The 115,102-nt window shown below is 65.8% G+C and carries 111 protein-coding genes (2 of these 111 only partly in view); 85 read left to right on the forward strand and 26 right to left on the reverse strand.

Annotated features, from left to right (window positions below; all coding sequences use genetic code 11):
• The 10 genes in view from CXY77_RS17980 to csrA are tightly spaced (at most 9 nt apart) and all read left to right on the forward strand, a layout consistent with a single transcriptional unit that may run on beyond the window.
• Window positions 1-83, forward strand: partial view of a flagellar motor switch protein FliM gene (locus CXY77_RS17980; RefSeq protein ID WP_174775005.1) — the 3' end only. The gene continues 829 nt to the left of window position 1, outside the view; only the last 83 of its 912 coding nucleotides appear in the window; the start codon falls outside the window, past its left edge; it ends in the stop codon at window positions 81-83.
• The gene (gene fliN / locus CXY77_RS17985) at window positions 80-787 is read left to right on the forward strand and encodes a flagellar motor switch protein FliN (RefSeq protein ID WP_092339725.1); all 708 of its coding nucleotides are present in this window, start codon (window positions 80-82) and stop codon (window positions 785-787) included. Before CXY77_RS17980 ends, fliN begins: the two co-directional genes overlap by 4 nt.
• Entirely contained in the window at window positions 788-1,243 is a 456-nt protein-coding gene (gene fliO, locus CXY77_RS17990; RefSeq protein WP_092339726.1) for a flagellar biosynthetic protein FliO, read from the forward strand. It begins immediately after the preceding gene.
• The gene (gene fliP, locus CXY77_RS17995; RefSeq protein WP_369827362.1) at window positions 1,240-2,118 is read left to right on the forward strand and encodes a flagellar type III secretion system pore protein FliP; all 879 of its coding nucleotides are present in this window, start codon (window positions 1,240-1,242) and stop codon (window positions 2,116-2,118) included. The genes fliO and fliP overlap by 4 nt, the downstream gene beginning before the upstream one ends.
• Window positions 2,115-2,390: a flagellar biosynthesis protein FliQ gene (fliQ, locus tag CXY77_RS18000; protein WP_092339727.1), complete on the forward strand. Its 276-nt coding sequence runs from the start codon at window positions 2,115-2,117 to the stop codon at window positions 2,388-2,390. The genes fliP and fliQ overlap by 4 nt, the downstream gene beginning before the upstream one ends.
• A gap of 1 nt (window position 2,391) precedes the next feature.
• Entirely contained in the window at window positions 2,392-3,150 is a 759-nt protein-coding gene (locus CXY77_RS18005; RefSeq protein WP_104130655.1) for a flagellar biosynthetic protein FliR, read from the forward strand.
• Window positions 3,150-4,292 (forward strand): flagellar biosynthesis protein FlhB, encoded by a 1,143-nt coding sequence (locus CXY77_RS18010; protein ID WP_092339729.1) that lies wholly within the window; start codon window positions 3,150-3,152, stop codon window positions 4,290-4,292. The genes CXY77_RS18005 and CXY77_RS18010 overlap by 1 nt, the downstream gene beginning before the upstream one ends.
• Window positions 4,289-6,340 carry a flagellar biosynthesis protein FlhA gene (locus tag CXY77_RS18015; RefSeq protein WP_104130656.1) on the forward strand — a complete coding sequence of 684 codons (2,052 nt, stop codon included), beginning with the start codon at window positions 4,289-4,291 and terminating at the stop codon, window positions 6,338-6,340. The genes CXY77_RS18010 and CXY77_RS18015 overlap by 4 nt, the downstream gene beginning before the upstream one ends.
• Entirely contained in the window at window positions 6,315-7,313 is a 999-nt protein-coding gene (locus CXY77_RS18020; protein ID WP_104090707.1) for a hypothetical protein, read from the forward strand. The genes CXY77_RS18015 and CXY77_RS18020 overlap by 26 nt, the downstream gene beginning before the upstream one ends.
• A gap of 9 nt (window positions 7,314-7,322) precedes the next feature.
• Complete coding sequence (csrA, locus tag CXY77_RS18025) at window positions 7,323-7,649, forward strand: carbon storage regulator CsrA (protein ID WP_104130657.1); 327 nt, start codon at window positions 7,323-7,325, stop codon at window positions 7,647-7,649.
• A gap of 101 nt (window positions 7,650-7,750) precedes the next feature.
• Here the strand turns inward: csrA and CXY77_RS18030 are convergent, their stop codons facing one another.
• Genes CXY77_RS18030 through idi form a run of 8 tightly spaced genes read right to left on the reverse strand, consistent with a single transcriptional unit; the run spans window position 7,751 to window position 13,832 of the window.
• A complete protein-coding gene (locus CXY77_RS18030) occupies window positions 7,751-8,128 on the reverse strand; it encodes an RNA-binding S4 domain-containing protein (protein WP_092339733.1) in 378 nt (125 codons plus the stop codon).
• Window positions 8,129-8,161: 33 nt separating this feature from the next.
• Window positions 8,162-9,061 carry a prenyltransferase gene (locus CXY77_RS18035; RefSeq protein ID WP_104130658.1) on the reverse strand — a complete coding sequence of 300 codons (900 nt, stop codon included), beginning with the start codon at window positions 9,059-9,061 and terminating at the stop codon, window positions 8,162-8,164.
• Window positions 9,054-9,374 (reverse strand): lycopene cyclase domain-containing protein, encoded by a 321-nt coding sequence (locus tag CXY77_RS18040; protein ID WP_092339735.1) that lies wholly within the window; start codon window positions 9,372-9,374, stop codon window positions 9,054-9,056. The genes CXY77_RS18035 and CXY77_RS18040 overlap by 8 nt, the downstream gene beginning before the upstream one ends.
• On the reverse strand, window positions 9,371-9,694 hold the full coding sequence (locus tag CXY77_RS18045; protein WP_092339736.1) for a lycopene cyclase domain-containing protein: 324 nt from the start codon (window positions 9,692-9,694) through the stop codon (window positions 9,371-9,373). Before CXY77_RS18045 ends, CXY77_RS18040 begins: the two co-directional genes overlap by 4 nt.
• On the reverse strand, window positions 9,691-11,349 hold the full coding sequence (gene crtI, locus CXY77_RS18050; RefSeq protein WP_104130659.1) for a phytoene desaturase family protein: 1,659 nt from the start codon (window positions 11,347-11,349) through the stop codon (window positions 9,691-9,693). Before crtI ends, CXY77_RS18045 begins: the two co-directional genes overlap by 4 nt.
• Window positions 11,346-12,254, reverse strand: coding sequence for a squalene/phytoene synthase family protein (locus CXY77_RS18055; RefSeq protein WP_092339738.1), 909 nt, complete (start codon window positions 12,252-12,254; stop codon window positions 11,346-11,348). The genes crtI and CXY77_RS18055 overlap by 4 nt, the downstream gene beginning before the upstream one ends.
• Complete coding sequence (locus tag CXY77_RS18060; RefSeq protein WP_158252881.1) at window positions 12,254-13,300, reverse strand: polyprenyl synthetase family protein; 1,047 nt, start codon at window positions 13,298-13,300, stop codon at window positions 12,254-12,256. Before CXY77_RS18060 ends, CXY77_RS18055 begins: the two co-directional genes overlap by 1 nt.
• Window positions 13,293-13,832: an isopentenyl-diphosphate Delta-isomerase gene (gene idi, locus CXY77_RS18065; protein WP_092339740.1), complete on the reverse strand. Its 540-nt coding sequence runs from the start codon at window positions 13,830-13,832 to the stop codon at window positions 13,293-13,295. Before idi ends, CXY77_RS18060 begins: the two co-directional genes overlap by 8 nt.
• A gap of 82 nt (window positions 13,833-13,914) precedes the next feature.
• On the opposite strand from idi, the gene CXY77_RS18070 reads away from it, so the two are divergent.
• The 7 genes from CXY77_RS18070 (at window position 13,915) to CXY77_RS18100 (ending at window position 18,455) form a co-directional block, all read left to right on the forward strand.
• Complete coding sequence (locus CXY77_RS18070; protein ID WP_092339741.1) at window positions 13,915-14,484, forward strand: MarR family winged helix-turn-helix transcriptional regulator; 570 nt, start codon at window positions 13,915-13,917, stop codon at window positions 14,482-14,484.
• 9 nt (window positions 14,485-14,493) lie between these two features.
• Window positions 14,494-15,042 (forward strand): adenine phosphoribosyltransferase, encoded by a 549-nt coding sequence (locus tag CXY77_RS18075; RefSeq protein WP_092339742.1) that lies wholly within the window; start codon window positions 14,494-14,496, stop codon window positions 15,040-15,042.
• Between the two features lie 56 nt (window positions 15,043-15,098).
• The gene (locus tag CXY77_RS18080) at window positions 15,099-15,614 is read left to right on the forward strand and encodes an NUDIX domain-containing protein (RefSeq protein WP_092339743.1); all 516 of its coding nucleotides are present in this window, start codon (window positions 15,099-15,101) and stop codon (window positions 15,612-15,614) included.
• A 30-nt stretch (window positions 15,615-15,644) separates the two neighbouring features.
• Window positions 15,645-16,262 (forward strand): CDP-alcohol phosphatidyltransferase family protein, encoded by a 618-nt coding sequence (locus CXY77_RS18085; protein WP_233197507.1) that lies wholly within the window; start codon window positions 15,645-15,647, stop codon window positions 16,260-16,262.
• Between the two features lie 190 nt (window positions 16,263-16,452).
• Window positions 16,453-16,887 (forward strand): FHA domain-containing protein, encoded by a 435-nt coding sequence (locus CXY77_RS18090; RefSeq protein WP_092339870.1) that lies wholly within the window; start codon window positions 16,453-16,455, stop codon window positions 16,885-16,887.
• Window positions 16,888-16,916: 29 nt separating this feature from the next.
• Window positions 16,917-17,615 (forward strand): MerR family transcriptional regulator, encoded by a 699-nt coding sequence (locus tag CXY77_RS18095; protein WP_369827364.1) that lies wholly within the window; start codon window positions 16,917-16,919, stop codon window positions 17,613-17,615.
• A 288-nt stretch (window positions 17,616-17,903) separates the two neighbouring features.
• Window positions 17,904-18,455, forward strand: a complete 552-nt coding sequence (locus tag CXY77_RS18100) for a MerR family transcriptional regulator (protein ID WP_092339744.1) — start codon at window positions 17,904-17,906, stop codon at window positions 18,453-18,455.
• Between the two features lie 117 nt (window positions 18,456-18,572).
• Here CXY77_RS18100 and CXY77_RS18105 read toward each other — a convergent pair whose 3' ends face one another.
• Window positions 18,573-19,385, reverse strand: coding sequence for a ParA family protein (locus CXY77_RS18105; protein ID WP_092339745.1), 813 nt, complete (start codon window positions 19,383-19,385; stop codon window positions 18,573-18,575).
• Window positions 19,386-19,463: 78 nt separating this feature from the next.
• Between CXY77_RS18105 and CXY77_RS18110 the strand changes: the two genes are divergently transcribed.
• Genes CXY77_RS18110 through CXY77_RS18120 form a run of 3 tightly spaced genes read left to right on the forward strand, consistent with a single transcriptional unit; the run spans window position 19,464 to window position 24,785 of the window.
• Complete coding sequence (locus CXY77_RS18110; protein ID WP_092339746.1) at window positions 19,464-22,868, forward strand: pyruvate carboxylase; 3,405 nt, start codon at window positions 19,464-19,466, stop codon at window positions 22,866-22,868.
• 36 nt (window positions 22,869-22,904) lie between these two features.
• A complete protein-coding gene (locus tag CXY77_RS18115; protein ID WP_233197508.1) occupies window positions 22,905-24,239 on the forward strand; it encodes a MinD/ParA family protein in 1,335 nt (444 codons plus the stop codon).
• Between the two features lie 54 nt (window positions 24,240-24,293).
• The gene (locus CXY77_RS18120; protein WP_092339748.1) at window positions 24,294-24,785 is read left to right on the forward strand and encodes a peptide deformylase; all 492 of its coding nucleotides are present in this window, start codon (window positions 24,294-24,296) and stop codon (window positions 24,783-24,785) included.
• A 155-nt stretch (window positions 24,786-24,940) separates the two neighbouring features.
• Here the strand turns inward: CXY77_RS18120 and CXY77_RS18125 are convergent, their stop codons facing one another.
• A complete protein-coding gene (locus CXY77_RS18125) occupies window positions 24,941-26,773 on the reverse strand; it encodes a long-chain fatty acid--CoA ligase (RefSeq protein WP_104130660.1) in 1,833 nt (610 codons plus the stop codon).
• Window positions 26,774-26,947: 174 nt separating this feature from the next.
• Here CXY77_RS18125 and CXY77_RS18130 point away from each other — a divergent pair, with 174 nt between their 5' ends.
• The 3 genes from CXY77_RS18130 (at window position 26,948) to CXY77_RS18140 (ending at window position 30,134) form a co-directional block, all read left to right on the forward strand.
• Window positions 26,948-27,892, forward strand: coding sequence for an ROK family glucokinase (locus CXY77_RS18130; RefSeq protein ID WP_104090716.1), 945 nt, complete (start codon window positions 26,948-26,950; stop codon window positions 27,890-27,892).
• 82 nt (window positions 27,893-27,974) lie between these two features.
• A complete protein-coding gene (locus tag CXY77_RS18135) occupies window positions 27,975-28,664 on the forward strand; it encodes a 1-acyl-sn-glycerol-3-phosphate acyltransferase (RefSeq protein WP_092339751.1) in 690 nt (229 codons plus the stop codon).
• Window positions 28,665-28,763: 99 nt separating this feature from the next.
• Window positions 28,764-30,134, forward strand: coding sequence for a class II 3-deoxy-7-phosphoheptulonate synthase (locus CXY77_RS18140; protein WP_092339752.1), 1,371 nt, complete (start codon window positions 28,764-28,766; stop codon window positions 30,132-30,134).
• A gap of 639 nt (window positions 30,135-30,773) precedes the next feature.
• On the opposite strand, the gene pknB is transcribed toward CXY77_RS18140, so the two are convergent.
• A complete protein-coding gene (pknB, locus tag CXY77_RS18145; RefSeq protein ID WP_369831322.1) occupies window positions 30,774-32,711 on the reverse strand; it encodes a Stk1 family PASTA domain-containing Ser/Thr kinase in 1,938 nt (645 codons plus the stop codon).
• 106 nt (window positions 32,712-32,817) lie between these two features.
• Window positions 32,818-34,134: a LysM domain-containing protein gene (locus CXY77_RS18150; RefSeq protein ID WP_104130662.1), complete on the reverse strand. Its 1,317-nt coding sequence runs from the start codon at window positions 34,132-34,134 to the stop codon at window positions 32,818-32,820.
• A 209-nt stretch (window positions 34,135-34,343) separates the two neighbouring features.
• On the opposite strand from CXY77_RS18150, the gene CXY77_RS18155 reads away from it, so the two are divergent.
• Entirely contained in the window at window positions 34,344-34,676 is a 333-nt protein-coding gene (locus CXY77_RS18155; RefSeq protein WP_369827365.1) for an Rv2175c family DNA-binding protein, read from the forward strand.
• Between the two features lie 44 nt (window positions 34,677-34,720).
• Here CXY77_RS18155 and CXY77_RS18160 read toward each other — a convergent pair whose 3' ends face one another.
• Window positions 34,721-35,899 (reverse strand): polyprenyl synthetase family protein, encoded by a 1,179-nt coding sequence (locus CXY77_RS18160; protein ID WP_104130663.1) that lies wholly within the window; start codon window positions 35,897-35,899, stop codon window positions 34,721-34,723.
• Window positions 35,900-36,018: 119 nt separating this feature from the next.
• Here CXY77_RS18160 and CXY77_RS18165 point away from each other — a divergent pair, with 119 nt between their 5' ends.
• The 22 genes from CXY77_RS18165 (at window position 36,019) to CXY77_RS18270 (ending at window position 61,353) form a co-directional block, all read left to right on the forward strand.
• Window positions 36,019-36,396, forward strand: a complete 378-nt coding sequence (locus tag CXY77_RS18165; protein WP_092339756.1) for a DUF3040 domain-containing protein — start codon at window positions 36,019-36,021, stop codon at window positions 36,394-36,396.
• 276 nt (window positions 36,397-36,672) lie between these two features.
• Window positions 36,673-37,104, forward strand: coding sequence for a division/cell wall cluster transcriptional repressor MraZ (gene mraZ / locus CXY77_RS18170; RefSeq protein WP_092339873.1), 432 nt, complete (start codon window positions 36,673-36,675; stop codon window positions 37,102-37,104).
• Between the two features lie 98 nt (window positions 37,105-37,202).
• Window positions 37,203-38,174, forward strand: coding sequence for a 16S rRNA (cytosine(1402)-N(4))-methyltransferase RsmH (gene rsmH / locus CXY77_RS18175; RefSeq protein WP_104130664.1), 972 nt, complete (start codon window positions 37,203-37,205; stop codon window positions 38,172-38,174).
• Window positions 38,171-38,737 carry a hypothetical protein gene (locus CXY77_RS18180; RefSeq protein WP_092339758.1) on the forward strand — a complete coding sequence of 189 codons (567 nt, stop codon included), beginning with the start codon at window positions 38,171-38,173 and terminating at the stop codon, window positions 38,735-38,737. The genes rsmH and CXY77_RS18180 overlap by 4 nt, the downstream gene beginning before the upstream one ends.
• A gap of 27 nt (window positions 38,738-38,764) precedes the next feature.
• Complete coding sequence (locus CXY77_RS18185) at window positions 38,765-40,582, forward strand: penicillin-binding protein 2 (protein ID WP_092339759.1); 1,818 nt, start codon at window positions 38,765-38,767, stop codon at window positions 40,580-40,582.
• 15 nt (window positions 40,583-40,597) lie between these two features.
• Entirely contained in the window at window positions 40,598-42,142 is a 1,545-nt protein-coding gene (locus tag CXY77_RS18190; RefSeq protein WP_104090724.1) for a Mur ligase family protein, read from the forward strand.
• A complete protein-coding gene (gene murF, locus CXY77_RS18195; RefSeq protein ID WP_104130665.1) occupies window positions 42,143-43,552 on the forward strand; it encodes a UDP-N-acetylmuramoyl-tripeptide--D-alanyl-D-alanine ligase in 1,410 nt (469 codons plus the stop codon).
• Window positions 43,549-44,640: a phospho-N-acetylmuramoyl-pentapeptide-transferase gene (mraY, locus tag CXY77_RS18200; protein ID WP_092339762.1), complete on the forward strand. Its 1,092-nt coding sequence runs from the start codon at window positions 43,549-43,551 to the stop codon at window positions 44,638-44,640. The genes murF and mraY overlap by 4 nt, the downstream gene beginning before the upstream one ends.
• Window positions 44,640-46,124 carry a UDP-N-acetylmuramoyl-L-alanine--D-glutamate ligase gene (gene murD, locus CXY77_RS18205; RefSeq protein WP_092339763.1) on the forward strand — a complete coding sequence of 495 codons (1,485 nt, stop codon included), beginning with the start codon at window positions 44,640-44,642 and terminating at the stop codon, window positions 46,122-46,124. Before mraY ends, murD begins: the two co-directional genes overlap by 1 nt.
• A gap of 5 nt (window positions 46,125-46,129) precedes the next feature.
• Window positions 46,130-47,515, forward strand: coding sequence for a putative lipid II flippase FtsW (ftsW, locus tag CXY77_RS18210; RefSeq protein WP_104130666.1), 1,386 nt, complete (start codon window positions 46,130-46,132; stop codon window positions 47,513-47,515).
• Window positions 47,512-48,603: a glycosyltransferase gene (locus CXY77_RS18215; RefSeq protein WP_104090727.1), complete on the forward strand. Its 1,092-nt coding sequence runs from the start codon at window positions 47,512-47,514 to the stop codon at window positions 48,601-48,603. Before ftsW ends, CXY77_RS18215 begins: the two co-directional genes overlap by 4 nt.
• Before the next feature lie 60 nt (window positions 48,604-48,663).
• Entirely contained in the window at window positions 48,664-50,085 is a 1,422-nt protein-coding gene (gene murC / locus CXY77_RS18220) for a UDP-N-acetylmuramate--L-alanine ligase (protein WP_104130667.1), read from the forward strand.
• 292 nt (window positions 50,086-50,377) lie between these two features.
• Window positions 50,378-51,274 carry an FtsQ-type POTRA domain-containing protein gene (locus CXY77_RS18225; protein ID WP_233197509.1) on the forward strand — a complete coding sequence of 299 codons (897 nt, stop codon included), beginning with the start codon at window positions 50,378-50,380 and terminating at the stop codon, window positions 51,272-51,274.
• A 410-nt stretch (window positions 51,275-51,684) separates the two neighbouring features.
• Window positions 51,685-52,896: a cell division protein FtsZ gene (gene ftsZ / locus CXY77_RS18230; RefSeq protein WP_092339767.1), complete on the forward strand. Its 1,212-nt coding sequence runs from the start codon at window positions 51,685-51,687 to the stop codon at window positions 52,894-52,896.
• A 93-nt stretch (window positions 52,897-52,989) separates the two neighbouring features.
• Window positions 52,990-53,706, forward strand: coding sequence for a YggS family pyridoxal phosphate-dependent enzyme (locus CXY77_RS18235; RefSeq protein ID WP_199181948.1), 717 nt, complete (start codon window positions 52,990-52,992; stop codon window positions 53,704-53,706).
• Window positions 53,707-53,741: 35 nt separating this feature from the next.
• A complete protein-coding gene (locus CXY77_RS18240; protein WP_092339768.1) occupies window positions 53,742-54,284 on the forward strand; it encodes a cell division protein SepF in 543 nt (180 codons plus the stop codon).
• Window positions 54,285-54,292: 8 nt separating this feature from the next.
• Window positions 54,293-54,595 (forward strand): YggT family protein, encoded by a 303-nt coding sequence (locus CXY77_RS18245; RefSeq protein ID WP_174775003.1) that lies wholly within the window; start codon window positions 54,293-54,295, stop codon window positions 54,593-54,595.
• Window positions 54,596-54,743: 148 nt separating this feature from the next.
• Window positions 54,744-55,346: a DivIVA domain-containing protein gene (locus CXY77_RS18250; protein WP_092339770.1), complete on the forward strand. Its 603-nt coding sequence runs from the start codon at window positions 54,744-54,746 to the stop codon at window positions 55,344-55,346.
• The gene (gene lspA, locus CXY77_RS18255; protein WP_233197510.1) at window positions 55,336-55,974 is read left to right on the forward strand and encodes a signal peptidase II; all 639 of its coding nucleotides are present in this window, start codon (window positions 55,336-55,338) and stop codon (window positions 55,972-55,974) included. The genes CXY77_RS18250 and lspA overlap by 11 nt, the downstream gene beginning before the upstream one ends.
• Window positions 55,971-56,921 (forward strand): RluA family pseudouridine synthase, encoded by a 951-nt coding sequence (locus tag CXY77_RS18260; RefSeq protein WP_092339772.1) that lies wholly within the window; start codon window positions 55,971-55,973, stop codon window positions 56,919-56,921. The genes lspA and CXY77_RS18260 overlap by 4 nt, the downstream gene beginning before the upstream one ends.
• 111 nt (window positions 56,922-57,032) lie before the next feature.
• Window positions 57,033-60,500, forward strand: a complete 3,468-nt coding sequence (gene dnaE / locus CXY77_RS18265) for a DNA polymerase III subunit alpha (protein ID WP_092339876.1) — start codon at window positions 57,033-57,035, stop codon at window positions 60,498-60,500.
• 67 nt (window positions 60,501-60,567) lie between these two features.
• Window positions 60,568-61,353, forward strand: coding sequence for a 1-acyl-sn-glycerol-3-phosphate acyltransferase (locus tag CXY77_RS18270; protein WP_104130669.1), 786 nt, complete (start codon window positions 60,568-60,570; stop codon window positions 61,351-61,353).
• A gap of 203 nt (window positions 61,354-61,556) precedes the next feature.
• On the opposite strand, the gene CXY77_RS18275 is transcribed toward CXY77_RS18270, so the two are convergent.
• Window positions 61,557-62,111 (reverse strand): flavin reductase family protein, encoded by a 555-nt coding sequence (locus CXY77_RS18275; RefSeq protein WP_092339774.1) that lies wholly within the window; start codon window positions 62,109-62,111, stop codon window positions 61,557-61,559.
• Window positions 62,112-62,193: 82 nt separating this feature from the next.
• Between CXY77_RS18275 and hisD the strand changes: the two genes are divergently transcribed.
• The 7 genes from hisD (at window position 62,194) to CXY77_RS18310 (ending at window position 69,077) form a co-directional block, all read left to right on the forward strand.
• Window positions 62,194-63,498: a histidinol dehydrogenase gene (gene hisD, locus CXY77_RS18280; RefSeq protein WP_104130670.1), complete on the forward strand. Its 1,305-nt coding sequence runs from the start codon at window positions 62,194-62,196 to the stop codon at window positions 63,496-63,498.
• A 106-nt stretch (window positions 63,499-63,604) separates the two neighbouring features.
• Window positions 63,605-64,123: a transcriptional regulator NrdR gene (gene nrdR / locus CXY77_RS18285; RefSeq protein WP_092339776.1), complete on the forward strand. Its 519-nt coding sequence runs from the start codon at window positions 63,605-63,607 to the stop codon at window positions 64,121-64,123.
• Window positions 64,124-64,136: 13 nt separating this feature from the next.
• Complete coding sequence (locus tag CXY77_RS18290) at window positions 64,137-65,177, forward strand: quinone-dependent dihydroorotate dehydrogenase (RefSeq protein ID WP_092339777.1); 1,041 nt, start codon at window positions 64,137-64,139, stop codon at window positions 65,175-65,177.
• Between the two features lie 207 nt (window positions 65,178-65,384).
• Window positions 65,385-66,470, forward strand: a complete 1,086-nt coding sequence (locus tag CXY77_RS18295; protein WP_092339778.1) for an ABC transporter substrate-binding protein — start codon at window positions 65,385-65,387, stop codon at window positions 66,468-66,470.
• Window positions 66,471-66,649: 179 nt separating this feature from the next.
• Window positions 66,650-67,462: an ABC transporter ATP-binding protein gene (locus CXY77_RS18300; RefSeq protein ID WP_092339877.1), complete on the forward strand. Its 813-nt coding sequence runs from the start codon at window positions 66,650-66,652 to the stop codon at window positions 67,460-67,462.
• Entirely contained in the window at window positions 67,459-68,271 is an 813-nt protein-coding gene (locus CXY77_RS18305) for an ABC transporter permease (protein WP_233197511.1), read from the forward strand. Before CXY77_RS18300 ends, CXY77_RS18305 begins: the two co-directional genes overlap by 4 nt.
• On the forward strand, window positions 68,268-69,077 hold the full coding sequence (locus CXY77_RS18310; RefSeq protein ID WP_104130671.1) for an ABC transporter permease: 810 nt from the start codon (window positions 68,268-68,270) through the stop codon (window positions 69,075-69,077). Before CXY77_RS18305 ends, CXY77_RS18310 begins: the two co-directional genes overlap by 4 nt.
• Window positions 69,078-69,097: 20 nt before the next feature.
• On the opposite strand, the gene CXY77_RS18315 is transcribed toward CXY77_RS18310, so the two are convergent.
• Window positions 69,098-70,171 (reverse strand): App1 family protein, encoded by a 1,074-nt coding sequence (locus CXY77_RS18315; RefSeq protein ID WP_369831317.1) that lies wholly within the window; start codon window positions 70,169-70,171, stop codon window positions 69,098-69,100.
• Window positions 70,172-70,268: 97 nt separating this feature from the next.
• Between CXY77_RS18315 and CXY77_RS18320 the strand changes: the two genes are divergently transcribed.
• The 5 genes from CXY77_RS18320 (at window position 70,269) to CXY77_RS18340 (ending at window position 74,382) form a co-directional block, all read left to right on the forward strand.
• Entirely contained in the window at window positions 70,269-70,946 is a 678-nt protein-coding gene (locus CXY77_RS18320) for a TetR/AcrR family transcriptional regulator (protein WP_092339780.1), read from the forward strand.
• Between the two features lie 185 nt (window positions 70,947-71,131).
• A complete protein-coding gene (locus CXY77_RS18325) occupies window positions 71,132-72,037 on the forward strand; it encodes an ABC transporter ATP-binding protein (RefSeq protein ID WP_092339781.1) in 906 nt (301 codons plus the stop codon).
• Window positions 72,034-72,723, forward strand: coding sequence for an ABC transporter permease (locus CXY77_RS18330; protein WP_092339782.1), 690 nt, complete (start codon window positions 72,034-72,036; stop codon window positions 72,721-72,723). The genes CXY77_RS18325 and CXY77_RS18330 overlap by 4 nt, the downstream gene beginning before the upstream one ends.
• Window positions 72,720-73,475 carry an ABC transporter permease gene (locus CXY77_RS18335; RefSeq protein WP_092339783.1) on the forward strand — a complete coding sequence of 252 codons (756 nt, stop codon included), beginning with the start codon at window positions 72,720-72,722 and terminating at the stop codon, window positions 73,473-73,475. The genes CXY77_RS18330 and CXY77_RS18335 overlap by 4 nt, the downstream gene beginning before the upstream one ends.
• On the forward strand, window positions 73,459-74,382 hold the full coding sequence (locus tag CXY77_RS18340) for an ABC transporter substrate-binding protein (RefSeq protein ID WP_104130672.1): 924 nt from the start codon (window positions 73,459-73,461) through the stop codon (window positions 74,380-74,382). Before CXY77_RS18335 ends, CXY77_RS18340 begins: the two co-directional genes overlap by 17 nt.
• Window positions 74,383-74,393: 11 nt before the next feature.
• On the opposite strand, the gene CXY77_RS18345 is transcribed toward CXY77_RS18340, so the two are convergent.
• Window positions 74,394-75,383 carry a M56 family metallopeptidase gene (locus tag CXY77_RS18345; protein ID WP_104130673.1) on the reverse strand — a complete coding sequence of 330 codons (990 nt, stop codon included), beginning with the start codon at window positions 75,381-75,383 and terminating at the stop codon, window positions 74,394-74,396.
• Between the two features lie 44 nt (window positions 75,384-75,427).
• Window positions 75,428-75,814: a BlaI/MecI/CopY family transcriptional regulator gene (locus CXY77_RS18350; protein ID WP_092339786.1), complete on the reverse strand. Its 387-nt coding sequence runs from the start codon at window positions 75,812-75,814 to the stop codon at window positions 75,428-75,430.
• Window positions 75,815-75,919: 105 nt separating this feature from the next.
• On the opposite strand from CXY77_RS18350, the gene CXY77_RS18355 reads away from it, so the two are divergent.
• The 4 genes from CXY77_RS18355 to cydC are packed head-to-tail and all read left to right on the forward strand — an operon-like array spanning window position 75,920 to window position 81,736.
• The gene (locus tag CXY77_RS18355; protein ID WP_104130674.1) at window positions 75,920-77,332 is read left to right on the forward strand and encodes a cytochrome ubiquinol oxidase subunit I; all 1,413 of its coding nucleotides are present in this window, start codon (window positions 75,920-75,922) and stop codon (window positions 77,330-77,332) included.
• Between the two features lie 12 nt (window positions 77,333-77,344).
• Window positions 77,345-78,349: a cytochrome d ubiquinol oxidase subunit II gene (gene cydB, locus CXY77_RS18360; RefSeq protein WP_104090746.1), complete on the forward strand. Its 1,005-nt coding sequence runs from the start codon at window positions 77,345-77,347 to the stop codon at window positions 78,347-78,349.
• Between the two features lie 20 nt (window positions 78,350-78,369).
• A complete protein-coding gene (cydD, locus tag CXY77_RS18365; protein ID WP_104090748.1) occupies window positions 78,370-80,046 on the forward strand; it encodes a thiol reductant ABC exporter subunit CydD in 1,677 nt (558 codons plus the stop codon).
• The gene (gene cydC, locus CXY77_RS18370; RefSeq protein ID WP_104130675.1) at window positions 80,039-81,736 is read left to right on the forward strand and encodes a thiol reductant ABC exporter subunit CydC; all 1,698 of its coding nucleotides are present in this window, start codon (window positions 80,039-80,041) and stop codon (window positions 81,734-81,736) included. The genes cydD and cydC overlap by 8 nt, the downstream gene beginning before the upstream one ends.
• Window positions 81,737-81,740: 4 nt before the next feature.
• On the opposite strand, the gene CXY77_RS18375 is transcribed toward cydC, so the two are convergent.
• Window positions 81,741-82,376 (reverse strand): DedA family protein, encoded by a 636-nt coding sequence (locus CXY77_RS18375; RefSeq protein WP_104130676.1) that lies wholly within the window; start codon window positions 82,374-82,376, stop codon window positions 81,741-81,743.
• 87 nt (window positions 82,377-82,463) lie between these two features.
• Here CXY77_RS18375 and CXY77_RS18380 point away from each other — a divergent pair, with 87 nt between their 5' ends.
• The 5 genes from CXY77_RS18380 (at window position 82,464) to holA (ending at window position 90,966) form a co-directional block, all read left to right on the forward strand.
• The gene (locus CXY77_RS18380; protein ID WP_104130677.1) at window positions 82,464-83,900 is read left to right on the forward strand and encodes an anthranilate synthase component I family protein; all 1,437 of its coding nucleotides are present in this window, start codon (window positions 82,464-82,466) and stop codon (window positions 83,898-83,900) included.
• A 97-nt stretch (window positions 83,901-83,997) separates the two neighbouring features.
• Window positions 83,998-86,583 carry a leucine--tRNA ligase gene (leuS, locus tag CXY77_RS18385; protein ID WP_369827367.1) on the forward strand — a complete coding sequence of 862 codons (2,586 nt, stop codon included), beginning with the start codon at window positions 83,998-84,000 and terminating at the stop codon, window positions 86,581-86,583.
• A 137-nt stretch (window positions 86,584-86,720) separates the two neighbouring features.
• Window positions 86,721-87,443, forward strand: coding sequence for a helix-hairpin-helix domain-containing protein (locus CXY77_RS18390; RefSeq protein WP_092339794.1), 723 nt, complete (start codon window positions 86,721-86,723; stop codon window positions 87,441-87,443).
• Window positions 87,440-89,872, forward strand: a complete 2,433-nt coding sequence (locus CXY77_RS18395; protein WP_104130678.1) for a ComEC/Rec2 family competence protein — start codon at window positions 87,440-87,442, stop codon at window positions 89,870-89,872. The genes CXY77_RS18390 and CXY77_RS18395 overlap by 4 nt, the downstream gene beginning before the upstream one ends.
• A gap of 38 nt (window positions 89,873-89,910) precedes the next feature.
• Window positions 89,911-90,966, forward strand: coding sequence for a DNA polymerase III subunit delta (holA, locus tag CXY77_RS18400; RefSeq protein WP_134505348.1), 1,056 nt, complete (start codon window positions 89,911-89,913; stop codon window positions 90,964-90,966).
• 15 nt (window positions 90,967-90,981) lie between these two features.
• Here the strand turns inward: holA and CXY77_RS18405 are convergent, their stop codons facing one another.
• The 4 genes from CXY77_RS18405 to CXY77_RS18420 all read right to left on the reverse strand — a co-directional run bounded on the left by CXY77_RS18405 (window position 90,982) and on the right by CXY77_RS18420 (window position 94,195).
• Window positions 90,982-91,611, reverse strand: coding sequence for a hypothetical protein (locus CXY77_RS18405; RefSeq protein WP_104130679.1), 630 nt, complete (start codon window positions 91,609-91,611; stop codon window positions 90,982-90,984).
• Window positions 91,612-91,855: 244 nt separating this feature from the next.
• A complete protein-coding gene (gene rpsT, locus CXY77_RS18410) occupies window positions 91,856-92,119 on the reverse strand; it encodes a 30S ribosomal protein S20 (protein WP_092339797.1) in 264 nt (87 codons plus the stop codon).
• Window positions 92,120-92,377: 258 nt separating this feature from the next.
• A complete protein-coding gene (locus tag CXY77_RS18415; protein WP_104130680.1) occupies window positions 92,378-93,406 on the reverse strand; it encodes a S66 peptidase family protein in 1,029 nt (342 codons plus the stop codon).
• Window positions 93,407-93,466: 60 nt separating this feature from the next.
• Window positions 93,467-94,195 carry an alpha/beta fold hydrolase gene (locus CXY77_RS18420; protein WP_104130681.1) on the reverse strand — a complete coding sequence of 243 codons (729 nt, stop codon included), beginning with the start codon at window positions 94,193-94,195 and terminating at the stop codon, window positions 93,467-93,469.
• Window positions 94,196-94,310: 115 nt separating this feature from the next.
• Between CXY77_RS18420 and CXY77_RS18425 the strand changes: the two genes are divergently transcribed.
• From CXY77_RS18425 to hemW, 6 genes are all read left to right on the forward strand, one after another.
• Window positions 94,311-95,534 carry an amidohydrolase gene (locus CXY77_RS18425; protein ID WP_104130682.1) on the forward strand — a complete coding sequence of 408 codons (1,224 nt, stop codon included), beginning with the start codon at window positions 94,311-94,313 and terminating at the stop codon, window positions 95,532-95,534.
• Window positions 95,535-95,597: 63 nt separating this feature from the next.
• Window positions 95,598-95,720: a hypothetical protein gene (locus CXY77_RS20895; protein ID WP_255410058.1), complete on the forward strand. Its 123-nt coding sequence runs from the start codon at window positions 95,598-95,600 to the stop codon at window positions 95,718-95,720.
• 7 nt (window positions 95,721-95,727) lie between these two features.
• Window positions 95,728-95,868, forward strand: a complete 141-nt coding sequence (locus tag CXY77_RS20245) for a hypothetical protein (RefSeq protein ID WP_158252883.1) — start codon at window positions 95,728-95,730, stop codon at window positions 95,866-95,868.
• A 183-nt stretch (window positions 95,869-96,051) separates the two neighbouring features.
• Complete coding sequence (gene lepA / locus CXY77_RS18430) at window positions 96,052-97,902, forward strand: translation elongation factor 4 (protein WP_104130683.1); 1,851 nt, start codon at window positions 96,052-96,054, stop codon at window positions 97,900-97,902.
• A gap of 5 nt (window positions 97,903-97,907) precedes the next feature.
• Entirely contained in the window at window positions 97,908-98,558 is a 651-nt protein-coding gene (locus tag CXY77_RS18435) for a DUF1990 family protein (RefSeq protein WP_092339802.1), read from the forward strand.
• Between the two features lie 20 nt (window positions 98,559-98,578).
• Complete coding sequence (gene hemW / locus CXY77_RS18440) at window positions 98,579-99,802, forward strand: radical SAM family heme chaperone HemW (RefSeq protein ID WP_092339803.1); 1,224 nt, start codon at window positions 98,579-98,581, stop codon at window positions 99,800-99,802.
• A 22-nt stretch (window positions 99,803-99,824) separates the two neighbouring features.
• On the opposite strand, the gene CXY77_RS18445 is transcribed toward hemW, so the two are convergent.
• Both CXY77_RS18445 and CXY77_RS18450 read right to left on the reverse strand, forming a co-directional pair.
• On the reverse strand, window positions 99,825-100,211 hold the full coding sequence (locus tag CXY77_RS18445; RefSeq protein WP_233197512.1) for a DUF4870 domain-containing protein: 387 nt from the start codon (window positions 100,209-100,211) through the stop codon (window positions 99,825-99,827).
• Between the two features lie 91 nt (window positions 100,212-100,302).
• The gene (locus tag CXY77_RS18450) at window positions 100,303-100,785 is read right to left on the reverse strand and encodes a DUF4870 domain-containing protein (protein ID WP_104130684.1); all 483 of its coding nucleotides are present in this window, start codon (window positions 100,783-100,785) and stop codon (window positions 100,303-100,305) included.
• Between the two features lie 239 nt (window positions 100,786-101,024).
• Between CXY77_RS18450 and hrcA the strand changes: the two genes are divergently transcribed.
• The 8 genes from hrcA to era all read left to right on the forward strand — a co-directional run bounded on the left by hrcA (window position 101,025) and on the right by era (window position 108,119).
• A complete protein-coding gene (gene hrcA / locus CXY77_RS18455; protein WP_092339805.1) occupies window positions 101,025-102,044 on the forward strand; it encodes a heat-inducible transcriptional repressor HrcA in 1,020 nt (339 codons plus the stop codon).
• A gap of 66 nt (window positions 102,045-102,110) precedes the next feature.
• Complete coding sequence (dnaJ, locus tag CXY77_RS18460; protein ID WP_092339806.1) at window positions 102,111-103,217, forward strand: molecular chaperone DnaJ; 1,107 nt, start codon at window positions 102,111-102,113, stop codon at window positions 103,215-103,217.
• Window position 103,218: 1 nt separating this feature from the next.
• The gene (locus CXY77_RS18465) at window positions 103,219-103,959 is read left to right on the forward strand and encodes a 16S rRNA (uracil(1498)-N(3))-methyltransferase (protein WP_104130685.1); all 741 of its coding nucleotides are present in this window, start codon (window positions 103,219-103,221) and stop codon (window positions 103,957-103,959) included.
• Between the two features lie 19 nt (window positions 103,960-103,978).
• Window positions 103,979-104,356: an HIT domain-containing protein gene (locus tag CXY77_RS18470; RefSeq protein WP_092339808.1), complete on the forward strand. Its 378-nt coding sequence runs from the start codon at window positions 103,979-103,981 to the stop codon at window positions 104,354-104,356.
• Between the two features lie 28 nt (window positions 104,357-104,384).
• Window positions 104,385-105,398: a PhoH family protein gene (locus CXY77_RS18475; protein WP_092339882.1), complete on the forward strand. Its 1,014-nt coding sequence runs from the start codon at window positions 104,385-104,387 to the stop codon at window positions 105,396-105,398.
• On the forward strand, window positions 105,395-105,859 hold the full coding sequence (ybeY, locus tag CXY77_RS18480; RefSeq protein WP_104130686.1) for an rRNA maturation RNase YbeY: 465 nt from the start codon (window positions 105,395-105,397) through the stop codon (window positions 105,857-105,859). Before CXY77_RS18475 ends, ybeY begins: the two co-directional genes overlap by 4 nt.
• The gene (locus tag CXY77_RS18485) at window positions 105,859-107,205 is read left to right on the forward strand and encodes a hemolysin family protein (protein WP_092339810.1); all 1,347 of its coding nucleotides are present in this window, start codon (window positions 105,859-105,861) and stop codon (window positions 107,203-107,205) included. Before ybeY ends, CXY77_RS18485 begins: the two co-directional genes overlap by 1 nt.
• Window positions 107,202-108,119 carry a GTPase Era gene (gene era / locus CXY77_RS18490; protein ID WP_104090761.1) on the forward strand — a complete coding sequence of 306 codons (918 nt, stop codon included), beginning with the start codon at window positions 107,202-107,204 and terminating at the stop codon, window positions 108,117-108,119. Before CXY77_RS18485 ends, era begins: the two co-directional genes overlap by 4 nt.
• 17 nt (window positions 108,120-108,136) lie before the next feature.
• Here the strand turns inward: era and CXY77_RS18495 are convergent, their stop codons facing one another.
• Window positions 108,137-110,140, reverse strand: a complete 2,004-nt coding sequence (locus tag CXY77_RS18495; RefSeq protein WP_104130687.1) for an HNH endonuclease signature motif containing protein — start codon at window positions 110,138-110,140, stop codon at window positions 108,137-108,139.
• 304 nt (window positions 110,141-110,444) lie between these two features.
• Here CXY77_RS18495 and CXY77_RS18500 point away from each other — a divergent pair, with 304 nt between their 5' ends.
• Window positions 110,445-110,714, forward strand: a complete 270-nt coding sequence (locus tag CXY77_RS18500) for a hypothetical protein (RefSeq protein WP_104130688.1) — start codon at window positions 110,445-110,447, stop codon at window positions 110,712-110,714.
• Window positions 110,715-110,783: 69 nt separating this feature from the next.
• Here the strand turns inward: CXY77_RS18500 and CXY77_RS18505 are convergent, their stop codons facing one another.
• A complete protein-coding gene (locus CXY77_RS18505; RefSeq protein WP_104130689.1) occupies window positions 110,784-111,584 on the reverse strand; it encodes a GNAT family N-acetyltransferase in 801 nt (266 codons plus the stop codon).
• A 142-nt stretch (window positions 111,585-111,726) separates the two neighbouring features.
• On the opposite strand from CXY77_RS18505, the gene CXY77_RS18510 reads away from it, so the two are divergent.
• The 3 genes in view from CXY77_RS18510 to CXY77_RS18520 are tightly spaced (each overlapping or abutting the next) and all read left to right on the forward strand, a layout consistent with a single transcriptional unit that may run on beyond the window.
• On the forward strand, window positions 111,727-112,203 hold the full coding sequence (locus CXY77_RS18510) for a DUF2975 domain-containing protein (protein WP_104130690.1): 477 nt from the start codon (window positions 111,727-111,729) through the stop codon (window positions 112,201-112,203).
• A complete protein-coding gene (locus tag CXY77_RS18515; RefSeq protein ID WP_104090767.1) occupies window positions 112,203-112,451 on the forward strand; it encodes a helix-turn-helix transcriptional regulator in 249 nt (82 codons plus the stop codon). The genes CXY77_RS18510 and CXY77_RS18515 overlap by 1 nt, the downstream gene beginning before the upstream one ends.
• Window positions 112,448-115,102, forward strand: the 5' portion of a protein-coding gene (locus CXY77_RS18520) for an SCO7613 C-terminal domain-containing membrane protein (protein WP_140425580.1). The gene runs 1,095 nt beyond the window's last position; 2,655 of the gene's 3,750 nt are visible here — the first part of the coding sequence; it begins with the start codon at window positions 112,448-112,450; the stop codon falls past the right edge of the window. Before CXY77_RS18515 ends, CXY77_RS18520 begins: the two co-directional genes overlap by 4 nt.

A 115,102-nucleotide genomic window follows, 5' to 3' on the forward strand; every position in this document is an offset into this window, starting at 1 on the left:
AGTCGCTCGCCCGCGCGGCCGTGGGGGCAAACGGTTCGCGGCTGGCCTGCATCGTCATTGATACCGAGGAGACAGCTCAATGATTTCTACCCGATCCATTCCCGAGGTCGCCGTTGACGCTCTCATCCGCGTGTTGCCGACGTCGGTGCCGCTGCTGGCGGTGCCACATACCGGCAGTGCCGAGCTGAGCTCGCGCGCTGGTTCCGCCGTGGTCGCCTCGTTTGTGGGCACGACCTCCGCTGACCTGGCCGTGGTATTGAGCGACTCGGCCTCCCTCGACGCCGCAGCCGGGGCGAACTCCCAGCTCGTCTCCAGCCAGGATGTTCTGCGTCCGGCCCTGGAGAGCGCCTCCGGCGTGCTCGGAATCGGCGTGCTCGGCGACTCGAGGGTAGAAGACGCCTCGGCGCTGTTCGCCGCCGACGACACCGACGTCTTCGAGCTGAGTGCCGGCGGCGTCGTGACCGGCTGGTTCGCCATTCGAGTGCGCCAGAACGGCGTTGTCGGCGGGCCCGTTACGGCCTCTAGCCGCGTCGCCATGGGAAACCTCGGGCGTATCAGCAACGTCGAAATGTCCCTGACCGTTGAGATCGGGCGCACCCGTATGTCCGTGCGCGACGTGTTGTCGCTGAAGCCCGGCGCGGTCATCGAACTGGACCGTTCCGCCGGTGCACCGGCCGATATTCTGCTGAACGGCCGCCTGATCGCGCACGGTGAAATCGTCGTCGTCGACCAGGACTACGCCGTGCGTATCACCCAGATTCTCGATGTCGCGGATGGCCTGTCGTAAGTGGACACCCTTATAGTCGCGGTGCGCGTCGTCCTGTCCTTGGGCGTGGTTCTCGCACTGCTCTGGTACCTGCAGCGACGACTGTCGCGCGGGGCACGCGCGCACGGTATCGCTAACCCGGTGACCGTCGTGGGCCGGCAACCCATCGGGCAGAAGGCATCCGTTGTCGTCGTGGAGGTCGACGGAACTCGTCTCGTTCTCGGCGTGACCGAGCAGGCCGTGACTGTGCTGCACGAAAAATCCGTCGCTGCCGTCTCCACGTCGACCCTCGAGACCGCCGTTGCAGCGCTCGGCAGCCCCGACGCGAGCGACGCCTTTGCCCGTTCCCTGGCCACGGCCGAAGCGGATGACGCCGCCCCGGCCCCGACGCCGACCCGCCCCGCCCCGCTGGCCGGGTCGATCCTGTCACCATCAACCTGGCGCCAGACCGCCGCGCTGCTTCGGCAGGGACGGTGAACTCCGCGGTCGACCGGCAGGTACACCGTCAGGCCTCTGCCCGGCTCGGCCTGCTGATTCTCTGTGGTCTCGTCATCACCGCAGCCCTCGTCTGGCTGAGCGTGAGCGTCGTGCACGCCCTGCCAGTCGACCCGGCCATGCCGGACAGCCCCATCGACCCGACCCTGCCGACCGACCCCACCGACCCGTCCGACACCGGCGGCGGCGGGCTGAGCGTGGACATCAACGGACCCGACGGTGCACCTTCGTCAGCGATCGTCACCCTGCTGGGTATCACCCTGCTGTCCGTCGCCCCGGCTCTGCTGCTCATGATGACGAGCTTCACCAAGATCTTCGTCGTGCTGGCCATGACCCGGAACGCCCTCGCGCTGCCGTCGATTCCACCGAACCAGGTGCTCGCCGGCCTCGCCCTGTTTCTGTCGCTCTTCATCATGGCTCCCGTGCTGACCGACATCAACAACGTGGCACTTCAGCCCTACCTCGACGGTTCGCTGAACTTCACCGATGCCCTGAACCTCGGTTCGGAGCCGTTGCGGCAGTTCATGCTGGCCAATACCCGCGGCGAAGACCTCGCCCTGATGACTCGGGCCGCCGACCAGCCCAACCCCGACAATCCCGACGACGTGACCCTGCTCACCCTCATTCCGGCGTTCATGATCTCTGAACTGCGCGCCGCCTTCATCATCGGGTTCGTCATCTTCATCCCGTTCCTGGTCATCGACATTGTGGTTTCCGCGGCGCTGATGTCGATGGGCATGATGATGCTGCCGCCCGTCATGATCTCGCTGCCGTTCAAGATTCTGCTGTTCGTACTCGTCGACGGCTGGGGGCTTATCATCACGAGCCTCATCGGCAGTTATCAGCTGGCCACATGAATACCAATGCGGTGCTCGATATCGGCCTGCAGGCGCTGATTCTGGCCGCGAAACTGTCGGCTCCCGTGCTGATCACCGCGCTCGTGGTGGGTTTTGCCATCTCGCTGATGCAGTCGATCACTCAAATTCAGGAAGTGACGCTGTCGTTCGTGCCGAAAGCGGTCGCCGTCGCCCTGGCCCTGCTGATCTGCGGCCACTGGATGATCGCCGAATCGGTCGCCTTCACCAACTCGATGTTCGAGAAGATTCCCGCGCTGCTCGGCGGAGGTTGACGTGGAGTTCAACCTCAATTTCGCCTGGATCGAAGCGGTCATGCTGGCCGGTGTGCGCATAGTGGCTTTTCTGGTCATCGCACCGCCGTTTTCCTACCGTGCTTTTCCGGCCCGCATCAAAGCTATGCTCGCCATCGGACTGGCCCTGGCCGTCTCACCGCGGGTCACCGCCGAGTACGTCTCCCAGGACACCGCCGGGTTCGTCGGAGCCCTGATCCTGGAAATCCTGGTCGGCGCCACCCTGGGCTTCCTGGTCTTTCTCGTTTTCGCCGCCGTGCAGTCCGCCGGTGGCCTCATCGACATGTTCAGCGGATTCCAGATGGCGCAGGGTTTCGACCCGCAGTCGATGGTCAACGGCGCCCAATTCACCCGACTGTTCCAGATGACCGCCCTCGCACTCATGTTCGCCTCTGGCGCCTACCAACTCGTGCTCGGCGGTCTGTTTCGCAGCTACACCGCCATTCCGCTCGGCTCGGGCATCGACCTGGCCGCGCCAGCCCAGGCCATGATCGCCGCTACCACCCAGATGTTCCTCGCCGCCGTGCAGATCGCCGGCCCGCTGCTCGTCGTGCTGTTTCTAGCGGATGCCGGCCTCGGCCTGCTCACTCGGGTCGCCCCCGCGCTCAACGCGTTCGCCCTCGGCTTTCCGCTGAAGATCCTCATCACGCTGAGCCTCGCCGCGACGGTGTTCGTGGCCCTGCCGCGCATCGTCTCTTCCCTCACCGGGCAGGCCCTCGATGCGCTCATGGGGGTGAGGTAGTGTCCGACACCGATTCCGGCGAAAAGACCGAACAAGCCACCCAAAAACGTATGAAGAGGGTGCGCGAAAAGGGCGAACTCTCCAAATCGCAGGATGTCACCGCCTGGCTCGGCGTTGGCGCGGCCGGTCTCATGCTGCCAGTCACCATCGCGGCCGGCGGCGATGCGGGCACGGACCAGATGTATCTGATCGGCACGCTCGCCCGCAATCCAGATCCCAGCGTGGCCGTTGAAGCCCTCGGCAACGGGCTGGCTTCGCTGACCGATATTCTCACGCCGTTTTTCGTCGTGGTGCTCGTCGTCGTGCTGGGCGGAGCAATGCTGCAGGGCGGCATCCACTTCAAGAAATTCGCCGGAAAGTTCGAGCAGTTCAATCTCGTCACGGGCATGAAACGCGTGTTCGGCACCCAGGCACTCTGGGAAGGCGTCAAGGTTCTCGCCAAGACGGCCGCCGTGGGCTTCGTACTGTACTCGGTGATTCAGGGCCTGATGCCGGTGCTGCTGACCGCCGGAGGGCTGCCGGTTTCTGAATTGCTCATCGCGGCCGGCGGCGGAACGGCCGCGCTGCTGCAGGCCGCCGTCGCGGCCGGCCTCGTGCTCGCTGCCGCCGACATCTTCGTCATCATGAAACGCAACCGCAAGAAAACCATGATGACGAAAAAAGAGGTCAAGGACGAGAACAAGGCCTCGGAGGGCGACCCGCTGATCAAATCGCAGCGCCGCTCCCGGCAGCTGATGATGAGCCGCAACCGCATGATCGCCTCGGTGACCGATGCCAATGTCGTGCTGGTAAACCCCACCCACGTGGCCGTCGCCCTCAAATACGAGCCGGGCAAATCGGCGCCGCGTGTGGTCGCCAAGGGGGTCGGTCATGTGGCCGCTCGCATCCGCGCGCAGGCCGACACCGATCACGTTCCCATCGTGCAGGACGTGCCGCTCGCGCGGGCGCTGCACGCTGCGTGCGAGATCGGCGACGAGATACCCACGGAACTGTACAACGCCGTCGCCAGGGTGCTCGCCTTCGTCATGGCACTGAAGAAGCGGGGGAGCACGGCGGGAACCCACACCATGAGCGCACTGGCCGCTGCACCGTTTGCTCCATCATCCTCATCAACACCGCAGACTGCCGGAGGCCGTTCGTGAATCGCAATCTCATCAAGCTCGCCGTTCCGGTCGGCGTGGTCGGCATCATTCTGCTGCTGGTCGTGCCGATTCCGGCCGGTCTGCTCGACATCCTGATCATCCTGAACATCATGCTGGGCCTGGTCACCCTGCTCACCACCATGTTCGTGAAGAAGCCGCTGGACTTCTCGGTATTTCCGTCACTGCTGCTGGTGGCGACCCTGTTTCGTCTCGGTCTCAACGTGGCATCCACTCGTCTGGTTTTGGGCGAAGGCTATGCCGGCCAGGTGATCGAGGCGTTCGGGCACGTCGCCGTCGGCGGCTCGATCATCATCGGTGCCGTCATCTTTCTGATTCTTGTCGTCATCCAGTTCGTTGTCGTCACCAAGGGTGCCGAGCGTGTGGCCGAGGTCGGGGCTCGATTCACCCTCGACGCCATGCCGGGCAAGCAGATGGCCATCGACGCCGACCTCAACGCCGGCCTGATCACGGATGCGCAGGCCAAGGATCGTCGAGCTGAAGTCTCGGCCGAGGCCGACTTCTACGGCGCCATGGACGGTGCGTCGAAGTTCGTCAAGGGTGACGCGATCGCCGGCCTGATCATCATCATCATCAACATCATCGGCGGCATCGCGATCGGCATGCTGCAGCGGGGTTTGGAGATCGGCGAGGCGGTCAACACCTACGCCCTGCTGACCATCGGTGACGGCCTCGTCACCCAGATTCCGGCACTGCTCATGGCGGTCTCCACCGGTATGATCGTCACCCGCTCGAACGCGGAGACCGACATCGGTTCGACGGCATCCGCTCAGCTGACGCAGTCGCGGAACGCCTTGAACATCGCCGGTGCCGCAGCAGTGCTCATGGCGCTGATCCCTGGTATGCCGGTGCTGCCGTTCCTCATCGTGGGGATGGCGCTCATGCTGATCGCCCAACGAATCAAGGCCGGCGAAGTCAGCAAACAGGCGAGCATCGAGGCCAGCACGGCGTCGGAGAAGAGCGCTCCCAAGACCGACACCACCGAAGACCTGATCGAGCAGATGCGCGTGCACGCGCTTGAGATCATGCTTTCGCCTGACCTGGTCGATCTCGTCTCCGGCGCCTCCGACGACCTGCTCGCTCGGGTACGGGGCCTCCGGCGCAAAATCGCCATGGATCTTGGCGTGGTCGTGCCCCCGGTGCGTACCAGGGACAGCGTCGATCTGCCGTCGTCGACCTATGTGATTCGCATCGCCGGCGTCGAATATGGGCGCGGCCTGGCACCGGCCGGCAAAGTACTCGCCCTCGGCGACGCCCTGGACACCCTGCCGGGGCAGGTCACGATCGAGCCGGTGTTCGGCCTGGCTGGCAAGTGGGTGCCGAGCGAAATGCGGCACAGCGCCGAGATGACCGGAGCCACCGTGATCGACCGGGTCTCGGTCGTGGTCACCCACCTGTCTTCGATCATCACCACGAACGCGGCCCGACTACTCACCCGGGAAGACGTGCGAGTGCTCACGGATGGCGTCAAACAGGTCAATCCCTCGGCCGTCGACGATCTCATTCCCGGTCTGCTCTCCCTCGCCGAGGTGCAGCGGGTGTTGCAGGGCCTGCTGGTCGAGCAGATTCCGATCAACGACCTGCCGCGCATCTACGAGGCGCTCTCGCTGCGCGCGAAGGCCTCGAACGATGCCGAGGGTCTGGTCGAGGCCGCGCGGCAGGCGCTCGGCCCGGCGCTGACCGCACAGTATCTCGATGGCACGCTGCTGCGCGTGATCATGATCGACCCCACTCTCGAACAGTCCATGCTCGAGGGGTTGCGCCCCTCCGATCAGGGCACGCAGATTCTGATGGATCCGGCGCGCCTGGAGACGGTGCTCGCCTCGGTGCGCAGCTCGGTGGCCAAGGTGGAGGCGAGCGGCCAGACTGCTGTGCTGGTGTGCGCTCCGGCGCTGCGGCCAGCCATCCGCCGCCTCATCTCCACGCAGACCGGCGGTCTGCCGGTATTGTCGTATCAGGAAGTAACATCGGCGAATGTGACCATTGAGACAGTGGGTGTGGTCCGTGGAGCCGAAACGATTTCTGCTTGAAGGTCCGACCCTGCGGGAGCTGCAGGAACGCGTCGTCGCCGAGCACGGTGCCAACGCCACCATCATCGCCGCCGAACGGGTCACAGTCGGCGGGATCCGCGGATTCTTCGCGCGCCAGCACTACGAGATCACCGTCGAGGTGCTGGAGCCGGCAGAGCGTAAGAAGTCGGCGCATGCCGGCCTTGATATCTCGGCCCGGCTGGGTATAGCGGCGCTGCTCGACGACGCCGACGAGGCTGAATTCCAACTCCACCCGGCCCAGCCGTCGCCGCAGCTCTCGACGACCTCTGACGGTTTCGCCAAGCTCATGGACGAACTCACCTTCGCGACCGGCCGCGATGTGGTTCCGGATGCCGCACCCGAGCCGGTCGCGGACGCAGTTCCCGCCCGGGGCTCGGCACCAGCACCGAGCACCGCCCGCCCGGCGTTGGCCCGACCCCCGGTACCGGCCCCGCTCACTCGGCCCGGAGACCTGGTTCTGATCGTCGGGCTCGAGGAAGACCCACTCACGATCGCTCGTCTTATGCTGCGCGTGGCCGGTGCGGGCGAGCTGCGCATCGCCGGCACCCTGCTGGAGGAGCGCATCGAGCGGGTCGACGACCGGCGCGGTGCCATGCTGGCCAGAGCCCACGGCGTGGATATCGGCCACAGCACCTTCATCGCCTACGGCCTCGAACCCGCGTCCGACGCTCTCGCTCGAGCGGCAACCCTCACCGCAATCGGTGCCGACCAGGTTTGGGTGGTCGTCGACGCGAGTCGAAAACCCGAGGACACCATCCGCTGGGTCAATATGGTCGTCACCGCCATTCAGGTGCACGCCGTGGCCGCGCTCGGTCGCCAATTCACGACCTCGCCGGCCACCGTCGACGACCTGGGACTGCCGGTGGAGTGGATGGACGGGCGGGTCGCGGCGGCGCCGACCGGCCGCCGGGCTGCACCGCCGCATTCTCGACCCACCGAGCGCGAACGGTAGGCTGGAACGATGCTCGTTCTGACACGCAAACCGGGGGAAAAGATCCTCATCGGTGACGATATCGTCATCACCGTGCTTGACGCCCGCGGCGACAGTGTGCGCATCGGCATCGACGCACCGCGGGGCGTGAAGATTCAACGCGACGAGGTCGTGCGCGCGGTCAGCGAGGCAAACCTCGCGGCGAGCCACATCGACACCGCCGCCGAAGATCGCATCAAACGATCCCTCGGCGTTCTCGCCGCGCTGCAGTCGGCCCAGTCGGCCCAGTCGCGCCAGGCGCAGCCAGCACCCGCAGTAACACCGGAAGCGCCGATACCGGCCCCAGCGCCGGAATGAGCCGAGCCCCGGCCCAAGCCGGCTCTGCCGCACCCGCCGACACACGCCTGAGCGGTCAGCGCAAGCGCAGCATCCGCTTTGACGTGCGTTTGTCGTAGTGCTCACTCGTTGACATGGCCCCGCAGCTCGTCGATCTCTCGGCGCTCGCGCTTGGTCGGGCGCCCGGCGCCGCGGTCGCGCATCGGCACGAGTGCGACCTCTTCGCGGGGCGGTGGCGGGGGAGTCTTGTCGACGTAGCACTCGGCGGCGATCACGGCGCCGACCCGTTTGACCACGAGACGCGACACAATCAGCACCCGGTCGAAACCGTCGCTGCGCACACGAACCTCATCACCGATGTGCAGGGCCTGCGCGGCTTTGGCTTTGTCGCCGTTCACCCGCACGTGCCCGGCGCGGCAGGCGGTTGTGGCCATCGATCGGGTTTTGAACAAGCGCACGCCCCAGCTCCAACTGTCGACGCGGGCAGAGGTAAGCTCCATCCCTTCACTCTAGCCAACGGGCCGAGTCGAAACTCAGCCGCCCTGCCGCACCCAGAGGATCAGCAGCATGGTCACGACAAAACCCGTGAAGAAATTGAGCCAGAGAAATCGTTTCCAGCCGCGGTTGGCGCTCTCGGACAGCTCGTCACTGACCGACCAGAACGGCAGCGCCGCCAAAATGTAGGGAAAGGACAGCACCGCGGCGAGCGGCCCTGGCCAGGGGGTGGCGAGCATCAGCAGACCGGCCAGACCCCAGAAGGTGATCGCGAGGCGCACCGTCGGCCAGGCGCCGAGCGCTGTCGCGATGGACGCGATTCCGGCCTGGCGGTCGGGCTCGACGTCCTGCACGGCACCGAAGGCGTGGCTGGCCATGCCCCACAGAAAGAAGGCGGCGAGCAGGGCCAGCAGCCCGAAGTTCACGGTGGCACCGGCCACGACGAGGCCATAGATGGCGGGGCTGACAAAGTGGGTGCTCGAGGTGATCGAGTCCAGAATGGGCCGTTCCTTGAACCGCAACCCGCGCACCGAGTACGCCACCACAGCGAACAGGCTGACGGCAAGCACGACCCAGGAGAGCGGATGTCCAGCCCCCACCAACCACACCATCGCACCGCCGACAAGCACACAGCTGAGGACGCCCGCGGCAATCACCGTTCGGTGCAGTGCGGGGTGCAGCAGTGCCCCCTCGGCGCCGCCCTTCCGGGGGTTTCGCAAATCGGACTCGTAATCAAAAACATCGTTGATGCCGTACATCAGCAGGTTGTACGGAATCAGAAAGAACAGTGTGCCCACGATCAGCGTCGCGTCCACACGCCCGGTGGTCACAACGTAGGCGGCGGCAAACGGAAAAGCCGTGTTGATCCAGCTGAGCGGCCGCGACGACTGCACAACCTGCCGGGCCTTCCACCCTGAAGTGCCGAGCTGCTCAGTCATCCGTTTGTCCTAACCTGGTGCCGCCCACCAATGTCCACAGCGCCGGAAGCAGAATCGCCGCGGCGAGCGGGTAGGCAAAATCTTCGATCGGGGCGAGAAGAACGAACAGGCCCGAAATGTGCTCCGGGTCATAGCTGAACAATCCAGCCCTAATCATCAGGTTATCGAACAGGGCCGTGAGTACCAGGGTCAGCAGCAGCGCGGAGGCAACGCCCGCAACGAAGCGGGCCGAAATCAACCGGCGTAGGGCGGCCACTGCGGCTACGAGTGCGGCGACGGCGAGAAAGACCGCGTTCAGGAGCAGGTAGGTCACTTGGTAGCCCGCCGGCCCTGAACCAGCCGGGCCCCCTGCACCAGGTTCATGGTGAGGTAGCAGAGAAAAGTGAGAAAGAAGAATTCCTCGAGCGGCAGTTCCGGCGCCAGCTGCACGCCGGTCATCAGCGATGTTTCCCCGCGGTAGAAGATGCCCAGGCCGATGCCGGCGAGGTCCCAACCGAGAAAGAACAGCACACCGATACCGAGCACCAGGGCTGCCCGGCCGGGCGAACGCCAGAAGAACAGCCGAAAACGCCAGTCCAGCACCACCATGCCTCCAAGCGAGACCAGCAGCGTCAGCAGGTACAGAACGCTCACGAGGGCGGCGCAGACTCCGCTGGGGTGTCGGAATATCCTCCGAATCCTCCGAATCCTCCGAATCCTCCGAACCCACCAGGCACGGCCGGCCGGCCTGGCCGGGCCGGCAGCGGTTCGGGCAGCGGTCCGGTGGTGGTGTCGTGGCGTATCCGCTTGAGCAGAATTTCGGCGCTGATCAGGCACATCGGCAGTCCGATGCCGGGAATCGTGGTACCGCCAGCGTAATACAGGCCGGAAATCTTCTTCGACATATTCGATCCGCGCATGAAGGCGCTCTGTCGTAGCGTGTGGGCCGGCCCGAGAGCGCCGCCCTTCCAGCTATTCAGGTCGTCGGCGAAGTCGGCCGGGCCGACGGTGCGTCGCACCGTGATGCGGGCGGCGAGGTCGGGGATTCCGGCCCACTGGGCGACCTGCGCGATGGCGGCATCCGCAATCAGCTCGATCGTGACTGAACCGGCACCGTTGATGCCGCCGGCACCGAGGGTCACATCGGCCGGAACGGGCACGAGCACGAACAGGTTGCTGTCGCCGGTCGGTGCGACTGAGGGGTCGGTCGCGCTCGGCATGCAGACGTACAGCGACGCGGGCGACGGCACCGATGTCGTCTTACCGAAGATCTGGCCGAAGTTCTTGCCCCAGTCCGTCGTGAAAAACAGTGAGTGGTGTTGCAGCTGGGGGAGCTCACCGCTCACGCCGAGCATGACCAACACGGCTCCCGGGCCCGACCGGCGCTTCTGCCACCAGCGTTCCGGGTAGGTCTGCAATGCGGTCGGCAGCAATTCGGTTTCGGTGTGGTGCAGGTCGGCGGCCGAGACGACGCTTTCGGAGTCGAGGCTCACCGATTGCCCAGCGGAATCCCGGAAGCTGACCCCGGCGACGGTTTTGTCACCGTTCACCCGAACAGCTGTGACCGTAGCTTCGGTGATCACTCGAACGCCTTCGGATCGGGCTATCGCTGCGATGCTGTCGATCAGCGTGCTGAATCCGCCCTGCGGGTAAAGCACTCCGTCGGCGAGGTCGAGATGACTCATCAGGTGATACATCGACGGCGTGAGGTTGGGCGCCGAACCCAGGAAGACCGCGGGGTACCCGAGAATCTGACGCAGCCGTGCGTCAGTCACGAAGCCCGCGACGAATTTGTCGAGTGGTTGCAGCAGCAGGCGCGCCAGTCGCCCGAGCCGGCGCAGTACGTCGGGCACCAGGAACGGGCGGAACGATTCGTAGCTCGAATACAGAAATCGCTTCACGGCCATGTCATAGGTTTCGGTCGCCGAGTCGAGATACCGATCGAGCGCCCGTCCTGCCCCCGGCTGCACCGATTCAAACAAGCGGATGTTTGCGGCCCGGTCGGCGCGAATATCCACCGGAACAGGGTCACCCTCAAAGAGCACCCGGTAGCCGGGGTCGAGTTTCACGAGGTCGAGCTGCTCGGCCACGCTGGAGCCGAACAAACGGTAGAAGTGCTCGAACACCTCCGGCATCAGGTACCACGATGGGCCCGTGTCGAAGCGAAATCCTTCGGTCTCCCAGAGGCCGGCCCGGCCGCCGAGTTCGGCGCGGGATTCCAGGAGGGTGACGTCGTGGCCTTCCCTGGCAAGCAGGGCGGCGCTGGCCAGACCGGCGATCCCGCCGCCGATCACGATAGTGCGTGTCATCGCTTCCACGCGCCGCGGCCGATGGTGGAGTTCAGGGCGATCATTAGTTTCTCTCCATCCGGCACCCGCACGCGGGAGCGCAATAACTGGTTGGCCGGGGTCGACCGCAGCCGTCGGGACAGCCGGGTGAACAGGCCCTGTGCGGCGGCGACGGCGCGCCGGCAGCCAGCAGGCAGCAGCGGCAGAACGGCACTGGCAATTGCGAGGTCGGCATCGATGTCGTCGAGGATCACGTTCTTCTGCGCGTCGGTGAGGTGCAGCGGGTCGATCCCCGGAAAATAATTGCGGCCGAGGACCTCGCGATCACAGGACAAGTCGCGCAGAAAATTGATCTTCTGAAAAGCCGCGCCGAGGTGGCGTGCACCGTCTTCGAGCACACTGAGTTCGGAGTCGTTGCGCGGGGACCAGTGCACGAAAGTGCGCAGGCACATGAGCCCGATCACCTCGGCTGAACCGTAAATGTACTCGGCTACGCCCTCGGCGCTGAACGGGGTCGGGTCAAGGTCACGGCGCATCGACGCGAAGAAGGGGGCGATCAGGCTGGAGTCGATTCCGCACTGCCTGGCCGTAGCGGCAAAGGCGTGCACGACCAGATTGGTGCTGTAACCACGCACGATGGCACGTTCGGTTTCTAGTTCGAGTTCGTCGAGCAGCTGCCGCTGTTCCTCTATCCCGACGCCGGCCTCGGTGGCGGCTCCGTCGACGATCTCGTCGGCGATGCGCACGAGGGCATAGATCGTTCGTACCGGGGTGCGCACCCGGGAGTCGAGCAGCCGGGCGGCAAGGCCGAACGACGTGGAATAGTGTCCGATCACCGTCGCGGAACTGGCCCGCGCGGTCTCCGCGTATTTGAGCAGATTCGTGTCAGAGACCGTTCGAGCCGATACAGCTCGCAGCGGCGTCATCAGCGGGCCCGATTCACGGCGGCCTCGGCCAACTCGATCAGGGTTGCCCGCAGCTCGGCGGGAATGATCGCCGGGTCGAGCGTGTCGACTGCCAGTCGAGAATGGTCGTAGGCCAGCCCCTCAGCGGCCGCTTTCGCACCGCAGGCGCGCAGGTGCTCCCGCGCCCGTTCCGCTTCCTCCTCGCTGAGGTCGATCTTGCCGAGATACGGTGCAATCAGCGACCAGCTCTCGGTGCCGCCGGCGTGGGCGATCAGCGCGGTCTGCTTGCCCTCGCGCAGGTCGGCGGTGACGCTCTTGCCGGTCTTGACCGGGTCGCCGAACACCCCGAGCAGATCGTCGGTGAGCTGAAAGGCCACCCCGACGAGACGTCCGTACCGCCCGAGCAGGCGAATCGCCTCGGCCGAGGCTCCGGCAAGCACCGCCCCGGCTTGGAGCGGCGCTTCGAAGGAGTAGACGGCGGTTTTGTTCTCCAGGGTGGTGATGACCTCCTCCACGCTGAGCGGATGCTGCGCCGAACTGTTGGTCACGTCGGCCAATTCCCCGGCGGCCGAGACGAACACCGCCCGGTCGAGCAGGTCGAGCAGCCGCAGCCTGGTGTGCACGTCGACCGGCAGCTTGGCCAGCGCACGATGCGCCTCACTGAGCGCCAGGTCGCCAGCGAGAATAGCGGCCGCCGCCGCCCAGACCCCGGCCTGGTCGGCAACGGCTCCGTGCGCGAGCGCCCGGTCGTTGAAACGCCCGGCAATGTTGGCGACCCCGCGACGCGCCAGGTCGCGATCGATGACATCGTCGTGAATCAGAAATGCCGTGTGCAGCAGCTCAAAGCTCACGGCGACCGGTGCTACCAGGGACTGATCACGACCACCGAAACCGGCATAGGCGGCGAGCACGAGCGCGGGGCGCACGCGCTTGCCGCCACTGCTGGCCTGCTCCAGGGAATCCCACAACGCCACATAGTGCTCGCCGTAGTCGCTCGCGCGCAGTCGTGCGGCCGCGAAAAACCGGGTCAGATCGGTTTCGACGCCCGTCGCAACCGTGTCAAGCACGAAAAGTGTCCAGCTGCTGCACCTGCAGAGCCATCCACGGGCTGAACGCCCACGGGGCATCCGTCACTGCCCGGTACAGGTCTGCGGGGCGGGTCCAGGCGTATTCGGCGACCTCGTCGGGGTTCGGCGTGGGTTCGGCGACGGTCGTGGCCAGATAGACGGGACAGATCTCGTTCTCGACGATGCCATTACTGTCGGTGGCACGGTACCGAAACAGGGGGAGTGCGAGATCGATGTGGTCGAGGTCGAGCCCGAGTTCAAATCCGGCCCGGCGTGTGACGGCCTGCGTCAGCGGTTCGGTGGGAAGCGGATGCCCACAAAACGAGTTGGTCCAGACACCCGGCCAAGCCTTCTTGGTCAGCGCCCGTCGAGTGACGAGCACTTCGCCGAGCGGATTGAGGACATAACACGAGAACGCCAGGTGCAGGACGGTGTCCGATCCGTGGATGCTGTGCTTCGGCGCGGTACCAATGTGGCGGCCCTCGTCATCGAGGAGGATTACGTGCTCATCAAGGGTATTGGCGGTGTGCACGTGTGCTCCCCTTCTCTTTTTAACCTTAACATGATCGGAAATAACTAACCAAGTTAGCGACTGCCCACGTTACCATGGGGATATGTCCCACGATGAGAGTAACCCCCCAGCGCCCGGGACGTACTGGTACGACCCCAAGAACGCCGGAGTTTCTTCGGCCATGGAGGTTTTGCGTGCCGTGCGCCGGTTTCGCGTGGCCGACGCCGCGATGCGTCACCGCGCCCAGGCTGAGATGCAGATCAATGAAACAGACCTGATGGCCATCCGTCACCTCATCGCCTGCGAACGCCAAAACCGCGTCGCCAGCCCCAAGGATCTCAGCGAATTCCTGAACATCTCGTCGGCCGCCACCGCGAAGCTCCTCTCCAGACTCACGGCGTCTGGCCACATTCGCCGGGAGGTGAACCCGGATGACGGTCGGGCCCAGCGCCTGTTCGCTACCTCGTCCTCGCACGAGCAGATGCGGCAGGCGCTGTCGGGCACGCACGAGCAGCTCATGCAGGTCGCCGTGGGGCTCGCCGCCGACCACCAGGCGGCCGTTGTGCATTTTCTTGACGCGATGAGCGCCATCGCCATGATGCCGCACCCGGACACAGTGGCCCGGGAAGCGGCGGCCGCTGCAGCGCCGGGCGGAGAGCCGGCATCCGCTTAAGATGGATCAGTGACTCAACTCTCTGCCACTGCGCCGAAATCTGCCGCCTCCTACGTTGAGGCCCTGTTGGCCTCGTACCCCGATTTTCCCAAGCCCGATATCCTGTTTCGCGACCTCAACCCGGTATTCGCCGACGCGGTGGCTTTTCGCGCGATCATCGACGACCTGGCCGACCAGCACCGAGGCCGATTCGATGCCGTAGCCGGTATCGAGGCTCGCGGTTTTCTGCTGGCGGCCGCTGTTGGGTACGCGGCGAACGTGGCTGTCCTGGCCGTGCGTAAGGGCGGCAAGCTGCCAGGCACCGTGCTGACCGAAGAATACGAGTTGGAATACGGCTCGGCCCGACTCGAACTCGAAATCGGCCAGCTGCCGGCCGGCAGCCGCGTTCTCATCCTTGACGACGTCCTCGCCACGGGAGGCACGATCGCGGCCACGAGCCGTCTCATCGATCGGGCCGGCTACACCCTCACCGGCGTCGGTGTCGTGCTCGAGCTGACCGACCTGCACGGTCGTGAGCGTCTGGGCACCACGGCGGTACACGCGATCATGTCGATCTAGGTCAGCTGAGCCAAATTTCGCACGAACCTCAGGGCTGCGTGGGGCATGCTTGGAGCATGACTGAGAGTTCGGGTGTCGATGCGAGCGTCGCGCGCGGGGCGGCCGTCCCGCCGGTCGGCCCGGGGCGGGACAGCGGCGACGCCTGGGTTCACGCTCCCGATGGTCGCAAATTCTGGGGCCGATTCGGTGCGGCCGGACTCCTCGTTCATCATCCGCGCCTCGGAGTGTTGCTGCAGCATCGCGCCGTCTGGAGTCATTTCGGCGATACGTGGGGGCTTCCGGGTGGAGCTCGCCACGAGAACGAAAGTGCGATCGACGCCGCCCTGCGCGAAGCAAGGGAAGAGGCCGGCGTGCCAGCGCACCTGGTGCAGGTCAAATTCACGTCCCTATTCGACCTAGGATTCTGGTCGTACACGACCGTCGTCGTGGAGGCGACCGAGGAGTTCGAACCGGTGATCAGCGACCAGGAGAGCATCGCCCTGCGCTGGGTTCCGGCTGGTTCCGTTGATCTGCTCGCCCTTCATCCCGGTTTCGCTGCCAGCTGGCCCACGCTGCGGGGGCGGCTGGATTGAAATCTGGCCCCACTCGATAGACTCTTTCTCGTGACGACGGCAGTGAACGGGGTGGTGAGCGATCGGGTGCTCACCCTGCCCAACGTGCTGAGCCTGCTGCGGCTGGTACTGGTGCCGGTTTTTCTCGTACTCCTCGCCCAGGGAGAGGATGCCTGGGCTTTGGTCGTGCTCAGCATCTCCAGTTTCACCGACTGGCTCGACGGGTTTCTCGCGCGGCGCTGGAACCAGATCACCCGCCTCGGCCAACTGCTGGACCCGGCCGCCGATCGCCTCTATATCTTTGCGGCTCTGATCGGACTCGCCTGGCGCGATCTGGTCCCGTGGTGGATTGTGTTGGTCATCGTGGGGCGTGACGTCTTTCTGCTGGCCTTGGGCGTCATCCTCGCAAACTATGGGTTTGGCCCGCTGCCGGTGCACCACCTCGGCAAGGTGGCGACCTTCTGCCTGTTCTACGCCCTGCCGATGATCATGCTCGGACAGGCCTTTCCTGCACTGGAATGGTGGTCGCAGCCGATGGGCTGGGCGTTCGGCCTCTGGGGCGCTTTTCTGTACTGGTGGGCCGGCATTATTTATGCCATTGAAACGATGCGAGTGATTCGGCTGCCAAGGGTCGCCCCGGGTGTATCTTCCGATACGCTGGAACGATAGGAGGTGCATGATGGTCGATCTAGCCGGAAAGAATAATTCCGAGGAGCAGAACGAGCCCGTGCCCACAGATCAGCCCGAAAACCCGACGACAGGCGAAGCAATGCCCAGCAAGGCGCAGTCCACCCCAGCATCCTCCACTCCTGGCTCCACCGGTGTCGAGACGCCCGGCGAATCGACCACGGTGCACGACATGCTCAGCACCGACACAACGATGAATTTCAGCCAGGAGTTCGCCGCCCAGATCGCGTCGATCAACTCGAACGTCACGGCCGAGGAACAGGAATCCATCGCCGCTCTGCCCTCCGGGTCGGCGCTCATGGTCGTTCGTCGCGGACCCAATGCCGGTGCCCGTTTTCTGCTGGACGCCGATCTCACGAGCGTCGGTCGCCACCCGAACGCCGACATCTTTCTCGACGACGTCACGGTCTCGCGTCGGCACGCCGAGTTCCTGCGTAACGGCACAACCTTCACGGTGAAAGACCTCGGCTCGCTCAACGGCACGTACTTCGATGGTGAGCGCATCGAAACCGCCGCTCTGACCGACGGCGCCGAGGTGCAGGTCGGCAAGTTTCGTCTCACCTTCTACGCGTCGCGCCTCGACCTCGCCCGCGCGGCGAGCGAGTAGTGGCGGCAAACTCCGCCCAGGCTCGTTCCGTGTCTGTGTCGGAAGCTCAAGGGCAAGCTCCGGGATCAGCGCCGCTGCTGAGTATCGGCCAGGTCTTGGCACGCCTCACCCCGGAATTCACCGAACTGACTCCGTCGAAGCTGCGCTTTCTCGAGGAACAGGGCCTCGTCGCCCCGGCCCGCACGGAATCCGGCTACCGCAAGTTCTGCACCAGCGACGTCGATCGCCTGCGACTGATCCTGTCGATGCAGCGCTATCAGTACCTTCCCTTGAAGGTCATCCGCTCCTATCTGGATGATCTGGATGCCGGGCTGTCGCCGGTCTTGCCTGGCGGAACCACCCCCGGAGCGTCGATGCTCGGCACGTCGCGTCGTCTCACCCGCGACGAACTGCTGCGCGAAGCCGGGGCATCCGCCACGCTCCTGCACGATGCTGTCTCCGCGTCGATCATTCTGCCCGCCGAACACTACGGCGACAGCGTGCTGCACGTGCTGCGGGCCCTCGTCGAGCTGCAACGCAGTGGAATCGAACCGCGGCACCTCCGAGGCTTTCGCGGTGCGGCGGAACGCGAACTCGGCCTCATCGAAAGTGCGCTCGTGCCGCTCGCCCGGCGTAAAGACGCCTCCAGCCGGGCGAAGGCAGCTGAAATGGCGGTCGAGATCGCCGGGCAACTCGAGGTCATTCGAGGCAGCCTGATTCGCTCCGCACTGGGCCGACTGACCAACTAGGTCGTAGACTGATTCAGGTTCAAGAGACACCGTCGTCGATTTGATCCGGTCGCTTCCTGGCGGGGCCGCCTGCACTCGACCGACACGCCAAATCGGTCACGCGAATGTCATGCTGCGAGGCACTTCACCTCGGTACCGTAGGTAGAGCGATCCACAGCAGGACATCGTCATAACATCAGTATTCCGTTCACATCCGCACCACAGATAATTCCGCAACACAGTGGCTTTACGCTCGCTTCATCGCAGCTGCAGGTCACGGCACCGCGTAACCCCCGAGAGGCAACCCATATGAGTGAGCTCAAGCCTGACGCTGACGCTTCGCGTTACTCGTTAGGACTGCTGTTCACCGATGGCATGCCCGAGCTTGATGAAAACTCCGGCTACCGCGGCGCTGTCGCCGCGCGTGCGGCCGGCATCAGCTACCGTCAGCTCGACTACTGGGCCCGCACCGGCCTGGTCGAACCCACAGTGCGTGGCGCGGCCGGTTCTGGTTCCCAGCGCCTCTACGGCTTTCGCGACATCCTCGTGCTCAAGCTTGTCAAACGTCTGCTCGACACCGGCATCTCTCTGCAACAGATTCGCACCGCGGTCAACCAGCTGCGCGAGTCGGGAATCAGCGACCTCGCCCAGACCACGCTCATGAGCGACGGCGCGAGCGTCTACCTGTGCACCTCCAACGATGAGGTCATCGACCTGGTCAGCCGCGGCCAGGGCGTCTTCGGGATCGCCGTGGGCAAAGTTCTCCGCGAGGTCGAGACTAGCCTGGTCGAACTCGACATGCATCCGGTCGACCCCGCCGACGAGCTCGCCGCCCGTCGTTCCACCCGCAAAATCTCCTAGCATCCGCTTTTCGGTCCCAGGTGCCCGCCATTCGCGGTGCGCTGGAATTCTGGCCAAGCTGCATCTGCGCAGAAGCCCAGGCTCGATTTAGCGACCTCGCAGAAGCCTAGGTTCGAACTAGACCGCAGGGGCCTCGGCGTACTCGCCGATGCGCGCCGTGCGCAGCACCCGGTCGAGCAACTGGTCGAAGTAGCCCGCCATCTCGAGCGCACTGTCGCCCGGCCAGATGTGCAGCGGCTTCGCGGCGCCCTGCGCCTGCTGCAGCGACGTACGCTCCGGCAGTTGCGGGCTGAGCACGAGCGGCCCAAACATGTCGCGTAACTCCTTGATGCGAAACTGGTGCTCGAGCGACGCCGTGCGGGCCCGGTTCACAATGATGCCGAGCGGCTGCAGGCGCGGGCTGAGGCCTCGGCGAATTTCTTCGATCGCGCGCAGCGCACGGTCTGCTGCAGCAACCGAGAACAGGCCGGGCTCTGTAACGACCGCGACGCGGTCGCTCGCGGCCCACGCGGTGCGGGTGAGGGCGTTGAGCGACGGTGCACAGTCGATGAGCACGAGCTCATAGTCTTTCTCGATCGTCGAGAGCGCTTCCTCGAGTTTCCAGATATCGCGGATGCTCGGGTGCGGCCCGTCAAAGTTGATCGCCGACGGACTGCCGATCATGACGTCGATCGTGCCGGGACGGTTGCGGGTCCAGCCGCTCGGGGCAATAGCCGCGCGCACCGTCTTTTCCTTGGGCGAGCCGAGAACATCGGCAACGTTGAGGTGACCGGCTACCTGGATATCCATACCGGTTGACACGTCAGACTGCGGATCGAGATCCACGACGAGTGTGCGCACGCCGCGGGCGAAGGCAGCAGAAGCCAGACCAAGGGTCACAGTGGTCTTGCCGACACCACCCTTGAGGGAACTTACGCTGAGTACGTGCATGAGTAGCAAGGTTACCTTCACTAGTGTTAGAGAACCTAACCGTTAGCTGTGCGCCCCGTACGCCCTCGAAAGGCTTGCATGTTTGAGAAAATCCTTGTTGCCAACCGCGGAGAGATCGCGATCCGTGCCATGCGCGCGGCGTACGAGCTCGGAGCCAAGACTGTGGCGGTGTTTCCATTCGAGGATCGCAACTCGTTGCACCGTCTGAAAGCCGACGAGGCGTACCAGATTGGTGAGACCGGGCATCCGGTTCGCGCGTATCTGGACGTGAGTGAAATCATCCGGGTGGCCAAGGAATGTGGCGCTGATGCCATCTACCCCGGCTACGGTTTTCTGTCGGAGAACCCCGAGCTCGCCGATGCGTGCGCCCAGGCCGGCATCACCTTCATCGGCCCCGGCGCCGACGTGCTCGAAATGGCCGGCAATAAGGTCACCGCGAAAGAGCACGCCATTGCGGCCGGCGTTCCGGTGTTGAAATCGACGCAGCCATCGACCGACGTCGAACTGCTCATTAGCCAGGCCGACGAAATCGGCTTCCCGATCTTCGCCAAGGCCGTCGCTGGCGGTGGCGGGCGCGGCATGCGCCGCGTCGCCAAGAAGAGCGAGCTGCGCGGAGCCCTCGAAGAAGCCATGCGCGAGGCGAACAGCGCGTTCGGCGACGCCACGATGTTCCTCGAGGCCGCAGTGCTGCGCCCCCGCCACATCGAAGTGCAGATTCTGGCGGATGCCGCCGGTGAGACGGTGCATCTGTTCGAGCGCGACTGCTCGGTACAGCGTCGCCACCAGAAGGTCATCGAGATCGCTCCGGCGCCGAACCTGAGCGATGAGATCCGGGTGCAGCTCTACGCCGACGCCATCAAGTTCGCCCGTTCCATCGGGTACGTCAACGCCGGCACCGTGGAGTTCCTGCTCGACACCGTCGGCGAACGCGCCGGCCAGCACGTGTTCATCGAAATGAACCCGCGCATCCAGGTGGAGCACACCGTGACCGAAGAGGTCACCGATGTCGACCTCGTGCAGGCGCAGATCCGCATCGCGGCGGGGGAGACCCTGGCCGAGATCGGCCTCACGCAGGGCGAGATCCGCCTGCGCGGCGCGGCACTGCAGTGCCGCATCACCACCGAGGACCCCGCGGCCGGGTTCCGCCCGGACACCGGCAAGATCACCACCTACCGGTCACCCGGCGGCGCCGGCATCCGCTTGGATGGTGGCACGGTCAACACGGGCGCGCAGATCAGCCCGCACTTCGACTCGATGCTCGCCAAGCTCACCTGCCGCGGCCGTGACTATGCAGCCGCCGTGGTGCGGTCCAAGCGTGCGCTGGCCGAGTTCCGTATCCGCGGCGTCTCCACCAACATCTCTTTTCTGCAGGCGGTGCTCGACGACCCCGACTTCGCCGCCGGCGACCTGAGCACCTCGTTCATCGACGAACGCCCCGAGCTGCTGCGCGGCCGGGAATCCAAGGACCGCGGCACCAAGATTCTCAATTGGCTTGCCGAGGTCACGGTCAACCAGCCCAACGGCGTGCCGCCGACCACGGTGCACCCGCGCGACAAGCTGCCGCAGTTCGACATCACGACCCCGGCCCCCGACGGCTCCCGCCAGAAGCTGCAGCTGCTCGGCCCGACCAAATTCGCCGCCGATCTTCGGGCCCAAACCGCTCTGGCCGTCACCGACACGACGTTCCGGGATGCCCACCAGTCGCTGCTGGCGACCCGGGTGCGTACCAAAGATCTCGTGGCCGTGGCACCGTATGTGGCCCGGCTGACCCCGCAGCTGCTCTCGGTCGAGGGCTGGGGCGGCGCTACCTACGACGTGGCGCTGCGTTTTCTCGGCGAAGACCCGTGGGAACGCCTCGCCGCCCTGCGGGAAGCCCTGCCGAACATTAACCTGCAGATGCTGCTGCGCGGCCGCAACACGGTGGGCTACACCCCGTACCCGACCGAGGTGACCGACGCGTTCGTGCGAGAGGCCACGGACACCGGCGTGGACATCTTTCGCATCTTCGACGCCCTCAACGACGTGTCACAGATGCGCCCGGCCATCGACGCGGTGCTGAACACCGGTACCGCCCTGGCCGAGGTTGCCGTCTGCTACACCGGCGACCTGCTCGACCCGGCCGAGAACCTCTACACCCTCGACTATTACCTGCGCCTGGCCGACCAGATCGTCGAAAGCGGCGCCCACGTCATCGGCATCAAGGACATGGCCGGGCTGCTCCGCCCGAGCGCAGCCGAGAAGCTCGTTAGCGCGTTCCGCGAACGCTTCGACCTGCCCGTGCACGTGCACACCCACGACACTCCGGGCGGCCAGCTGGCCACCCTGCTCGCCGCAGCCCGTGCGGGCGCCGACGCCGTGGACGTGGCCTCGGCTCCGATGGCCGGCACGACCAGCCAGCCGTCGGCATCCTCACTGGTGGCGGCCCTCGCTCACACCGAACGGGACACCGGCATTTCGCTCAAGGCCACGACCGACCTCGAACCGTACTGGGAGGCCGTGCGCACCCTGTACACGCCGTTCGAATCGGGCCTCTCCGCCCCGACCGGCCGGGTCTACTCGCACGAGATCCCGGGCGGGCAGCTCTCCAACCTGCGCACCCAGGCCGTCGCGCTCGGCCTGGCCGACCACTTCGAACTAATCGAAGACATGTACACCGCCGCGAACACTATCCTCGGCCGCGTGCCCAAGGTGACCCCGTCTTCGAAGGTGGTCGGCGACCTCGCCCTCTACCTCGCCGCGGTGAAGGCCGACCCGGCCGACTTCGAGGCGAACCCTGACAAGTACGACGTGCCCGACTCCGTCATCGGATTCATGGCTGGCGAGCTCGGCGAACTGCCCGGCGGCTGGCCGGAGCCGTTCCGCACCAAGGTGCTCGCGGGCCGCGACGTACGCGTTGGTGTCACCGAGATCACCGCGGGGGAGCGCACCGCCCTCGGCGCATCGAGTGCCGAACGTCGCGCGATGCTCAACCAGCTGTTGTTCCCGGCGCCGACCCGCCAGTTCGAACAGGTCAAGGAAAGCTACGGTGACCTGTCTGTCATCGATACCGTCGATTACCTCTACGGCCTGCAGCAGGGCCAGGAACACGCCGTCGAAATCGCTAAGGGCGTGCGACTCTACGTGGGCCTGGAAGCCATCGGTGAAGCCGACGACAAGGGTATGCGCACCGTCATGACCATCCTCAACGGCCAGCTGCGCCCGGTGTTCGTGCGCGACACGAGCATCACGGTGCAGACCAAGATCGCCGAAAAAGCGGATGCCAACCAGCCCGGCCAGATCGCCGCACCCTTCTCCGGCGTGGTCACCCTGCAGGTCGAGGAAGGCGCTCACGTTGAAGCCGGCCAAAGCGTCGCGTCGATCGAAGCCATGAAAATGGAAGCGGCGATCACCACCTCGATCGCCGGAACCATCGAACGTGTCGCCGTCCCGCTCACCCAGCAAGTCGATGCGGGCGATCTGCTCGTGGTTGTGCGTCCGCGCTAAGATTAGGGCCGTTATCGACCAGTTGAGGATGTACCCGTGCCAGACAAACGTACTGACGACCAGAGCGCGCCCGCGCGACCGGTGTCTGCCGCCAAGCGAACCCGTGACGAGCGCGACGACTATCACAGCGAGTTGCCGCCGCATACGATCGACAACCTCGCTGCGTCCCTGCCCGAGAGCCTGAGCGTTCCGATCGAGGTGCCGGTCGGGCCCCGCCGCTCGGTGCCTGCCGTGGGCCGGTCGGCCAGGGGCACCGGCCTCGACACGACCCGGATCGTGTCCACCCCGGCCACCCACACCGTTGAAATCTCGACGCCGGCGCCGGCCCGTTCAGCAGGGGCTAGCTCGGCCATCGAATCGCTCTCCCGAGCGGATGCCGCCTCCACAGTTCGGCGCGACCGCATCCGTACCGAAAACAGCACGGCCCCCGAGTCGGCCGCCATGCTCACCTCTGATCGCCTGCTCGCGGTCAACCGTAAGACCCGCAAGGCGCCGCAGGGCTCCTGGCCCGAATTCGTCTACGCCCTCACTCTGCACCTGGTCAACGTGGGCGACTCCGCCAAGGTGCAGGCCTACAAGGAGATGGACGAGCGCATCCGCCGCCAGTTTGAGGGCGGCACGCGGTTCGTTCCGATTCTCACCCGCAAGGGCGGCGTCGGCAAGACCACGGTCACGACCCTGCTCGGAATGGCCCTGGCGGATGCCCGCGACGACCGCATCATCGCCATCGACGCCAACCCCGACCGCGGCACACTCTCCGAACGCGTGAGCAAGCAGACCAGGTCGACCGTGCGCGACGTCGTCTCCAAGGCCGCGTCGATCGGCAACTTCACCGACTTCTCCGCTCTGGTCTCCCGCGACGAAACCCGCCTCGACATTCTCGCCTCCGACACCGACCCGCTGCTCTCCGAGGCGTTCGACGAGAACGACTACAACGTCGTCGCCGACCTCGCGGCCCGCTACTACTCGATCGCGCTCACCGACTGCGGTACCGGCATCGTGCACTCGGTCATGCGGGCCACCCTGCAGCGCGCCGACTCCATCGTGATCGTCTCCGGCGGCAGCGTCGACGAGGCCCGTCTGGCCTCCGAAACTCTCACCTGGCTCGAAGCCAACGGCTACGGCGACCTCGTGCGCAACGCGATCGTCGCCCTCAACACCGCCACCCAGGGCACCAACCTGGTTCGCCTCGAAGAAATCGAGTCGCACTTTCGCTCCCGCGTACGCGAGATCGTGCGCATCCCCTACGACCCTCAACTTGCCGCCGGCAGCGTCGTCTCCTACAAAGATCTCAAGCCGATCACCCGGCTGGCAGCACGAACGCTCGCCGAACTGGTCGTCGAGGGGCTCCCCACCGACCGCAACCTGTAGCGAGCCGCGCGCTCGTTCGTCTTTCACACCACCCGCCTACCGAGGAGTCTCCCCGTGCCCGAACGCCAGATCCGTCTCTTCGGAGATCCGGTGCTGAAGACCGTCTCCGACCCCATCGACGGGATCGACGACCGGGTGCGCGGCCTGGTGCAGGACCTGGTCGACAGCGTGCGACTGCCTGGGCGGGCCGGCGTCGCGGCCTCGCAGATCGGCGTGAACCTGCGAGCGTTCAGCTACAACGTCGACGGTGTCATCGGCTACATCCTCAACCCCACGGTCGTTGAACTCTCCGGAGAGCCCGACCTCGTCGACGAGGGCTGCCTCTCCGTTCCGGGACTCTGGTACCCCACCAAGCGCTACCCGTTCGCCCGGGTCACCGGCATCGACCTCGACAATAATCTCATCGAGCTCTCCGGCACCGGCATCATGGCCCAGGCTTTACAACACGAAACCGATCACCTCGACGGCTACCTCTACATCGACCGCCTCGACAAGGACAACCGCAAGGCCGCGATGAAGGAAATCCGAGAGTCCACCTGGTTCTAGCCCCCACCGAGGATTCCGGACAGCGAGCTCGGGCGAAGCCTCGAGCGGTCCGAATGTGAGGGAGCGGGAAGCGGAATGCTTTTCCCGAGCCCTACCCACCAATTACCTGCACCGAACCCGACCCACAACGAAAGTGAGCCGGGCCCGCCCTCAAACTACTCGCGTAGCGAAATCCCCTCAGTAACCGGCGCCCCAGAGTACATCGCCTCAATCTCACCGGCGAAGTCCCGCAGAATGATATTGCGCTTGATACTCATCTTCGGCGTTAGATGCCCGCTGTCCTCGGTGAGCTCAATCGCCAGCAGCGTGAATTTACGAATCGACTCCGCCCGCGACACACCCTCATTGGCATGGTCGACCGCGCGCTGAATCTCCGCGAGCACAGTCTTATTGACGGATGCCTGCGCGAGCGACATTCCGGCATCCTCTTGATTGTTGTTCAACCACACCGGCAGCATGTCGGGGTCCAGCGTGATGAGCGCGCCTATGAACGGCTTCTGGTCGCCGACGACGACGACCTGGCCGATCAGCGGATTCGCGCGAATGGGGTCTTCGAGCGCCGCCGGGGCCACGTTCTTGCCGCCGGCCGTCACGATGATTTCCTTCTTGCGTCCGGTGATGGTGAGAAAACCGTCGGCGTCGAAATCACCGATGTCGCCGGTTTTCAACCAGCCGTCATCGAAGGCGTCCGCGGTGGCCTGCGGGTTCTTCCAGTACTCCTTGAAGACGTTGACGCCCTTGACCTCGATCTCGCCGTCGTCCATGACGCGCACCGAGACACCCGGCAGGGGCGGCCCGACAGTGCCGATTTTGGCCCGGGTGGCCAGCCCAACGGTGGCCGGGGCCGTCGTCTCGGTCAGACCGTAGCCCTCGAGAATGACGATACCCAGGCTCTTGAAGAAGTGACCGAGGTGAGCACCCAGCGGCGCCGAACCGGAGACCGCCCAAACGACTTTGCCGCCCATCGCGGCCCGCAACTTGCTGTAGACGAGCTTGTCGAACAGCGCGAACTTGATCTTCATGCCGAGCGGAATCGGCGTTTCGGCTTGCACCAGCTTGGAATGCTCAACGGCCACGTGGGCCGCAGCATCGAAGATCTTGCCCTTGCCGCCGGCGACAGCCTTCTGCTGGGCCGAGTTGTAGACCTTTTCGAACACCCGCGGCACTGCGAGTAGAAAGGTCGGCTGAAAGCTGCCGAGCGCGGCCAGGAGCGTTTTGGTGTCAGCTTGGTGCCCGACGCGCACGCCGACGTGCACGCACAAGACCGAGATGAATCGGGCAAAGACGTGGGCAGTCGTGATGAACAGCAGGGTCGAGGCGCCCTCGGGGTGAACCAAGACTTCCTTCAGGGCTACCGCAGCGTTGCGGCTGGTCTCGAGGAAGTTCGCGTGGGTGAGCACGCAGCCCTTGGGCTTGCCGGTTGAACCGGAGGTGTAGATGAGGGTGGCCATGTCGTCGCCGACGGCGAGGTTGCGGCGGCGTTCGATCTCGGAGTCCGTCACCTCGACGCCCCCGGCCACGAGCTTGTCGAGGTCGCCCAGGTCGATCTGCCAGACCGAACCAATGGCGGCCAGCTCCGGGTGCACCTCGTCAAAGCGCGCGAAATGGTCTGCGGTTTCGACGATGACCGCCATGGCGCCAGAGTCGCTGAGGTTCCACTGTACCTGGCTGGGCGAGCTGGTCTCATAGACCGGTACCAGAATTGCTCCGGCGAACCAGACGGCGAAGTCGATCAGGGTCCACTCGTAGCGGGTCTTGCAGATGAGCCCGATCTTGTCGCCGGGCTCGATGCCTGCGGCGACGAAACCTTTGGCCAGTGCCACCACCTGGGTGTGGAACTCCCGAGTGGTCACGGGAAGCCACTGGCCGCCCCGCGGCAGCGAGAACAGAATGAGGTCGGGAGTCGCGGCGAGGCGGTCCATGAGCAGGTCGGTGATGTTGGCGCCAGGATCGGCGGGAACGACGGCGGGCATATCAAACTGTTTCACGGCAACTCCTTTGGTACCGGCTGAACGTGCCGCCTGCTCGAGCGCCGAAGAATTCTGCGTTGAGCGGGTGTTTCGTCCAGCGGCAAACTGGTTTACTACACTCTAGAGGGTGTCACTGGCAGCCGCCCCGTGCCGCGAGCCCACTTCCCGATCGCCCCGAACGAAAGGTGCCCCGTGCACGCCATAGGTATCGATATCGGGGGCACCAAAATTGCCGGGGCGCTGGTCGACGAGGCGGGCACCATCATCCGCTCTGACCGGCAGCCGACCACGCCCGGCAACCCGGGCGAGATCGAAGACACCGTCGTCGCAATGATTCTGGCTCTGTCCGAGGGTGAAGCTGTCGTCGCTGCGGGGGTGGCTGCGGCCGGGTTCATCGACGCCGCCCAGTCGACCGTCTACTACGCGCCGAACATCAGCTGGCGCAACGAGCCGTTCCGCGACAAGCTCGAGGCTCGGCTCGACCTGCCCATCATCATCGAAAACGATGCCAATGCGGCCGGCTGGGCTGAGTTTCGCTTCGGCGCGGGCCGGCCGTACACCGACATGGTCACCCTGACCGTCGGCACCGGCGTCGGCGGGGCGATCGTGACGAATAATGCCCTGTTCCGCGGCGGCTTCGGTGCCGGCGCCGAACTCGGCCACCTCCGGGTGGTTCCCGACGGGCTGCCCTGCGGCTGTGGCGCGCACGGCTGCCTGGAACAATATGGCTCCGGTCGGGCGCTGCTGCGCATCGCCAACGAATTCGCGGATGCCGGCGGCATCGGTCTCGGCCTGGCCGGCGCCCGCGAGCGGCGCGGCAAACTCACCGGCAAAGAGGTGGGGCGTCTGATCCAGGACGGTGACGGCGGCGCCCTCGCTGCCCTGCGCCAGCTCGGCGGTGCCCTCGGACAGGCCTGCGCGAGCCTCGGCGCCGTACTCGACCCGCAGGTGTTCGTGTTCGGCGGGGGAGTGGCGGCCGCCGGCGACCTGCTGCTCGAACCGATTCGCGCGGCCTACCTCGACTACCTGCCGGCGCGCGGCTACCACCCCGAAGCGGAGTTCGCCATCGCCCAGCTGGTGAATGACGCCGGCGTGGTCGGCGCGGCCGATCTGGCCCGGCTGCACGCGGTGCGTTGATCGGGCGCTATGGACGTCGGGGCGGCCTCCGCTTCGATGCGGCGGGCAGACTAAGCTTTTCTAGTCGGATAAAGGAGTGCGAGTGTTCTATTGGATCATGAAGAACATCGTCATCGGCCCGCTGCTGCTCTCGCTGTTTCGACCGTGGATCATCGGCCTGGAGAACATTCCCAAGACCGGGCCGGTCATTTTGGCCAGCAATCACCTGTCGTTCATCGACTCGGTGTTTCTGCCGCTGGTCGTGCCGCGCCGCGTGGCGTTTCTGGCCAAGAGCGACTATTTCACCGGCAAAGGCCTGAAAGGCTGGGCGACCCGGCAGTTTCTCACCGCCGCCGGGCAGCTTCCGATCGACCGGTCGGGCGGTAAAGCCTCGGAGGATTCGCTCAATACCGGCCTGCGGGTACTCGGCGAGGGTCGCATCCTCGGAATCTATCCGGAGGGCACTCGCAGCCCGGACTCCCGCCTGTATCGCGGGCGCACCGGGGTAGCCCGCATGGTGCTGGAATCGGGCGTGACGGTCATTCCGGTGGCCATGATTGATACCGAGAAGGCCATGCCGACCGGCACCAGGATTCCGCAGGTGCGGCGGATCGGCATTGTGATCGGCACACCGCTCGACTTCACCCGCTTTGAGGGAATGGAGGGCGACCGGTTCGTGCTGCGGAGCGTCACCGACGAGCTCATGTACGAACTGCAGCGACTCAGCACGCAGGAGTACGTCGACGTCTACGCCTCCTCGGTCAAAGAGAAGCGGGCCAGCCTTTCGCGCTAGGCTGCCAGAAGTGCTGTCTGCGCTTTGCGCGCTGCGGCACCTCATCCATTTCGGTTCGGTGCGCGTCACCGGTCCAGTACAGAAAACAGGAACTATCCCGTGGTAGACCCCACCGAGCCCATTGTTGCCGCAGAAGCCTCTGTCATCACGGGTCTGGACCACTGGCGCACCCTACCGATCAAGCAGCAGCCGACCTGGCCCGACGCGGCCAAGGTGGCTGCGGCATCCGCTGAACTGGCGACGCAGCCGCCGCTGGTCTTCGCCGGTGAGGTCGACATTCTGCGCGACCGGCTCGCTCAGGCGGCCGGCGGGCAGGGTTTCCTGCTGCAGGGCGGCGACTGCGCCGAGACGTTCAGCGGGGCCACGGCCGATCAGATTCGCAACCGGGTCAAGACCGTGCTGCAGATGGCCGTCGTGCTCACCTACGGTGCGTCGATGCCGGTGATCAAGATGGGGCGCATGGCCGGCCAGTTCGCCAAGCCCCGCTCGAGCGACTTCGAAACCCGCGGCGACGTGACGCTGCCGGCGTACCGCGGCGATATCGTCAACGGCTACCCGTTCACGCCCGAGTCGCGCGAGGCCGACCCGGACCGGCTCGTCAAGGCCTACCACACGTCGGCGTCGACCCTCAATCTGATTCGTGCGTTCACGCAGGGTGGCTTCGCCGACCTGCGTCAGGTGCACAGCTGGAATCAGGGCTTCGCCGCCAACCCGGCCAACCAGCAGTACGAGAAGGTGGCCAAGGAGATTGACCGCGCGATCAAATTCATGATCGCCTGCGGCGCCGACTTCGAGGCGATGCGCCGAACGGAGTTCTACACCAGCCACGAGGGCCTGCTGATGGACTACGAGCGCCCGATGACCCGCATCGACTCCCGCACCGGAACGCCGTACAACACCTCGGCCCACTTCATCTGGATCGGGGAGCGTACCCGCGACCTCGACGGCGCGCACGTGGACTTTTTGTCGCGGGTACGCAACCCGATCGGTGTCAAGCTCGGCCCGGCCACCTCGGCCGACGACATGCTGCGCCTCGTCGACAAGCTCGACCCGAACCGCGAACCCGGTCGCCTGACCTTCATCACGCGCATGGGTTCCGGCAAGATTCGGGACGCCCTGCCGCCGCTGCTCGAAGCCATCAAGGCGAGCGAGGCGACACCGCTGTGGGTGACTGACCCGATGCACGGCAACGGTGTCACCACACCGACCGGCTACAAGACCCGTCGGTTCGATGACGTCGTCGACGAGGTCAAGGGCTTCTTCGAGGCACACCGCGCCGTCGGCACACACCCGGGCGGAATTCACGTGGAGCTCACCGGCGACGACGTCACCGAGTGCCTCGGCGGGTCGGAGCACATCGATGAGGCCGCCCTGGCGACCCGCTACGAGTCGCTCTGCGACCCGCGCCTGAACCACATGCAGTCCCTGGAACTGGCCTTCCTGGTGGCCGAGGAGCTGGCCGCCCGCTAGCCCCGCCCGCTAGCCCCGCCCGCCCCATTCTCTGGACGGGGCCCAGGCCCCGTCCCCGGGCCCAGCTTATAAACTGGGCCCGTGGCCATAAGGTGGGCCCGGTGAGCGGATGCGGCGAGTTGCGTCGTTCCGCCCGGAACGTTCATGAGGCGGCCAACACAAGGAGGCGGGTCATCCGCTCCTCGCTCAAACATTGCGATGTTCCGGAGGCCTTGCGCGTGTTTCGACAGGCTCAACAACCAGCGTGCGCAAGACCGCCGAAACACCGCAAAACTCGCAACCCCGCGGACAACCCGCCTCCGCCGCTTCCCCGAAGCCGCTCTGAAGCCACGGATTTGATCGAGCCGTGAGTTTTCGAGGTGGGGCATCGTCGAGGTGTGAGTTTTGAACGATTCAACGGCCGAAATCGGGCTAAGACTCACACCTCGGTGACCAAAACTCACGGGTCGGTGAGCGGATGCCGACCCCGACCACCTGCACCCCTTTGACGACGTCATTTGCCCCGGAAGGATTGGGGCCATGTGGCCTCGTATTTGGCTGCTCTTCGCATTGGATTTGGCCCGCCCCCACGAATATGAATGCGGTCACCGCATCTGTGGGTGGAGTCAGCCAGCTTCCAAGTGAGTTCCGGGCCCAGACCTACGGGCTTATTGCAATCTTGCTTCCCTTTGCGACGGACGTACCGGCTACCGGGTCAGTCGCTGAAATCTTCAGCAACAGTCCGACGGCATCGAGTCGGATGTCATACATCAATTCGAAGCCGAGCGCAGTCAGCGCAGCCTTGCCGTCGCTCCAGGACATCCCCACGACATTGGGCACAATGACCGGCTCAGGACCCTTCGAAATCACCAGGGTGATCGTGGCACCCTCACGTAGCGTCCCCTCCGGCACCTGCGACGTGACCACGTCACCCTCAGCGACCGTGTCGTTGTAGGTCTGCTCTCCCGACACCACGAGCAGGTTCTTGCCGACCAGGATGTCGGTGGCCTCGGCAACCGTCTTGCCGTCGACGTTCGGAATGGCGCCGAGCGACACGACCAGGTTCACGGTCAGGCCTTCAAAGTATTCACCGCCGGCCGAGACATCGGCGCCGTCAGATTCCTTGCTCGCCGAGATGACCGAACCCTCCGCCACCTCACCATTGAAGACCGGGTCCACAGCGCCGACGACGGCTTTCAGATCCGTAATCGCAGCGGATGCCGCCTCCTGTGTCAAACCGGCCAGCGCGGGCAGCGTGATGGGCTGCAGCCCCTGGGAGACGATGACCGTGACCGTGCTGTCCTTGGGGACGCGACTGCCGGCATCCGGATCGGTGCCGATGACGAGCCCTTCGGCGATAGTGGCGCTGAAAGCACCCGCCAGCTCGGGTTTGAGGCCGAGCTTGGTCAGCTGCGCGGACGCAGCCTCGGGGGAGGCCGCCGCGAAGTCGGGCACGGACACGTCAGAGCCCGGGCCGGAGCCGAAATACCAGCCCGTTCCGCCGAGCGCGGCGGCGAGAAGAATCACCAGGGCGAACAACCAGAAGCCGCGACGCTTGCGCTTGTCGGCCTTCTTGCTGAGCAGGTCGCCGCTGTCCGGCGGACCGACCGGGCCGGTGCCGGCCGGGTGAAGGCCCAGCAGGGTCGCGGCGGGAGGTTTTGTGGGAGCGAGCTTGGCGCCGAGCACCTGGGTTTCGGCGTCCGCTACCGCGTTCGCCCCGGTGCGCAGGCTGGCGGGCAGCACCATAGTCGACTGCAGGGCCAGTTCCTGGGTACCGCCGCGCACGAGCGCGCTCACATCGTGCAGCTGGTCGAGCATGACCCTGGCGTCACGGGGACGGTCCTCCGGATCGCGCGCGGTAGCCCAGAGTACGAGCTCGTCGAGCTCGTGCGGAACCGAGGCGACCTTACTGCTCGGCATCGGAACTGTGTCGTTGGCGTGCTGGTAGGCGATCTGCATCGGAGCTTCGCCCACATAAGGCTGCTCGCCGGTGAGCATCTCGAAGGTCATGATGCCGAGCGCATAGATGTCGCTGCGGGCGTCGGCGATGCCCCGGGTGACGAGTTCGGGGGAGAGGTAGGCGATGGTGCCGAGCAGGGCCTGGCCGGTCGCGGTGTTGTTGTTGACCGCGCGCGCCAGCCCGAAGTCGCTGATCTTGATACGGCCGTCGTCAGCCAGCAGCACGTTCTCGGGTTTGACGTCGCGGTGCACGATGCCGGCCTTGTGCGCGGCGGCCAGGCCGCTGAGCACGGCTTCGAGAATGTCGAGGGTCTGCTCCGGGGTGAGCCGGCCATAATCCTTGAGCAGGTCGCGCAGGGTGATGCCGGGCAGATATTCCATGACGAGGTAGGCCATGTCGGCGTCCTGGCCCTGGTCGAAGACGTTCACAACGTTAGGGTGGGCCAGGCGAGCAGCCGAGCGCGCCTCCTGGATGAACCGAATCTTGAAGGCGCTGTCATCGGCGAGATGGCCGTGCATGATCTTGATCGCGACCCGGCGCTCGAGGCGCAGATCGGTGGCGAGGTACACCGTGGCCATGCCCCCGCGTGCAATTCGCGAGCGCACTTGATACCGGCCGTCAATAAGACGGCCAATCATCGGGTCGGTCGAGGGAACGCTCACTCCTTGATTCTACGGAATTCGGCGACGGCACCACTGCACGGCGCGCAGGGGCGCGGCATGCGGGTCGGGACCGGCCGCCCGGCTAGCCGAGCTGGCTGAGCCAGGCCTGCGCTGACGCCTCCCACTTGGCGTAATAGTCGGGGTAGGCCGAGATCTGCACGGCCTGCGCCGCCTGGGTCACGGTCATCGATTCCCAGCCCGCGATGTCGAGCAGACCGCGGGTCACGTTCGGGTTCGGGTTGCTCGCGCCGCCGAAAAAGGCGAGGCTGGCCCGCACCGGGTCCATGACTTGTTCCGGGGTACCCCAGCCGGCACTCGGCCGCTGCTGGAACAGACCGAGCGAGTCCCGGTCGCCGTAGTCCACGTTGCGCAGCCCGGATTCCTGGGCGGCCGCAGCCAGCGCCACGACGAGACCGGCATTGCTCACGCCGGCGCCCCGCCCGACCGAAACAATCGTCTGCGCGTTCTGTCGCATCTCCTCCGACATGGGCGTGACCACCCCGGACGTCGCCACCGGGAAAGTGACCGCCACGGATGCCGGCGCCACCGTGATCGGCAGGGTCAAAACCTGTCCGGGATAGATGATGCTTGACCAGCCGAGGCCATTGGCGTCGAGCACAGCCTGCACGCTGACCCCGGCCGCGTTGGCCGCGGCGGTGATGGTCTCGCCCGACGCGATGGTGTGGGTCGTTGCTGCGGCAATCTCGGCGACCGGCTCGACGTAGGCGGCCGGTTCCAACACTGGTGCTGCGGCGAGCACAATGACCTGGCCGGGGTAGATGACGCTGGCCCCGGTCAAGCCGTTGGCCCCCAGAACGTCAGCGGTCTTCAGCCCGTGCGCGGCGGCGATACCGCTGATGGTGTCGCCGCTCTGCACCGAGTAGCTGGCAGCGGATGCGGCCGGCGCGGCCACGACGGCGGCCGGCGCCGCCGCCTGGGTCAGGGTCAAAACCTGGCCCGGAAAGATCAGGGCCCGGGAATCGAGACCATTCTGCGCCAGCACGGCCGCCGTCGACAGGCCGAACCGGGCGGCAATTCCGCTCACCGTGTCACCGTCAACGACCGAATACTGGGCGGGCGCAACCTGAACGGCGGCTGCCACCGCGGTCACCGATAGAACGGGAGTGGCCTCGGCGAGCTTCGACTTGAGCGGCTTCTTAGCCAAGGCCTGAGCCTGGGCCGGCGCCGCCAGGTTGAGGCTGATCGCGAGCGTGCTGACCAGCACGATCGGCACGGTCAGCAATGCCGAGCGGGAATGCGAGTCACCGGGCTTCTTCGCCCGCCGCTTCGCAGCAGCGTCACTGCCCGAGAAGGCCACGCCAACCGTCTCGGGAACGGTCGCGTTTCGTGCGGCGGACGCCGCGGCATCCGTCGTATTCGTTTTCACCTTGGTCGACATGGTGCTCCGTTCATTGTGCGCACGCGCGCTACCCGTTCAGCAAGTTCGTACAGCATCGTCTCGAATGCAGCAATACCCACTGCGAGGTTTTCACAATTATGAGGGGGAGTCAATTGAATGGGCGACATGAAATGGCCGGTTCGCGAGGAAAAAGTGCCCGAAGGTTTTGCCTCGGACCCAAATCATGGGAAGCTAAAAGAGTGAGTGATGTGTCTTCAGAGCCCGAGTGGCTTACTATTCCTGCCCTAGTCAACCTGCTCGGAATGAGCCAGAGCCGCGTGCGGCACCTGATCGACGACAAGTACCTGCTGGCCATCCGGCGGGACAACGTTGTGTCGGTTCCTTCCCTGTTTCTGCGTGACGGCGCTCCCGTTCCCGAACTTCGCGGCACGCTGTTCGTGCTGGCCGACGACGGCTTCACCGACATGCAGGCCATGACCTGGCTGCTTGAGGTCGACGACAGCCTGGGCGTGCCCCCGATCGAAGCCCTTCGGGCCGGTCGCAAGGCCGAGGTGCGTCGCGTCGCCCAGGCACTCGCCTAACCGGGCACTCGCCCGGACCGGCCGGGCGCCGGCCGAACCGCCCCTCAGAACGCCCGGCGCGTCACCCGATCGGTCAGGTCCAGCAGCTTCTGCCTGGCCCCGGCGCTGATCGGCGCGGTCTCGAGCGCCGCGAGAGCCTCAGCCACCTGAGCTTCGATGAGCGCCTCGACCCGGTCGACGGCACCGCTGGCGCTGATGAGTTGCTGCAAGGCGCGAATCTGGGCGGTATTGAGCGTGGGGTTGCCGAGCTGGGCGTCGAGCGATGCTCGGTCGGCGTCGCTCAGACGTTCCCGCGCCAGCGCGATCAACACCGTGCGCTTGCCCTCGGTCAGGTCGTCGCCACTCGGCTTGCCGGTCACGGCGGCGTCGCCGAACACGCCGAGCAGGTCGTCGCGCAGCTGGTAGGCCATACCAAGCGGCAGGCCGAAGGCACGCAGCGAGTTCAGTTGCGTGGCCGAGGCTCCGGCCAGGGCCGCTCCGATCACCAGCGGGGCCTGAACGCTGTACTTGGCTGACTTGTAGACGATCACGCGCAGTGCCCGATCGAGCAACTCGGCTTCCGGCTGGGCCAGCCAAGCGCGCTCCTCGAGAATGTCCAGGTATTGCCCGGCCGTGACCTCAGTGCGCATGAAGTTGAATTCGAGCCTGGCGCGCCGTGCCGAAGCCCGATCGGCCAGCTCGTCCAGCCCCTCGTCGAGCAGCTCATCGCTCCAGCCCAGAAGTAGATCGCCGAGCAGAATCGCCGACGCCCGACCATACGAGGCGGAGTCGCCAGCCCAACCCTCTCGCTCGTGCAAACTTTCGAACAGCTTGTGGGCGCTCGGAGCTCCGCGACGGGTGTCTGAGTTGTCGATGATGTCGTCGTGCACGAGTGCCGCGGCGTGAAAAATCTCCAGCGCGCTGGCGGCCGAAACCACCGCGGCCAGGCCGCCTGCGGCGGGTGCCGGGGCAGCGGATGCCGCGGCCTCGTCGTCCGCACTGACTGACGGCTGGATGGCCGTTGGCTGGCCCGATTCGGGGCCGGAATCCTGCGGCAGAACGCTCTGCGCACCCCAGTAACAAAACTGGGCTCGAAACCGCTTTCCACCGCTGAGAAACTGCCGTGAGTAGTCGATTAGAGGAGTCAAATCGGAGCTGATCAGGGTCACAATTGGTTCGCGGGACATGAGGTACTCGTCGATGCGAGATTGAACCAAGTCGACCAGGCGTTTGCTTTCAGGCACCCGTATAGCCTAGCCATCCTGGCGGGGCTAGAATGAGATAATTCGAACCGGGTCATTCGATTCTGGTCGGTTCGAATTAGTCTACCCACCCGCTCGATCCCGTAACTGGAGGGAATGAGATGCCGCTTTCGGAACAGGAGCAGCGACTCCTTGAAGAGATGGAGCGCAGCCTCTATCACAACGATGCCGACTTTGTCGCCAGCGTTGGAGTGTCCAGGCTTCGCCCGAACTATCGTTCCATCGCGATCGGCGTACTGCTCGCCGTCGCCGGCATTGTCGCTCTCATCGCGGGTGTAGCCATTGCGCAGTTGTGGCTCGGCATTCTCGGCTTCATCGTTATGTTCGGCGGTGTGCTTATCGCCGTGACGCCCGGCAAGGCCATTCGTTCGATGCCCGGACCATCGTCACCCGGTCGCCGTCCGGCGCAGGCCAAGTCCAACCAGGGTTTCATGGAACGATTGAACGACCGGTGGGACCGTCGCCAGGATGGTCAGTAGCGGCTACTCGCGCTAACCTCCACCGGGCACCCATAACTCAATAAATCGCTGCGCTGTAGGGCCGATCATCTGATCGGCCCTTTTTTTGTGCCCAAAAGCGGGTCGAAAGCATCCGTTCTTAGAACTGTCGCTCCATTTCCCTCCACTGTTAGTCCCCAGTGATTTCGGGCAAATTTGGCGATCAATTCTGAAAATTGGCGTAAAAACCTAGGTTAGTGGTTGAAGGTGGAGTAAAGTGGAGCCACACCTGAATCTGGCCGGAAGAAAGGGGTGAGCGTGTTCCTTGGCACCTACGCCCCCCGGCTCGACGAAAAAGGTCGCATTATTCTTCCCGCGAAGTTTCGGGAAGAGCTCTCCACCGGTGTGGTGATGACGCGGGGGCAGGAACACTGCATCTACGTGTTCAGCACCCGCGAATTCGAAACCCTGCACGACAAGATCCGCCAGGCGCCGGTCACGAGCAAGCAGGCTCGCGACTACCTCCGGGTGTTCCTGTCGGGCGCAAGTTCGGAAACACCCGACAAACAAAACCGCGTCACCATCCCCGGCAACCTCCGCAGCTATGCGGGGCTTGACCGGGAACTGACCGTCATCGGTGCTGGCAGCCGAGTCGAGATTTGGGACAGCGAAGCGTGGGCCACCTACCTCGCCGAGCAGGAAACCTCGTACGCCAACACGACGGAGGAGGTGATTCCGGGACTTTTCTAGCCCTTGGCGCCTGACTCCCAGCCGTTTTGCCCTGACACACTTCCCCGGTGCCAGGACGAAATGGAGGGGAATCAGACCTCACGGACTAGCCCGGCATTATGGCCAGTAACGAAATCCCCAGCAATGAAATCCACACCCCGGTGCTGCTCGAACGCTGCGTCGAGCTGCTCGCTCCGGCGCTCACAAAGCCCGGCGCCGTGCTCGTCGACGCCACACTCGGCATGGGCGGCCACGCCGAAGCGATCCTCTCGCGCTTTCCGGAACTAACCCTGGTCGGCCTCGACCGCGACACCGAGGCCCTCGCTATTGCCGAAGAGCGCCTCAAGGGATTCGCAGGCCGGGTGCACCTCGTACACACCGTCTACGACGGTATCGGCGACGCGCTCGACGGACTCGGTATCACCGAGGTCGCCGGCGTCCTCTTCGACCTCGGCGTCTCCAGCCTGCAGATCGACCGCGTCGAACGCGGTTTCTCCTACTCCAAGGATGCCCCGCTCGACATGCGCATGGACGGCACAGCCGGCCTCACCGCCGAGAGCATCCTCGCCGACTACAGCGAACGCGATCTCAAGCGCATTTTCCAGGACTACGGCGAAGAGAAACTCTCGGCCCGGTATGCCAAGGCCATCGTCGAAGCCCGCGAAACGATACCGTTCGTGCGGTCCGCGCAACTGGTCGACGTGATCACCAAGGCCACCCCGGTCGCCATCCAGCGTCTCGGCCACCCGGCCAAGCGCGTGTTCCAGGCGCTGCGCATCGAGGTCAATCAGGAACTGGCCGTGCTCGAACGGGCCATTCCGGCTGCGCTAGACCGCGTGCAGGTCGGTGGCCGCATCGTCGTCATGGCCTACCAGTCACTCGAAGACCGCATCGTCAAGCGGGCACTCGCCGCGGCATCCGGCTCCACCGCTCCGGCCGGGCTTCCGGTGGAACTGCCCGAACACAAGCCGCTGTTTACCCTCCTGCTCCGCGGTGCCGAACTGGCCTCCGACGAAGAAAGAGCACTCAACCCCCGCGCGACGCCGGTTCGGCTGCGCGCAGCTGAACGACTGAGAAGGGCCGCCGCATGAGCGACAACCTGGCACGCGTCGCCTTTTCCTTCGAACCTGAACCGTTCGAGACCAGCGCACCGGCACGGCGTGGGTTTCGACTGGTCTCGCCGACGCCGAGCCGCCGTGCCCGCCCGCGCATCTTCTACGCCCTCACCGCGGTAGCAGGCATGGCTGCCATCATGGTCGCCCAGCTGCTGCTGAGCGTCGGCATCTCCCAGGGCGCGTATGAAATCTCCAGCCTGCAGTCGAGTCAGTCGGAACTCGGCCGCACGGCCGCGAGCGTGAGCGAAGACCTCGTGCGGGTATCCTCCCCGCAGAGCCTCGCCGCCAACGCTGAGGGCCTCGGCATGGTCAGCAACTCCAACCCCGTCTACCTGCGCCTCTCTGACGGCGCTGTTTTGGGCGCTCCGGCCTCGGCGTCGGGCTCGCAGGCCGGAGCGGCCAGCCTTGTTCCCAACGCCCTGCTGAACGGCAGTACCCTGCTGTCACAGCTTCCGGCGGATCCGGCGGCCGCCGGTGCTGTTGCGATCACGAGCGCACCGGTAGTTCCTGCGGGACTCGCGGCGCCCACTACCCGATAGTTTCCGTGACTCGACCATGATGGGCAGATGAGCGTGCGCAATACCCGAAGCAGTAGTGCCCGAAACAACCCGACCAATTCGCGGTCCAGCCGTCGTCGCACGCTTGTCACCATCCTCGTGCTGTTCGCCGTCATCGCCGTGTTCCTGGTGCGCCTGGTCGATATCCAGGTCGTGCAGGCCGATTCGCTCACCAAAGACTCAGTAGGAAACCGCTCGGTCGGCCAGGTCGTCTACGGTTCCCGCGGCGAGATCGTCGACACCAACGGTGTCGTGCTGGCCGGAACGGTCATGCGGTACAACATCACCATGTCGCCCGTGAACGCGACGCCCTTCAAACGAACCGTCGACGGTAAGAAGGTCGAAATCTCGGTGGCCGACGCCGCCGCCGAAATCGGTGCCGCCACCGGCCAGACCGGCGACGCCATTCTGCTGACCATCTCCACCGCCCTCGAGGCAAACGCCGAGGCCAACTTCGCCTACATCGCTCAGAAAGTCGATGTCGACGTACTCCGTGCCGTGCAAAACCTGCACATTCCCTGGACCTACTCGGAGAACAGCCCCAGTCGGGTCTACCCGAACGGCGCCGTCGCCGGCAATATGCTCGGCTATCTTTCGGGGGAGGGCGTGCCGCAGGCCGGCCTCGAATCCGGGCAGCATGCCTGCCTGGCCTCGACCAACGGTAAGGAAACCTACGAAAAGGGTGCCGACGGCGTGCGCATCCCCGGCAGCAGCGTCACGAGCACCGCCGCCGTCGACGGCGGTGACGTCGTCACCACCATCGACTCCGACCTCCAGTGGTTCGTGCAGCAGACCCTCGCGGCCCGGGCGCAGGAAACCGGGGCGGCCTGGGCGACCGCTGTCGTGCTGGACGCCAAGACCGGCAAGCTCCTCGCCGTTGCCGATTACCCTTCGGTCGATCCGAACAACGTCGGCGGTACCGAGAACCCCGAAGACCGCGGCTCCCGGGCCTTCACCCAATCCTTCGAACCCGGCTCGACCTTCAAAGCGCTGACCGCGGCATCCGTTCTCGATTCCGGCGTCGCCACCCTGCAGACCGGAATCGTCGCGCCTTACCGGTATTTGCCGGCCAACGGCGCGAACATCAATGACAGCCATTCGCACCCGGACCAGAACATGACCCTCACCGGCGTGCTGATCGACTCGAGCAACACCGGCATGTCCAAGTTCGGTGAGAAACTCACCGACCAGCAGCGCTACGACTACATGAAGGCGTTCGGCGTTGGCACCCCGACTGAAACTGGCTTTCCGCGCGAAGACGGCGGAATTCTGCACCCGGTCGACGAGTGGGACAACCAGACCAGCTACGCGACCATGTTCGGACAGGGTCTGACAACGAGCGCGCTGCAGGTCGCGAGCATCTACCAGACCATCGCCAATGACGGTGTTCGCATGCCGGTACAGCTGGTCGAGGGCTGCCGTCAGGCTGATGGCACCATGACTAACGTGCCCGATGCCACCGGAACCCGGGTGCTGTCCGAGACGGCGGCGAACGAAACCAGCGACGTGCTCGAGATGGTGTACCAGAAGAGCTGGGTGCAGAGTAAGTGGAACATTCCGGGCTACCGCGTGGCCGCCAAGACCGGAACAGCGCAGATGCCGGACGGCAAGGGCGGGTACTCCAACGGGTATCTGGTGTCGGTGTCGGGCTTCGCACCGGCCGACGATCCACAGTATGTCGTCTCGGTCAACATCGCCGACCCTGTTAAACTGAATACGTCTGCCGCACCGGCTCCGGTCTTCCAGGAGATCATGAGCCAGGTGTTGAAAAAGTACCGGGCGGTTCCCTCGGGCGCGACTGCGCCTGACCTCCCTTCCACCTGGTAAGAAAGCGAGCCCTGCGTGTCTGAATTGGCGCCGTCGGCTCTCCGTCCCGAGCACCCCGTTCCGCGGTCCTTGTCGGGATTGGTTGCCGAATTTGATCTGGAACTACGTGGAGACATCGACGGTCTCGAAGTCACCGGAGTGAGCCTGAGTTCGCGCACGGTGCAACCAGGCGACCTCTACGTCGGCGTTGCCGGGGCACACCAGCACGGTGCCACCTTCGCCGCGGCGGCCGCTGAAGCCGGGGCTGTGGCTATTTTGACCGACGAGGCCGGAGCGCTGCTCGCCGCGGCCAGCGGCCTGCCGGTTTTGCTGACACCGGATGCCCGCGCCGCGCTCGGCGCCGTCGCCGCCTGGATCTACCGCACCGACGACAATCCCGCGACCCTGTTCGCCGTCACCGGCACCAACGGCAAGACCAGTGTGGTCTACCTGCTGTTCGGCATCCTGAACCAACTCGGCGTCGTCTCCGGACTCACCTCCACCGCCGAACGTCGTATCGGCGACCTCGCCGTCACGAGTTCGCTGACCACGCCCGAAGCCAGCGAACTGCACGCCCTGCTGGCCCGCATGAACGAGGCCGAAGTGCGCGCCGTCGGCATTGAAGTCTCGGCGCAGGCCCTCAGCCGCTACCGGGTCGACGGCCTCGTCTTCGATATCGCCGCATTCACCAACCTCAGCCACGACCACCTCGACGACTACGCCGCGATGGACGACTACTTCCAGGCCAAGCTCGAGCTATTCCAACCCGACCGCTCGCACCGCGGCGTGATCACCGTCGACACCGACTGGGGCCGCCGCGTCGCCGACGAATGCCGCATTCCGGTGACGACCATCACCAACCGGGCCGATGTAGATGCCGACTGGCGCATGACCGTGGTCGGTGAAACCGCGTCCCACACCGACTTCGTACTCGACGGTCCCGACGGTCGCCGCCTGCACACCCGGGTGCCGCTGCTCGGCTGGTACATGGCCGCCAACGCCGCCCTGGCCATCGTCATGCTGGTCGAGAGCGGATTCGACCTCGACGCGATCCAGCACACGCTGAACCGCGACGGCGGCATCGTCGCGTTCATCCCCGGGCGCGCCGAGCGCATCTCCGGCGACCTGGGCCCGCTCGTCTACATCGACTACGGACACAGCCCCGATGCGTTCCTGAACACCCTCGCGGCCCTGCGCAAGTTCACGCCGGGCAAGCTGATCATGCTGTTCGGCGCCGACGGTGACCGCGACACCACGAAACGCGCCGATATGGGCCGAATTGCAGCCCAGGGCAGCGATATCGTGGTCGTGACCGACTTTCACCCGCGATTTGAAGACGCCGCGAGCATCCGCGCCGTACTGCTGAAAGCAGCGCGCGACGCCGTGCCAGACGGCGAGTTCTACGAGGTGGCCAACCCCCGTACGGCATTCCGTACGGCGTTGTCACTCGCACACGAAGGAGACACCATTCTGTACGCCGGCCCAGGCCACGAGGACTACCACGAGGTACAAGGTGTGAAACTGCCGTATTCGGCCAGGGACGACTCCCGCCAGGCGCTCCGCGACGCTGGGTGGCTGTAAATGATCGCCCTCTCCCTGGCCGAGATCAGCCACGCCGTCGACGGTGCGCTGCACCTGACCGGCGCGGCCACCGCCGCTGACCTGATCGACGGATCGGTGCAGACCGACTCCCGCCTGATCGAACCCGGCTCGATCTTCGTCGCCAAGCCCGGCGCCGTCACCGACGGGCACGTGTTCGCGCCCGTCGCCGCCGCGCAGGGCGCCGCGCTGCTCATCGTGGAACGCCTGCTCGACCTGCCGGTCAGCCAGATCGTCGTCGCCGACGTCGTCGCCGCACTCGGTGCCCTCGCCTCCACGGTCGTCGCCCGCGTGCGCGCTGACGGAGCGCTCAAGATCGTGGCGGTCACCGGTTCCAACGGCAAGACCACGACCAAGAACCTGCTCCGCAGCATGCTCGAGCGGGTGGGCCCGACCGTCGCCCCGCGCGGCTCCTTCAACAACCAGGTCGGCGCGCCGATGACCATGCTCGAGGTGACCCCGGGCACGCGTTTCCTGGTGATCGAGATGGGTGCCAGCAGCGAGGGCGCCATCGCGCACCTCGTGCGTCTGGCGCGCCCCGACGTCGGCATCGTGCTCACCATCGGTCTCGCCCACGCCGGCGAGTTCGGCGACCTCGACGCCACCGTGCGCGCCAAATCCGAGATGGTCACCCACCTTCTTCCCACGGATGTCGCGGTGCTGAATGCCGACGATCCGCGCGTCGCGCAGATGCAGGCGATGACCCCGGCCCGTGTCGTTCGCTTCGGCGAATATGGTCAGGTTGATGTGCGGGCGAGCGACCTGCACTCCGGACGGACCGGCACCACCTTCACCCTGCACCTGGCGAGCGGGCAGAGAGCACCGGTCACCTTCCCGGTGCTCGGGGAGCACCACGTGATGAACGCCCTCGCCGCGGCCGCCGCTGCGGAGGTGCTCGGGGTATCACTCGGTGATATCGTCGCCGCTCTCGAGGCAACCACCCGGGCCGAACGCTGGCGCATGGAGGTGCTCGGCGGCAAGGATGACGTCACCGTCATCAACGACGCTTACAACGCGAGCCCCGACTCGATGAGCGCAGCGCTCAAGACGCTCGCCCAGATCGGCACTCCGGGACGGCGCACCATCGCGGTGCTCGGCGAGATGGCCGAACTCGGTGCACTAGCCGGTGAAGAGCACGATCGCATCGGACTGCTCGCCGTGCGCCTGAACATCTCCCAGATAATCGTGGTCGGCCCCGCCGCCCGCCGCATGCACATCAGTACCATCAACGAGGGGTCCTGGGACGGCGAATCGGCGTATGTCGACACGCCCGACGAAGCCTTCGAACTCGTGCGCACCAGCGTGAATCCGGGGGACACCGTGCTCGTGAAGTCATCCAACTCCGCGGGTCTGCGATTCCTCGGCGATCGACTGGGAGACTTGTTCTCGTGAGAGTCCTTCTGCTGTCCGGAGCGTTTTCGCTCGCGTTCACCCTGTTTCTGACCCCGCTGTTCATTCGTTTGTTCAAGAAGTTAGGCTGGGGTCAGTTCATTCGCGACGACGGCCCCAAGAGTCACCACGCCAAACGCGGCACCGCCACCATGGGTGGCATCATCATTATTCTGGGCGTGCTGATCAGCTATTTCACAGCCATGCTGATCGAACAACGACCGTTCACCCCGTCGCCGCTGCTCGTTCTGTTCATGATGGTGGGCCTCGGCCTGGTCGGTTTTCTCGATGACTTTCTGAAGACCCGCAACCAGCGCAGCCTCGGCCTCGGCGGCTGGTCGAAGGTACTCGGGCAGGTCATCGTGGCCGGCGCCTTCGGTGTGCTGTCGCTGCAGTTCGTCGACCGTAACGGCCAGACGCCTGCCTCGACCAGCATCTCGTTCATTCGCGACCTGCCGCTGGACTTCATGAAACTCGGCACCTTCATCGGTATCGCCGTGTTCCTGCTCTGGATCTGCCTGATCGTCGCCGCGACGTCGAACGGGGTCAACGTAGCCGACGGCCTCGACGGCCTCGCCACCGGGGCCTCCATTTTCGCCATCGGTTCCTTCGTCGTGATCGGGTTCTGGCAGTCCAACCAGAGCTGTTTTGGGGGAGCGGATGCCTCTGACCAGTTCAAGTGTTACCTCGGCCCCGACTCCTTCGACCTCGCCATCGTCTCGGCGACCATCGTCGGCGGGCTGATCGGGTTCCTCTGGTGGAACACCTCACCGGCCAAGATCTTCCTCGGCGACACCGGGTCGCTCGCCCTCGGTGGCGCGCTGGCCGCCCTCGCTATTCTCAGCCGCACCGAACTGCTCCTCGTGCTCATCGGCGGCCTCTTCGTGATGGAAGCCGGATCCGTGATCGTGCAGCGTGCGTACTTCAAAATCACCCACGGTAAACGCATCTTTTTGATGAGCCCGATCCATCACCATTTTGAACTCAAGGGCTGGGCCGAAGTCACGGTGGTCGTGCGGTTCTGGATCATCGGCGGCCTGCTCGTCGCCGCCGGCGTCGGGTCGTTCTACCTCGAGTGGCTGTCTCGCTAATGAGCGACGCTGATCGCCTGAACACACTCACCAGCTGGCACGCCGACTGGAAGGGCCTGCGCGTCGCCGTGCTCGGCCTCGGAGTGACCGGTTTCGCCGCCGCCGACACCCTCGCCGAACTCGGCGCCGACGTGCTCGTGCTCGCGTCGCCCGGCCCCGACGAACGATTCGACCTGCTCACGGTGCTCGGCGTGCCGTTCGTGCAGGCTGACCTGCGCGAGGTGCCCGCGGAACTCGCGGCGCAACATCCGCACGTGATCATCGTCTCGCCCGGCTTCCACCCCGACCACCCACTGCTGGTCTGGGCGCACGAGAACGGCGTGCCGGTTTGGGGCGACATCGAACTGGCCTGGCGGCTGCGCGACAAGGTCGGCTCGCCTGCCGAGTGGTTGCTCGTCACCGGCACCAACGGCAAGACCACCACCGTGCAGCTCACCGCCAGCATGCTCGCCGCCCACGGCAGCCGCGTCGCCCCCTGCGGCAATATTGGTGTGCCCGTGCTCGACGCCATCCGCGATCCCGCCGGCTGGGACGTGCTCGTCGTTGAGCTCTCCAGCTACCAGCTGCACCACCTGCCGCTGAGCGGTCCGGGCGCCCTGCGGCCCTGGGCAAGCCTCTGCCTGAACGTTGCCGACGACCACCTGGACTGGCACGGGTCGGCCGAGGCTTATCGAGCTGCCAAGGCCAAGGTCTACTCGAACACGGCTGTCGCCTGCGTCTACAACACAGCGGATGCCGCGACCCTCGCGATGGTGCAGGACGCCGACGTGCAGGACGGCGCCCGGGCCATCGGTATCGGCCTCGGCGTGCCCGGACCGAGCGAATTGGGCATCGTCGACGGCATCGTCTGCGACCGCGCTTTTCTCGAGGACCGGTTCGAACGCGCCCTGGAATTGACCACCGTGCCGCACCTCGTCGCGGCCGGACTCGGTGCGCCGCACGTGATCATGGATGTGCTTGCCGCGAGCGCCCTCGCGCGCTCGTACGGAGCCCTGCCGGCCACCATTCACACGGCGCTGGAAACCTTCCACCTCGACGCCCACCGCATCGAAACGGTCGCCATCGGCGACGGCGTCGAGTGGGTCGACGATTCCAAGGCCACCAACCCGCACGCCGCCGACGCCTCCCTGGCCGCGTACGAGTCGGTGGTCTGGCTGGTCGGCGGGCTGCTCAAGGGCGTGGATATCGACCAGCTCGTGCAGAAGCACGTCGGCCGGTTGCGCGGCGCGATCATCATCGGCGTGGACCGCCTGGCATTACGCCAGGCATTCGCGCGACACGCCCCCGACCTGACCGTGTATGAGATCGACCCGGACGACACTGAACTAGTCATGACGCGGGCTGTGCGGCTGGCCGCCGAACTCGCTCGGGCCGGTGACACGGTGCTGCTGGCACCGGCCGCAGCATCGATGGACCAATTCGAGAGCTATGTCGAACGCGGGCGACTTTTCAATCAGGCAGTACACGACTTTTTGGGTAGGTGACGCGGATGGTACAGGTGCCGCGTAACCCCTCCTCCCGCACCCGGCCGACCACGCAGGCGCAGGCGTCGGCCTCCGGCTCACGACCTGCTGCCGGTTCACGATCCACGCCCGGATCACGGCCGGCCTCCGGTTCCCGTGCCGCTGCGGGGCGCCCGCCCGGGGCACCCGAAAAACCGGCGGCATCGGACGGCCCGGGCGGACCACAGGTGCGGATCAACCTCGGGCGGGTGTTCAAGTCCGAGGGCGGCAACTACTTTCTGCTGCTCGGCACCACCCTGTTCCTGGTGATCTTCGGCCTCGTCATGGTGCTGTCGTCGTCGTCGGTGGACTCGTTTTTGGCCGACATGGGCTTCTTCGGCGGACTGCTGCGTCAGGGCATGTTCGCGCTGATCGGTATTCCGCTCATGCTCGTGGTCAGCCGACTGCCGCTCGCGTTCTGGCGGCGCGTGGCCTGGCCGGCGATGCTCATCACCTGCTTCTTTCAGTTTCTGGTGGTGGCTACCGGGCTCGGCCGCGGTACCGGCGGTAACACCAACTGGCTGAACATCTTCGGCATTCAGTTCCAGCCGTCCGAGGGCATCAAGGTGGCCCTGGTCATCTGGCTCGGTGTGATCCTATCGAAGAAACAGCACCAGCTCGACGACTGGAGGCACGTGTTCATTCCGGTGTTCGGGGTGGGTGGCGGCGCCGCTTTGCTCGTCATGATCGGCGGCGACCTCGGAACCACCATGATCATGGCCGGCATTCTGTTCGGCGCTCTGTTCTTCGCCGGCGTCAAATTGCGCCTGCTCGCCGTGCCCCTGCTGGTGGGAGTGGGTGGCGCTATCGTTCTGGCCATTGCCAGCCCCAACCGTCTGACCCGCATCATGAGCTTTCTCAACGAGGGCTGCACCGAGCTGAGCGGTGAGATCTCCTCGAGCTGCTGGCAACCGCTGCACGGCACCTGGGCGCTGGCCAACGGCGGCGTCTTCGGCGTCGGCCTCGGCAACTCCAAGGCCAAATGGTCCTGGCTGCCAGCCGCCGACAACGACTACATCTTCGCCATCATCGGCGAAGAGCTCGGCCTGATCGGCTGCATAGTCGTGCTCGGCATGTTCATTCTGCTGGCCTTCGCCTTTCTGCGCGTCATGCGCACCGCCACGACCGTGCAGGCCAAGGTCTCCACGGCCGCCGCCATGGTCTGGATCATCGGCCAGGCTTTCGTCAACATCGGCGTGGTGCTCGGAGTGTTCCCCGTGTTGGGCGTACCGCTGCCGCTGATCTCGGCCGGTGGCACCGCTCTGCTCACCACCCTGGTCGCGATCGGCATCGTGCTCTCCTTTGCGCGCGGTGACCGCTCGAGCGAACCCCAGAACGATTTCACCGACTCCATTGAGGCTAACCGGGCATGACCACGTACCTTCTCGCGGGCGGCGGAACCGCCGGCCACGTCAACCCCCTGCTCGCCGTCGCCGACCGCATCCGTTTTCTTGAAGCGGATGCCACGGTGCTGGTTCTTGGAACCGCCGAGGGCCTCGAGGCTCGCCTGGTTCCCGCGCGCGGCTACGAACTCATCGTCGTTCCCCGGGTGCCGTTTCCGCGCCGCCCGAATCGGGCCGCCCTGCGCTTTCTGCCGCGCTTCAGCGCCGCCGTGCGACTGGTGAGAGACGTCATCCGCTCAAGGCACGTCGATGTCGTCGTCGGTTTTGGCGGGTACGTCTCCACACCGGCCTACCTCGCCGCCCGCCGTGCCGGGGTGCCGATCGTCATTCACGAGGCCAACGCCAGGCCCGGGCTGGCCAACAAACTCGGCGCTCGCTTCACCCGGCACGTCGGAGTCGCCTTCAGCGGCACGCCAATTCGGCACGCCCGGTTTGTGGGCATGCCGCTGCGGCCCGAAATCGAAGAACTCGACCGGGTGGAGGCGCGGCCCGCGGCGCTGGCATTTTTTGGCCTCGACCCGGAACGCCCCGTGCTGCTCGTCACCGGCGGGTCGCTCGGTGCTCGCACACTCAACGCCACAATGGTCGCCTCGGCGCGGGAGATCGCGGCCGCCGGCTGGCAGGTGCTGCACATCACGGGGTCGAAAGCCGAGGTCGCCGACCCCGAGCTGCCGGATTACCACCTGCTGGCGTACTGCGACCGCATGGATCTCGCCCTCGCCGCCGCCGATTTCGCCGTGACGCGCGCGGGCGCTGCCACGGTGAGCGAACTGTGTGCGCTCGGTATTCCGGCGGTCTACGTGCCGTATCCGGTCGGCAATGGTGAACAGCGTTTCAACGCCGCGCCCGTGCTGGCAGCGGGAGGGGGCGTGGTGATCGCTGATGCGGACTTCGTGCCGGCCTTCGTTCAGGGTGAGTTGGTGACTTTGTTGGGTGACCGGGCGCGGCTGGGCGTTATGGCGCGGGGGGCGGCATCCGTTGGTGCGCGTGATGGAACGGCCCGCATGCTCGACCTGGTGCAGGGCGCGCTCGCGCCCATCGGGCGTTCGCACGCGTAACGTAGTTCCCGCAGCATCTGTTTTATTTGCCTCTAACTGCTATCGAGAAAGAGCACAACCGTGATCGCACCAGACCTCACTCTGACCATTCCCGACCAGCTCGGACGTGTGCACTTCGTGGGCATCGGGGGATCGGGCATGAGCGGTATTGCTCGTCTGTTTCTGGACCAGGGCTACACCGTCACCGGCTCAGACGCGAAGGACTCGCCCAACGTCACGGCGCTGCGCGATCTCGGTGCGACCGTGTTCATCGGGCACGAAGCGTCCAACGTCGGTGACGCCGACACCCTCGTGGTCACCGGAGCGCTCTGGCAGGACAACCCCGAGTACGTGCTCGCCAATGAACGCGGCCTTCCGGTGCTGCACCGGGCGCAAGCCCTCGCCTGGCTCATTCGAGCGCACCGGCTCGTGGCGGTGGCCGGTGCGCACGGCAAGACCACCTCCACCGGCATGATCGTCACAGGTCTGCTCGGCCTCGGCCAGGACCCCAGCTTCGTCAACGGCGGCGTGATCGAATCGCTCGGAGTCAGTTCCGCCAGCGGCACCGACGACCTGTTCGTGGTCGAAGCCGACGAATCCGACGGCTCCTTTCTGCTGTACCACACGGCCGTTGCCCTGGTCACGAACGTCGATCCAGACCACCTCGACCACTACGGCTCCCTCGAAGCCTTCGAGGCCGCCTTCGTCGAATTCAGCCGCAACGCAACGGAGCTCGTCGTGATCTCCTCCGACGACGTCGGCGCGGTACGGGTCACCGGGGCCATCACCGCGGGCCTGAGCGCAGCGGATGCCGCCGCCCGCGTCATGACGTTCGGCGAGCACCCGGATTCCACCGTGCGCGTGCACTCCATCACCACGACGGGTCCGGTCAGCTTCAGCGTCTCCTGGCGTGGTCAGGATTACAACGCGACCCTGCGAATCCCCGGCAAGCACAACGCCATCAACGCGGCCGGCGCCTTCGCCGTGCTGGTCGGCCTCGGCTTCGACCCGGCGGCCAGCCTCGATGCCATCGCCGGGTTCGGCGGCACCCAGCGCCGGTTCGAGCTGCACGGAACGGTCGGCGGTGTCAGCGTCTACGACGACTACGCCCACCACCCGACCGAGGTGGCCGCAGCCCTCGCCGCCGCCCGCACCGTGGTCGGTGAGGGGCGCATCATCGCGGTCCACCAACCGCACCTGTACAGCCGCACCCGTCTGTTCGCGCGGGAATTCGCCGAGACCCTCGAAAGTTTCGCCGACCAGACCATCGTGCTCGGCATCTACGGCGCCCGCGAAGACCCGGAGCCCGGGGTCACCGGTGCGCTCGTCTCCGAACGATTCCGCGACCCGTCCCACGTCGCCTACGTGCCCGATTGGCAGGATGCCGCCGATTACCTTGCCAGCATCGCCCGCGACGGAGACTTTGTCGTGACCCTCGGCTGCGGCGATGTGAACCGCATCGTGCCCCAGCTGCTCGCCTCGCTCGAAAAAGTACGCGGATGAGGCGGCGGTGAGGCGGCCGGCCGGCTTCGACCGACCGAACGAGCCGCAGCCAGCGCGCCCGACCCCGACCGCGGCCCCGGCCGCGAAATTGCCGCGCGCCAAGCCGGCAGTGCAGCCACTCGCAGAATCTGACGACGCTCCGGCGTCAGCCCGACCGCCAAGGAAACGGGCTCTAGCGCCGACGAAACGGGCTCCAGCGCCGGCGAAACCGAAGAAAGCGCGCGGCGGCGTCGCAGCGCTCAAATCTACGCCGAAACCCTTTGATCCCTCCGACACGACGACGGAACCGATCGTGCTGGCCGGGGGAGGCGCATCCGCTTCGCCGGTCACGGTCAAACCGGTGCCGTCTGACTCGGCCCCGTCATCGGCACGGGCGGGCAGAAAGGCAGAATCGCTTGGAGAGGCCTCCGGCGGCACGCCCGGCGCCCGCGCGGCCCGGTCGGTGCTGCGGGCGGCCCAGCGCGCCCGCAAACGCTTCGAACGCGCCGAGGTGCGACGGTTCACCGGACGCACCCGGCGCCGGCGCACCGCGTGGATTCTCGGAGTCGGCTCGATCGTGCTTGCCTTCGGGCTCATCATCGGGGCGGCCTACTCACCGTTGATGGCCCTGCGCACGATCGAGGTCGTCGGCACCAGCCGGATTCCGGCGGCGGATGTGTCAGCGGCCCTCGCCGATCAGCTCGGCACCCCGCTGCCGCTCATCGACAGCGGCGTGGTCAAGGGCGAACTGTCGAAGTTCACGCTCATCCAGAGCTACGTCACGGAGAGTCGCCCGCCCGGCACACTCGTGGTGCGTATTGTCGAGCGGGTGCCGGTTGGCGTGCTGACCGGACCGACCGGATTCGACCTGGTCGATGCCGCCGGTGTCGTCATCGAGACGACGCCGGAACGCGCGGCCGGCTACCCGCTGATCGACGCGCCGGACGGCATCTCCAGCGCCGGGTTCAAGGCCGCTGCCGCGGTCCTCGCCGTGCTGCCGGAGAGCATTCGCACCCAGCTGGACTCGGTGACCGCGGTCACTACCGACGACGTCACCCTGAGCCTGCTCGGTGGCGAACGCGTGGTCTGGGGCAGCCCGGAAAAATCCGAGTACAAGGCCGTCGTGCTGGCCGCCCTGCTCGTGGGCCACCCAGCCGGCACCGTGAACGAATACGACGTCTCCTCGCCCGACAGCGCCGTGCTGCGCTGATTTTCGGCGTTCCGCCTCGCGACCGTGCCCGAAACGGATGCGCGCTACGGTAACCGCCGTAACGGCCACCTGTTTCGGGCGCGGTCGCGGTGAAGGGCGGCAACCGCTCGGCAAGATTCGGCGCGCCGCGATGCTGCACGAGCGGCTGAAAGCTGCTTGCGTGGCTGGCGCAGCTGGCGTGCCGCGCGCGCGAGCAGCATATGGGCGCGTGAAACCCAAAATGGGCGTGAAGGGGTTCGCGCGGAGCCCCGCAACGGGTCGCGGCAACGGATTCTTGGAGTTCTTCGCGACACGCGGGCGCGCCTCCCCAGCGACGCGCCGCGCCCGCATACTTTCGTAATCAGGAATTGCATACTCAGCATAACTTTAAACTTCGACTAGAGGTTTAGGGTTCCACCCGGAGGCCGGACGTGTCAAACAATCAAAATTATTTAGCCGTCATCAAGGTTGTCGGCATCGGCGGTGGCGGCGTCAACGCCGTCAACCGCATGATCGAACTGGGCCTCCGCGGTGTCGAGTTCATCGCCATCAATACGGATGCCCAGGCCCTGCTCATGAGCGACGCCGACGTCAAGCTCGACGTCGGTCGTGACCTCACCCGCGGCCTCGGTGCCGGTGCTGACCCTGAGGTGGGTCGCCGCGCCGCCGAGGACCACGCCGAGGAGATCGAGGAAGCCCTCGCCGGGGCCGATATGGTCTTCGTCACCGCCGGCGAGGGTGGTGGCACCGGAACCGGTGGCGCCCCCGTCGTCGCCCGCATCGCCAAGTCGATCGGCGCCCTCACGATCGGTGTCGTCACCAAGCCGTTCGGCTTCGAGGGCAAGCGTCGCCAGGCGCAGGCCGAGACCGGTGTCGCCTCGCTCAAGAACGAGGTCGACACGCTCATCGTCGTACCCAACGATCGCCTGCTCGAGATCAGCGACCGCGGCATCAGCATGCTCGAAGCTTTCGCGACCGCCGACCAGGTGCTCCTCGCCGGTGTGCAGGGCATCACCGACCTGATCACCACCCCCGGCCTGATCAACCTCGACTTCGCCGACGTCAAGTCGGTCATGCAGGGTGCTGGCTCGGCCCTCATGGGCATCGGCTCAGCTCGCGGCGCCGACCGTGCCATCAAGGCGGCCGAACTGGCCGTCGCCTCGCCCCTGCTCGAAGCTTCGATCGACGGCGCGCACGGCGTGCTCCTGTCGATCCAGGGTGGATCCAACCTTGGTATTTTCGAGATCAACGACGCGGCCCGCCTCGTGCAGGAGGCCGTGCACCCCGAAGCCAACATCATCTTCGGTGCCGTCATCGACGACACTTTGGGTGACGAGGTACGGGTCACCGTCATCGCCGCCGGCTTCGACGGCGGCGAGCCCGGCGCCAAGGCGGTCGAGGTTCGCCGTGCCGACCTCGTCGCGGCTGGCATCGCGGCCGGCGCCGGAACGGCTGCCGCCGGAGCTGCGGCATCCGCTGGCAGCGCCACGGGAACCCCAGCGACCGACTCGGGCAGCTACAGCGACGGCGAGCTCGCGGCCTCCGTCTGGGGCGGCTCCGACGCCGGCAACGGCGTGACCGTGGCCGACCCGGCCTTTGAAGAAGAGGCCGACGACCTGGACATCCCCGACTTCCTCAAATAAGGCGCGTTTACAGTAGTCCCGGGGACGATGTGTCAGAATGTCGACCCCGGGCGCACTGCCTTAATCGCACGTGACGAACAGAGCAGCATGAGCATGGCACTTCCTGACGCGGCGGCCGAACCGGCACCGGGCACAACGGCACCGAGCGATCTGGCCACCCGTCTGCAGACCGTGCGTGCTGGCGTCGCCGATGCCGCGGGTGAGGCTGGCCGTGACCCGGCCGACATCACCACGATCGTTGTCACCAAGTTTCACCCGATTTCATTGATCGAAGAGCTCTACGCCCTGGGTGTTCGCAACCTGGGGGAGAACCGGCACCAGGAGGCGCAGGGCAAGGCAGCGTCGCTCGCTGATCTCGACCTCGTCTGGCACTTCGTCGGTCAGATTCAGGGCAAAAAGGCGCGCCAGGTGCGGGCCTACGCCAACGTCATCCACTCGATTGATCGAGAGTCACTGGTGACCGCTCTCGGCTCGGAGGAAGCGAGCGTTGAGTGCTTCATTCAGGTGAATTTAACGGATGACGCGGCTCGCGGCGGTGTGGATCCCGCGAACCTGCCGGCCCTCGTCGACAGCGTTCAGGCCACACCGGGCCTCGTCCTGCTCGGCCTCATGGCCGTGGCGCCGCTCGGCGCTGAACCGCGACGGGCCTTTGCCCAGGTACGCGAGTTCAGCGAACAGATCCGCGGCCAGGCCCCGGACGCCACCGCACTGTCCATGGGCATGAGCCAGGACTACGCGGCGGCCGTGCTCGAAGGGGCGACACACCTAAGAATTGGCACTGCAATCACCGGCAATCGCCCGGTGCTCTAATAATCTCGAAGTAGCAAACCAACACGGAGGTCGACATGTCCAACCCGCTCAAGAAAACCATGGTCTACCTGGGTCTGGCAGACGAAGAGCTGGAGTACCAGGCACCCGCCGGTACCGGCAATTCCAACAGCGGCTCCAGTAACCATGCCGCTGCCAATCACGTGAGCGCCGTTCCCGCACGCGGGCACGACAGCAATGCCCCTCATGCCAACGCGGCCCACCATGATGCCGGTCGTGCACCGGTGACCCCCCTGCGTAAGACTTCGACCCCCCAGAATGTGGCTGCGTCTGAAATGAATGAGATTCTCACGGTTCACCCTCGCGCCTACAAGGACGCCCAGGTCATCGCCGAGTCCTTCCGCGAAGGGATCCCGGTCATCATCAACCTGTCGCAGATGAGCGACGGCGATGCTCGCCGCCTCATCGACTTCGCGAGCGGCCTGTCGCAGGGCCTGTACGGCAAGATTGAGCGCGTCACCGCCAAAGTCTTCCTGCTCTCGCCGTCCCACGTCGTCGTCTCCGGCGACAGCACCACCGAAGAGGGCGCTGAAGACAGCTCCTTCTTCGCGCAAGGCTAGACTTAAGCGTGACTGGTCTATCAATTCTGGGGAATCTTCTCTATTTCGTATTCTTCATGTACTTCCTCGTGCTCTGGGGTCGATTCATTATCGATCTCGTGCGCGGTGTCAACCGGGCCTGGCGCCCGTTGGGTTTCCTGCTGGTGCTCGTCGAACTCGTCTACACGCTGACCGATCCGCCGGTACGTTTCTTCCGTCGTCTGGTTCCGCCGCTTCGCATCGGGCCCATCGCTTTGGATTTCGGCTTCACACTGACGATGCTTTGCTGCATCGTCGGCATGACCGTGGCAGGAATAATACAACGCGCCTAGCGGGGCATGTATCCTTGTCGGATGACTGGTTCGCCGTGAGCCCGTACTCGCTCGTCGGCAGCCCGTAGTTAATAAAATACTTGAGCCACTCATGGGCTTGAGTCAGTCAAATGTTCACAATAAATACAAGTTTTGAGGGTGGAAAGCCATGGCGCTAACTCCGGAAGATGTAGTCAACAAAAGGTTCCAGTCGACCAAGTTCCGTGAGGGATACGATCAGGACGAGGTCGATGACTTTCTCGACGAGGTCGTCGTCGAACTGCGTCGCCTGACCAAGGAGAACGAGGAACTGCGGGGCCAAGTCGGCTCTGACGCTGCCCCGGCAGCTGAGGCTGCTCCGGTCGCTGCCGTGGTCGCTGAGCCCGTCGTGGTCGAACCCGTCGCCGCTCCTGTCGCCGCCGCACCAATCGACGAGACGGCCGGCACGACCAACCTGCTGCAGCTGGCTCGCCGCCTGCACGAAGAGCACGTCAAGGAAGGCGCCGAGAAGCGCGACGCCTTGATCGCTGAAGGCCACGCCACAGCAGCACGCGTCATTGCCGAAGCCGAGACCCAGCAGCGCGTGCAACTGCAGAAGCTCGACCAGGAGCGTTCAACGCTCGAGGGCAAGATCGACGAGCTGCGTACGTTCGAGCGCGAGTACCGCCTGAAGCTCAAGAGCTACATCGAGGGCCAGCTCCACGACCTCGATGCGACCTCGGTCGACGCCGGCAACGCGCCGAAGCCCAGCTTCCAGGGCTTTGGAGCCTAGGGCCCGAACGAAGAAGCGTTCGCGAGCGCTTATCGTTCTAGCCCTCGTCGCGCTGGGCGTTTACGCGCTCGATCAAGTCAGCAAGTACCTCGTCGTCGCTTCGATGACCGAGGGGTCCATGATTCGGGTTCTGAACGACGTGCTGCAACTGCACTTTGTTCGGAACCCGGGCGCGGCGTTCTCCCTGGCCAGCGGCTCCACTTGGATCTTCTCGATCATCGCCGCGGCCGTCGTCATCTTCATCGTCTGGTTCGCCCGGCGCATCCGCTCGTTCGCCTGGGGACTGGTCTTCGGGCTCCTACTCGGCGGAGTGCTCGGCAACCTGACCGACCGGCTGCTGCGCGAACCCGGCTTCGGCGTCGGGCACGTCGTCGACTTCATCTCCACACCGTGGCTGCTGCCGGCGATCTATAACGTCGCCGACATGGCCATCGTGAGCAGCATGGTCATCTTCATGATCTTGACCATTCGCGGCATCGGCCTCGACGGCAACAAGGTCGTGGCCGAAAGCAAGACCGCCACGCCAACACTGAAACAAACGGATGCTGTGACCCCCGATACCACCACCAGCGACACCGTTGCCCCCACCCGTGAACGGCCAGCCCCGGGCGCCGAGGCCCTGCCATGACCGGCTCCCCGGGCCTGTCCAGCCCCCCGGAGCGGCGATCACTGCCGCTCCCCGACGGTCTCGAAGGAGTGCGCGTCGACGCCGGCCTGGCCAAGCTGTTCGGTTTTTCCCGCAGCTTCGCTGCCGAGGTGTCCGAGGCCGGCGGAGTCGTGCTCGACGGCACCGTGGTGGGCAAGTCCGAACGTTTGCGGGCCGGCAGTTGGATCGAAGTGACCTGGCAGCCCAAACAGCCACTCCGCATCATCCCCATCGCCGTTCCCGACCTCACCGTTGTGCACGACGATGAGAGCATCATCGTGATCAACAAGCCGGCCGGTGTCGCCGCGCACGCGAGCGTCGGCTGGACCGGGCCGACCGTACCCGGGGCCCTCGCCGCTGCGGGTTTTCGCATCGCCACCTCCGGTGCCGCCGAGCGCGCGGGCATCGTGCACCGCCTCGACGTCGGCACGAGCGGTCTCATGGTCGTCGCCAAGTCGGAGACGGCCTATGTTGCACTCAAGAAGGCGTTCCACGACCGCGAGGTCGAGAAGATCTACCACACGGTCGTGCAAGGCCACCCCGACCCACTTGCCGGCACCATCGACGCCCCGATCGGCCGCCACCCGCGGTCGGACTGGAAGTTCGCGGTCATGGCCGACGGCAAGCCCTCGATCACCCACTACGAGACCCTCGAAGCCTTCCCCTACGGTTCCCTTCTCGAGGTGCACCTGGAGACGGGGCGCACCCACCAGATTCGGGTGCACATGACGGCCCAACGGCATCCGTGCGTCGGTGACGCCATGTACGGAGCCGATCCGTCGATCACCGCCCGGCTTGGTCTCAAACGCCAGTGGCTGCACGCTAAACAGTTGGCGTTCACTCACCCGGACAGTCACGAGTGGGTCACCTACAACGCCGACTACCCGGCCGACCTCTCGCACGCCCTCGCGGTGCTGCGCGGAGACTGACCGAGGCCGACTCGTCCCTAATCGTTTCACCAACTCGTCGGAGTCCCTGTGAGTAACCCGGTCAGTGCCACTGACAATTTCGTCCACCTGCACGTGCACAGCGAATATTCCATGCTCGACGGCGCCGCCCGGGTGAAACCCCTGATCAAAGCTGCGGTGGAGCAGGGGATGCCGGCGGTCGCGATCACCGACCACGGCAACGTGTTCGGCGCCTTCGACTTTTGGAAGAGCGCGACCGACGCCGGCATCAAGCCGATCATCGGCACCGAGGCGTACATCACGCCCGGCACCGATCGTCGCGACAAGACCCGGGTGCGCTGGGGCACGAGCGGGCAGAACCGTGACGACGTGGGTGGCGCCGGCTCGTACACCCACATGACGTTGCTCTCCGAGAACACGGCGGGCATGCACAACCTGTTCCGGCTCTCGTCGAAGGCGAGCCTCGAGGGCTACTACTTCAAACCGCGCATGGACCGCGAGCTGCTCAGCCAGTTCTCCAAAGGCTTGATCGGCACGACCGGATGCGTCGGTGGCGAAGTGCAGACCCGCCTGCGCCTCGGTCAGTACGAGGAAGCCAAGAAAGCCGCCGGCGATTTTCAGGACATCTTCGGCAAGGAGAATTTCTTCTGCGAGATCATGGACCACGGCATCGACATCGAACGCCGCACCATGACCGACCTGCTCAAGCTGGCCAAGGAGCTCGACTTGCCGCTGCTGGCCAGCAACGACCTGCACTACACCCACGCGCACGACGCCACCGCGCACGCCGCTCTGCTCTGCGTGCAGTCGGCATCGACCCTCGACGACCCGAACCGGTTCAAGTTCGACTCCAACGAGTTCTACCTGAAGACGGCCGCTCAGATGAGGCACCTGTTTCGGGACCACCCCGAGTCCTGCGACAACACGCTGCTCATCGCCGAGCGCTGCGAGGTGGAATTCAACACCCAAGCCAACTACATGCCCCGTTTTCCCTGCCCGGAGGGTGAGAACGAGGAAAGCTGGTTCATCAAGGAGAACGAGATCGGGCTGGCCAAGCGCTACCCGAAGGGCATCCCCGCAGATGTGCGAAAGCGTGCCGACTACGAAATCGGCATCATCGTGCAGATGGGATTCCCCGGCTACTTTCTGGTCGTCGCCGACTTCATCATGTGGTCCAAGCAGCAGGGAATCCGTGTCGGCCCCGGCCGTGGTTCGGGTGCCGGCTCGATGGTCGCCTACGCGATGGGCATCACCGACCTCGACCCGCTCGTGCACGGCCTCATCTTCGAACGGTTCTTGAACCCCGACCGCGTCTCCATGCCCGACTTCGACGTCGACTTCGACGAGCGTCGCCGCGGTGAGGTCATCAAATACGTCACCGAGAAGTACGGCGAGGAACGCGTCGCCCAGATCGTCACCTACGGCACGATCAAGGCCAAGCAGGCCCTGAAAGACGCCTCCCGCGTGCTCGGCTTTCCGTTCGGCATGGGCGACAAGCTCACCAAGGCCATGCCGCCGGCGATCATGGGCAAGGACGTGCCACTGACCGGTATGTTCGACAAAGACCACCCGCGCTACCGCGAAGCAGCCGACTTTCGGGCCGTGATCGAAAGCGACCCCGAGGCCCGCACCGTCTTCGACACCGCCCTCGGCCTGGAGAATCTCAAGCGCCAGTGGGGCGTGCACGCCGCCGGCGTGATCATGTCGAGCGACCCTTTGATCGACATCATCCCGATCATGAAACGTGAAGCGGATGGCCAGGTGGTAACGCAATTCGACTACCCCGCCTCCGAAGCGCTCGGACTGATCAAGATGGACTTCCTCGGGCTGCGCAACCTCACCATCATCGACGACACCCTCGACAACATCGCCGTGAACCGCGGCCACCGACCCGTACTCGAAGACCTAGGCCTGGAAGACCCCGCCGCGTACGAACTGCTCGCCCGCGGCGACACCCTCGGCGTGTTCCAGCTTGACGGCGGGCCGATGCGCGCCCTGCTGCGGCTGATGAAACCCGACAACTTCGAAGACATCTCGGCCGTCATCGCGCTGTACCGCCCGGGGCCCATGGGCGCCAACTCGCACACCAACTACGCGCTGCGGAAGACCGGCGTGCAGGAGATCATCCCGATCCATGCAGAGCTTGAGGAAGCCCTGAAAGATGTCATCGGCAACACCTACGGCCTGATCGTCTACCAGGAGCAGGTCATGTCGATCGCGCAGGTGCTCGCCGGCTTCACGCTCGGTGAAGCCGACCTGCTGCGCCGCGCCATGGGTAAGAAGAAGAAGTCCGAGCTGGACAAGCAGTTCGAGGGCTTCTCCAAGGGCATGCAGGACCGCGGCTATTCAATGGACGCCGTCACCACGGTCTGGAATATCCTGCTGCCATTCTCCGACTACGCCTTCAACAAGGCACACTCCGCCGCCTACGGCGTGCTCTCCTACTGGACCGCGTACCTCAAGGCCGTCTACCCGGCCGAATACATGGCCGCCCTGCTCACGAGCGTCGGTGACTCCCGCGACAAGCTCGCGCTCTACCTCAACGAGTGCCGCCGCATGGGCATCCAGGTGCTGGCGCCCGACGTGAACGAGTCGATCGGGTTCTTCGCGGCCGTTGGCACGGACATCCGTTTTGGTTTGGGTGCCGTGCGCAACGTGGGCTTCAACGTGGTCGAGGCCATTCGCGGTGCCCGCGAGGAGAAGGGGCGCTTCGAGTCGTTCCACGACTTTCTGCGCAAGGTGCCGCTTCCGGTCGCCAACAAGCGCACGATCGAATCTCTGGTCAAGGCCGGGGCGTTCGATTCGCTCGGCGCGACCCGGCGCGGCATGGTTGAGATTCACGAATCCGCCGTCGAATCGGCCGTCAAGATCAAGCGCGAAGAGAGCAACGGCAACATCGGGTTCGACTTCGACAGCCTGTTCGACGAACCGCAGGACACTGAGCAGGTGCCGGACCGGCCGGAATGGAGCAAGAAGGAGAAGCTCGCCTACGAACGCGACATGCTCGGGCTCTACGTGTCCGACCATCCGCTCGCCGGGTTGGAGATCCCGCTCGCCAAGCATGCCAGCACCACGATCGCCGACCTGATCGCCTCAGAGTCGACCGAGGACGGCGACACGGTGACCGTGGCCGGCCTGATCACGAGCGTGCAGCATCGCATCGCGAAGAAGTCGGGCAACCAGTACGGCATGATCCAGGTCGAGGACTTCGGCGGTGAGATCACCGCGATGTTCATGGGCAAGGCCTACCTCGAGTTCGCGCCGGAACTGATCAGCGACTCGGTCGTCGTGGTGCGCGGGCGGGTGAGCCTGCGCGACGACGGCATGAACCTGCACGCGTTCAGCGTGTTCCAGCCGGAGCTCGGGCAGGGTTCAGACCAGAGCATGGTCTCGATCACCGTGGGGGAGGCCCGTGCGACGACCGACACGGTAAGTGCGCTCGGTGAGATTCTCAAGCGCCACGCCGGCGACGCCGAGGTACGGCTCAAACTGGTCAAGGGGGATGTGGCCCGGGTGTTCGAGCTGCCGCACCGGGTGAAAGTGAGCGCCGACCTGTTCGGCGAACTCAAGAGCATTCTCGGCCCGAACTGCCTGACCTGATCCTCGGACCGGATTTCGTCACCGCAGACCGCAGATGACTGACAGGATGCGAGCCTAGGCTGGCAGCATGCACAAGCGAGAGCCGATCTACCAGGCCGCCATCGGAGCCGGGCGAGCCCTGTTCGGCCTGCTTCGGGTGCGCCGCACTGTCACCGGGCTCGAGCAGCTGCCGGCGAGTGGCGGCGCCGTGCTGGCGATCACCCACTTCGGGTACCTGGACTTCGCCTTGGTCGAGTGGGTGACTTGGCTGCACAACCGCCGCCATATCCGGTTCATGGCCAAGAAGGGCGCCTTCGACCAGAAGCTGGTCGGGCCCCTGCTGCGCGGCATGAAGCACATCTCGGTCGACATGGAGAGCGGCGGCGCGGCCTACGCGCAGGCCGTCGAGGCCCTGCGCGCCGGCGAACTGCTGGGAGTCTTTCCCGAGGGAGGTGTCAACGCCTCGTTCACCGTGAGGGAGCTCAAGACCGGTGCCGTGCGCATGGCACTGGCCGCGAACGTGCCGATCATTCCGGTGGCGGTGTGGGGCGGGCATCGGCTCATGACCAAGAACCATCGTTCGACGCTGAGAGAGCGGATCGGCGTGCCGGTCAGCATCCGTTTTGGGGAACCTTTTTCAGCGGATGCCGCTGGCCGCGTTGACGACGACGTCGCGGATACCACGCTACGGCTCCACGACACCCTGCAGGCCCTGGTTGATGCCGTGCAGGCGGAGTATTCGGTGCCGGGTACCGGCCAGTGGTGGCAGCCGGCGCACCTTGGCGGAACGGCGCCGACTCCGGCGGAGGCGGCGGTGGCCGAGGTTGAACGCCGTCGTCGCAAGGCTGCCGAGAAGCTGGCCGGCAAGAAGTAACGGCCGCGCTCCTCGAGCATGCAGTGGCTCTTGTCTAAAGTATGTCCAGGCTCAGGGGAGTCCCGCCCCGCCGCGAGACGACAGCTTCGGCCCCTTGGGAGCTCGTCGAGGGGCCGATGGTGTCGTCTCGCGCGGACGATAGGGCCGAAAGTGGCATCTCGCGCCAGAGTTGCCCCTGCGGTCCGCGCGGTGGCCGGGCTGGTCTAGACAGCGGCGCCCGGAACCCGGTAGGTGCGCTCGTGGTAGAGCAGGGCCTCGTCGTCGGTGCCCATGCCGCCGCCCTCGATCTGCACGACCACGACGGCGTTGTTGTGCACCGAAACCCGTTCGACAACGCGGCCGAGCATCCAGCTGGTCACCCCGGTCAACACGGGCAGCCCGTACGGGCCAGGCTGCCAGTGATCGCCGACGAAACGTTCTGCGTGCGGGCCGGCGAGCTTCTCGGCGATGGCCCGGTTGTGGGCACCCAACATGTGGATGGCCACGCGGTCGGCTGCGGCGATCGCAGCCCACGAGCTGGCCGACCTGGCCATGTTGAACGTTGCGAGTGGCGGAACCGCCGACAGCGAGGCCAGGGAGGTGGCCGTGAACCCGACGGGGCTGCCGTCGGGCGCGAGTGTCGTGATCGCTGCGACGCCGGCAGCGTGGCGGCGGAACGCGTGTTTGAACGCGGCAAGGTCGTCGGGCGCATTGGGGTCGGCGGCCAGCGGTGGGGCTGCCGGGAGAGTAGTCAGTGGGGGTTCAACGTTGCTTTGCATACTCAACCAACAATCTGTTTCAACCTCAGCCTATTCCCGCGCGCTGAGTGTTACGCCTCATGGACGGATAGGCTGGATCACGATGATCCAGACTATTGACCTTCGCGGAAGCGAGCCCACACCGGCCGCGCTCCTGGCCTCCGTTCCCCGCGCCCTGACCAGCGTGGCCGTCGCCGCCGATATCGCGGCCGAGCTGATCGCCGATGTGCGAGCGCGGGGCGGAGCCGCCCTGCTCGACCAGGCCGAACGCCTCGACCGGGTGCGCCCGGGCCAGGTGCGCGTTCCAGCCAGCCACATTGCCGACGCGGTCGCCGGGCTCGACCCGGACGTGCGCACCGCCATCACCGAGACCATACGCAGGGTGCGTCTGGCCAGTGCTGCGCAGGTGCCGCCGCACGTGACGACCACGATCGAGGCCGGAGCCACCGTCACCCAGCGCTGGCAGCCGGTGAACCGGGTCGGACTCTACGTTCCCGGCGGCAAGGCCGTCTACCCGTCGAGCGTGGTGATGAACGTCGTGCCCGCTCAGGTCTCCGGGGTGCGTTCGATCGCGCTCGCCTCACCGCCGCAGAGTCACTTCGACGGCCGTGTGCACCCCACCATCCTCGCCGTCGCCGGCCTGCTCGGCGTCGACGAGATCTACGCGATGGGCGGCGCCGGTGCCATCGGCGCCCTCGCCTACGGCGTCCCCGACATCGGCCTCGAACCCGTGCAGATCGTCACCGGCCCCGGCAACGTGTACGTGGCCGCCGCGAAGCGGCTCATCCGTGGGCAGGCCGGCATCGACTCCGAGGCCGGACCCACCGATATCCTCGTGATAGCGGATGCCGCGGCCGACCCGCTGCTCGTCGCCGCCGACCTGGTGAGCCAGGCCGAGCACGACGAGCTCGCCGCCACCGTGCTGGTGACCGATTCGATCGAACTCGCCGATGCCGTGGCGGCGCGCCTGGCCGTGCTGGCGGCATCCACTACCCACAGTGAGCGAGTGACGGCGGCGCTCGGCGGCCGCCAGTCGGCCATCGTGCTCGTCGATAACCTGCACGTCGCGGCCGGTTTCAGCAACGCCTTCGCACCGGAACACCTCGAGATCCAGACGAGTGATCCCGACGCCGTGCTGGCCGAAATCGAGAACGCCGGAGCTATTTTTCTCGGCCCGTATTCGCCGGTGAGCCTCGGCGACTATGTTGCCGGTTCCAACCACGTGCTGCCGACCGCGGGAGCGGCCCGGTTCTCCTCCGGCCTCGGCGCCTATACGTTTTTGCGGCCGCAGCAGGTCGTGCGCTACGACCGTGCGGCGCTCGAAGCCGTCGCCGGTCACATCCGTGCGCTCTCCGACGCCGAAGCGCTGCCCGCGCACGGAGACGCGGTCACCGCTCGCTTCGAGTGAGCCCCATTCCGCGAGAGCGGGAATTTCGTAACTTCAGCCCAACCGAAGCAACATAATTCCCGCTCTCGCGAACCTCAGGGGCGCAGTCCGCTAGGCTGGAGGCACAATGTTCTGCCCGTTCTGTCGCCACCCCGATTCCCGAGTCGTCGACTCACGCACGAGCGACGACGGGCTCTCGATTCGCCGTCGGCGGCAGTGCCCGGAGTGCGGCCGTCGCTTCAGCACCACCGAGACCGCGAGCCTGAACATCATCAAGCGCAGCGGCGTGGTCGAGCCGTTCAGCCGCGAGAAGATCGTCTCCGGCGTGCGTAAGGCGTGCCAGGGCCGACCGGTCACCGACTCCGACCTCGCCATGCTCGCCCAGAAGGTCGAAGAAACCATTCGCCAGACCGGCGCCTCCCAGGTCGACGCCAACGACATCGGCCTCGCAATCCTGCCGCCCCTGCGTGACCTCGACGAGGTCGCCTACCTGCGATTCGCGAGCGTCTACCAGGGCTTCGACTCCCTCGACGACTTCGAAGCGGCCATCACCCAGCTGCGCACCGAGCATACGGCCCGCTCGAACAGCCTCAAGACAGCGGATGCCGTGGACGCGTCCGCCGCCACCAGTTCCTCGAAAGCGTAAGGCCCAGGGCTCGATGTATCCGCTGTTCTTCAAGTATGTGCTCACCCGACTGGATCCCGAGCGTGCCCACCACCTCGCCTTCACCGTCATCCGGCTGCTGCCGACGCTCGGCATCGGTCGCTTGGTGCACCGTTTCACCCGCCCGCGCACCGACCTCGGGGTCGACACCCTCGGCCTGCACTTCACTTCTCCTTTCGGCGTCGCGGCCGGTTTCGACAAGGACGGCGAGGCCGTGCTCGGCCTCGGCCAGCTCGGCTTCGGCCACGTCGAGGTCGGTACGCTCACCGCCGTCGCCCAGCCGGGCAACCCCACACCGCGCCTGTTTCGGCTCGTGGCCGATCGTGCCGTCATCAACCGCATGGGCTTCAACAACCACGGCGCCGCTGCGGCCGTCGCCCGGCTGAGGCGAATTCGCGCTGCGCCGCATCGCCCGGTGCTCGGCATCAACATCGGCAAGAGCCGCGTCACGGCCGTCGAGAGCGCCACGGCCGACTACCTGCAGAGCGCCCGGACCCTCGCCGCCCTCGCCGACTATCTCGTGGTCAACGTGAGCTCACCCAACACCCCGGGCCTGCGCGGACTGCAGGAGCTCGACCAGCTCGCGCCGCTGCTCACCGCGGTCAAGGGTGCCGCCGGTGCCACGCCGCTGCTCGTGAAGATCGCGCCCGACCTGAGTGATGAGGAGGTCGCCCGCATCGCGACCCTCGCCGTCGACCTCGGCCTCGACGGCATCATCGCCACAAATACCACGATCTCCCGCACCGGACTGAAAACGGATGCCGCCACCGTCATCGCCGCCGGAGACGGCGGACTGTCCGGCGCCCCGCTGCACGCGAGGTCACTGGCCATTCTCCTGCAGATCCGCGCCGTCGTCCCGGCCGATTTCTGCGTCATCTCGGTCGGCGGAGTGGACACAGCGGCCCAGGTCGCCGAGCGCCTCGCGGCCGGAGCAACCCTCGTGCAGGGCTACACGGCGTTCCTCTACCGCGGTCCGCTCTGGGCGCGCCAGATCAACCGCGGACTCGACCGCATCCTGGCCGGAACCGGCCGCTAGCAGAGCCCGCAGAATTGGTCTAGTGGAGGCTATCCTCCTTTTTCCGACATCCGTTCGAAACAAAGTTGAACTCGAACTGATATATGACACGCCTAGACTGCCATTTCCGGGCGTTCTCCACTCGCAACAATTCCCGTCAGCCCGCGTTTCAGTACCACAGCTGCTGTAATCCCACAGAGCCCTTGCACCCTCGAGAGGAACCCCGCAATGACCCCATCCAGAGGCTCTTTCTATCGTCGAACGGCAACCCGGGTCGTGCGCGGTGTCGCGGTCGCGGCCGTGCTGGCCCTCTCGCTTGCTGCCTGTGCGGGCAGTGACGACGCGAAAGTGGGAGCCGATGGTGCCGCGGCATCGTTCGGTGACGCGAGCATTCAGTTCAGCTGGATCAAGAACGCCGAATTCATGGGCGAGTACCTCGCCGACAAGAACGGCTACTTCACCGAGGCCGGACTCGACAATGTCGACATGATCGAGGGCCCCGCCTCGATCGAAGCCGCCGTCATCTCGGGCAATGCCGACATGGGCATCGGCAATGCGATCTCCACCGGCACCATCATCGCCAACGAGGGCGCGCCGCTGAAGATCATCGGCGCCACCTACCAGAAGAACCCCTTCACCATCCTGTCGCTCGCCGACAAGGGCAACATTGCCACCCTTGACGACCTTAAGGGCAAGACGATCGGCGTGCAGGCGAGCAACCTGAGCCTGTGGGAAGCCTTCCTCAAGGTCAACGATATCGATGAGAAGTCCCTGACCACCCTCCCGGTGCAGTACGACCCGACCCCGCTGTTCAACGGCGAGGTCGATGGCTGGTTCTCCTACCTCACCAACGAATCCATCGACGCCGAGCTCAAGGGCCTGGGCCCGGTCAACCTGCCGCTGGCCGACTTCGGCCTGCCGTTCGTCGCCGAGACCCTCACGGTCACCGACGATGCCATCACGAACGACCGCGAGAAGCTCAAGGCCCTGCTCGTCGCCGAGATTCGCGGCTGGACCGACGCCATCAACGACCCGGATGCCGCCGCGAAGCTCACCGTCGACACCTACGGCCCGACCTTCGAGCTGACCATCGAGAAGGAGACCCGTCAGGCCGAGATCCAATCCGCCGACCTCGTCGTGAGCGCGGACACCGTGGCCAACGGCCTGTTCTCGATCAGTAAGGAACTGCAGCAGCAGAGCATCGATACCCTCGCCGCGACGGGCCTCACCATCACCGCGAGCCAGCTGTTTGACATGACCCTGCTCGACGAGGTCTACGCCGAGAACCCGGACCTGCTGGCCTACAGCAAGTAGCAGTGGCGCCCGGCCGGCCGGGCATCCGCCAGAACGCATCGAGCGTTTCAGCGGATGCCCGGGTGGAACCTAAAATAGGCACCTGCCCGAAATACCACGCAGACCCGCCAGCCGTGCAGATCTGCCAGCGCCAAGGAGCGAACCACGTGAGTAGTACTGATGCCGGAATTCGTGACTCGGTGACGGAGCGCGGTGCCGGGGGCGAAGCGTCGGGCACCGGCCTGCACATCTCCCAGCTGCACAAGGTCTTCGCGGTCGGGCGCAGAGATGTCGTCGCCCTCGACAACGCCAACCTGCACACCGACAAGGGCAGTTTTCTCTCCCTGCTCGGTCCCTCGGGCTGTGGAAAATCGACCATCCTGCGTATTCTGGCCGGCCTGGAACAGCCCACGAGCGGCACCACCAGGGTCGACGGCAAGAGCCCCCAGCAACTTCGGCAGGGACACCAGCTTGGCATCGCCTTCCAGGATTCAGCGCTGCTGCCCTGGCGCAGCGTGCGCTCGAATATCCGCCTCCCGTTCGAGGTCGCCCGCGTTCCCGTCGACGAGGCCTACATCGACGAACTGATCGCCCTCGTCGGCCTCACGGGCTTCGAGAAAGCCAAGCCGGCGCAGCTTTCCGGCGGCATGAAGCAGCGCGTGTCGATCGCTCGGTCGCTCGTGCTCAAGCCCTCTGTGCTGCTGCTCGATGAGCCGTTCGGGGCCCTCGACGATATGACCCGGCAGCGACTCAACCTCGAGCTGCTGCGCATCTGGACCCAGAAGCCGGCCACGACCCTCATGGTCACCCACGGCATCGCCGAAGCCATCTTCCTCTCCGACCACGTCGCGGTCATGAGCGCCAGGCCCGGCCGCGTCAAGGAAGTCATCGACGTCGACCTTCCGCGGCCCCGATTGCCCGAGATGATGCGTTCGCCCGAGTTCCACGCGCTGCACGACCGAGCCTCCGACCTGCTGTTTAGTGATGCCGCCGCGCCGGGCGCCGACCAGTGATCCGAGGTTCGCTGCGCGCCCTGCCCGCCTGGGCGACCGGCCTGATCGGCGGCGCGATCGTCATCGCCCTGTGGTGGCTGGGCGCGGTCACGGTTTTCGCCGAGGTTGGTTCCATGCCCGGAGGCGCGGTGCCCACCCCGTTGGACGTGGTCGTGCAGCTCGTCAGCGACGGCCCGGCGTTCTACCTGTCCCACGTCAGTGTCACCGTGCTCGAAGCGCTGATCGGCTTTGCCTGGGGCAACGGACTAGCCCTGGCCCTCGCCGCCCTCGTGCTGCTGCTGCCGCGCATCGAGAAGATCGCGATGCAGATCGCCGTGATCACCTATTGCATTCCCATCGTCGCCATTGGCCCGATCGCCTACATCGTGATCGGGGCACCGAGCGCGGGCGATCCGGCCGGTACAGCCGTCTTTCTCGCCGCGATGTCGGTGTTCTTTACGACCGTCATCGGCTCACTGGTCGGTCTCAAGGCAGCGGATGCCGCCAGCCTCGACCTCATCACCGTCTACGGCGGCAGCAAGTTCACCCAGCTTCGCAAGGTGCGCCTGATCGCCGGACTGCCGAGCGTGCTGACCGCGCTGCAGATCGCCGCACCGGCGGCGTTCATCGGAGCCATCCTGGGCGAGTACCTCGGCGGTGTCAGCCGCGGGCTGGGAATCGCCATGCTCGTGGCCGGTTCAACGGCCAACGTCGACCGGGTCTGGAGCCTCGCGCTCGTCGCCGGGGTCACGGCGGGTCTCGGCTACGCGATCTTTGCCGTCATCCTGCGTTTCGCCACCCCGTGGACGACCGGGCGGAGCAGCCGATGAGTTTTGCACGCGTGGCGCTCCTGACGGTGGCGCGCGGCCTGCTGACCGGGCTTATCACCCTCGTTCTCGTACTCGTCGCGTGGCAGGGCCTGCTCCTGCTGCTGGACGTGTCGCCGTTTTTGGCCAAGGGACCCCTCGACGTCTGGAAGTGGCTCGCCACCGTTCCCGAAGCCGCCGACAATCGGGCCATGGTCCTCGGCAACCTCGTCGTGACCCTGAGTGACGCATTTCTCGGATTCGTCGCCGGACTCACCTGTGCCCTGCTGCTGGCCGTGATCTTCACCCTGTCCCGGGGCATCGAGCACGCCCTCATGCCGATCGCCCTGCTGCTGCGCTCGGTGCCACTCGTGGCACTCGTGCCCGTCATCAGCCTCATCACGGGGCGCGGACTCACCACCGCCGTGGTCATGGGCGCCATCGTGGTGCTGTTCCCGGCACTCGTGAACATCGCCTTCGGGCTGCGCTCCTCGTCACCCCAGATCAGCGACGTGATCACCGTCTACGGTGGCAGCGCCTTCACGACGCTGCGCAAGGTGGCCCTGCCGAGCTCCCTGCCCTCGTTCTTCGCCGCGGTGAAGATCTCGGTGCCCGGCGCCATCACCGGAGCGTTGCTGGCCGAGTGGCTCACGACCGGCCAGGGCCTCGGCAACTCGATTGTCGCCGCCGTCGCCAAGGTGCAGAACTCGGAGGTGTGGGCATCCGTCGTGGTGATCACCATCGTGTCCCTCACGCTCTACGGCCTGGCGCAGGTCGTGGAAAACCTGGTGCTGCGCCGCATGAGCATGGATCAGAGCATCACGAGCTGACCGGGCGCCCATCAGCCGGGCTAGAGCAGGCCGTGCGCGACGAGCTGGTTGGCGAGGCTGGAGCCGTCCGGCCCGTAGACCCACGGGGCCTCGGGGCTGCCGTCGATCAGCACGGCGTCGCGCGAGCGCCCGCCGGCCAGCACCGCCTCGCTCGGGGACAGCTGACGGATGGCCACGGCCGCGACGCTGCCCGGATAGTCGCGTTGAAAGTCGCTGTAAATGGCTTCGTCGTGCTGGCCGTCGTCGCCGATCAGAATCCAGCGCATGTCGGGAAACTGTTCGGCGAGGCGGCGCAGGTTGTCCCGCTTATGTGCGCTGCCGCTGCGGAACCAGCGGTCGTGCGTCGGTCCCCAGTCGGTCAGCAGCAGTGCCCCGGCCGGATACAGGTTGCGGGAGAGAAAACGCGACAGGGTCGGTGCTACGTTCCAGGCACCGGTGGAGAGATAGATGACCGGGGCGCCGGGCGTGAACGACGCCAGGCGTTCCAGGAACACGGCCATCCCCGGGGTCGGAACCCGGGCATGCTCGTCGAGCACGAACGTGTTCCAGGCGGCCAGCAACGGGCGGGGAAGCGTGGTGACCATCACCGTGTCGTCGACATCGGAGACGACGCCGTAGCCGACCGTGGGGGCCACGATGAAGAGTGGCGCTTCGGCCACGGCGGAGAACTCGGTGTGTAGCCGGGCCACGTGCCAGCCGGCAGGCAGGGATACCGGTACGACGGTGTCGACGACGCCGCCGCGATCCGCCTGCACCCGATGCGTCTGGCCGTCGATCTCAATCGTGACGGTGACGTCGTTGACCGGCACGCTCGTGAAGCTGCGCCAGCCTCGAATACCGGCGTCGCGGCCATCCGCTCGGGGGCGCTTGGTACGCTTCGCCGGCTTTTCCGGCTTGGCCAGAAGTACCCGGCAGAGGATGCGAACCCAGGCGGTCGAGCCGTAGCCGGTGTAGGGGATGACGGTGGGCTGGTAGCCGCGGCGACGAGCGGAATGCTCCCGACGGTCGTGCAGCCAGTCTTCGATACGGGCCGCACGGTGCATGATTCGCTCGGGACTTGGCGCACTCGGCGTGGCGTCTAGGGACTCTGGCACCCTCTCATTCTGCCATATTTGCTGTGCATCCCCCGATCAACCCTGTGGAAAAGGGGTTTTACCCCGTAGTATGGTGACTTATCTTCAAGGGGGATAAATGTCACTTGGTGGCCTATTGGGTGAAGAGACCGGTGCAGCACTTCAGCAAGTGCGCACCGAGCCGATTCAGCAGCGCAGCGCTGCACGTCTGTCCGGTTTGCTCGATGCGGCCGCCGCCGTTGTGGACGAGGTCGGTTTCGACCGCATCACGACCGCGATGATCGCGGAACGCGCCGGTGCATCCATCGGAACGGTGTATCGCTACTACCCGGATCGGGTTGCTGTACTGCACGCCCTGCACGAGCGTGCCGTGGTGCGCTTTCGGCAGCGCGTGGTCGATGAGCTCGGCGCTAGCACCCTCACCTCCTGGTGGGACGCGGTGGACTGCGTCGTGACGGCTTTTGTCGGCCTGTACCGCTCCGAACCAGGCTTTCGTATCGTGAACTTCGACGACCGCGACGCCGCTCCCGCCGCCGACGCGGTAGCGGATGCCGACTTCTTCGCCCGCCGCCTGGCTGACGTGCTCGTCAACGAGTTCGATCTGCCGGCCGGCGAGGCCCTGATTTTTCGACTCGAAGTCGCCGTCGAGATGGCCGACGCGCTGCTCGCCCGCGCCTTCCACACCGATCCGCTCGGTGACGAGCGTTTCATCGCCGAGTGCCGCCTGGTTCTGCGCGACTACCTCGATCGTTTCTACGGCCCGCAAGCACTGAACCTGCTGGCAACCGCGTCCTAACGGGCGTCACACGCCGGGCGACCCACTGGGTCGCCCGGCTTTTTTGGGTTTGTGGGCCTCGCGTGTTCGCTGTTGGATAAATCTTTTGTGAGCCAGCGTTTTGCCTGTCGCTTCGAATAGTGATTGGCTTAGCATCTGGTTTGTGTTGACCCGACCTGAACTGATGCGAGGAGCGAGCCACCAGGATGATTGAATTCCACTCGGTGACGAAACGGTTCCCCGACGGCACCCTTGCCGTCGATGATTTCAGCCTCGTTCTGCCCTCGCACAAGACCACCGTGCTCGTCGGAACGTCCGGGTCGGGAAAAACAACCCTGCTGCGCATGATCAACCGCATGGTTGATCCGACCAGCGGGTCGATCGAGATCGACGGAGCCGATATCGGTACCCTCGAGCCGGTCAAGCTGCGGCGCGGCATCGGCTACGTTATGCAGAACTCAGGGCTGCTTCCCCACCGCAGGGTCATCGACAACGTCGCCACGGTGCCGATGCTGCGCGGAATGGCCAAGAAGAAGGCCCGTGACGAAGCGCTCGCGCTGCTCGACACGGTGGGACTGGACCGTTTACTCGCCAACCGGTATCCCAGCCAGCTCTCCGGTGGCCAGCAGCAACGCGTCGGCGTGGCGCGCGGCCTCGCCGTCAACCCCAATATTCTGCTCATGGACGAGCCATTCGGTGCGGTGGACCCGATCGTGCGCGCCGAACTGCAGCAGGAACTGCTGCGATTGCAACGGGAATTGGGCAAGACCGTGGTCTTCGTCACCCACGATATTGACGAGGCCTTTCTGCTCGGCGATCAGGTGGTCATTCTGCGCACCGGCGGCAAGGTAGCCCAGGTCGGCTCACCCGCGGAGATCCTGGCGAACCCCATTGACGAGTTCGTGGCAACGTTTGTCGGCGCCGATCGCGGCAAGCGATCCCTGCACCTCGAGAACCACGGCGATGGCGACATCGTGGTTGACGAGACCGGTCGTCTGGCCGGCGTTCTCGTAGGCTCCGGCCCTTCAGCGTCGCCGTCAACTGTCAGCTCAGAGTCAAAGGCCGGCCCTCGCGGACCGGGTGCTTCGGCGCAGGGTGGGGATTCGCGGTGACCTGGATCTGGTCGAATCTGGACCTCATTTGGGATCGCACGTTCGATCACCTCATCCTCAGCGTGCCCTCGATCATTCTCAGTTTCCTCATCGCCCTCCCGTTCGGTTGGCTGGCTCACCGGTATCGGGCGAGCCGGGCGGTGATCCTCACCACGGTCGGAGTGCTCTACGCAATTCCGTCGCTGCCGCTGTTCATCGTGCTGCCCTTTATCGTGGGTACCAGCATCCGCTCGCCGTTGAACCTCATCATCGCGCTGACCCTCTACGGGGTGGCTCTGATGGTGCGGGTGGTAGCGGATGGTCTCGGTTCCGTCGACCGCGACGTGCAGCAGTCCGCGACCGCCGTCGGCTTTTCCGGCTGGACGTCATTTTGGCAGGTTGAGCTGCCGCTGGCCGGCCCCGTGCTGCTGGCCGGGCTGCGCGTCGTAGCGGTCAGCACGGTGAGCCTGGCCACGGTCGGCGCCGTGATCGGCGCCCAGAGCCTCGGCAGCCTGTTCACCGACGGGTTTCAACGGGGAATCCAGGCGGAGATCATCGCGGGTATCCTTGCCACCGTGCTGCTGGCCCTGGCCCTCGACGCCGTGCTCGTTCTGATCGGGCGACTGCTGATGCCGTGGACCAGGCGCAGCGCGATCGGCGTCGTCGCTCGACCCGGTGCTGTCGCGCGACAGGAGGTCACCACGTGAGCTTTCTGACCGAAACCCTGGCCTGGCTGGTCGATCCCGCAAACTGGGTCGGCGCCGGCGGGATTCCTACCCGCCTCGCCCAGCACCTGCTGTTCACGCTCGTGACCCTGCTCGTCGCCGCGCTGATTGCCGTACCGACCGGCTTTTTGATCGGCCATACCGGTCGCGGCCGCGGACTGGCCGTGGCACTGTCGGGCGCATTCAGAGCCATTCCTACCCTGGGCCTGCTCACCCTGGTGGCCCTCTGGGTGGGCATCGGCCTGAACGCCCCGTACGTGGCCTTGACCGTGCTTGCCATCCCGCCCATTCTTGCTGGTGCATATACCGGTTTCGAGGCAATTGATCGCAAGATCATCGATGCCGCACGGGCCGTGGGCATGTCCGAGGCCCAGATCGTGCTGAAGGTCGAGCTGCCGCTCGGGCTGCCCCTGCTCATCGGAGGGCTTCGCTCGGCAACCCTGCAGGTGGTGGCCACGGCTACTCTGGCCGCCTACATCGCTAATTTCGGCCTCGGTCGGTACCTCTTTGAGGGACTGCGAATTCGCGACTACGGCGAGATGCTCGGCGGTTCGATCCTGGTGATCTTGTTGGCGATCGTGCTGGAGGGCGTGTTCGCTCTCGTGCAAAAATTGGTTGTTCCCCGCGGCGTCACAGCGGGACTCCCCATAGATATCCGTGACGGGTCATCCCGATCCCGCCCGGTGATGGAATCCACCATCGAGGAAGGAAACAGTCATGTTCACAGCGAATAGAGGCCGGCTCACGCTCATCGGCGTGGTCGCGGTTGGGGCCGTCGTAGCCCTTGCAGGGTGTGCGTCGGGGGACCCCCTGGCGGAACCATCGAGTAGCGCCGGCGGCTCCACCATCGTGGTCGGCTCGCAGGCGTACTACTCCAACGAGATCATCGCCGAGATCTACTCCCAGGCGCTCGAGGCCGGCGGTTTCACCGTTGACCGACAGTTCCAGATCGGCCAGCGCGAGGTCTACCTGCCCGATATCGAGGCCGGCAAGATCGACGTGTTCCCCGAGTACACCGGCAGCTTGCTGCAGGCCCTCGACAAGGCCGCCGTCGGCGGCTCCAGCGACGCGACCTACGCTGAGCTCCAGACCGCCTTGCCCGACGACCTGCGGGTTCTCGACCAGGCCGATGCCTCAGACCAGAACTCCTGGACGGTCACCGCCGACTTCGCGAGCAAGTACGACCTCACCGATATCGCTTCCCTGACCAACGTCACCGAACCGATCACCGTCGGCGGCAACTCGGAGCTCGAGACCCGGCCGTACGGGCCGACTGCACTGAAGGACAAGTACGGCATCAGCATCGCGGGGTTCGTACCGGTCGAGGACAGCGGCGGACCGCTGACCGTCAAGGCCCTGGTCGACGGTGATATCCAGCTCGCCAACATTTACACGGCCGACCCGAACATCAAGACCAACAACCTGGTCGCCCTCTCCGACCCCGACGGACTGTTCTTCCCGGACAACGTCGTGCCGGTCGTCTCCAGGAAGATCGACGACAGTGCGGCAGCGATCCTCAACAAGGTCAGTGCCGCGCTGACGGCAGACACCCTCGTTGACCTGAACGCCCAGAGCAAGAACGACCAGCTCTCGGCGGACAAGATCGCGACGGCCTGGCTGACCAAGGCAAAGCTGATCTAGTTGCGGCAGTTCTAGGCACCGAACAGGATGAGCGCCGGCCCGACCAGGAGCACCGCCGACACGGTGAGTGCTCCGGCCGTGGCCGTGTAGTGCAGCGGCACGGTTGGATTAACCAGCCGCGCCACTCGCGGCAGGATCTGGTGCGCCGGGTGCTCGGGTTCTACCTCGAGTTCCAGGTTACGGTCTGAAGCGGATGCGGCGGCTTGCGCCGCAGCATCCGCTTCTTTGTCTGGTGGGGGAGTAGCGCCGGCCAGGGTGAAACCGACGAGAGCGATCGCACGGGCCAGGGTCTGGTCGTCAACGATGCGGCGGGCATGATCGTCGGCGAGCATCTCGACCAGCAGGGCGACGGCGTTTTCGGCGCGGTTGGCGATGGGGAACCACGGCAGCGCGCTGTGCCAGCTTTTGAAAGCGAGCAAGACCAGGTGGTGCTGCTGTACGAGGTGCGCCTGCTCGTGCGCGATCACGGCACGCACCTGGTCGGCGTCGAGCAGCCGGAGCAGGCCATTGGAGAGTACCGTCGCCGAGTGCCCGGCCCCGGGCAGGCAGTAGGCGACTGGCGCCGGATGGTCGATGACCCGCATGCCAGGCTGACCGTGCAGGGGATCGCTGAGCAGGGCAATGAGGGTGTGGTGATGTCGGCGCTGCCGCTCGGCGCGGACGAACGTCGCGAGCAGGTTGAGCAGGAGGTGGCCACCGAGCAGAATGGCCGCGCCGATGGCGAGCATGTGGGTGAAGCTCGTTCCATCGGGAAGCGTGCCGGCCGTGAGGTTGCCGCCGAGTGCGACCAGACTCTGGGCAAGGGTGGTGCCGAATGGGGTCAGGCCGTAGAGCAGCAGTGACCCGATCATGGACATGCCGCCGGACAACGCGATGGCCTGCCAGAGCACCAGTGCCACGCCGGGGGAGCGCGCGGGCCAGCGCGACCGCCCCAGCAGGAGCGGAACGGGCCCGGCCAGCAGCACGGCGATGGTACCCAGGAGCAGGGCGGCGATGGTCACGCGCGTGGTCGGGTGGTCAGGGACGCAGCGTCAGGCACGCAGTGTCAGGCATTGTCGGACGGCGCAACGCCGAGGAGGTGCCGCAGGGTCTCAGCTTCCTGCGGCGAAACGGAGCCGATGAACCGGGCCAGGGCTGCCTGGCGATCGGGCACCTGCCCGAGCACCTCGTGCATGAGGCCAGCGGTGTGTTCGGCGCGGGTCATCACGGCGGAATAGGCGTGCGGACGCACGCTGCGATCGCGCGTGACGAATGCCTTCGTTTCCAGCCGGGACAACACCGTCAAAACGGTCGTCGTCGCCAGCGGCTTGCCCGGCGTGGCTGAAACTGCGGGCCGCAGCAGAGCATCCTTGAGTTCGTTCGCTGTCAACGGTGCCGTGGAGTCCCACAGGATATCCATCATTAACCGTTCGAGCACACCCAAATTTCCCATGTGGTTAATATTACGTCGCGAAACTGTGATTTCTACACAGTGTAGAAGAGTAATCTTCTACGTAGCGTAGAAAAATGGACGCTGCACAATAATGCTGGAGGGCATATGAACGAGTGGTTGGATCCTTTACTCCTATCACGGTGGCAATTCGGTCTCACGACCGTGTATCACTTTCTTTTCGTCCCGCTCACGATCGGTCTGGCCCTCACGGTCGCGATCTTTCAAACGGCCTGGGTGCGTACCGACAAGGCTAAATATCTGCAGCTGACGCATTTCGTCGGCAAGATCTTTCTGATCAACTTCGCCATGGGCGTCGTGACTGGCATCGTGCAGGAATTTCAGTTCGGTATGAACTGGTCGGACTACTCGCGTTTCGTCGGTGACGTCTTTGGCGCTCCGCTCGCCTTCGAGGGGATTGTCGCCTTCTTCCTCGAAGCTACGTTCGTCGGCCTCTGGATCTTCGGCTGGGACAAACTACCCAAGAAGATTCACCTCGCCACGATCTGGCTCACCGCGATCGGTTCGATCGCGTCGGCCTACTTCATCCTCGCCGCGAATGCCTTCATGCAGAACCCGATCGCCTACACGATCAACGAGGAAAAGGGGCGTGCCGAACTCACCAGCATCTGGGAACTGCTCACCAACCCCATTGCCCTCGCCGCCTTCCCGCACACGATTTTCGCCTGCTTCATGGTCTCGGCCGGACTCATCATCTCGGTAGCCGCCTGGCACCTGTACCGCAACCAACACCTCGACACCATGCGTCCGGCGCTCAAGTTCGGCCTCTGGATGATGGTCATCGCCGGCGTGCTCACGACACTCGCCGGAGACCAGCTGGGCCTGGCCATGGTTGAGGCCCAGCCGATGAAGATGGCCGCTGCCGAAGCGCTGTACCACACGGCGACCGGTGCCAACGCGAGCTTCTCCATCTTCACCCTTGGTACGCCGGACGGCGTGCACGAGTTGTTCTCCGTGCGCGTTCCCTACCTGCTCTCCTTTCTATCGACCCACACCTTTGACGGCACGGTCGAGGGCATCAACAACCTGCAGTCGCAGTACGTCACCCTGTACGGCCCCGGCGACTACACCCCGACCATCTGGATAACCTACTGGGCGTTCCGCTGGATGATCGGCCTCGGTCTCGCGCACATGCTCGTTGCCGTCGTCGGCCTGTGGCTGACCCGCAAGGGGCGCAGCCCGAAGCGCACCTGGGTATGGAAGGTCGCGATCTGGAGCTTCCCTTTCTCCCTGCTCGCGATGAGCGTCGGCTGGGTGTTCACCGAAATGGGTCGCCAACCCTGGCTCGTGTTCGGAATGCTCAAAACCGAAGACGGCGTCTCGCCCGGCGTCAGCGGCGTGGAGATTCTGATCTCGCTGATCGCCTTCACCCTGCTCTACGGAATTCTCGCAGTAGTCGAGTTCCGACTCATCCTCAAGGCCGTTCAGAAAGGCCCGGACGATGCACCGGTACCCGACGCCGAATCCGGCGCAGTCACGCACGCTGCCACGGTCTACTAACAGGAATACACAATGGATCTCACAATTCTCTGGTTCTGGATCATCGCTGCGTTGTTCATCGGGTACTTCGTGCTCGATGGCTTCGACTTCGGGGTCGGAATGTCCCTGCCATTTCTCGGCAAGGACGACACCGATCGCCGCGTTCTCATCAACACCATCGGCCCGGTCTGGGACCTCAACGAAACCTGGGTCATCGTCGCCGGCGCCTCACTCTTCGCAGCGTTCCCCGAGTGGTACGCGACCATGTTCAGCGGCTTCTACTTGGCTCTGCTGCTCATTCTCGTTGCACTGATTCTGCGCGGTGTGTCGTTTGAATACCGCCACCAGCGCCCCGAATCCACCTGGAAGAAATGGTTCGACGGCATGATCATCGTCGGTTCGGCCGTTCCGGCGCTGCTCTGGGGTGTCGCCTTCGCCAACGTCGTGCGGGGCGTCAAACTCGACGCCAACCACGACTACATCGGCACCTTCTTCGACCTGCTGAACCCGTACGCCCTGCTCGGCGGCGTCACCACGCTGCTGCTGTTCTTCATGCACGGGGTCGTCTTCGTCTCGCTCAAGACCGAGGGCGACATTCGGGTTCGGGCGCGAAAGCTCGCCACCAAGGCCGGAATCGTGACGATAGTGGTCGCGGCCAGCTTCCTGGTTTGGACAACCTTCGCATATGGCACCGTGGCATCCGCTATCTTCGCCGCTCTGGCCGCTGTGGCGCTGATCGCCTCCTTCCTGGCCAACCTGCGCGGTGCCGAACGGCTCGCGTTCGGCCTGATGGCCGCCACGATCGGTCTCGCCGTGCTCACCCTGTTCGCCTCGCTGTTTCCCGACGTCATGCCGGCCAGCAACGACGCGGCGAACAGCCTGACCATCACGAACGCCTCCTCATCGACCTACACGCTCGGTGTGATGAGCTGGACCGCACTGATCGGGATGCCCGTCATCCTGCTCTACCAGGGCTGGACCTACTGGGTGTTCCGCAAGCGCATCGGCCGGGCGCAGATTGAGGTCGCCGTACACTAGCGCTGTGGCAGACTGAGCCAGTGCGCCCCCTCGATCCTCGCCTTCTTCGTTACGCCCACGCAGCGCGCCGATTTCTTCTGATCGGCGCGCTGCTGGGCTTCGCGCAAACCCTCGTCGTCATCGCGTTCGCCTGGCTGCTGACCCGGGCGATCACGCTCACGGTCGCGGGGGAGCCCCTGAGCACGATCATGCCGACCCTGGCCGCCCTCGCCGGGGTCGTTGTGCTGCGCTCGGTGCTCATCTGGCTGCTCGAAGTGGCGGCCAACCGCGGTGCCGCCCAGGTCAAGAGCCAACTGCGGGCCCGCGTCATGACCAAGCTTGCCGAACGCGGCCCCGACTGGGTCGCCTCCCAGCAGAGCGCTCGCCTGTCGACCGTCGTCACGACCGGTCTCGACGCCCTCGACAACTACTTCGCCCGCTACCTGCCGCAACTGTTGCTGACCATGATCGCCACACCGATCCTGATCGCGGTCATCCTCTGGCAAGACCTCGCGAGCGGCCTCACGGTCATCATCGTGATTCCGCTGATTCCCGTCTTCATGATTCTCATCGGCAAGGTCACCCAGTCGGTGCAGCAGGAACAATGGCAGGCGCTGCAGCGCCTCTCCACCGGATTTCTGGACGTGGTCGGGGGCCTCGGCACCCTCAAGATCTACGGTCGGGAACGACGCCAGTTCGACCGGATCCGTTCCATTACCGAGGAATATCGCACCCGCACCATGAAGGTGCTGCGCGTCTCGTTCCTCAGCGGCTTCGTGCTCGAACTCGCCGCGAGCCTCTCGGTCGCCCTCCTCGCCGTGTCGATCGGCCTGCGGCTCATCGACGGTGCCCTGCTGCTCGGCGTCGGTCTGTTCGTTCTGCTCCTCGCCCCGGAGGCGTTTCTGCCGCTGCGCCAGGTGGGCGCACAGTTTCACGCTGCCGCCGACGGGCTCGCGGCCGCCGAAGAGCTGTTCACCATTCTCGACGATGACTCCATCGCGACGGTCGCGACTGTCTCGACAGCGGATGCCGCGGCCGGCGCCGGTCTCGCAGCACCCCACGCTGGTCAACTCGGGCAGGCAGCCGGCGCCCTTCGTCTGGCGGGTGTCACCGTTCGGCGGGGCGACTCCGTGGTGATCCACCAGTTGCACGCGGATTTTGCCCCCGGCCAGCTGAGCGTGCTGCGCGGAGTCAGCGGGGTCGGCAAGTCGACCCTCGTAGCCGCCCTGCTCGGCTTCGTGCCGTACACCGGCGCCCTCACGCTCGGCGGCGTTGCCGTCACGGCCGGCGCGCCGCGCCCCTGGCTGGCCTGGGCCGGCCAGCGACCGGGCCTGTTCCGCGGAACGGTGGCCGAGAATGTGGCGCTGGGGGCGGCATCCGCTGAACCCGGCCTGATCGTGCAGGCCCTCGACTGGGCGGGAGCCGCCGAGGTGTTGCCCAGCAACGTTCTCGGGGTGAACGGCGACGGGCTCTCCGGCGGCCAGGCGCAACGCGTCGGAGCGGCCCGCGCCATCTACCGTGCGCTGGCGACCGAGTGCCACGTGCTGATTCTCGACGAACCGAGCTCAGCGCTCGACTCCGACGCCGAAGCCGGACTGCTGGCCGGCCTCCGCCACCTCGCCGACCAGGGACGCGTCGTGATCGTCGTCAGTCACCGGCCGGCCGTCGTCGCTGCCGCAGACCACGTGATCGAATTGCAGGAGCTCATCCATGTCTGACGTCACCACGGCTTCCCGCGACGTGCTGCGCCTCGCCCAGCCGCGCCCGCGCTGGTTTGCCCCCGGGCTGCTGGCCGGCATCGGGAGCGCCGTCATGGCCGTGGCGCTGCTCGCCTGCTCAGCCTGGCTGATCACCCGCGCGGCCGAGATGCCCTCGCTGGCGTTTCTCGGCCTGGCCGTCGTGGGCGTGCGCGCATTCGCCATCTTTCGCTCCGTGCTGCGCTACCTGGAACGCCTGACCAGCCACGATGCTGCCTTCCGGCAGCTGGCCGAACTGCGGCTGGGCATCTTTCGCCGCATCGTTCCGGTAGCACCGGCGGGCTTGGCGAGCACCGGTCGCGGCGACCTGCTGACCCGCCTGGTGCGTGACGTCGACGACCTGCAGGACCTCCCACTGCGCGTCCTACAGCCCCTGCTGGTGGCCGGCGTCACCGCGGGGCTCAGCGTGATCGGCATCTGGCTGATCCTTCCGCTGGCCGGCCTCACCCTGCTCGTCTGCCTGTTCCTGGCCGGGGTGCTCGGAACCGTGCTGCCTCGCAGCTTGGCCGCTCGGGCCGACCGCGAGCTCGCCCCGCTCCGCGGTGCCCTCGCCGACGAAGTGCTCGAAATCGCCCTGAACCTCGATGTGCTCACCGCCTTCGACGCCCTCAGCCCGCGCCTGGCGCAGCTCGCACGCACCGATGAGCGCCTGCGGCGCGCCACGCTGCGCCGGTCGGCCGGGGTGGGCGTGCAGTCCGCCGTCGTGGCCCTGTTCGCCGGAGCAGCAACGCTCGGCGCGCTCTACTTCGGGATCCCAGCGCTCGAGCGCGGGGGTGGGCTGCTCAGCCCGGACCTGCTCGTGCCCACCCTCGTCGTCGCCGTGCTCGTGCCGATGGCCGTGTTCGAGGTGTTCGGCATGATTCCCCTCGCGGCCGGGGCCTGGCGTCAGGTCCGGGTCAGCGCGCGTCGCGTCGCCGACGTCGTTCCGCAGGCTGTGCCCGCCGAAATTCCCGTCGACGTGGTGAACCCGCAGGAGCTTTTTTCTCCCGACCAGGCCCTCGGCCCGGTCGTACTGGAACTGACCGATCTAGGCGCGCGCTGGCCCGGCCAGGTCGACGCTGCTGTGGCCGGCGTGAGCCTGCGACTCGCGCCGGGGGACCGCGTGCACCTTGCCGGCCCAAGCGGCGCCGGCAAGACGACTCTCGCCCAGACGCTCGTGCGCTTTCTGGATTACACCGGTTCCTACCGGCTGAACGGGGTCGAGGCGCGCCTGCTGGCCCAGGATGAGGTGCGACGCGTGGTCGGACTGTGCGAGCAGCGACCCTGGTTGTTTGACGACAGCATCCGTCAGAATTTGCTGTTCGCCCGCGACACGGCCACTGACGCCGAACTCGAGGCTGTGCTCGCCCGCGTCGGCCTGGCCGTGTGGGCTGCCCAGCGCGGCGGACTCGAGGCCCGTGTGGGCGAGCGCGGCGCGCTCGTCTCCGGTGGACAGGCCCAGCGCATCGCCCTCGCCCGGGCCCTGCTGGCCGATTTTCCGGTGCTTATCGTCGACGAGCCCACGGCCAACGTCGACAGTGCGGGGGCGGATGCCCTCGTGCGCGACATTCTGACGGCCGCCGCCGACGCGCACCGTGCCGTGCTGCTCATTTCGCACACCCCCGTACCGGACGAGCTCGTAACAGCGCGGGTGACCCTGCCGGGCCGATAAGACGTCAGTCCATGTGGCGCTGTTCGCGTCGGTGCAGCCACTTCTTGATCAGGAACACCGCCAGGACGAACAGCGCGATCACGCCGACGAACAGGTAGCCGGCGAAGTGCAGCCGGCCGCTCAGCTCGCGGTAACCGCCGGCCGCCGCCGACCCCACGCTGACATAGGCGAGGGACCAGATGACGCAGGCCGGCACGGTCCAGGCCATGAAGGTTCGGTAGCGCATGCGGCTCGCGCCGACGGTGACCGGAATCAGTGAGTGCAGCACCGGAAGAAATCGGGAGATGAACACGGCGACACCGCCGCGCCGGTCGAGGTAATTCTCGGCGCGAATCCAGTTAGGTTCGCCGATACGTCGGCCGAATCTGCTGCCGCGAATGAACGGTCCGAAGTGATGTCCGAGGGCAAAGCCGATGCTTTCCCCGGCCAGGGCGCCGACGATCACGGCCGCTACAAGCGTGATGAACTCGACCGGGCCGTCGACCGCCGTGCTGGCCACAATGACGATCGTGTCGCCGGGAACGACAAGTCCCACCAGCACCGAAGTCTCCAGGAGCATGCCCAAAAAGGCCAGAAGCGTTCGAATGACCGGGTCGACGCCGGAGACGGTGTCGAGGATCCACGTGAGGATGTCATTCATTTCGCCCAGCCTACGTGCTCGGCGCGATTCAACAAGTCGCGCTGGCCGCCTTCGGGTACGGGCACCCCGCAAAGCTAGGCTGTTCTGGTGACCGGCCCCGTGCAGAGCAGACTCCTAAGCAGCTGGACGGACCCCGCGACGGCTTTTGCGGCCCTCTATTCCGACGCTCCCTACGCGTTCTGGCTCGATGCCGGCCCGGGCGCTCGCACCGGTGTCAGCTACCTCGGCGCAGCCTCGCCCCGCTCCCGGTTCGTGATCGCGTCGGTGATCGAGGGAACGGTCACGTCCGTCTTTCCAGCGGATGCTGCGCCGCCGGTCGTCACACACGAGACCGTTTTCGAGTTCCTCCGCCGCGACCTGGCCGATGATGAAACGTCGAGCCTCTCTGGGATCGAGGGGTTCGACCTCGGCTGGGTCGGCTGGCTCGGCTACGAACTCGGCGCGCACACTGTCGGCACGCCCGTGCACGAATCGCGCTACCCGGATGCTGCCCTGCTGGAGGTCGACCGGATGATCCGGTTCGACCACGACTCCCGCACCGTGACGCTTGTGGCGAGCCGGGGCGCGGATGATTCGAGTTCGGCCGATCTCAGCTCGGTCGTGACCGAGTGGTTCGACCAGACCGCCGCAGCACTGGCGGCGAGCCCGCGCGGGCCGGCGGCGGCCCGCGCGGCCGTACCCCGGGCATCCGCCGCTTCACCGCACTGGAGGCACGACGAAACCGAGTATGCCGCGCTGATCGAGACCTGTTTGTCGGCCATCCACGATGGCGACGCATACCAGTTGTGCCTGACCAATGAGATTCGGGTGCCGGGCCAGTGGCACCCGATCGAGACCTACGACGTGCTGCGGGCCGGCAGCCCCAGCCACCACGGCGGCGTGCTGCGCTTCGGTGACCTGGCGCTGCTCAGCGCGAGTCCGGAGCAGTTTTTGCACGTGGGCCGGGATCGACGCGTGCGTACCAAGCCGATCAAGGGCACGAGGCCGCGCTCGAAGGAGCCCGACGAGGACGAGCGGCTGAAAGTCGAACTTGCCCAGAGCGACAAGGAACGTGCCGAGAACCTGATGATCGTCGATCTCATGCGCAACGACCTCGGACGCATCGCCGAGCTCGGCACCGTGGCGGTGTCCAGCCTGCTCGCGGTGGAGAGCTACCCACACGTGCACCAGCTGGTCAGCACCATCGAAGCGCTTCTGTCACCGGGCGTCACGGTGGTCGACGCCATCCAAGCGTGCTTTCCGGCCGGGTCCATGACGGGCGCACCGAAGCGGAGCGCGATGACCATTCTGGACTCGCTGGAGACCGGGCCGCGGGGCGTCTACTCCGGGGCGTTCGGCTATGTCGGGCACGGCGGCGTCGCCGACCTGGCCATCGTCATCCGCAGTATCGTGCTCGATTCGTGCTGGGCCAGCATCGGCACGGGCGGCGGAATCACGGCCCTCTCCAACGCCGCCGACGAGATCGAGGAGACCCGAATCAAGGCGGCCGCCCTGCTTGCGAGCCTCGGTGTCGCCTGGCCCTAGTAATCTAGACCTTGTACACGTGCGCTTCGTCGCGCGTGCGCCCGAGCGAATGCTCCTGCATCGATCATGTTCAACCCCTGCAATGAATGAGAGTCACGTGGCACACGAGCACGAAAGCCTACGCATTGACGCGCGCGATGAGAGCAGCGAAGAAGTGTACGACTTCGCGGCGATCCAGGCGAAGTGGCAACCCATCTGGGAAGAGTTGGCCCCGTTCAAGACGAGCGGCGAGGGTGACACCCGTCCGCGCAAATTCGTGCTCGACATGTTCCCGTACCCCTCGGGCGACCTGCACATGGGCCACGCCGAGGTCTACGCGCTCGGAGACGTCGTCGCCCGCTACTGGCGCCACCAGGGCTTCAACGTGCTGCACCCGATCGGCTGGGACTCCTTCGGGCTACCCGCCGAGAACGCCGCCATCAAGCGCGGCATCGACCCGCGCGGCTGGACCTACGACAACATCGCGCAGCAGAAGAAAAGCATGAAGCTCTACGCGACCAGCTTCGACTGGGATCGCGAACTGCACACGAGCGACCCCGAGTACTACAAGTGGACCCAGTGGCTGTTCCTGCAGCTCTACAAGAAGGGCCTGGCCTACCGCAAGGACAGCTGGGTCAACTGGGACCCGATCGACCAGACCGTGCTCGCCAACGAGCAGGTGCTGGCCGACGGCACGAGCGACCGCAGTGGCGCCGTCGTGGTCAAGAAGAAGCTCACCCAGTGGTACTTCAAGATCACCGACTACGCCGACCGCCTGTTGGATGACCTCAACCAGCTCGAGGGCACCTGGCCGGCCAAGGTGCTCAACATGCAGCGCAACTGGATCGGCCGCTCCATCGGAGCGGATGTCGACTTTGCGATCGAGGGCCGCACCGAGCGCGTCACCGTGTTCACGACCAGGCCCGATACGCTGTTCGGCGCGACTTTCATGGTCGTCGCCCCCGATTCGGATCTCGCCGCCGAACTGGTGGCCGACTCCTCACCTGCGGTGCAGGAAGGCTTCCAGGAGTACCTCGTGCAGGTGCAGCGCAGTACCGAGATCGAACGTCAGGCCACCGACCGGCCCAAGACCGGCGTGTTCCTCGGCCGCTACGCGACCAACCCGGTCAACGGCGAACGCCTGCCCATCTGGGCGGCCGACTACGTGCTGGCCGATTACGGCACCGGGGCGATCATGGCCGTGCCGGCGCACGACCAGCGCGACCTCGACTTCGCCCGCGCGTTCGACCTGCCCGTGCGGGTCGTCGTCGACACCAATTCTCCGGCCACCGGCATGATCCCGGTGATCACCCAGGGCATGATCGACGGCACCGAGGAGCTGCCCTCGCTCGACCCGCTCAGCACCGGCATCGCCTTGGCCGGTGAAGGCCGGCTGATCAACTCGGGCCCGCTCAACGGCCTGAGCAAGATCACCGCGATCAAGCGCATCGTCGAGCAGCTCGCCGCCGACGGCTTGGGCCGCGCGGCCAAAAACTATCGTCTGCGCGACTGGCTGGTCTCCCGCCAGCGCTACTGGGGCGCTCCGATCCCGATCATCCATGGCGCCGACGGCACCGAGATCCCGGTGCCCGAAGACCAGCTGCCGGTGCTGCTGCCGCCCGCTGAGGGCCTCGACCTGAAGCCGCGGGGCACCTCACCGCTCGGCGGAGCGACCGACTGGGTCAATGTGCCCAACCCGATCGACGGCACGCCAGCCCGCCGCGATGCCGACACCCTGGACACCTTCGTCGACAGCTCCTGGTACTTCCTCCGGTTCCTGAACCCGCAGGACGACACCAAGGCCTTCGACCCGAAGGAGGCCGAGAAGTGGGCGCCGGTCGACCAGTATGTCGGCGGTGTCGAGCACGCCATTTTGCATCTGCTATACGCGCGCTTCATCACAAAGTTTCTGTTTGATGAGGGCTATGTGAGCTTCACCGAGCCGTTTACCGCGCTGCTCAACCAGGGCATGGTCATTCTCGACGGCGCCAAGATGAGTAAGAGTAAGGGCAACCTGGTCTACTTCACCGAGGAAATCGAACGCCACGGCGTCGACGCCGTTCGCCTGACGATGGCCTTCGCCGGCCCGCCGGAAGACGATATCGACTGGTCCGACGTGTCCCCGGTCGGCTCGGCCAAGTTTCTGGCCCGCGCCTGGCGCGTTGCCCGCGACGTCACCAGTGCCCCCGACGTGGAATGGAAGACGGGCGACCTCACCCTGCGCCGCGTCACCCACCGCTTCCTCTCCGATGCGCCTGGCCTGGTCGAATCGTTCAAGTTCAACGTGGTCGTCGCTCGACTGATGGAACTGGTCAACGCCACCCGCAAGGTCATCGACACCGGCGCCGGGCCGGCGGATGCCGCCGTGCGCGAAGCCGCCGAGGCCACCGCCATGGCGCTGAACCTGTTCGCCCCCTACACAGCTGAGGACATGTGGGCTCACCTCGGCTACGAGCCGTGCATCGCCCTCGTGCCGTGGCGCAAGGCCGAACAGACCCTGCTCGTGCAGGAGTCGGTGACGGCGGTCGTTCAGGTGGACGGCAAGATGCGCACCCTTCTCGAAGTCTCGCCGAAAATCTCCAGCGAAGACCTCGAGAAAATGGCGCGGGACGCGGCCGCGGTCATCCGATCGATCGGTGATCGCGAGATCATCAAGGTGATCGTGCGCGTGCCGAAGCTCGTCTCGTTCGTCACTCGCCCGTAGCGGTCAGCGACATACCGGCCCCGGTCGATCCGGCCTGACCGGTCAGGGCCTTCTCCACAGGGCTGCCCTTGGCCGGGCTGTGCACAGATCGGGTGACCGGCGGCAAGTGGATTCTGCGCGCGGCCTAGCCTGCCATCATGCAGCCCGACCGTTCCCCCTTCGACCTGGAGCGCCTCGCCCCCGCTGCCCGCGGGCGCCCCCGCCTTCGGGTCGGCGTCGGTGCGGCCGTTGTGTTGCTGCTGCTCGCCCTCGTCGTGGCCGTCATCGTGTCGGCCATCGGCCAGCAGGCCGGTCAGCGCACGGTCGGTACGGGATCGGTATCGATTCCGTCGGGTTCGACCTCAACCTTTGCGCCGTTCGACGCGGGTGCGAGTCCGGCACCTACCGATACCGGCGCGGGCGCTGGCGGGGGCGGCGCCATCATTTTCGTGCACGTCCTCGGAGCAGTGGCCCAGCCCGGACTGTTCCAGCTGCACGATGGTGCCCGGGTGATGGATGCGATTGCCGCTGCCGGCGGTTTGACCGCCGAGGCCGATCCGGCCGGAGTGAACCTGGCCCGCATCGTCGGTGATGGCGAACAGTTCTACGTTCCCCGGCAGGGCGAGGTGCCACCGGCGCTCCCGGCGGCAGGCGGGACCGGAGGAGGCGGCGGGGGTGGTGCCCCAGCGGCCAAGGTGAACCTCAACACGGCCACGGTGGCCGACTTGGATTCCCTGCCCCGCATCGGCCCTACTATGGCGCAGCGCATCATCGACTACCGCACCAAGAACGGCCGGTTCGCCAGCGTCGATGGGCTCCGCGACGTCACCGGGATTGGTGACAAAACCTTCGAGGCTCTCAAAGACCTCATCACGGTATGAGCCTCGACCTGCGGCTGGCGGTTCCGGCCCTCGCCGTATGGCTGACGGCCGGCCTCCTGATTGGAACTCCCGAGGCGGTCGGGGTCGTTGCTGTGACGCTCTGGCTGCTCGCCGGCGGCTGCACCGCCCTACTCGTCCTCAGTCGGATGCCGCGGCGCGGCCAGTGGCCGGGGGCGCCGCGGGCCGGGCGGTGGCAGACCCTCGGTGGCACCCTGGTGCTCTGCTGTACCGGCGCCGCGCTCGTGGCCACCGCCGTCGGTGTCTGGGCACCGGTGCGACTGCCATCCGAGGTGCGGGGCGCTGCCGAATCGCACGCGACGATCACGGCCACCATCACCGTGTGGTCAGTTCCGGTGGCGGCCAAGGCGTTCATCGGCAGCGGAACTTCGGGGCGGGTACGCTTTAAGGCCACGCTCACGCAGCTTGAGAGCCGGGGCGAGACCACGCCCGTCTCGAGCCCGGTCGTGGTCTTTGCCGAAGCGTCCCGGAGCGGGGCTGAACCAGAGATCGGTTCGAGCCTCGTGGTGCGCGGCACGCTGCGCACGACCGAACCGGGCGATGCCACGGTCGCCCTGCTGTTTGTGAACGAAACGGCGCGCGGTGTCGCCCCGCCGCCGTGGTGGTTGCAGTGGGCCAACGAGTTGCGGGCCCGGTTCAAGACAGCGGCGACGAGCCTCGCCGGCGACGGGGGAAACCTGCTGCCCGGCCTGGCTATCGGTGACACGAGCGCGGTCAGCCCCGGCCTGGATACCGCGATGAAAACCAGCTCACTCAGCCACCTCACCGCGGTATCCGGAGCTAATTGTGCCATCGTCATCGCCTCCATCATGCTGCTCGGTGGCTACCTCCGGCTGCGTCGTTCCTGGCGCATCGCATTGTCGCTGCTGACCCTGCTCGGTTTCACCATCCTGGTCACACCGGAGCCGAGCGTGCTGCGCTCGGCGGTCATGGCCACTCTCACCCTGGTCTCGATCGGTGCCGGTCGCCCAGGGCGCGGCCTGCCGACCTTGCTCGTCGTTGTCATCGCCCTGTTGGTGAGCGATCCGTGGCTGGCCCGCAACTACGGTTTCGCACTCTCGGTACTCGCAACGGCCGGGCTGTTACTCCTCGCCGGTCCCCTCGCACGCGTTCTGGCCCAGTGGATGCCGTCTGCACTCGCCGCGATCATCGCGATTCCCCTGGCCGCCCAACTGGCCTGCCAGCCCGTGCTGATTCTGCTGAACCCAAGCCTGCCGCTGTACGGAGTTCCTGCGAACATTCTCGCCGGTCCGGCCGCGCCGATTGCGACGGTGGTCGGGCTGATCGCCTGCCTGATGTTGCCGCTCCTGCCGGGCGTTGCCGCGGGCCTGCTCGCCGTGGCCTGGCTGCCGTCGGCCTGGATCGCCGCGGTCGCCCAGACGGTGTCGATGCTGCCCGGCACCCGGCTGCCCTGGCCCGGCGGTGCACCCGGCGTGCTGTTGCTCGCGGTCGTCACGGTGCTCACTTTCGTGGTCGTGCTGCGTGGCCGGGCCGCCACTCCGGCCCGCTGGCCGGCCGCGGTACTGGTCGTGCTACTCATCGGCCTGGGCGGTTACGCCGGGTCGCTCATCGGAACCGGCATCGGCCGTGTCGTCTCCTTCCCGCCCGACTGGCAGATCGCCGCCTGCGACATCGGCCAGGGTGACGCCGTCGTCGTGCGGGACGGCGATCAGTACGGACTCGTCGACGTCGGGCCGGACCCTAAACTACTTTCCGCCTGCCTCGGCACCCTCGGCATCAGTCGCATCAACCTACTCGTGCTCACTCACTACGACCTCGATCACATCGGCGGAGTCGACGCCGTGATCGGACGGGTGGACACCGCGCTGGTCGGCGTGCCGGAGAATGCCCAGGACGTAAGCCTGCACGAGCGGCTCGCCGCGGGCGGTGCCGCCGTTCGGCAGGCCGCGCGCGGCGATTCCGGTAACCTGGGCAGCCTCACCTGGAACATTCTCTGGCCTATTCGGGGAGCGACGACGATGCAGGTGGGCAACCCGGGAAGTGTCACGATCATGTTCGACGGGCGGGGCATCCGTTCTATCTTTCTCGGCGATCTCGGGCAGGAGGCGCAGGATGGCCTGCGTCGCGCATCATCGCCCGGCCGGGTCGATGTGGTGAAGGTCGCGCATCACGGCTCGGCCGATCAAAGCCCCGAACTGTATGCGGAGCTGCGGGCGCGGGTGGGGCTGATCTCGGTGGGGGTGAAGAACACCTATGGGCATCCGACCGAGAAACTGCTGAATATTCTCGCTTCGGTGGGCACGCTGTCGGTGCGCACCGATCGGGAGGGGATAGCGGTGGTCGCTCCGGGGCCGGGCGGCACGCTCGTGCTCTGGACCGAGAAGGTCGCCGACCATGGTCCGCCGGCGAACCCCACGCCGGCTGCCGAGAGCGTCGGTGGTGCGGGATAGGCTTGGTCGACAGCCGCACGAAACCCAAGGAGATCGCTTTGGCCGCACGACCCGCCACGACCGGTTCCCGGTCCGGAAAGGCTGCCCCGGCCCGCCCCAATAAGGGCACCGTCATTCCCCAGTTGGGCTGGCATCAGGTGCGTCCGGCACCGATCGTGCTCGTCTCCGGCACCGAAACGTTCCTCGCCGAGCGATCCATCCGCCAGCTGCGCGACTTTCTCAAGCTGGAAGACCCCAGCCTGGAAATCAGCGATGTGCAGGCCGACAGCTATGCGCCCGGTGAGCTGCTCACCCTGGCGAGCCCGTCGCTGTTCGGTGAGCCCCGCCTGATTCGGGTCAGCAACGTCGAGAAGTGCAGCGACACTTTTATGGCTGAAGCGCTCGACTACCTCGAGAACCCGGCCGACGACACCTATGTCGTGCTGCGGCACGGTGGGGGAGTGCGCGGCAAGAAGCTGCTCGATACCATTCGCAGCGGACTCGGCGGTGCCATCGAAATCGTCTGCACCGAGCTGAAGAAAGACACCGAGAAGTACGAATTCGCGACCAACGAGTTCAAGGCGGCGGGCAAGCGCGTCACGGCCAGCGCGCTGCGTCAGCTCGTCGCGGCCTTCTCCGACGACTTGGCCGAACTCTCGGCCGCCTGCCAGCAGCTCATTTCGGATGCGACCAGCGAGGTCACCGAGACCACGGTCGACCGGTACTACGGCGGTCGGGTAGAAACGAACGCCTTCAAGGTCGCCGACTGGGCCATTGCCGGTCGCAACGGTGAGGCGCTGGTCACCCTGCGGCACGCGCTGAGTTCCGGGGCGGATCCGGTACCGATCGTCGCGGCGTTCGCCATGAAGATCCGCACCATGGCCAAGGTATTCGGCGCCAGGGGCGGGTCGGCGCAGCTCGGCGCTCAGTTCGGCCTCGCTCCGTGGCAGGTGGAACGCGCGCAAAAAGACCTGCGCGGCTGGAGCGATGAGGGTCTGGCGCGCTGCATCCTCATGCTGGCCGAAACGGATGCCGCGGTGAAGGGTGCCGGGCGCGACCCGGTCTTCGCCCTCGAACGTCTGATCGGCGTCATCGCCCGTCGCGGCGAGGAGTAATCCGGTTCTTTTCCCTCAGCGGTCGTCGGCGTCCGCGACCGTGATGGTGGAGCGGTTCAGGTAGAGCCAGACTCCGTGCTGAAAGCTCGGGTTGCCACAGACCCGGCTGGCAACCCACACCGGCAGCAGGGTTGACGAACTGGCCAGATCGGTCGGTTTGGCCAGGGCCTCGAACGAGGACGGCAGGCTCGGGCAGTACTCCAGCTGCACCCGGCCGGTGACCTCGGAGAACTGCACCGAGACTGGTCGTTCGGCCGGGGGTGCCAGAATGCGCAGCGCCCCGAGTCCGGCAATCGCCATCACGGCAGCGATAGCGAACACGGCACCGAACCCCGACAGCGAGCGAATGCGTCGAATCGTTCGCGCTGCCCGGTCGACTTCCAAATCCGAGCTGATCGAGCGGGCAGTGGCAATCGATGCCGCAAGGTAGAACGTGATTCCAATAAGTAGAAGCGCGATCGAGGCCAGTGCGAGGAACAGCTGGGTGCGAGTAGCGCCGGAAACATCTTCGCCCGTGTTGAGTGCCAGCCACACGGCAACGGCGAGGGCGGCGGTGCAAAGCAGCGCGGCCAGAAACCGAGCGTGTGCGCGTCGATGGGGGCCGCTGCTATCGGGGATCAAACTGGCCGGTGGGGTGCTCTTCACCGCGTCAGTCTAGTGGGGTCGCTCGCACCATCCCGCTCGCCGCCAGCAGGATCATTCGGGGTGTGTCGCACGAGCGCACAGCGGTCACCGGTCGGGTTCGTTCGGGTGCGGGTTGAACCGGCCGGGCTCGACTGAGTGCAGAAAACCCCCGCCATGATGGCGGGGGTTTTCTGTGCGACGAGGGGCGGCATCCGCTCTGTGCGAGCCGACGCGGTTACCGACGTGCGGGTGGAGCCAGAACGGATCAGACGAGTGCGGAAACGGCCTTCGCGATGGCCGACTTCTTGTTCGCAGCCTGGTTCTGGTGGATAACACCCTTGCTGACGGCCTTGTCGAGCTTCTTGGAAGCAAAGGCGAGACCGACGACGGCCTTATCCTTGTCGCCAGCGGCAATCGCGGTGCGAGTCGCGCGAATCGCGGACTTGAACTCGCTCTTAACGGCCTTGTTGCGCTCCTGGGCCTTCTTGTTGGTGCCAATTCGCTTGATCTGCGACTTGATATTTGCCACGTTTTTACGCTTTCGTTAGATTTTGTATGGACAGCCGCGAAAGCGGTAGAGGGCGCTCGAACGGCAAAAATCGTGCGGGGTGGGACCCAACACGCAAGCCAACCGCTAACGCTACCAGCAATCGTCCCGACCCCCAAACCGACTGCGCCTCCGCGCGCGAATACCTCGTGAGCGGATGACCGCCCCCGATATGGGTGCGCGCTACGCCGGCTTACCGTAGCGACTGCCCGTATCGGGCGCACCCATGCCGATGCCGCGCTACCGCAGGGACTGCTGCAGAAACTGCTCAGTCTCCGTGAAGACTAGCCGGCCAAGTGCTCCGTTGACGATGGGCAATTGCGGCGGGACGTGCCCGCATTCGACGTTTCCGATGATGGGAAGACCGAGCGTACCCAGGGCGTCCAGCACGGCCTCCAACTGCGTCAGCGTGGGGGAGTCCTTCGCTCCGGTCCGGCCCACGAGCACGGCGGCCGCTCCGTCGAAGAAGCCGGCCAGTCGCATCCCGTGCAGGTATCGGCAGATGGCGGTCGCCTCGTCACCGGCGGCCTCGATGTAGACGAGGGTGGCGATATCCGTTTCTCCGCGCAAGCGGGACATGTCGGCGTAGCGCGTTCCGGCGAGGTTGGCCATCGTTTCGATGCAGCCGCCGATCAATCGCCCGGTTACATCGACGGGGCCGGTGCCAGCGTCGAGGCGCGCCCACCGGCCGCGGCCGTTCCAGGCCTGCTCGGTGACGTCAGGGTCGGCAGACCAATCATCCCGGTCGTTCAGGCGGTGTACATTCGGCGACGACTGGCGAAAGGACGCGCCAACGGGCTGTCGTGCGATCTCGAGCCAGTGCACCAGGGACGCCGGTGTCGCATAGGGCGTATCCATGAGGTTGCTGCCGTGAATGGTGGCCATTCCGGTGAGGAGCGTGATCGGCGTGAGCAGCGTGGAGATGTCCGAATAGCCGACGATCCAGGTTGGATCAGCGGCGGCGATGGCATCGAAATCCAGGTGCGCGATGAGATCGATCGCCGTCTCGCCGCCCCAGGGCGGCACGATAGCGCGCACTCGTGGGTCGAGGAGCATCCGCATGAACTCGGCGGCGCGCTGCTCCACCGGCGCGCTGATATGGGTCGCGCCGTCCAGACACTCACCGACATCAACCTGGAATCCCTGGTCCTTCAACCCCTGAATCGCGAAGTCCAGCCGCGCCCGAAGCCGTTCGGGGACACCGCTCGACGGCGCCGTAACTCCGATCAGGTCGCCGGCAACGAGTGGTCGGGGATAGCGGATGTCCATCACTCGATAGTCGCAGGTCGGCCCGCCCCACGTCCACCACTGCGAGCGGATGCCGCAGCCTCAGTCCGCCCGCCACACTTGCTCGGCGACCCGCAGCAGGATCGCCGTGAACCGCTCCGGCTGGGCCAGGCTCGACAGGTGCGTCGCCCCCGGCACCACAACGACCTCCCCGTTTCGGCAGGCCGCGAGAAAGCGCCGTTCGTTCAGCCGAAAATGATCGAGGGCACCGTTGACCAGCCAGATCGGGCCCGGATACGCCGCCAGGCTCGTCAGAGGAGTCAGCGTCGAGGTCGCGCGCAGCCCGGCATCCATTACGTCGAGCGCCGCTCCGCCGGCGAGTACATCGCGCGCGCCCGCCGCGGGCAGAAGCCGGCGCGCCATGGTTTCGTGCAGCCACAGCCCTCGATCGGGCAGGCGATGAATTGAACGGGCCAGCAGTCGATACCCCTGAAGCAGCGGGCCTTTCGGAACGGCGCTGCAACCGGCGGCGACGAGTCCGGCCACGCGGTCGGGGTGTCGGGCAGCGTAAGCCACGGCGTAATAACCGCCGAGCGACAGTCCCACGAGCAGCACCCGGCCACCGAGCGCCTCCACCCCGGCGTCGATGGCGGCGAGCGCGGCCGACACTGTGAAGGGCTCATTCATGCGCTGCCCGTGACCGGGCAAATCGATCGCCAGCACCGGATACCCGGCTGCCCGCAGCTTGTGCTCCTGAAAACGCCACATCGTGGCCGACGCGCGAATGCCGTGCACGAGCAGAACCGGCACACGGGCCGCGGGAATCTCCATGGCGTGAGCCTAGTCAGCCGCGGCCACAGTCGGCTGGGCACCGCCGGGACGCAGGACGCCTGGCGATCCTCGATCGGGCCGCCGGGCTTCCAAGCACCATGTTTAGGGTAGAACCATGACTATTGCTCCCGCGTCCACCCTGGCCGCCATCATCAACGCCCACGTCGTACCGGTTGTCGGCGACCCCATCCCGAACGGCACAGTGCTGATTGAGAACGGCAAGATCACCGCGATCGGCGCCGACCTGACCGTTCCGCCCGCCGCGCGAATCATCGACGCGACCGGCAAATGGGTGCTTCCCGGCTTCATCGAAGCGCATGGGCACGTTGGTATCCACGAAGAGGCAAATGGATGGGCCGGCGATGACACCAACGAGATGACCGGCCCGAATATGGCCGCGGTTCGCGCCATCGACGCCATCAACATTGACGACGAAGGTTTTCGTGACGCACTCTCCGGCGGAGTCACCACGGTCGTCGTCAAGCCCGGCTCCGGCAACCCGATCGGCGGCCAGTCGGTCGCGATCAAGAGCTGGGGCGGTCGCACCATCGACGAGCAGGTGATCAGCGACTCGGTGAGCATCAAGAGCGCCCTCGGCGAGAACCCGAAGCGGGTCTACGGCGACAAGAAGCAGACCCCGAGCACCCGCCTCGGCGTGAGCCTGATCATTCGGCAGGCCTTCGTCGACGCCCAGAACTATGTGACGGCGCGCGATGCCGCCGCCGAGAAGGGCGACACCTTCACCCGCGACCTCGGCAAGGAGGCCCTCGCCCGGGTGCTCTCCGGCGAACTGGCCTGGGACCAGCACGTGCACCGCCACGACGACATTGTCACGGCCATCCGTTTAGCCGAAGAATTCGGCTACCGCCTCGTGATCAATCACGGCACCGAGGGCCACAAGATCGCCGACGTGCTGGCCGAGAAGAAGATTCCGGTCATCTTCGGACCCATGCTCACCGCGCGTACCAAGGTGGAACTCCGCGACAGGGCGATCGGCAACCTCGCCGTGCTCGCCGCCGCCGGCGTGCTCGTCGCCATCACGACCGACCACCCCGTCGTTCCGGTGAACTTTCTCGTGCACCAGGCGTCCCTCGCTGTGAAGGAGGGACTGCCGGTGCAGACCGCGCTCGAGGCTCTCACCGTCAACCCGGCCGTCATCCTCGGGCTCGACAGCCGGGTCGGCTCCCTCAGCGTCGGCCTCGACGCCGACGTCGTGATCTGGTCGGGCGACCCGCTCGACCTCGGTTCGCGCGCCGAACTCGTGCTCATTGCCGGCACCCCGGTCTACCGCTACAGCGACGGCTTCGGCCAGGTCGTCGAGCGAGCCAACCGCGCCTAATTTTTCTTGAGCAGGAGTGTCGATTCCGGCCTGTCTCGATCGTCATGTCGGTGTCACTATCAAATGATCAGAAGGGAAACCACCCTGCAGTGTTCATTGCTCGTCCTGAGCCAGGAAGCCGGCGACGCCCAGGTTGACGAAGCGGCCATGGAATGGGGTCGCAAGGCCTTTGACGCCTACGCGTAGTCACTCGATGCCCGACCTCGACGCCGCCATCGGCTGGGCGCGGCAGTGTTCGGCGGCCCTCTACGGCGTCGTCGAGATTCGCCCGTCGGCGGTCATCTTCCGGGATGGACAATGGCAGACCCCGGGCAGCGAAACGGCCCAGGCCTGACCAGCAGAACGGATGCCGGGGCGCGGGCCGAGCAGGTGGCCCGCGCCCCGGCGAGCATCAGCTTGCGGTCGGTGACGGCCGGGTGGACGAACGGGCCGGTGTCAGTCGTTCCGGTAGATCTCCGAGCGGTGACCGAGCGCAGAGACGGTACAACCGCTCCGAGCATGGGACAATGGACGAACTATGTCACCGAGAGCCCTTCACGCGCTGGAACCGGCCGCCACGGCCCCCGAGTTCATCCGCAACTTCTGCATCATCGCCCACATCGACCATGGCAAGTCGACGCTCGCCGACCGCATGCTGCAGATCACCGGCGTCGTCGACGAGCGTTCCATGCGGGCCCAGTACCTGGACCGCATGGATATCGAGCGTGAACGCGGCATCACCATCAAGAGCCAGGCCGTGCGCATGCCGTGGGAGCTGGACGGCGTTACCTACGCGCTGAACATGATCGACACCCCCGGTCACGTCGACTTCACCTACGAGGTCTCCCGCAGTCTCGCCGCCTGCGAGGGCGCCATTCTGCTGGTTGACGCGGCCCAGGGCATCGAAGCCCAAACCCTCGCCAACCTTTACCTCGCCCTCGAGAACGACCTCACGATCATTCCCGTGCTCAACAAGATCGACCTGCCGGCCGCCGACCCCGAGAAGTACGCCCGCGAACTCGCGAGCCTCATCGGCGGGCGCTCGGAAGACGTGTTGCGCGTCTCCGGTAAGACCGGCGCCGGCGTCGAGGAACTGCTCGACCTCGCCACCACCATGATTCCGGCGCCGAAAGGCAACCCGGATGCCGCCGCCCGCGCCATGATCTTCGACTCGGTCTACGACAGCTACCGCGGCGTCGTCACCTACGTGCGCATGATTGACGGGCACCTGAAGGCCCACGAAAAAATTCAGATGATGTCGACCAAGGCGACCCACGAGATCCTCGAGATCGGCGTCATCTCGCCGGAACCGGTGGAGAGCAAGGGCCTGCGCGTCGGCGAGGTCGGCTACCTGATCACCGGCGTGAAAGACGTGCGCCAGTCCAAGGTCGGCGACACCATCACGACCGCCGTGCGCCCCGCCACCGACGCCCTGCCCGGCTACGACGAACCTCAGCCCATGGTGTTCTCCGGCCTGTACCCGATCGACGGCAGTGACTACCCGGCGTTGCGCGAGGCCCTCGACAAGCTCAAGCTGTCTGACGCCAGTCTCGGGTACGAGCCGGAGACATCCGTTGCGCTCGGTTTCGGTTTTCGCTGCGGGTTTCTCGGACTGCTGCACCTGGAAATCATCACCGAGCGTCTCGAACGCGAATTCAACATCGACCTCATCACGACCGCGCCGAGCGTGCCCTACGAGGTCACCACCGACGACAAGCGCACCATCACGGTGACCAACCCGAGCGAATACCCCACCGGCAAGATCGCCAAGGTGCTCGAACCCATGGTGAAGGCGGCCATTCTCGCGCCGAAAGACTACGTCGGCGTCATCATGGAACTGTGTCAGAGTCGCCGCGGCACCCTGCTCGGCATGGAATACCTCGGCGAAGACCGGGTCGAGATTCGCTATTCGATGCCGCTCGGTGAGATCGTGTTCGACTTCTTCGACATGCTCAAGGGCCGCACCGCCGGCTACGCCTCGCTCGACTATGAGCCCTCCGGCGAGCAGGAAGCCGACCTGGTGAAGGTCGATATTCTACTGCAGGGCGAGCAGGTCGACGCCTTCAGTGCCATCGTGCACCGCGACAAGGCCTACGCCTACGGAGCGCTCATGACCGGGCGCCTGCGCAAGCTTATTCCGCGCCAGCAATTCGAGGTGCCCATCCAGGCCGCGATCGGTGCCCACATCATCGCCCGTGAAAGCATCTCGGCGATGCGCAAGGACGTGCTCGCCAAGTGCTACGGCGGTGACATCTCGCGCAAGCGCAAGCTGCTCGAGAAGCAGAAAGAGGGCAAGAAGCGCATGAAAATGGTCGGCCGGGTTGAAGTTCCCCAGGAAGCCTTCATCGCCGCTCTGAGCGGCGATATCGAGACCAAAGACAAGAAGTAGAGCGGATGCGCAGAACCACCTTCACCGACGCCGCCGTCAGCTACGCTGCCATCGGCGGCACGCTCGCGCCCGACCTGATGAGCTATCCGCCGAGAGGCTACCGCCCGATGGAGCAGAGCGTGAAGCTCGGCAGCTCCCAGGATCGGTTCGAGGCCGCGACCAAGTTGCTGATGACCTGGGGAATCCAGCGGGGCAGCGGCATGGAGGTGACCGACCTCGAAAACGGCACCGGCGTGCAGTACACGCCGGTGACCTTTGGGCCCGACGGCGCCCCGGCGGTCGGCCAGCAGCATCCGGTCAACGAAGCGACCTTTGCCGATGACGGCACCCCGTACATCGCCAACGGCATGACGGCGACGCTGAAAATGAAGGTGTGGCTGTTCCGCGTCACCGCGCCGGTCCGCGTCGTCTACGTGATCGACGAGGCGGCCCGCATCGGGTTCGCCTACGGCACCATGGCCGGTCACCCGGAAAGCGGCGAGGAATCCTTCATCGTCGAGCACCGGGAAGACGACTCGGTCTGGCTGACCATTCGCTCGTTCTCGCGGGCCAGCACCTGGTATTACCGGCTGGCCTGGCCGGTGCTGCGCTTTCAGCAGGCCAAATTCACCCGGCTCTACCTGCGGGCGTTGCACCCCGTCGGCGCCATCAAATAGAACGTACTGGAGCACCACCCATGGCCGGACCCCACCCCGTCGGCGATCCCGCACCCGACGATGGCCTCCTTCCCGCGTCGGCGGCCGTTGACGCCTTCGTGCGCGATTTCGGCGTGTACCTGCACGTGCCGTTCTGCCGAGTGCGCTGCGGCTACTGCGACTTCAACACCTACACCGCGACCGAACTGCGCGGCGTCAAGCAGAGCGACTACGCCAGCCAGGCCGTGCTCGAGGTCGAAGCGGCCGGGCGCATCCTGACCGCATCGGGCGTTCCCAAACGCTCCGTCGCCACCGTGTTCTTCGGCGGAGGTACGCCAACGCTGCTGCCGGTGACCGACCTCGCGAAGATGCTCAGTGCAGTGCGCGACCTGTGGGGCCTGGCCGCCGGGGCCGAAGTCACCACCGAGGCCAACCCCGACTCGGTCGACGCCGCCTACCTCGGTGCCCTCGCCGATGCCGGATTCACCAGGGTGTCCTTCGGCATGCAGTCGGCTGTGCCGCACGTGCTCGCGACGCTCGAGCGCACCCACGATCCCGAGAGGGTTCCGCTCGTGGTCGAGTGGGCCCGGGCCGCCGGGCTCGATGTGAGCCTTGACCTCATCTACGGCACGCCGGGGGAGTCGCTGGCCGACTGGCGCGCCAGCCTCGAGCAGGCGCTCAGCCTGCACCCAGACCACCTGAGCGCGTATTCGCTCATCGTCGAAGACGGCACCAAGCTGGCTCGGCAGATTCGCCGCGGCGAGATCGCGCCGACCGACGACGACCAGCAGGCCGACTTCTACGAACTGGCCGACGAGCTTCTCGCCGCCGCCGGGTACGACTGGTACGAGGTCAGCAACTGGGCCACGAGCGACGCGCACCGCTCCCGCCACAACCTCGCCTACTGGACCGGCCAGGACTGGTGGGGCGTCGGCCCCGGCGCACACAGCCACGTCGGCGGGGTGCGCTGGTGGAACGTGAAGCATCCGGCCGCCTATTCCGAACGGATGCTCGGCGGCCTGTCCCCGGCCGCCGGCCGCGAGACGCTCGACGCGCCCACCCGCGAGCTCGAACGCATCCTGCTGCAGAGCCGCATCCGCACCGGAATTCCGGTGGCGTCGCTGTCTGCTGCGGGCCGGATCGAGGTGGCCAGCCTTATCGCCGACGAACTCATCAACGCGAAAGCGGCCCTCGCCGGGACCATCGAACTGACCCTGCGCGGACGGCTGCTGGCCGACGCCGTGGTGCGGCGGCTGAGCGACTAGAGCTGAGCGACTAAAGCGGGGCTTAGCTGACGAACTTGATCGTGAGTGGGTAGGTGTAACCCTGTCCACGGTTCGCGGCCAGCGCCGCCAGAATCATGAACACGACAGCCACGATCGCGAGCGGTATGTAGAGAATGCCGCCGATGCCGATCGTGACAATCGTGATCGGAACGAGTACCGCCACGTAAATCAAGAGGGAGATCTGAAAGTTCAGGGCGGTCGCGGTGTGCGCGCGGATGAACGGTCCGCGATCTCGCAGCATGAGGTAGCCGATGAGGGCCGGCACGAAACCCAGGGCTGCCGCGCTGAAGATAATCCCACCGACGTGGATCAGCGTCGCCCACAACTTCTCGTCCGCGGGGCTCATCGGGGTGGCGGGGGTGGACTGGTACGGATTCTGCTCAGACATGAGGGCCTCTCGCTGTACGGCCGGTCACTGGCACGGCGGTGCCAGTGACCTCCAGACTAATCGCCCCGCCGCCGGTCGGAGCCAGGAGGCGCTACTTGATCAGGCGCAGCGCGAACGGGTACCGGTAATTCTTTCCGTCCTTGGCCTGTACAAATCCCATGATCGAGAAGATGACCCCGGCCAGCCAGACGATCCAGCCCAGGCCCGCGAGCAGCCCGCCAATGCCGAACGTGACCAGGGCGAGGAGCGTCGACACCACGGTGATCGCGACATAGGCGATCAGCAGGGTGATCTGAAAGTTCAGTGCCTCCTTCGCCTCGGTGTTGGTGAAGCGCCCTCGGTCCTTGAAGACCAGCCAAATGATCAGGGACGGAAGAAAACTCAGGATGCCGCCGAGGTGTGCCAGCGAAGCCCACTGGCGATCGTCGGCCTCCGAGAGCGGGGCCGCCACGACCGGCGTGGAATAGGGACTTGCACCGGGCTGGCTGTTCGGCGGTTGGCCATATTGCGGCTGGCCGACGTTGGGCTCACGGTAGTTGGAATCACCGGGAGGTTGTGCCTGTGGATCGCTCATGATCGTGCCTTTCGCTCAAAGAGGTGGGAGCGTATACCGGTAATTAAACGCTCACTTCGGGGTACTGGCAATGGGTGTACTCAGCCGGAACCCGGCCGGTCGCGATAGGATTGGCAGTCAGTGGATGCGAGTGCCAACGGCGTGCCGGCAAACCTGCGTTCCAGGGTGCCCAGGGCGCGCGAGGCGAGCGGCATCCGTTGGGCCGAAGCTCTACCTCAAGAATCAGGAAGGCGGGTGCAATGGTTTCCGACCGTGGCCTCGATGTTCTGCGCGTGATCGTGCAGGACTACGTTGCCTCCCGTGAACCCGTCGGCTCCAAATCCATCGTGGACCGGCACTCCTTCGGCGTCTCCGCCGCCACCATTCGCAACGATATGGCCCTGCTCGAAGAAGAAGAGCTCATCGCGGCACCGCACACTTCCTCCGGTCGTATACCCACCGACAAGGGGTACCGCGTTTTCGTCGACCACCTCGCTGATCTGCGTCCACTCACCCCGGCACAGCGTCAGGCCATCGAAACGTTCCTCGGCCACTCCGCCGACCTCGACGAGGTGCTCGTGCGCAGTGTGCGGCTGCTCTCGCAGCTGACCCACCAGGTTGCGCTCGTGCAATACCCCTCTCTGTCGCGCGCCAAGGTTCGCCACATCGAGTTCGTACCGCTGACCGAAACCCGCATCCTGTCGGTACTGATCACCGATTCCGGTGGCGTCGAACAGCGCGTGATCGATCTGCCGCGCGCGCTCGACGAGCAGACACTCGGCGAGGTGCGTGCCCGTCTCAATGTTGCCGTGGTCGGGCTCGGCATGGCCGAGGCATCCGCTGCCCTCGCCGCCAGCGTCTGGCCGGGGTCACCAGCGTTGCAGCCGATCGTCGACCTCATCACGAGCACCCTCGCCGACCAAGTCGGTTCCAACCGGCAGGACAAGCTCGTCATGGCTGGTGCGGCCAACCTCGTTCGCACCGAAGAGGACTTCTCGGGCAGCATCTACCCGGTGCTCGAGGCCATCGAAGAGCAGGTGGTGCTGTTGCGCCTGTTCGGCGAGATGGAGACCGACCAGCACGGCGTATCGGTGAGTATCGGCCGCGAGAACGCGGCCTTCGGGCTACCGGAGGCGAGCGTGCTGACCAGCGGCTATACGGCCAACGGCAACCTGGCCCGTCTGGGCGTGCTCGGGCCGACTCGCATGGACTATTCCAACAACATGGCGGCGGTGCGCGCCGTCGCACGTTACCTGTCTCGCCTGCTCGGCGAGACCTAGAGCTTGGGCCGCCCGGCGGCCTCTTCATCATTTCGAACAACCATCACAACTCAAGGAGAGCCACCTTTGGCTGACCACTACGAAGCGCTGGGCGTTGACCGCGACGCGACCACCGATCAAATCAAGAAGGCGTACCGTCGCCTGGCCCGCGAACTGCACCCCGACGTGAACCCCGGCGCCGAGGCGTCGGAACGGTTCAAGAGCATCACGCACGCCTACGACGTGCTGAGTGACGCGAAACAGCGCCAGAAGTACGACCAGGGCGGCGGCCAGAACGGCGGCTTCGACGGGCAGAACTTCGGCAACTTCGGTGACATCTTTGAGACCTTCTTCGGTGGGGGAGGCGGCAGCAGCCGCGGCCCGCGCTCCCGCCGCGAACGCGGCCAGGATGCACTCATTCGGGTCGAGCTCGACCTCGACGAGGTCATCTTCGGCACGCACCGCGACCTCGAGGTCGACACCGCGATCGTCTGCGACACCTGCAAGGGCTCGTGCTGCGCGCCCGGCACGTCACCGATCACCTGTGATATCTGCCACGGCACCGGGAGCATCCAGCGCGCAGTGCGCTCCCTGCTCGGTAACGTCATGACGTCGAGCCCGTGCGGATCCTGCCGCGGCTACGGCACCATCATCGCCACGCCGTGCATGACCTGTTCCGGCCAGGGCCGCGTGCGCGCCCGCCGCACGGTTCCGGTCGACATCCCGGCCGGCGTTGACACCGGCCTGCGCCTGCAGATGCCCGGGAGCGGTGAGGCCGGCCCGGCGGCCGGCCCGAACGGCGACCTCTACCTCGAGATGAAGGTGCGCCACCACGACGTGTTCAGCCGTGATGGCGACGACCTGATGTGCTCGCTCGACGTGCCAATGACCAGTGCCATTCTCGGCACGAGCGTCACCGTGAAGGCCCTCGACGGTGACATCGAGGTGGAGATTCGCCCCGGTTCGCAAAGCTCAGAGGTACTCACTATCAAGGACCGCGGCATCACCAAGCTGCGCGGCAGCGGTCGTGGCGACCTCAAGATCGGCATCCACGTACTCACGCCGACCAAGCTCGACCACAAGGAACGCGACCTGATCGAACAGTTCGCCGCCCGGTATTCAGCCCCCGCACCCACCCTGAGCCAGTACCAGCAGGGTTTGTTCGCCAAGCTGCGCGACCGGTTCCTCGGCTAACGTGGCACATTTCTACCTGCAGGAAACGCTCCGGGCGGCGCAGTGTCGCCCGGGGCAGGTCGTTTCTGTCGACGGCGCCGAAGCACGGCACGCGGTCACGGTCAGCCGGGTTCGTCCAGGGGACCGGCTCCGCCTGGGTAATGGGGCCGGGTTGTTGCTCGAGGGAACGGTGCTGACGGCCGACGCCGCGGTGTTGACCCTGCGCGTCGACGAGGCGAGCGAGACGGCGGCGGCGACGCCGCGCATCCGCTTGGTGCAGGCCCTGGCCAAGGGTGACCGTGACGAACTGGCCATTCAGGCCGCCACCGAACTCGGCGTCGACGGCGTCATTCCCTGGGCCGCCGCGCGCTCCATCACCAAGTGGGAGGGCGCCAAAGTCGCCAAGGGCCACGACCGTTGGAGCACGATCGTGCGCGAGGCCAGCAAACAGTCGATTCGCGCCTGGCTGCCGGGCGTCGCGCCGCTCGCCAGCACCAAACAGCTGGCCCTGCTGGCCGTCACGACACGGATGCTGCTTCTCGACCCGACCGCGACCGGTCGCCTCACCGAGGTCGCCCCGCCCACCGACGACCGCGACATTCTGCTCGTCGTCGGCCCCGAGGGCGGAATTTCCCCGGCCGAACTGCTCCTGCTGGAGCAGGCCGGCGCCACCCAGGTGCGCCTTGGCGACACCGTGCTGCGCACGTCGACCGCCGGACCAGCCGCTCTCGCCATCCTCAACGCGACGCTCGGCCGCTGGTAGCGCCGCTTAAGATAGAGGCATGTCTTCTTCCGGTTCCCAGCCGTCCATTTTCAGCCGCATCATCGCGCGTGAGATTCCGGCGACGATTGTCGCCGAGACCGAGCACATCATCGCGTTCCTCGACATCGCCCCGAAAGCACCGGTGCACGTCGTCGTCACCACCAAAGACCCGCAGTACCAGAACGTGGTCGAGCTCGCCGCCGGAAACTCGGCCCTGCTCGCTGAACTCGTAGCCGTGGCCGAGCAGATCGCCGCGGAGCGCACCAACGGGCAGTTCCGTCTCGTCTTCAACACCGGTGCGGCCGCCGGCCAGACCGTCTTTCACGTGCACGCTCACGTCATGGGCAGCCCGGAACTGACCGACCATCTCGGGGAGGACTCGCTTGGCACACTCTGAATTGCGTTTCACCGTCGATGGCGTCGCCATGGTGCGCCTGCTCGGCCCTGAAGACCGCTTCCTGAGCACCATCGAGGCCGAGTACCCCAACGTTGACGTGCACGTGCGCGGCAACGACGTCACCCTGGGCGGCTCAGCCGATGATGTGGAAGCCGTGCGCCGCCTGATCGAGGAACTGCAACGTGCCCTTCGCGCCGGCCACGACCTCGGCGAAACCGAGGTCGCCACCTCGGCACGGATGCTTGCCGCCGACAGCTCCGTGAGCCCCTCCGCCCAGCTCGGTGCCCCCATCCTCACGGCGCGCAACAAGAGCATTCGGGCTAAATCGATCGGCCAGAAGGATTACGTCGACGCCATCGACGAGAACACCATCGTGTTCGGTATCGGCCCGGCCGGAACCGGCAAGACCTACCTCGCCATGGCGAAGGCGGTGCGCGCCCTGCAAAATAAGGAGGTCGAGCGCATCATTTTGACCCGGCCCGCCGTCGAGGCCGGCGAACGGCTCGGTTTTCTGCCCGGCACCCTGACCGACAAAATCGACCCCTACCTGCGGCCGCTCTACGACGCGCTCGGTGAGATGCTCGACCCCGAACTCATCCCGAAGCTGCTCGCCGCCGGAACCATCGAGGTCGCACCGCTCGCTTACATGCGCGGGCGTACCCTCAACGCAAGCTTCGTCGTGCTCGACGAAGCCCAGAACACAACGCCGGAGCAGATGAAGATGTTCCTGACCCGGCTCGGCTTCGGTTCGAAGATGGTCATCACCGGCGACGTCACCCAGATCGACCTGCCGGCCGGCACGAGCGGTCTCAAACTGGTCACCCGCGTTCTCGACGGGATCGACGACATCCACTTCGCCTATTTGAGCAGCGCCGACGTGGTGCGTCACTCGCTCGTCGGCCGCATTGTCGACGCCTACACCGAGTACGACGAGAAAAAGCAGGCCCTCCGCCAGGAGAGCGCCGAAGCGCGTGAATTTGTTAATCGCGGTCCCCAGCGCGCCAGCGCCGCCGGTCGCAACCCGAAACGGAGTTCCAGTTGAGCATCGAAATCAACAACGAGTCGGCCAACCCGGTCGATGAGGCGGCCATCCAGCGCCTCGCTGCCTTCGCGCTCGACACCATGCACGTGCACGCCGACGCCGAACTCGCCATCGTGCTCGTGGATGAGGGCGCGATGGAACAACTGCACGTGCAGTGGATGGACGAGCCCGGCCCCACCGACGTGCTGAGCTTTCCCATGGACGAACTTCGCCCCGGAACCGAGGAACAGGAGACCCCGCCGGGTCTGCTCGGCGATATCGTGCTCTGCCCGCAGGTCGCCAAGGAACAGGCGGAAACCGCCGGCCACAGCACCCTCGACGAGCTGCTGTTGCTGACCACCCACGGCGTGCTGCACCTGCTCGGCTTCGACCACGCCGAACCCGACGAAGAAAAGGAAATGTTCGGCATTCAACGCGACATTCTCATCGGCTTCGCCATGCAGGAACGACAACGCCACTGATGCTCCACGTGTGGTTTATTTATGCGGCGGTCATCCTGGTGGTGTTCGCCGGGCTCATGGCCGCCGTTGATGCCGCGATCACGACCCAGTCCCGGGCCGACATCGCGAGCCTGGTGGCGAATCATCGCGCCAAACGGTCGCTCCAGGCCATCGCCGACGACACCGGCGCGCACCTGAACGCGATCAACTTCATTCGGATCACCGCCGAGACCACCGCGGCCGTGCTGGTGACGCTGGTCTTTGCAACCACGATCGATGCCCTCTGGCTGGCACTTCTGCTGTCCGCGCTCATCATGACCTCGGTTTCGTTCGTGTTGGTCGGGGCGAGCCCGCGCAGCGTGGGCCGCGCGCATCCGGTTAATTTGCTGACCGCGACCGCACTGCTCGTGCACGTCGCCCGCGTGCTGCTCGGACCCGTAGCCAATGCCCTTGTCGCCCTCGGCAACCGGGTCACACCTGGGCGTACCAAACTGGCCACCTTCACCTCCGAAGACCAGCTGCTCAGCATGGTCGACGAGGCTACCGAGTTGGACGTGATCGAGGAAGATGACCGCGAGCTCATCCACTCCATCTTCGAATTCAGCGAGACGGTCGTGCGTGAGGTGATGATTCCGCGTACCGACATGATCACCATCGACGCCGACGCCACCATCGACGCGGCCATGGGCCTATTCCTGAGCAGCGGCACTTCGCGGGTGCCCGTGCTGGACGGCGAGGTCGACGACGTTGCCGGCATCCTGTACCTGCGTGACGTGGCACGGCTGGTGTTCGAGCGGCCGATCAACGCGCTGCAGCTCACCGTGGCCGACCTGGCCAGGCCGGCCGTGTTCGTGCCCGAGTCGAAGAAGGCCGACGACATGCTGCGACAGATGCAGCTGGAGTCCAACCACCTGGCCATGGTCGTCGACGAGTACGGCGGAATCGCCGGCCTGGTCACCCTCGAAGACCTGATCGAGGAGCTCGTCGGCGATATCTCCGACGAGTACGACCGTGACGTGGTCGAGGTCGAAGACCTCGGCGACGGCCATTTTCGGGTGAGCGCCCGACTGCCGGTCGACGAACTGGGTGAGCTGTTCGACCTGGAACTCGACGACGACGACGTCGACTCGGTGGGCGGCCTGCTGGCCAAAGCCCTCGGGCGATTGCCCGTGGCCGGCTCGGTCGCGTCGGTCAGTGGACTCAATCTCACCGCTGAACGCACCGAAGGCCGGCGCAGACGCATCAGCACCGTGCTGGTGGAACGCGATGAAGCTTTGATTGATGCGCAGACCGCATTCCTCACGGTACCGACTGCTAACACCAGCAGCACAAGCACAGCGTCTGATGATGAAGGAGAACGGTCATGACCGAAGCTACACCGGCACACCCTGCCGATTACCGAGCGGGATTCGTCTCGTTTGTGGGACGCCCCAACGTGGGTAAGTCCACCCTGACGAACGCGCTGGTGGGGGAGAAGGTCGCGATCACGTCGTCGAAGCCGCAGACCACCCGCCGGGCCATCCGCGGCATCGTGCACCAGAAGAACGGCCAGCTTATTCTGGTGGATACCCCCGGCATCCACCGCCCGCGCACCCTGCTCGGTGAGCGCCTCAACAGCCTCGTCACCGCCACCCTGGCCGGCGTCGACGTGATCGGCCTGTGCATCCCGGCCAACGAGCCGATCGGCCCGGGCGATAAGTTCATCAATGAACAACTGGATGCCTTCCCACGGGCCAAAAAGGTCGCCATCGTCACAAAGATTGATGCGTCCTCCAAGACCAACGTCGCCAATCAGCTGCTCGCTGTTTCACAGTTGCGGGACTGGGAGGCGATCGTGCCGATCTCCTCGACCAGCCGGATCCAGCTGGATACCCTCGCCACCGAGCTGCTGCGTCTGCTGCCACACGCGGATGCCCCCCTCTACCCGGCCGACGCCGTCACCGACGAGACCCTCGAGTCCCGCATCTCTGAATTCATCCGCGAGGCCGCCCTCGAGGGCGTCACCGACGAGCTGCCGCACTCCATCGCCGTCACCATCGATGACATCATCGAGCGCGACGACCAGGAACTGGTCGAGATCTACGCCAACCTGTTCGTCGAGCGCGACAGCCAGAAGGGCATCATCATTGGCAAGTCGGGCAGCCGGCTCAAGGATGTCGGTACCCGCGCCCGCAAGCAGATCGAACCGCTCGTCGGCAAGCGTGTGTTTCTCTCGTTGCGGGTGAAGATCGCCAAGGAATGGCAGCGCGACCCGAAGCAGCTCGGCCGCCTCGGCTTCTAACAGCTCTTCGGTAGCCGTCAGTACCGCGCTGGTCGAGGCGCGAAGAACGAGTGATCGAGACCGCACCCACCCGCGTCATGCCCGGCTGGCAGCGGCACCAGTGGCAGGATGCCGGGCATCGGACACCGTGAAAGTTCAGTTTCGGTAGTCGTTGTGCGGGCGACCCGGTCTCGGGTCGTCTCCGTTTCGTTGGGCGAGTTGGGCGAGACCGCCATCCCGTGACGGGTGGCTGTCTGCGGTGTCTGCCCCGGGGGCGTCGGTAGAAGCTGGTCGAGCCGGAGGTGTTCGGCCATGAGTGGATTCTTGCTGGGTAGGGCGATCAGCGTTTGTTCGGGTTCGATTTCGATCGGGGGTTGTAGCCAGTACTGGTCGTTCTGGAGATGGATCGTCCAGTGTCGGTTGTGCAGCAGCATGTGATGGTGTGCACACAGTGAGATGGCGAAATTGATGTTGGAAGGTCCCTGATCAGACCACATTTTTATATGGTGAGCTTCTGTCCACGATGGTGGTTGGTCGCAGCCGGGCCAGCGGCATCCGCCGTCGCGCGCGGCGAGGGCTCGGCGTTGTTCACGGTTGAAGAGACGTTCGTCTCGTCCGACGTTGAGGGGTTGCCCGGACTGACTGAACAGGATTCCGAGGTATCCGGTGTCGCAGAGGTGCCGGTCGATCGTCTCCGCGGACACCGGAGCGGGGTTGCCTTCGAGGTAGCCGAAGGCTGATGTGGCGCTTCGGCTCCCGGAAGTGCCGCTCTGCGTCGTGCCGCTTTTCGTGGTTTCAGCCGCGGGGGTCGGGCCAGCCGCAGGGGCCGGGGCAGTGCGGGCCGGGCCAGCTGTCGGGCCGGCTGCCGGGCCGGCTGCCGGTGCCGCCGTTGTGTCGGCTGCTGGGTCAGCAATGGTGGTGGGGCGGTCGGGTTCGGTGACGATGATCTGCACGACCGGGCGGCGTCCGCCAAACATGGTGTTCGGGTCGGCGTCGGCGCCGAGTTTGAGCAGTTGGGTGAAGGAATCCGCGGCGATTTGGTCGAGGGTGCGCGGGTCGTCCTTGACGCGCTGTGCCCAGGCGGCGCGTTCGGGGTCGACGAACCGCACGCCGCCGCGTCGCGGGCTGGTCAGGGCGTCGTAGGTTGCCATCCACATTTCGCCCTGCTCGGGTGCCAACAGGGCGTGCAGGGTCACCATGCCGTCGGCTCGCCGCCACAACGACCAGGTCGTGTCGTCGCGGGCCTGCTTTTCCCTGGCCTGGATGCCTGCGGCGTCGAGGTCGTCGCGCATGCGCCGCGCCCGCTTGTAGGCCTGCTCGGTGTGCATGCCTGGTACCTCGACCAGCAACACTCGGAGAGCGGCGGCGAGTTTCTCGGCTGTGATGGCCTGATCCAGTGTGCCCAGACCTCGCAGCAGGGCGTCGCCGACGCCGGGCGAGAATGTGCCGGCGGTGACAGCGTGCAGAATCGGTGCCTGCCACGGCACCACCACCGGCTCCACCGGATCCACGGTTGCCATGGGTAGTACCGGGCGGGGCGCGGCCACGGGCAGTGGCGGCAAGTCGGGGTGCAGCGTCGCCCACGCCGCCGCGCGCTCCGCCTCTCGAACGGCGTCCAGCTCGGCGGCGCGCTCGGCGTCCGCGAGGGCGTCGGCGGTCGCCTGCGCGACCCGCTCGGCTTCCCGAGCGGCTTCTTCCGCCCGTCGTTCCGCGGTTTCGGTTTCGTTCATGAGGACGCCGACGGCCAGCAGTCGGCCGGCCTCCATACGGCTGAGTCCGGTGGCGTCTTGCACCATCAGCGTCGGGGTACGAAACCCGTGCCGAGCGGCCAGGCCCGACTGGCCCAACTCCGGGCGGGACCGGTGCGCGATCGTGCCGGCCAGAAGGGCCGCCGCCGTGTTGCTCAGTCGCAGGAGGTCGGCGATCGGACCGCGAGCGGCGAGCACCTGCGCATCTGTCAGGGTGCTGAACTGAGCGCTGGAACTACCGAGCGCGGCGACGGCCGCTGCTGCCCGGGCGAGCTCCATCGCCATGATGTTCATGATTCAACTCAACACCCGACCACCGACATTCCCGAGGAAAAATCACGCCTATATGCCCGAAATCGACCGAATCCGGCAAAGAATACCCAAAGAAATGTTTTGAGAGCCGGCACGTCCCCGGCGAGGACCGTGCTGGAAGCTCCCGCACCGGCCTGCTGCATGAAAGTAGGCACCGAGATCGCTATTGCACGGTCGTCCGTGACACGTTGAGACGGCGGGCGACGTCCGGGTTGCAGTAGCCTGCGAGGGCGGGCACGATCGATCTGGGGGGATAAACGTGATGGCACGGAAGCCTTTCGGCGATATGTCGCCCGTCACGTATCGAAGCCCATTGCGCAAGATGCTCATGCTGCGTCAGCTGAGAAATCTGCTGCGCGCCGCCACGGCGATGATCCTGGTCGAGGCTATTGCAACAGCGGTGGCCGCCACGTTGGCGAGCGCTGTCGTCGGGCGAACCGTCGCGCAGAGCGGAGGCACGGACCCGGCCGTGGTCGTTTTGCTGTTGACCGTCATGGGCGCGACCTCGGTGGTCTGGCTTGCTCGCCGCGCTGTGGCGACCGACGCAGCACCCTGATCGCGACTTCGTCGCAGCCGCGATCCTATCCACGCGTTGCTGACGGCTCCGCCGGCGACCAGGATTCTCTTAGTCGCTGGTCGTACTTTTCACGCGCCAGGCCGTGCGTTCGACGATGGTGAATCCCAATCTGGCCAGGTTTCGAACGCTCGGTGATCTGGGAGCCGCGGTGGCCGCAGCCAGGGGACAGCCGAGAGCTCTTGCGACGCGGATTCGGTGCCCGAGGAGGGCGCTTTGGGCTCCAGCGTCTCGTGCTGCCGGGAGTGTGGACGCCCCGCCGAGCACCGCGACGGCATTCTGCACGGACATGGCCGCAGCGGCGAGGGGCTCGCCGTTACGGAAAGCGATGAATGCTCGAACCATCGGAAGGGCGTGTTCCGTTCGGATCAGCGATCGCACGTTGTCCGTTGCCGCGTACCCAGCGTCGAGTAGGTCCGCGAAGAGTGCTGCATCCGGGGCGGAAGAGACTTCGCGTATCTCCCACTGGTTCCGGTCCGTGCCGTCCGGGCGGATTGCTCCCACACGCAGGACGGCAATGGGACGCACGGGGGCGAGCTCGTAACCCTGGTCGAACATCCGGTCGTTGAGCGCCTGCGGCGGCGATGTTGCGATAATGGTTATTTGGTGTCGGTTCGCGAATCGGTTCAGAACCTCAGGCAGGTGCTCGACGGAATGTTCGTTCAGGCCCTCGACAGTGTTGAGAAATCCGTATTGATCGGCCGTTGCGATGCTCGCCCGCAGGCCGCCCAGGCGAAATGATTGGAACGCGCCCGGTAACCCTCCGGCCGCCGCCGCATCCAGGGCTAACGACTTACGCTCGAAAACAGCCAGCTCAGCGTCGTGAACAGGGTCCTCGACGGTATCCGGCATCTCTGAAGCCTAGGGGCTGTGCATGCGCACGCTGTCCCGGCGGTGAATTTCGGTCGCGGAGTATGCCCGTGCTCGTGTCGCTCGCAAGAATGTGTGTATATTGTTTATCGATAGATTCACACCGATAAACGATAGGATTCACATGCATCGCTCGGCGATCGTCACCCTGAAAACACTCATCTTCGTGCTGATCACACTGCTTCTGGCGTGCCAGGTCTTTGTGATCCCAGCGGTCGCGCAGCAGATGGTCGAAAAATCTCCCCCACTCGAGTATCTCCAGGTGCCCGGGATCATGGTCACGGTGGGGTTCGTGCTCTGCGTGCAGGTCGCGCTCGTCTGCGTGTGGCGGCTGCTATCGCTGGTGCGGGCATCCATCATTTTCAGGGAAAACGCGTTCAGGTATGTCAATATCATCCTTGGCCTGGTCGCGCTGGCGACCCTCCTCATCCTCGGGTCTTTCATCACCCTGGCGGTCGCCAGTGTTGCCTCGCCCTCGGTCATCATGCTGTGCTCGCTCGGAATCGTCGTCGGCTCGGGACTGGCCTTGATGATCGTGGTGATGCGCGGGCTCCTCCATCAGGCTTCCCAACTCGAACGCGACCTGGCGGAAGTGGTCTGATGCCCATCGTGATCAACCTCGACGTCGAACTGGCTAAGAAGAAGATATCGGTCGCCGACTTCGCCGCAGCGATCGACATCACACCGGCGAATGTTTCCGTGCTCAAGAACGGCCGGGCGAAGGCCGTGCGCTTCTCCACCCTCGACGCCATCTGCCGTGTGCTCGACTGCCAACCCGGCGACATCTTCATGTGGGTGCCTGAAGATGACGGCGCCGCAGAAGCAAAGTCAGCGGTGGCGGGGTCATGAGCATGCCGCGAGCTGTTCAGCCTTGGAACGACGTCGCGATTCGCCATCTGCTCGACCGCACGTCGTGCCCCGTCTGCGCGGTCGCGCTGCCCGACAGCCCCTGTCGCAATTGCGGTGCCGAACTCGTCGGTGTTCTGGCGGCAGAACTCTGGTCAGCTTCGGAGGCGGCCGCCGCGGCGCTCGTGGCACGACAAGAGGCACTTGTCCTCGTGTCGCATCCGCCCCGTGCGATCGACGCCGAAGACAGCGCCGTGCCGACGCCGGCACCGATTCCACAACGGATGCCCGCGCAACCTGGCGCGGGCGCTTCGGCCACTGCGGGCCGTCGGTCGAGCGCGACGGTGCAGTCCGTGCTGGCCATCGCGGGCGCTGGACTGTTCGCCGTCTCCGCGGTCGTCTTCACCTTCTTCAACCCCGACCTCAAAGATCACGCCCTGCGCAGCGTGATCGTCGGGCTGATCACCGTCCTCTTCCTCGGCGGCGCGTGGCTGCTGGCCCGCCGCAAGCTGCAATTCTCGGCCGAAGCCGTCGGCGGCCTCGGGATGGTCTTCGTGGCCCTCGACGTCTACGCGTTCTCGGAACTGGCGCCCAGCGGGGTTAGCCCGTGGGTGCTCGCCGCCGCCGGAACACTCTTCAGTGGCGGTGTCATGGTCATGGTGTCGACGCTCGCGCGCATTCGCGGCTGGCTCTGGATCTCGCTCGCCGGACTCACTCTCGCTCCAGCGATGCTGGGCTACGCGGGCGAATCGACACTGGCGGCGACCCTGGGACACCTCGGAGTGGCCTTCGTCGCGCTCGCCCTGTTCAGGACGACACCGATGCTGGCGCAGCGATTTAATGGGCTCCTCCGGTTTGAGCGGATGACGCTTGCGACGATCCAAATCGTCGCGACCGGCATCGTGCTGGCCCAGATCGGGTTCATTGAGTTCACCACCACAACCGAATACTGGCTGACGATTACCGCAGTGCTGACCGGTGTCGCCCTGCTCGCCCTGCTCACGATTCGGCAGGTGGCCAAGTTGTTCTGGAGCGCCGTCACGGGCGTTGCCGCGATGGCCGCCGCTGTCAGCCTGCCCTTCGCCCTCGACCTCGGCGCGCACGGCGCGGGCGAGTGGTACCAGGCCGTCGCTCCCGCAGCGGGTGCCGCCGCACTGCTCGTGCTCCAGGGGTGTGCTCCGAGAGCCCGCGCCCTCGACCGCCGAGCATTCCTGGGTGGTGCATTCGCCATTGCGGGGGTGAGCGTGCTCGTGCCCGTTCTCTCCGCCGTGCTGATCGGGGCCGCAACGGTACTCGGCTCACTGAGCGGCTCGGACCTCGGTGCGATCGGCCTCATGCCCGCGCACGGCTTTCTCGCCGTTGTGCTCGGACTGGGTGCTATGTCGGCCGGACTCGGAGCGTTCTCGGTGCTAACCAGTCGCGGTGATACCGCGAAAACGGATGCTACCCCGAAGCTGGCAGCGTGGACCGGATCACTAGCGATCTGGCTCGCCGCCCTCGCCGGGCTGGTCTTTGCCTGTCAGCCCATCTTGCCGCTCTGGTCGCGCATCACGATCGCCCTGTGCCTGGCCGTGGCAACGAGCAGTGCGCTCGTCGCCGTTCCGCGCCTGCGCAGTGCCGCCCTGAGAATGCGGCTGCCACTCGTGCTGGGCATCCATTTCGCGGTGCTGCTGGCCGTTATATTCTCCTCGGCCGATGATGGTGCCACCGTCTGGGCTGGCATCGCTATCGTCGCGACCATCGCCGTCATTGCGCAGACCGTGCCGCCCGGGATACGGTTTCTGCACGTCGGCGCGGGTTATGCCTACGCGCTCGTCATCGTCGCGATTGCACTCGACCAACTGGGCCTCGGCACCATCGCCGTGCTCTGCCTGACCACATCGCTCGGCTCGCTCGGCGCGATTGCCGCAACCTTCCTGCGACGGGTCGGGCCTCCGGCCTGGTACGCGATTCTGGTCGTGACGATCGTGCCGTTCATGATCGGCGTTGCGCAGGTGCTCTTTGAGCGCAGCGGCTGGACAGCCCTCTCCACCGCCCTCATCTTCCTACTGGCACTCACCCTCCTCAATACTCGACGCGCGGGCCTCGGAATCGTGCTCCGCACGATCGCCGCCGGCCTCCTCGTTCCTGCTCTTGCCGTCGTGGTGATCTGCCTCGGCGCGCAAGTGCTCCTTGGCAGCGCGTCTCCGGTGACGCTGCCGGTGATCGCGGCCATTGTTGCTATCGTGCTCCCGAGCACCGGCCTGATTGAGTCGATGCTGGGCCTGCGGGGGATTGGGTCGAGGGATACCGCGGCGGCCCGGATCGCGATTGAATCGTCGACCCTGCTGACCGCGGTGATCGCGGTCCAGCTGGCGCTCGTACGCGTCGCTGCCGGGCTGCCGACGACCTTCATCGTGCTGGTCATCCTCGGGCTCGGCACGGCAGCCACAGCTTTCTGGGCGAAACGCCGCTACGGGTGGTGGGTCGCCGCCGCCTCATTCACCGGCGCACTCTGGTGCCTGTGGGCCCTCGCCGAAATCAGCGCGCTCGAACCATACCTGCTCCCGCCGGCCCTGGCCGCCGCAATTGTCGGCCTGATCCTTACCGCACGAGGTTCCCGCGCCGTGCCGCTCTACGCGTTGGGCCTCGTCGTGGCCCTCGCACCGATCCTG

This window comes from Cryobacterium sp. N21 (assembly GCF_002929575.1).
Lineage (GTDB): Bacteria > Actinomycetota > Actinomycetes > Actinomycetales > Microbacteriaceae > Cryobacterium > Cryobacterium flavum.

Excerpts from the sequence above, each read along its gene's own strand:
- CXY77_RS18290 (WP_092339777.1), top strand. The coding sequence starts at position 64,137 with ATGTATCCGCTGTTCTTCAAGTATGTGCTCACCCGACTGGATCCCGAG.
- cydB (WP_104090746.1), top strand. The coding sequence starts at position 77,345 with ATGGATCTCACAATTCTCTGGTTCTGGATCATCGCTGCGTTGTTCATC.
- CXY77_RS18270 (WP_104130669.1), top strand. The coding sequence starts at position 60,568 with ATGCACAAGCGAGAGCCGATCTACCAGGCCGCCATCGGAGCCGGGCGA.
- CXY77_RS18320 (WP_092339780.1), top strand. The coding sequence starts at position 70,269 with ATGTCACTTGGTGGCCTATTGGGTGAAGAGACCGGTGCAGCACTTCAG.
- CXY77_RS18415 (WP_104130680.1), bottom strand. The coding sequence starts at position 93,406 with ATGGACATCCGCTATCCCCGACCACTCGTTGCCGGCGACCTGATCGGA.
- pknB (WP_369831322.1), bottom strand. The coding sequence starts at position 32,711 with ATGATTGGCCGTCTTATTGACGGCCGGTATCAAGTGCGCTCGCGAATT.
- CXY77_RS18500 (WP_104130688.1), top strand. The coding sequence starts at position 110,445 with ATGTCGCCCGTCACGTATCGAAGCCCATTGCGCAAGATGCTCATGCTG.
- CXY77_RS18215 (WP_104090727.1), top strand. The coding sequence starts at position 47,512 with ATGACCACGTACCTTCTCGCGGGCGGCGGAACCGCCGGCCACGTCAAC.
- CXY77_RS18340 (WP_104130672.1), top strand. The coding sequence starts at position 73,459 with ATGTTCACAGCGAATAGAGGCCGGCTCACGCTCATCGGCGTGGTCGCG.
- CXY77_RS18180 (WP_092339758.1), top strand. The coding sequence starts at position 38,171 with ATGAGCGACAACCTGGCACGCGTCGCCTTTTCCTTCGAACCTGAACCG.
- CXY77_RS18470 (WP_092339808.1), top strand. The coding sequence starts at position 103,979 with ATGTCTTCTTCCGGTTCCCAGCCGTCCATTTTCAGCCGCATCATCGCG.
- hemW (WP_092339803.1), top strand. The coding sequence starts at position 98,579 with ATGGCCGGACCCCACCCCGTCGGCGATCCCGCACCCGACGATGGCCTC.
- CXY77_RS18350 (WP_092339786.1), bottom strand. The coding sequence starts at position 75,814 with ATGGGAAATTTGGGTGTGCTCGAACGGTTAATGATGGATATCCTGTGG.
- hrcA (WP_092339805.1), top strand. The coding sequence starts at position 101,025 with ATGGTTTCCGACCGTGGCCTCGATGTTCTGCGCGTGATCGTGCAGGAC.
- CXY77_RS18420 (WP_104130681.1), bottom strand. The coding sequence starts at position 94,195 with ATGGAGATTCCCGCGGCCCGTGTGCCGGTTCTGCTCGTGCACGGCATT.
- cydC (WP_104130675.1), top strand. The coding sequence starts at position 80,039 with ATGTCTGACGTCACCACGGCTTCCCGCGACGTGCTGCGCCTCGCCCAG.
- murF (WP_104130665.1), top strand. The coding sequence starts at position 42,143 with ATGATCGCCCTCTCCCTGGCCGAGATCAGCCACGCCGTCGACGGTGCG.
- CXY77_RS18100 (WP_092339744.1), top strand. The coding sequence starts at position 17,904 with ATGAGTGAGCTCAAGCCTGACGCTGACGCTTCGCGTTACTCGTTAGGA.
- CXY77_RS18185 (WP_092339759.1), top strand. The coding sequence starts at position 38,765 with ATGAGCGTGCGCAATACCCGAAGCAGTAGTGCCCGAAACAACCCGACC.
- fliN (WP_092339725.1), top strand. The coding sequence starts at position 80 with ATGATTTCTACCCGATCCATTCCCGAGGTCGCCGTTGACGCTCTCATC.
- CXY77_RS18510 (WP_104130690.1), top strand. The coding sequence starts at position 111,727 with ATGCATCGCTCGGCGATCGTCACCCTGAAAACACTCATCTTCGTGCTG.
- CXY77_RS18080 (WP_092339743.1), top strand. The coding sequence starts at position 15,099 with ATGACTGAGAGTTCGGGTGTCGATGCGAGCGTCGCGCGCGGGGCGGCC.
- CXY77_RS18450 (WP_104130684.1), bottom strand. The coding sequence starts at position 100,785 with ATGAGCGATCCACAGGCACAACCTCCCGGTGATTCCAACTACCGTGAG.
- CXY77_RS18070 (WP_092339741.1), top strand. The coding sequence starts at position 13,915 with ATGTCCCACGATGAGAGTAACCCCCCAGCGCCCGGGACGTACTGGTAC.
- era (WP_104090761.1), top strand. The coding sequence starts at position 107,202 with ATGACCGAAGCTACACCGGCACACCCTGCCGATTACCGAGCGGGATTC.
- nrdR (WP_092339776.1), top strand. The coding sequence starts at position 63,605 with ATGTTCTGCCCGTTCTGTCGCCACCCCGATTCCCGAGTCGTCGACTCA.
- CXY77_RS18390 (WP_092339794.1), top strand. The coding sequence starts at position 86,721 with ATGCAGCCCGACCGTTCCCCCTTCGACCTGGAGCGCCTCGCCCCCGCT.
- CXY77_RS20245 (WP_158252883.1), top strand. The coding sequence starts at position 95,728 with ATGCCCGACCTCGACGCCGCCATCGGCTGGGCGCGGCAGTGTTCGGCG.
- CXY77_RS18105 (WP_092339745.1), bottom strand. The coding sequence starts at position 19,385 with ATGCACGTACTCAGCGTAAGTTCCCTCAAGGGTGGTGTCGGCAAGACC.
- CXY77_RS18515 (WP_104090767.1), top strand. The coding sequence starts at position 112,203 with ATGCCCATCGTGATCAACCTCGACGTCGAACTGGCTAAGAAGAAGATA.
- CXY77_RS18505 (WP_104130689.1), bottom strand. The coding sequence starts at position 111,584 with ATGCCGGATACCGTCGAGGACCCTGTTCACGACGCTGAGCTGGCTGTT.
- CXY77_RS18250 (WP_092339770.1), top strand. The coding sequence starts at position 54,744 with ATGGCGCTAACTCCGGAAGATGTAGTCAACAAAAGGTTCCAGTCGACC.
- CXY77_RS18260 (WP_092339772.1), top strand. The coding sequence starts at position 55,971 with ATGACCGGCTCCCCGGGCCTGTCCAGCCCCCCGGAGCGGCGATCACTG.
- CXY77_RS18395 (WP_104130678.1), top strand. The coding sequence starts at position 87,440 with ATGAGCCTCGACCTGCGGCTGGCGGTTCCGGCCCTCGCCGTATGGCTG.
- CXY77_RS18445 (WP_233197512.1), bottom strand. The coding sequence starts at position 100,211 with ATGTCTGAGCAGAATCCGTACCAGTCCACCCCCGCCACCCCGATGAGC.
- CXY77_RS18110 (WP_092339746.1), top strand. The coding sequence starts at position 19,464 with ATGTTTGAGAAAATCCTTGTTGCCAACCGCGGAGAGATCGCGATCCGT.
- CXY77_RS18150 (WP_104130662.1), bottom strand. The coding sequence starts at position 34,134 with ATGTCGACCAAGGTGAAAACGAATACGACGGATGCCGCGGCGTCCGCC.
- CXY77_RS18090 (WP_092339870.1), top strand. The coding sequence starts at position 16,453 with ATGCTCAGCACCGACACAACGATGAATTTCAGCCAGGAGTTCGCCGCC.
- fliQ (WP_092339727.1), top strand. The coding sequence starts at position 2,115 with ATGAATACCAATGCGGTGCTCGATATCGGCCTGCAGGCGCTGATTCTG.
- ftsW (WP_104130666.1), top strand. The coding sequence starts at position 46,130 with ATGGTACAGGTGCCGCGTAACCCCTCCTCCCGCACCCGGCCGACCACG.
- CXY77_RS18495 (WP_104130687.1), bottom strand. The coding sequence starts at position 110,140 with ATGAACATCATGGCGATGGAGCTCGCCCGGGCAGCAGCGGCCGTCGCC.
- csrA (WP_104130657.1), top strand. The coding sequence starts at position 7,323 with ATGCTCGTTCTGACACGCAAACCGGGGGAAAAGATCCTCATCGGTGAC.
- lepA (WP_104130683.1), top strand. The coding sequence starts at position 96,052 with ATGTCACCGAGAGCCCTTCACGCGCTGGAACCGGCCGCCACGGCCCCC.
- CXY77_RS18235 (WP_199181948.1), top strand. The coding sequence starts at position 52,990 with ATGGCACTTCCTGACGCGGCGGCCGAACCGGCACCGGGCACAACGGCA.
- crtI (WP_104130659.1), bottom strand. The coding sequence starts at position 11,349 with ATGACACGCACTATCGTGATCGGCGGCGGGATCGCCGGTCTGGCCAGC.
- CXY77_RS18295 (WP_092339778.1), top strand. The coding sequence starts at position 65,385 with ATGACCCCATCCAGAGGCTCTTTCTATCGTCGAACGGCAACCCGGGTC.
- CXY77_RS18240 (WP_092339768.1), top strand. The coding sequence starts at position 53,742 with ATGTCCAACCCGCTCAAGAAAACCATGGTCTACCTGGGTCTGGCAGAC.
- hisD (WP_104130670.1), top strand. The coding sequence starts at position 62,194 with ATGATCCAGACTATTGACCTTCGCGGAAGCGAGCCCACACCGGCCGCG.
- rsmH (WP_104130664.1), top strand. The coding sequence starts at position 37,203 with ATGGCCAGTAACGAAATCCCCAGCAATGAAATCCACACCCCGGTGCTG.
- dnaE (WP_092339876.1), top strand. The coding sequence starts at position 57,033 with ATGCTCGACGGCGCCGCCCGGGTGAAACCCCTGATCAAAGCTGCGGTG.
- CXY77_RS18485 (WP_092339810.1), top strand. The coding sequence starts at position 105,859 with ATGCTCCACGTGTGGTTTATTTATGCGGCGGTCATCCTGGTGGTGTTC.
- CXY77_RS18425 (WP_104130682.1), top strand. The coding sequence starts at position 94,311 with ATGACTATTGCTCCCGCGTCCACCCTGGCCGCCATCATCAACGCCCAC.
- CXY77_RS18030 (WP_092339733.1), bottom strand. The coding sequence starts at position 8,128 with ATGGAGCTTACCTCTGCCCGCGTCGACAGTTGGAGCTGGGGCGTGCGC.
- CXY77_RS18165 (WP_092339756.1), top strand. The coding sequence starts at position 36,019 with ATGCCGCTTTCGGAACAGGAGCAGCGACTCCTTGAAGAGATGGAGCGC.
- CXY77_RS18475 (WP_092339882.1), top strand. The coding sequence starts at position 104,385 with ATGGTGCGCCTGCTCGGCCCTGAAGACCGCTTCCTGAGCACCATCGAG.
- CXY77_RS18325 (WP_092339781.1), top strand. The coding sequence starts at position 71,132 with ATGATTGAATTCCACTCGGTGACGAAACGGTTCCCCGACGGCACCCTT.
- CXY77_RS18275 (WP_092339774.1), bottom strand. The coding sequence starts at position 62,111 with ATGCAAAGCAACGTTGAACCCCCACTGACTACTCTCCCGGCAGCCCCA.
- CXY77_RS18435 (WP_092339802.1), top strand. The coding sequence starts at position 97,908 with ATGCGCAGAACCACCTTCACCGACGCCGCCGTCAGCTACGCTGCCATC.
- CXY77_RS18355 (WP_104130674.1), top strand. The coding sequence starts at position 75,920 with ATGAACGAGTGGTTGGATCCTTTACTCCTATCACGGTGGCAATTCGGT.
- CXY77_RS18055 (WP_092339738.1), bottom strand. The coding sequence starts at position 12,254 with ATGACGCCGCTGCGAGCTGTATCGGCTCGAACGGTCTCTGACACGAAT.
- CXY77_RS18310 (WP_104130671.1), top strand. The coding sequence starts at position 68,268 with ATGAGTTTTGCACGCGTGGCGCTCCTGACGGTGGCGCGCGGCCTGCTG.
- murD (WP_092339763.1), top strand. The coding sequence starts at position 44,640 with ATGAGCGACGCTGATCGCCTGAACACACTCACCAGCTGGCACGCCGAC.
- CXY77_RS20895 (WP_255410058.1), top strand. The coding sequence starts at position 95,598 with ATGATCAGAAGGGAAACCACCCTGCAGTGTTCATTGCTCGTCCTGAGC.
- CXY77_RS18375 (WP_104130676.1), bottom strand. The coding sequence starts at position 82,376 with ATGAATGACATCCTCACGTGGATCCTCGACACCGTCTCCGGCGTCGAC.
- CXY77_RS18035 (WP_104130658.1), bottom strand. The coding sequence starts at position 9,061 with ATGACTGAGCAGCTCGGCACTTCAGGGTGGAAGGCCCGGCAGGTTGTG.